Source organism: Stenotrophomonas sp. AS1 (genome assembly GCF_048957655.1).
GTDB lineage: Bacteria > Pseudomonadota > Gammaproteobacteria > Xanthomonadales > Xanthomonadaceae > Stenotrophomonas > Stenotrophomonas bentonitica_A.
The window spans coordinates 452,928-565,243 of sequence record NZ_JARVXM010000006.1 but is presented as its reverse complement, the minus strand read 5'-3'; the positions used below and the strand labels follow the sequence as shown (position 1 = coordinate 565,243).

At 66.5% G+C, this 112,316-nt stretch carries 109 protein-coding genes and 1 riboswitch (2 of these 110 cut by a window edge); of the genes, 61 read left to right on the top strand and 48 right to left on the bottom strand.

Translation table 11 applies throughout. From position 1 onward, the window contains the following. Together PV764_RS11515 and PV764_RS11510 are read right to left on the bottom strand one after the other, a co-directional pair. Positions 1-797 carry the 5' portion of a dipeptide epimerase gene (locus PV764_RS11515; protein WP_019185970.1) on the bottom strand. It extends 310 nt beyond the left edge of the window, so 797 of the gene's 1,107 nt are visible here — the first part of the coding sequence; the start codon lies at positions 795-797; the stop codon falls past the left edge of the window. Continuing rightward, the gene (locus tag PV764_RS11510; protein WP_421116643.1) at positions 798-2,243 is read right to left on the bottom strand and encodes an SH3 domain-containing protein; all 1,446 of its coding nucleotides are present in this window, start codon (positions 2,241-2,243) and stop codon (positions 798-800) included. Between the two features lie 145 nt (positions 2,244-2,388). Here PV764_RS11510 and PV764_RS11505 point away from each other — a divergent pair, with 145 nt between their 5' ends. The 9 genes from PV764_RS11505 (at position 2,389) to PV764_RS11465 (ending at position 13,276) form a co-directional block, all read left to right on the top strand. Next, a complete protein-coding gene (locus tag PV764_RS11505; RefSeq protein ID WP_421116642.1) occupies positions 2,389-3,861 on the top strand; it encodes a transglutaminase-like domain-containing protein in 1,473 nt (490 codons plus the stop codon). A 43-nt stretch (positions 3,862-3,904) separates the two neighbouring features. Continuing rightward, positions 3,905-6,931: a TonB-dependent receptor gene (locus tag PV764_RS11500; protein WP_421116641.1), complete on the top strand. Its 3,027-nt coding sequence runs from the start codon at positions 3,905-3,907 to the stop codon at positions 6,929-6,931. Positions 6,932-7,026: 95 nt separating this feature from the next. Beyond that, positions 7,027-8,604: a serine hydrolase domain-containing protein gene (locus tag PV764_RS11495; protein WP_421116640.1), complete on the top strand. Its 1,578-nt coding sequence runs from the start codon at positions 7,027-7,029 to the stop codon at positions 8,602-8,604. Then, entirely contained in the window at positions 8,558-9,298 is a 741-nt protein-coding gene (locus PV764_RS11490) for a M15 family metallopeptidase (RefSeq protein WP_421116639.1), read from the top strand. Before PV764_RS11495 ends, PV764_RS11490 begins: the two co-directional genes overlap by 47 nt. 43 nt (positions 9,299-9,341) lie before the next feature. Next, complete coding sequence (locus tag PV764_RS11485) at positions 9,342-9,719, top strand: hypothetical protein (RefSeq protein WP_019185964.1); 378 nt, start codon at positions 9,342-9,344, stop codon at positions 9,717-9,719. Positions 9,720-9,939: 220 nt separating this feature from the next. Continuing rightward, complete coding sequence (locus PV764_RS11480; RefSeq protein WP_019185963.1) at positions 9,940-10,356, top strand: EF-hand domain-containing protein; 417 nt, start codon at positions 9,940-9,942, stop codon at positions 10,354-10,356. Positions 10,357-10,465: 109 nt separating this feature from the next. Next, complete coding sequence (locus tag PV764_RS11475) at positions 10,466-11,218, top strand: HAD family hydrolase (RefSeq protein ID WP_019185962.1); 753 nt, start codon at positions 10,466-10,468, stop codon at positions 11,216-11,218. Beyond that, the gene (locus tag PV764_RS11470) at positions 11,215-11,766 is read left to right on the top strand and encodes a hypothetical protein (protein WP_019185961.1); all 552 of its coding nucleotides are present in this window, start codon (positions 11,215-11,217) and stop codon (positions 11,764-11,766) included. The genes PV764_RS11475 and PV764_RS11470 overlap by 4 nt, the downstream gene beginning before the upstream one ends. A 142-nt stretch (positions 11,767-11,908) precedes the next feature. Beyond that, positions 11,909-13,276, top strand: a complete 1,368-nt coding sequence (locus PV764_RS11465; protein WP_421116638.1) for a VOC family protein — start codon at positions 11,909-11,911, stop codon at positions 13,274-13,276. A 290-nt stretch (positions 13,277-13,566) separates the two neighbouring features. On the opposite strand, the gene PV764_RS11460 is transcribed toward PV764_RS11465, so the two are convergent. Further along, positions 13,567-15,081 (bottom strand): acetyl-CoA hydrolase/transferase family protein, encoded by a 1,515-nt coding sequence (locus tag PV764_RS11460; RefSeq protein WP_070471520.1) that lies wholly within the window; start codon positions 15,079-15,081, stop codon positions 13,567-13,569. 375 nt (positions 15,082-15,456) lie between these two features. Here PV764_RS11460 and glnE point away from each other — a divergent pair, with 375 nt between their 5' ends. Next, positions 15,457-18,297: a bifunctional [glutamate--ammonia ligase]-adenylyl-L-tyrosine phosphorylase/[glutamate--ammonia-ligase] adenylyltransferase gene (gene glnE / locus PV764_RS11455; protein WP_421116637.1), complete on the top strand. Its 2,841-nt coding sequence runs from the start codon at positions 15,457-15,459 to the stop codon at positions 18,295-18,297. Between the two features lie 241 nt (positions 18,298-18,538). Here glnE and PV764_RS11450 read toward each other — a convergent pair whose 3' ends face one another. The 5 genes from PV764_RS11450 to PV764_RS11430 all read right to left on the bottom strand — a co-directional run bounded on the left by PV764_RS11450 (position 18,539) and on the right by PV764_RS11430 (position 22,212). Next, complete coding sequence (locus PV764_RS11450; RefSeq protein ID WP_046272868.1) at positions 18,539-19,093, bottom strand: queuosine precursor transporter; 555 nt, start codon at positions 19,091-19,093, stop codon at positions 18,539-18,541. Positions 19,094-19,168: 75 nt separating this feature from the next. Further along, complete coding sequence (locus PV764_RS11445; RefSeq protein ID WP_421116636.1) at positions 19,169-19,696, bottom strand: hypothetical protein; 528 nt, start codon at positions 19,694-19,696, stop codon at positions 19,169-19,171. A 34-nt stretch (positions 19,697-19,730) separates the two neighbouring features. Then, positions 19,731-20,252 carry a hypothetical protein gene (locus PV764_RS11440; RefSeq protein ID WP_421116635.1) on the bottom strand — a complete coding sequence of 174 codons (522 nt, stop codon included), beginning with the start codon at positions 20,250-20,252 and terminating at the stop codon, positions 19,731-19,733. Between the two features lie 67 nt (positions 20,253-20,319). Continuing rightward, positions 20,320-21,183 (bottom strand): DUF2145 domain-containing protein, encoded by an 864-nt coding sequence (locus PV764_RS11435; RefSeq protein ID WP_421116634.1) that lies wholly within the window; start codon positions 21,181-21,183, stop codon positions 20,320-20,322. 57 nt (positions 21,184-21,240) lie between these two features. Further along, the gene (locus PV764_RS11430; protein WP_421116633.1) at positions 21,241-22,212 is read right to left on the bottom strand and encodes a mitochondrial fission ELM1 family protein; all 972 of its coding nucleotides are present in this window, start codon (positions 22,210-22,212) and stop codon (positions 21,241-21,243) included. 128 nt (positions 22,213-22,340) lie between these two features. On the opposite strand from PV764_RS11430, the gene PV764_RS11425 reads away from it, so the two are divergent. Both PV764_RS11425 and PV764_RS11420 read left to right on the top strand, forming a co-directional pair. Then, positions 22,341-22,931 (top strand): malonic semialdehyde reductase, encoded by a 591-nt coding sequence (locus tag PV764_RS11425; protein WP_019186197.1) that lies wholly within the window; start codon positions 22,341-22,343, stop codon positions 22,929-22,931. A gap of 85 nt (positions 22,932-23,016) precedes the next feature. Continuing rightward, on the top strand, positions 23,017-23,718 hold the full coding sequence (locus tag PV764_RS11420) for a YceI family protein (RefSeq protein WP_019186198.1): 702 nt from the start codon (positions 23,017-23,019) through the stop codon (positions 23,716-23,718). Between the two features lie 225 nt (positions 23,719-23,943). On the opposite strand, the gene PV764_RS11415 is transcribed toward PV764_RS11420, so the two are convergent. The 3 genes from PV764_RS11415 to PV764_RS11405 form a co-directional block, all read right to left on the bottom strand. After that, entirely contained in the window at positions 23,944-24,381 is a 438-nt protein-coding gene (locus PV764_RS11415; protein WP_341986836.1) for a hypothetical protein, read from the bottom strand. A gap of 57 nt (positions 24,382-24,438) precedes the next feature. After that, positions 24,439-25,236 (bottom strand): siderophore-interacting protein, encoded by a 798-nt coding sequence (locus tag PV764_RS11410; protein WP_421116632.1) that lies wholly within the window; start codon positions 25,234-25,236, stop codon positions 24,439-24,441. Between the two features lie 90 nt (positions 25,237-25,326). Further along, the gene (locus tag PV764_RS11405) at positions 25,327-25,830 is read right to left on the bottom strand and encodes a PadR family transcriptional regulator (RefSeq protein ID WP_019186201.1); all 504 of its coding nucleotides are present in this window, start codon (positions 25,828-25,830) and stop codon (positions 25,327-25,329) included. A gap of 470 nt (positions 25,831-26,300) precedes the next feature. Between PV764_RS11405 and aceE the strand changes: the two genes are divergently transcribed. The 3 genes from aceE to PV764_RS11390 all read left to right on the top strand — a co-directional run bounded on the left by aceE (position 26,301) and on the right by PV764_RS11390 (position 31,355). Further along, positions 26,301-28,988 (top strand): pyruvate dehydrogenase (acetyl-transferring), homodimeric type, encoded by a 2,688-nt coding sequence (gene aceE, locus PV764_RS11400; RefSeq protein ID WP_421116631.1) that lies wholly within the window; start codon positions 26,301-26,303, stop codon positions 28,986-28,988. Between the two features lie 164 nt (positions 28,989-29,152). Then, the gene (locus PV764_RS11395) at positions 29,153-30,454 is read left to right on the top strand and encodes an AAA family ATPase (RefSeq protein ID WP_421116630.1); all 1,302 of its coding nucleotides are present in this window, start codon (positions 29,153-29,155) and stop codon (positions 30,452-30,454) included. Next, a complete protein-coding gene (locus tag PV764_RS11390; protein WP_421116629.1) occupies positions 30,447-31,355 on the top strand; it encodes a DUF4435 domain-containing protein in 909 nt (302 codons plus the stop codon). The genes PV764_RS11395 and PV764_RS11390 overlap by 8 nt, the downstream gene beginning before the upstream one ends. 656 nt (positions 31,356-32,011) lie before the next feature. Here the strand turns inward: PV764_RS11390 and PV764_RS11385 are convergent. From PV764_RS11385 to PV764_RS11370, 4 genes are all read right to left on the bottom strand, one after another. Continuing rightward, a complete protein-coding gene (locus tag PV764_RS11385; protein ID WP_421116628.1) occupies positions 32,012-32,137 on the bottom strand; it encodes a hypothetical protein in 126 nt (41 codons plus the stop codon). 210 nt (positions 32,138-32,347) lie between these two features. After that, on the bottom strand, positions 32,348-32,494 hold the full coding sequence (locus PV764_RS11380) for a hypothetical protein (protein WP_421116627.1): 147 nt from the start codon (positions 32,492-32,494) through the stop codon (positions 32,348-32,350). Positions 32,495-32,515: 21 nt separating this feature from the next. Continuing rightward, entirely contained in the window at positions 32,516-32,659 is a 144-nt protein-coding gene (locus tag PV764_RS11375; RefSeq protein ID WP_421116626.1) for a hypothetical protein, read from the bottom strand. A 59-nt stretch (positions 32,660-32,718) separates the two neighbouring features. Continuing rightward, a complete protein-coding gene (locus tag PV764_RS11370) occupies positions 32,719-34,041 on the bottom strand; it encodes a DNA cytosine methyltransferase (protein WP_421116625.1) in 1,323 nt (440 codons plus the stop codon). Between the two features lie 128 nt (positions 34,042-34,169). Here PV764_RS11370 and PV764_RS11365 point away from each other — a divergent pair, with 128 nt between their 5' ends. Both PV764_RS11365 and PV764_RS11360 read left to right on the top strand, forming a co-directional pair. Next, positions 34,170-34,571, top strand: coding sequence for a very short patch repair endonuclease (locus tag PV764_RS11365; protein ID WP_421116624.1), 402 nt, complete (start codon positions 34,170-34,172; stop codon positions 34,569-34,571). 48 nt (positions 34,572-34,619) lie between these two features. After that, positions 34,620-35,435, top strand: coding sequence for an endonuclease (locus PV764_RS11360; protein WP_421116623.1), 816 nt, complete (start codon positions 34,620-34,622; stop codon positions 35,433-35,435). A gap of 38 nt (positions 35,436-35,473) precedes the next feature. Here the strand turns inward: PV764_RS11360 and PV764_RS11355 are convergent, their stop codons facing one another. After that, positions 35,474-36,250, bottom strand: coding sequence for an HNH endonuclease (locus tag PV764_RS11355; RefSeq protein WP_421116622.1), 777 nt, complete (start codon positions 36,248-36,250; stop codon positions 35,474-35,476). 81 nt (positions 36,251-36,331) lie between these two features. Continuing rightward, positions 36,332-36,547 carry a hypothetical protein gene (locus PV764_RS11350; RefSeq protein WP_421116621.1) on the bottom strand — a complete coding sequence of 72 codons (216 nt, stop codon included), beginning with the start codon at positions 36,545-36,547 and terminating at the stop codon, positions 36,332-36,334. A gap of 333 nt (positions 36,548-36,880) precedes the next feature. On the opposite strand from PV764_RS11350, the gene PV764_RS11345 reads away from it, so the two are divergent. The 5 genes from PV764_RS11345 (at position 36,881) to PV764_RS11325 (ending at position 42,395) form a co-directional block, all read left to right on the top strand. Beyond that, positions 36,881-37,180 carry a SymE family type I addiction module toxin gene (locus tag PV764_RS11345; protein WP_421116620.1) on the top strand — a complete coding sequence of 100 codons (300 nt, stop codon included), beginning with the start codon at positions 36,881-36,883 and terminating at the stop codon, positions 37,178-37,180. Between the two features lie 200 nt (positions 37,181-37,380). Then, positions 37,381-37,638, top strand: coding sequence for a hypothetical protein (locus tag PV764_RS11340; protein ID WP_421116619.1), 258 nt, complete (start codon positions 37,381-37,383; stop codon positions 37,636-37,638). 78 nt (positions 37,639-37,716) lie between these two features. Beyond that, positions 37,717-39,807 (top strand): McrB family protein, encoded by a 2,091-nt coding sequence (locus PV764_RS11335; protein WP_421116618.1) that lies wholly within the window; start codon positions 37,717-37,719, stop codon positions 39,805-39,807. A gap of 3 nt (positions 39,808-39,810) precedes the next feature. Continuing rightward, positions 39,811-41,073, top strand: a complete 1,263-nt coding sequence (locus tag PV764_RS11330) for an McrC family protein (protein WP_421116617.1) — start codon at positions 39,811-39,813, stop codon at positions 41,071-41,073. A 182-nt stretch (positions 41,074-41,255) separates the two neighbouring features. Further along, positions 41,256-42,395, top strand: coding sequence for a YncE family protein (locus PV764_RS11325; RefSeq protein ID WP_421116616.1), 1,140 nt, complete (start codon positions 41,256-41,258; stop codon positions 42,393-42,395). Positions 42,396-42,458: 63 nt separating this feature from the next. Here the strand turns inward: PV764_RS11325 and PV764_RS11320 are convergent, their stop codons facing one another. Continuing rightward, the gene (locus PV764_RS11320; RefSeq protein ID WP_421116615.1) at positions 42,459-44,207 is read right to left on the bottom strand and encodes a DUF262 domain-containing protein; all 1,749 of its coding nucleotides are present in this window, start codon (positions 44,205-44,207) and stop codon (positions 42,459-42,461) included. Between the two features lie 331 nt (positions 44,208-44,538). On the opposite strand from PV764_RS11320, the gene PV764_RS11315 reads away from it, so the two are divergent. Both PV764_RS11315 and PV764_RS11310 read left to right on the top strand, forming a co-directional pair. Beyond that, positions 44,539-45,351, top strand: a complete 813-nt coding sequence (locus PV764_RS11315) for an alpha/beta fold hydrolase (protein ID WP_421116614.1) — start codon at positions 44,539-44,541, stop codon at positions 45,349-45,351. Between the two features lie 114 nt (positions 45,352-45,465). Next, the gene (locus PV764_RS11310; protein WP_019185714.1) at positions 45,466-45,642 is read left to right on the top strand and encodes a hypothetical protein; all 177 of its coding nucleotides are present in this window, start codon (positions 45,466-45,468) and stop codon (positions 45,640-45,642) included. A 12-nt stretch (positions 45,643-45,654) separates the two neighbouring features. Here the strand turns inward: PV764_RS11310 and PV764_RS11305 are convergent, their stop codons facing one another. Further along, the gene (locus PV764_RS11305; RefSeq protein WP_046272883.1) at positions 45,655-46,497 is read right to left on the bottom strand and encodes an MnmC family methyltransferase; all 843 of its coding nucleotides are present in this window, start codon (positions 46,495-46,497) and stop codon (positions 45,655-45,657) included. A 193-nt stretch (positions 46,498-46,690) separates the two neighbouring features. On the opposite strand from PV764_RS11305, the gene PV764_RS11300 reads away from it, so the two are divergent. Then, entirely contained in the window at positions 46,691-47,176 is a 486-nt protein-coding gene (locus PV764_RS11300) for an REP-associated tyrosine transposase (RefSeq protein ID WP_046272922.1), read from the top strand. Between the two features lie 148 nt (positions 47,177-47,324). Here the strand turns inward: PV764_RS11300 and PV764_RS11295 are convergent, their stop codons facing one another. Continuing rightward, on the bottom strand, positions 47,325-47,744 hold the full coding sequence (locus tag PV764_RS11295) for a hypothetical protein (protein WP_019185717.1): 420 nt from the start codon (positions 47,742-47,744) through the stop codon (positions 47,325-47,327). A gap of 182 nt (positions 47,745-47,926) precedes the next feature. Here PV764_RS11295 and PV764_RS11290 point away from each other — a divergent pair, with 182 nt between their 5' ends. Further along, a complete protein-coding gene (locus PV764_RS11290; protein WP_046272884.1) occupies positions 47,927-48,211 on the top strand; it encodes a hypothetical protein in 285 nt (94 codons plus the stop codon). 14 nt (positions 48,212-48,225) lie between these two features. On the opposite strand, the gene PV764_RS11285 is transcribed toward PV764_RS11290, so the two are convergent. Then, entirely contained in the window at positions 48,226-48,597 is a 372-nt protein-coding gene (locus PV764_RS11285; protein ID WP_046272885.1) for a MerC domain-containing protein, read from the bottom strand. A 70-nt stretch (positions 48,598-48,667) separates the two neighbouring features. On the opposite strand from PV764_RS11285, the gene PV764_RS11280 reads away from it, so the two are divergent. Then, on the top strand, positions 48,668-49,996 hold the full coding sequence (locus PV764_RS11280) for a GTP-binding protein (protein WP_046272886.1): 1,329 nt from the start codon (positions 48,668-48,670) through the stop codon (positions 49,994-49,996). A gap of 76 nt (positions 49,997-50,072) precedes the next feature. Here the strand turns inward: PV764_RS11280 and PV764_RS11275 are convergent, their stop codons facing one another. Both PV764_RS11275 and PV764_RS11270 read right to left on the bottom strand, forming a co-directional pair. Next, entirely contained in the window at positions 50,073-51,677 is a 1,605-nt protein-coding gene (locus PV764_RS11275) for an ABC-F family ATP-binding cassette domain-containing protein (RefSeq protein ID WP_421116613.1), read from the bottom strand. Positions 51,678-51,863: 186 nt separating this feature from the next. Then, positions 51,864-52,766 (bottom strand): LysR family transcriptional regulator, encoded by a 903-nt coding sequence (locus PV764_RS11270; protein WP_046272888.1) that lies wholly within the window; start codon positions 52,764-52,766, stop codon positions 51,864-51,866. Positions 52,767-52,961: 195 nt separating this feature from the next. Here PV764_RS11270 and PV764_RS11265 point away from each other — a divergent pair, with 195 nt between their 5' ends. From PV764_RS11265 to PV764_RS11255, 3 genes are all read left to right on the top strand, one after another. Continuing rightward, the gene (locus tag PV764_RS11265) at positions 52,962-53,429 is read left to right on the top strand and encodes a hypothetical protein (RefSeq protein ID WP_046272889.1); all 468 of its coding nucleotides are present in this window, start codon (positions 52,962-52,964) and stop codon (positions 53,427-53,429) included. Positions 53,430-53,675: 246 nt separating this feature from the next. Beyond that, positions 53,676-54,878 carry an MFS transporter gene (locus tag PV764_RS11260; RefSeq protein WP_046272890.1) on the top strand — a complete coding sequence of 401 codons (1,203 nt, stop codon included), beginning with the start codon at positions 53,676-53,678 and terminating at the stop codon, positions 54,876-54,878. A 79-nt stretch (positions 54,879-54,957) separates the two neighbouring features. Next, positions 54,958-55,932 carry a polysaccharide deacetylase family protein gene (locus tag PV764_RS11255; protein ID WP_421116612.1) on the top strand — a complete coding sequence of 325 codons (975 nt, stop codon included), beginning with the start codon at positions 54,958-54,960 and terminating at the stop codon, positions 55,930-55,932. Positions 55,933-55,941: 9 nt separating this feature from the next. Here PV764_RS11255 and PV764_RS11250 read toward each other — a convergent pair whose 3' ends face one another. Continuing rightward, complete coding sequence (locus PV764_RS11250; protein WP_261997620.1) at positions 55,942-57,546, bottom strand: EAL domain-containing protein; 1,605 nt, start codon at positions 57,544-57,546, stop codon at positions 55,942-55,944. A gap of 236 nt (positions 57,547-57,782) precedes the next feature. On the opposite strand from PV764_RS11250, the gene cycA reads away from it, so the two are divergent. The 3 genes from cycA (at position 57,783) to PV764_RS11235 (ending at position 62,326) form a co-directional block, all read left to right on the top strand. After that, positions 57,783-59,162 carry a D-serine/D-alanine/glycine transporter gene (cycA, locus tag PV764_RS11245; protein WP_046272893.1) on the top strand — a complete coding sequence of 460 codons (1,380 nt, stop codon included), beginning with the start codon at positions 57,783-57,785 and terminating at the stop codon, positions 59,160-59,162. 104 nt (positions 59,163-59,266) lie between these two features. Next, positions 59,267-60,040 (top strand): lytic transglycosylase domain-containing protein, encoded by a 774-nt coding sequence (locus PV764_RS11240; protein ID WP_284128450.1) that lies wholly within the window; start codon positions 59,267-59,269, stop codon positions 60,038-60,040. 201 nt (positions 60,041-60,241) lie between these two features. Next, positions 60,242-62,326 (top strand): SMP-30/gluconolactonase/LRE family protein, encoded by a 2,085-nt coding sequence (locus tag PV764_RS11235; RefSeq protein ID WP_421116611.1) that lies wholly within the window; start codon positions 60,242-60,244, stop codon positions 62,324-62,326. A 6-nt stretch (positions 62,327-62,332) separates the two neighbouring features. Here PV764_RS11235 and PV764_RS11230 read toward each other — a convergent pair whose 3' ends face one another. After that, the gene (locus PV764_RS11230; protein ID WP_019185729.1) at positions 62,333-62,707 is read right to left on the bottom strand and encodes a YciI family protein; all 375 of its coding nucleotides are present in this window, start codon (positions 62,705-62,707) and stop codon (positions 62,333-62,335) included. Positions 62,708-62,894: 187 nt separating this feature from the next. On the opposite strand from PV764_RS11230, the gene PV764_RS11225 reads away from it, so the two are divergent. From PV764_RS11225 to PV764_RS11190, 8 genes are all read left to right on the top strand, one after another. Further along, entirely contained in the window at positions 62,895-63,314 is a 420-nt protein-coding gene (locus tag PV764_RS11225) for a YciI family protein (RefSeq protein WP_019185730.1), read from the top strand. A 28-nt stretch (positions 63,315-63,342) separates the two neighbouring features. Then, positions 63,343-63,765: a VOC family protein gene (locus tag PV764_RS11220; protein WP_421116610.1), complete on the top strand. Its 423-nt coding sequence runs from the start codon at positions 63,343-63,345 to the stop codon at positions 63,763-63,765. Positions 63,766-63,792: 27 nt separating this feature from the next. Next, positions 63,793-64,203: a VOC family protein gene (locus PV764_RS11215; protein WP_070426526.1), complete on the top strand. Its 411-nt coding sequence runs from the start codon at positions 63,793-63,795 to the stop codon at positions 64,201-64,203. A 55-nt stretch (positions 64,204-64,258) separates the two neighbouring features. After that, positions 64,259-65,512 carry an RNA polymerase sigma factor gene (locus PV764_RS11210; protein WP_421116609.1) on the top strand — a complete coding sequence of 418 codons (1,254 nt, stop codon included), beginning with the start codon at positions 64,259-64,261 and terminating at the stop codon, positions 65,510-65,512. Positions 65,513-65,581: 69 nt separating this feature from the next. Next, positions 65,582-67,231 (top strand): M28 family metallopeptidase, encoded by a 1,650-nt coding sequence (locus PV764_RS11205; RefSeq protein WP_046272899.1) that lies wholly within the window; start codon positions 65,582-65,584, stop codon positions 67,229-67,231. Between the two features lie 244 nt (positions 67,232-67,475). Continuing rightward, positions 67,476-68,735 (top strand): sensor histidine kinase, encoded by a 1,260-nt coding sequence (locus PV764_RS11200; RefSeq protein ID WP_046272900.1) that lies wholly within the window; start codon positions 67,476-67,478, stop codon positions 68,733-68,735. After that, positions 68,725-69,498, top strand: a complete 774-nt coding sequence (locus PV764_RS11195) for a LytR/AlgR family response regulator transcription factor (RefSeq protein WP_421116608.1) — start codon at positions 68,725-68,727, stop codon at positions 69,496-69,498. Before PV764_RS11200 ends, PV764_RS11195 begins: the two co-directional genes overlap by 11 nt. Positions 69,499-69,527: 29 nt before the next feature. Further along, entirely contained in the window at positions 69,528-69,872 is a 345-nt protein-coding gene (locus tag PV764_RS11190; protein WP_421116607.1) for a hypothetical protein, read from the top strand. Positions 69,873-69,911: 39 nt separating this feature from the next. Here PV764_RS11190 and PV764_RS11185 read toward each other — a convergent pair whose 3' ends face one another. Next, entirely contained in the window at positions 69,912-70,526 is a 615-nt protein-coding gene (locus tag PV764_RS11185; protein ID WP_026070179.1) for a hypothetical protein, read from the bottom strand. 317 nt (positions 70,527-70,843) lie between these two features. Here PV764_RS11185 and PV764_RS11180 point away from each other — a divergent pair, with 317 nt between their 5' ends. Further along, positions 70,844-71,761 carry an oxygenase MpaB family protein gene (locus tag PV764_RS11180; protein WP_026070180.1) on the top strand — a complete coding sequence of 306 codons (918 nt, stop codon included), beginning with the start codon at positions 70,844-70,846 and terminating at the stop codon, positions 71,759-71,761. Between the two features lie 131 nt (positions 71,762-71,892). Here PV764_RS11180 and PV764_RS11175 read toward each other — a convergent pair whose 3' ends face one another. Beyond that, entirely contained in the window at positions 71,893-74,013 is a 2,121-nt protein-coding gene (locus PV764_RS11175) for a M13 family metallopeptidase (protein WP_399618819.1), read from the bottom strand. Between the two features lie 306 nt (positions 74,014-74,319). On the opposite strand from PV764_RS11175, the gene PV764_RS11170 reads away from it, so the two are divergent. Next, the gene (locus tag PV764_RS11170; RefSeq protein WP_421116606.1) at positions 74,320-77,268 is read left to right on the top strand and encodes an EAL domain-containing protein; all 2,949 of its coding nucleotides are present in this window, start codon (positions 74,320-74,322) and stop codon (positions 77,266-77,268) included. Positions 77,269-77,304: 36 nt separating this feature from the next. Here PV764_RS11170 and PV764_RS11165 read toward each other — a convergent pair whose 3' ends face one another. Next, entirely contained in the window at positions 77,305-78,186 is an 882-nt protein-coding gene (locus tag PV764_RS11165) for a LysR family transcriptional regulator (RefSeq protein ID WP_421116605.1), read from the bottom strand. Positions 78,187-78,297: 111 nt separating this feature from the next. Here PV764_RS11165 and PV764_RS11160 point away from each other — a divergent pair, with 111 nt between their 5' ends. Further along, on the top strand, positions 78,298-79,107 hold the full coding sequence (locus PV764_RS11160) for a dioxygenase (RefSeq protein ID WP_421116604.1): 810 nt from the start codon (positions 78,298-78,300) through the stop codon (positions 79,105-79,107). A 131-nt stretch (positions 79,108-79,238) separates the two neighbouring features. Beyond that, positions 79,239-80,882 carry a Na+/H+ antiporter gene (locus PV764_RS11155; RefSeq protein ID WP_070426533.1) on the top strand — a complete coding sequence of 548 codons (1,644 nt, stop codon included), beginning with the start codon at positions 79,239-79,241 and terminating at the stop codon, positions 80,880-80,882. Positions 80,883-81,026: 144 nt separating this feature from the next. Here the strand turns inward: PV764_RS11155 and PV764_RS11150 are convergent, their stop codons facing one another. Then, a complete protein-coding gene (locus tag PV764_RS11150; RefSeq protein WP_019185745.1) occupies positions 81,027-81,278 on the bottom strand; it encodes a DUF3297 family protein in 252 nt (83 codons plus the stop codon). A gap of 136 nt (positions 81,279-81,414) precedes the next feature. On the opposite strand from PV764_RS11150, the gene PV764_RS11145 reads away from it, so the two are divergent. Continuing rightward, complete coding sequence (locus PV764_RS11145) at positions 81,415-81,957, top strand: DUF6630 family protein (protein WP_019185746.1); 543 nt, start codon at positions 81,415-81,417, stop codon at positions 81,955-81,957. A 42-nt stretch (positions 81,958-81,999) separates the two neighbouring features. Here PV764_RS11145 and PV764_RS11140 read toward each other — a convergent pair whose 3' ends face one another. From PV764_RS11140 to msrB (PV764_RS11120), 5 genes are all read right to left on the bottom strand, one after another. Next, positions 82,000-82,275, bottom strand: coding sequence for a DUF4031 domain-containing protein (locus tag PV764_RS11140; protein ID WP_019185747.1), 276 nt, complete (start codon positions 82,273-82,275; stop codon positions 82,000-82,002). A 14-nt stretch (positions 82,276-82,289) separates the two neighbouring features. After that, the gene (locus tag PV764_RS11135) at positions 82,290-82,802 is read right to left on the bottom strand and encodes a hypothetical protein (RefSeq protein WP_019185748.1); all 513 of its coding nucleotides are present in this window, start codon (positions 82,800-82,802) and stop codon (positions 82,290-82,292) included. Positions 82,803-82,905: 103 nt separating this feature from the next. Beyond that, positions 82,906-83,853, bottom strand: a complete 948-nt coding sequence (gene motB / locus PV764_RS11130) for a flagellar motor protein MotB (protein WP_046272907.1) — start codon at positions 83,851-83,853, stop codon at positions 82,906-82,908. Between the two features lie 9 nt (positions 83,854-83,862). Continuing rightward, positions 83,863-84,717, bottom strand: a complete 855-nt coding sequence (motA, locus tag PV764_RS11125) for a flagellar motor stator protein MotA (RefSeq protein WP_019185750.1) — start codon at positions 84,715-84,717, stop codon at positions 83,863-83,865. A 91-nt stretch (positions 84,718-84,808) separates the two neighbouring features. Then, on the bottom strand, positions 84,809-85,276 hold the full coding sequence (gene msrB / locus PV764_RS11120) for a peptide-methionine (R)-S-oxide reductase MsrB (protein ID WP_019185751.1): 468 nt from the start codon (positions 85,274-85,276) through the stop codon (positions 84,809-84,811). A 65-nt stretch (positions 85,277-85,341) separates the two neighbouring features. On the opposite strand from msrB (PV764_RS11120), the gene PV764_RS11115 reads away from it, so the two are divergent. Continuing rightward, complete coding sequence (locus PV764_RS11115) at positions 85,342-85,824, top strand: classical arabinogalactan protein 4 (RefSeq protein WP_421116603.1); 483 nt, start codon at positions 85,342-85,344, stop codon at positions 85,822-85,824. Positions 85,825-85,997: 173 nt separating this feature from the next. After that, positions 85,998-86,168, top strand: a complete 171-nt coding sequence (locus PV764_RS11110) for a hypothetical protein (RefSeq protein ID WP_019185753.1) — start codon at positions 85,998-86,000, stop codon at positions 86,166-86,168. Between the two features lie 68 nt (positions 86,169-86,236). On the opposite strand, the gene PV764_RS11105 is transcribed toward PV764_RS11110, so the two are convergent. Further along, positions 86,237-86,716 carry an Lrp/AsnC ligand binding domain-containing protein gene (locus PV764_RS11105; RefSeq protein ID WP_046272909.1) on the bottom strand — a complete coding sequence of 160 codons (480 nt, stop codon included), beginning with the start codon at positions 86,714-86,716 and terminating at the stop codon, positions 86,237-86,239. A gap of 149 nt (positions 86,717-86,865) precedes the next feature. On the opposite strand from PV764_RS11105, the gene PV764_RS11100 reads away from it, so the two are divergent. Together PV764_RS11100 and alr are read left to right on the top strand one after the other, a co-directional pair. Further along, positions 86,866-88,176, top strand: a complete 1,311-nt coding sequence (locus PV764_RS11100) for a D-amino acid dehydrogenase (RefSeq protein WP_284128441.1) — start codon at positions 86,866-86,868, stop codon at positions 88,174-88,176. Next, positions 88,155-89,228, top strand: a complete 1,074-nt coding sequence (gene alr, locus PV764_RS11095) for an alanine racemase (protein WP_421116602.1) — start codon at positions 88,155-88,157, stop codon at positions 89,226-89,228. Before PV764_RS11100 ends, alr begins: the two co-directional genes overlap by 22 nt. A 75-nt stretch (positions 89,229-89,303) precedes the next feature. Here the strand turns inward: alr and PV764_RS11090 are convergent, their stop codons facing one another. Beyond that, positions 89,304-89,870: a DUF3016 domain-containing protein gene (locus PV764_RS11090; RefSeq protein ID WP_046272911.1), complete on the bottom strand. Its 567-nt coding sequence runs from the start codon at positions 89,868-89,870 to the stop codon at positions 89,304-89,306. Between the two features lie 232 nt (positions 89,871-90,102). On the opposite strand from PV764_RS11090, the gene PV764_RS11085 reads away from it, so the two are divergent. Then, complete coding sequence (locus tag PV764_RS11085; protein ID WP_421116601.1) at positions 90,103-92,088, top strand: PAS domain-containing hybrid sensor histidine kinase/response regulator; 1,986 nt, start codon at positions 90,103-90,105, stop codon at positions 92,086-92,088. A gap of 81 nt (positions 92,089-92,169) precedes the next feature. Then, positions 92,170-92,460 (top strand): DUF3247 family protein, encoded by a 291-nt coding sequence (locus PV764_RS11080; RefSeq protein WP_046272912.1) that lies wholly within the window; start codon positions 92,170-92,172, stop codon positions 92,458-92,460. 28 nt (positions 92,461-92,488) lie between these two features. On the opposite strand, the gene PV764_RS11075 is transcribed toward PV764_RS11080, so the two are convergent. Beyond that, positions 92,489-92,752 (bottom strand): hypothetical protein, encoded by a 264-nt coding sequence (locus PV764_RS11075; protein WP_019185760.1) that lies wholly within the window; start codon positions 92,750-92,752, stop codon positions 92,489-92,491. Positions 92,753-92,894: 142 nt separating this feature from the next. Between PV764_RS11075 and PV764_RS11070 the strand changes: the two genes are divergently transcribed. The 3 genes from PV764_RS11070 to PV764_RS11060 are packed head-to-tail and all read left to right on the top strand — an operon-like array spanning position 92,895 to position 95,397. Next, entirely contained in the window at positions 92,895-94,016 is a 1,122-nt protein-coding gene (locus tag PV764_RS11070; protein ID WP_261997635.1) for a class I SAM-dependent methyltransferase, read from the top strand. Further along, positions 94,013-94,717 carry a pseudouridine synthase gene (locus PV764_RS11065; protein ID WP_046272915.1) on the top strand — a complete coding sequence of 235 codons (705 nt, stop codon included), beginning with the start codon at positions 94,013-94,015 and terminating at the stop codon, positions 94,715-94,717. Before PV764_RS11070 ends, PV764_RS11065 begins: the two co-directional genes overlap by 4 nt. Beyond that, complete coding sequence (locus PV764_RS11060) at positions 94,714-95,397, top strand: HAD family hydrolase (protein ID WP_046272916.1); 684 nt, start codon at positions 94,714-94,716, stop codon at positions 95,395-95,397. Before PV764_RS11065 ends, PV764_RS11060 begins: the two co-directional genes overlap by 4 nt. Positions 95,398-95,503: 106 nt before the next feature. On the opposite strand, the gene fabB is transcribed toward PV764_RS11060, so the two are convergent. Continuing rightward, the gene (fabB, locus tag PV764_RS11055; RefSeq protein ID WP_019185764.1) at positions 95,504-96,712 is read right to left on the bottom strand and encodes a beta-ketoacyl-ACP synthase I; all 1,209 of its coding nucleotides are present in this window, start codon (positions 96,710-96,712) and stop codon (positions 95,504-95,506) included. Beyond that, positions 96,712-97,227, bottom strand: coding sequence for a 3-hydroxyacyl-[acyl-carrier-protein] dehydratase FabA (fabA, locus tag PV764_RS11050; protein ID WP_019185765.1), 516 nt, complete (start codon positions 97,225-97,227; stop codon positions 96,712-96,714). Before fabA ends, fabB begins: the two co-directional genes overlap by 1 nt. Before the next feature lie 231 nt (positions 97,228-97,458). Here fabA and dinB point away from each other — a divergent pair, with 231 nt between their 5' ends. Continuing rightward, a complete protein-coding gene (gene dinB / locus PV764_RS11045) occupies positions 97,459-98,541 on the top strand; it encodes a DNA polymerase IV (protein ID WP_284128438.1) in 1,083 nt (360 codons plus the stop codon). 301 nt (positions 98,542-98,842) lie between these two features. Here dinB and PV764_RS11040 read toward each other — a convergent pair whose 3' ends face one another. Both PV764_RS11040 and PV764_RS11035 read right to left on the bottom strand, forming a co-directional pair. Continuing rightward, the gene (locus PV764_RS11040; RefSeq protein WP_421116600.1) at positions 98,843-99,757 is read right to left on the bottom strand and encodes an MBL fold metallo-hydrolase; all 915 of its coding nucleotides are present in this window, start codon (positions 99,755-99,757) and stop codon (positions 98,843-98,845) included. 143 nt (positions 99,758-99,900) lie between these two features. Next, positions 99,901-100,539, bottom strand: a complete 639-nt coding sequence (locus PV764_RS11035; protein ID WP_019185768.1) for an NAD(P)-dependent oxidoreductase — start codon at positions 100,537-100,539, stop codon at positions 99,901-99,903. Between the two features lie 96 nt (positions 100,540-100,635). On the opposite strand from PV764_RS11035, the gene PV764_RS11030 reads away from it, so the two are divergent. Further along, positions 100,636-101,538, top strand: a complete 903-nt coding sequence (locus PV764_RS11030; RefSeq protein ID WP_399618789.1) for a LysR family transcriptional regulator — start codon at positions 100,636-100,638, stop codon at positions 101,536-101,538. Positions 101,539-101,622: 84 nt separating this feature from the next. Next, positions 101,623-102,273: a phosphoglycolate phosphatase gene (gph, locus tag PV764_RS11025; RefSeq protein WP_399618786.1), complete on the top strand. Its 651-nt coding sequence runs from the start codon at positions 101,623-101,625 to the stop codon at positions 102,271-102,273. A 109-nt stretch (positions 102,274-102,382) separates the two neighbouring features. Here the strand turns inward: gph and btuB are convergent, their stop codons facing one another. After that, positions 102,383-104,224 (bottom strand): TonB-dependent vitamin B12 receptor, encoded by a 1,842-nt coding sequence (gene btuB, locus PV764_RS11020; RefSeq protein ID WP_070426545.1) that lies wholly within the window; start codon positions 104,222-104,224, stop codon positions 102,383-102,385. Between the two features lie 122 nt (positions 104,225-104,346). Further along, positions 104,347-104,579, bottom strand: a riboswitch (cobalamin riboswitch). A gap of 152 nt (positions 104,580-104,731) precedes the next feature. Here btuB and PV764_RS11015 point away from each other — a divergent pair. Further along, positions 104,732-105,310, top strand: a complete 579-nt coding sequence (locus PV764_RS11015) for a histidine phosphatase family protein (protein ID WP_046273810.1) — start codon at positions 104,732-104,734, stop codon at positions 105,308-105,310. A 36-nt stretch (positions 105,311-105,346) separates the two neighbouring features. Here the strand turns inward: PV764_RS11015 and PV764_RS11010 are convergent, their stop codons facing one another. Both PV764_RS11010 and PV764_RS11005 read right to left on the bottom strand, forming a co-directional pair. Further along, the gene (locus tag PV764_RS11010; protein ID WP_046273811.1) at positions 105,347-105,718 is read right to left on the bottom strand and encodes a TfoX/Sxy family protein; all 372 of its coding nucleotides are present in this window, start codon (positions 105,716-105,718) and stop codon (positions 105,347-105,349) included. After that, complete coding sequence (locus tag PV764_RS11005; protein WP_046273812.1) at positions 105,715-106,197, bottom strand: GAF domain-containing protein; 483 nt, start codon at positions 106,195-106,197, stop codon at positions 105,715-105,717. The genes PV764_RS11010 and PV764_RS11005 overlap by 4 nt, the downstream gene beginning before the upstream one ends. 119 nt (positions 106,198-106,316) lie before the next feature. Here PV764_RS11005 and bioD point away from each other — a divergent pair, with 119 nt between their 5' ends. Continuing rightward, positions 106,317-107,000, top strand: a complete 684-nt coding sequence (gene bioD, locus PV764_RS11000; protein WP_046273813.1) for a dethiobiotin synthase — start codon at positions 106,317-106,319, stop codon at positions 106,998-107,000. 3 nt (positions 107,001-107,003) lie between these two features. On the opposite strand, the gene PV764_RS10995 is transcribed toward bioD, so the two are convergent. The 4 genes from PV764_RS10995 to msrB (PV764_RS10980) all read right to left on the bottom strand — a co-directional run bounded on the left by PV764_RS10995 (position 107,004) and on the right by msrB (PV764_RS10980) (position 111,642). Continuing rightward, on the bottom strand, positions 107,004-108,434 hold the full coding sequence (locus PV764_RS10995) for a PLP-dependent aminotransferase family protein (protein ID WP_421116599.1): 1,431 nt from the start codon (positions 108,432-108,434) through the stop codon (positions 107,004-107,006). A gap of 153 nt (positions 108,435-108,587) precedes the next feature. Then, positions 108,588-109,331, bottom strand: a complete 744-nt coding sequence (gene msrA, locus PV764_RS10990) for a peptide-methionine (S)-S-oxide reductase MsrA (RefSeq protein WP_421116598.1) — start codon at positions 109,329-109,331, stop codon at positions 108,588-108,590. Positions 109,332-109,342: 11 nt separating this feature from the next. Then, a complete protein-coding gene (locus PV764_RS10985; RefSeq protein ID WP_421116597.1) occupies positions 109,343-111,100 on the bottom strand; it encodes a cytochrome c biogenesis protein DipZ in 1,758 nt (585 codons plus the stop codon). A 35-nt stretch (positions 111,101-111,135) separates the two neighbouring features. Then, positions 111,136-111,642 (bottom strand): peptide-methionine (R)-S-oxide reductase MsrB, encoded by a 507-nt coding sequence (msrB, locus tag PV764_RS10980; RefSeq protein WP_399618768.1) that lies wholly within the window; start codon positions 111,640-111,642, stop codon positions 111,136-111,138. Positions 111,643-111,787: 145 nt separating this feature from the next. Between msrB (PV764_RS10980) and PV764_RS10975 the strand changes: the two genes are divergently transcribed. Beyond that, positions 111,788-112,316, top strand: partial view of a winged helix-turn-helix domain-containing protein gene (locus PV764_RS10975; protein ID WP_046273817.1) — the 5' portion only. The gene runs 194 nt beyond the window's last position; only the first 529 of its 723 coding nucleotides appear in the window; the start codon lies at positions 111,788-111,790; its stop codon lies beyond the right edge, outside the window.

Sequence of the window (112,316 nt, the reverse complement as noted above, 5' to 3'; positions counted from 1 at the left end):
ATGTTGATGATGTCCGCCGCGCGCTGCTGGATCAGGTCGAACACCTGGCCGGGATTGAACACGCTCTCATCGGCCATCACCGGGGTGTTGACCCGGTCGGTGACGTACTTCAGGCCGCTGATGTCGGCGGCCTTCACCGGCTGCTCCAGCAGTTCCAGCACCACGCCGGCCTCTTCCAGCGCCCGCATCGCGTGCACGGCCTGCTTGGCGGTCCAGCCCTGGTTGGCATCCAGGCGCAGCAGGGCGCGACCCTGCACGGCGGCATGGATCGCCTTGACCCGCTCGATATCCAGGCCGATGTCCTTGCCGACCTTGATCTTCAACGACTCGAAGCCGCGCTCGATCGCCGAGAGCGAGTCGGCCACCATCTTGTCGATGTAGTCCACGCTGATGGTGATGTCGGTGGTGATCACCGGGTCGCCGCCACCCAGCATTCGGTACAGCGGCGCGTTGTGCAGCTGTGCCCACAGATCGTAGACCGCGATCTCCACCGCGGCCTTGGCGCTGGTGTTGCGCTCCATCGAGGTCTGGATCAGGCCGCAGAGCCGATTGAGGTTGGCCACGTCCTCGCCGATCAGGCGCGGTTTGATGAAGCCGTCGATGGCCTCGATGATCGAGCCGTGCGTGTCGCCGGTGATCACTGCCGTGGCCGGCGCTTCACCGTAGCCGGTGTGGCCGCTGTCGGTACGGATCAGCACCACCACGTCTTCGACGGTGTCCACGGTGCGCAGCGCGGTCTTGAACGGGGTCTTCAGCGGCACGCGCAGCATGCCGAGTTCGATATCGGTGATCTTCATTCAGGGGGTCTGTGGCCGAAGGCGCTGGATGTTGGTGATGCGGTCGATGTAGCTCACGGTATCGCTGGCCATCATCGGCTCCAGCGGAGTGACCGACACGCCGTTGAGATGCGCCTGCACGCGCTTGCCGTCCGCACCGATCCAGCCGCCGCCGGCGGTGTCGTGGATCAGCCAGGTACGGCCGTCGATGTGGCCGATCGCCATCATCACGTGGCCGGGGATGTAGACCAGGTCGCCGACCTGCAGCTGCTTGACGGCCGTGTCGCGCGTGGCTTTCCCGTCCTTCGCGCTGAAGGCGATGCGGTCCAGCGCCGGGCTGACCGCCTGTGCGCTGGTATTGCGCGGCATCAACACGCCGACGCTGCGGTAGATCTCAGAGACGAAGCCACTGCAGTCGCGGGTGTCGTAGTCGTGGCCCCAGCCGTAGCGCTCGCCGAGGAACTTGAAGGCCTGGGTCAGCAGCGTCCGCGGGGTCAACGGCAGATAGTCGTCGGCGGTGTCCTGCGAGCGCGGCAGCAGTGCGGGCACCAGTGACAGGCGGCCATCGGCCTCGCGCACCGGCAACTGCACCACATGCGCGGCGTGGGCCTGCTGGCCGTTGACGGTCTTCTCCAGCGGCCAGTCGGCGATCACCGGCAGGCGCACGCCCATGTCCAGCTGCAGCCGCGACACGCGCGGCTCCTCCGGCGTGTACGCGGTGAACGCGGTGGCCCCGGTGACCACACGGTACGGGCCATGCTGGCCGTAACCGAACACGGTGTCAGCGTCGCCGATGCCGACGAAGCGCTTCTCGATCCACGCCGAGTAGCGTTCGCTGGTGATGAACAGCCAGCGCCCGTCAGCGCTTTCATGCAGCACCGCCACCGCGTCGCCGGGGAACAGAGCCGACTCCTGGAAGCGGTCGATGTCGGTGTCGCCCTGGCTGGTGAACACCCGCAGCGCGGTCGGGAACGCGCGCAGCGCGGCACGATGGGTGACCAGGCCATACTGCAGCGGGCGCTGCGCCGGAACCGCGGCGAGTGCCAGGTTGGCCAGGGTCTCGCTGCGCTGCCGGTCGCTGATGGTCTTGCCATCCTGGCCGTACAAGGTGCGCTCGGGCCACCTGGAGAGCGATTGGATGCTGCCCAGCACGTGCTCGCGGGGCAGCTGCGCCGGCAACGCGCGCAGATCGTGGATCGAGGCGTCCTCGGCACGCATGCGGGCGTTCTGTGCGGCGATACCGGCGCGATCGAGGATCACGCGGTCCGGATCGGGCAGGCGGTCGGCCCAGAAGCCGGGCGCGAGATAGGCCTCGCGCAGGGCGATCACCCCGCCGAAGTCGGCGCCGGGTGCAGCACGCGGCGCCTCGGCCCACGCAGGTGCCAGCATGGCCGCAAGGACCGCCGCCAGCACGACGCGCGACAACCAGCGGGACCGCACGGGGCGGTGGGGGGAAGCCTGGATCATCACGCGGTCACCCTCCTCGGAAGCGTCAGGAATATTTATTCCTTTTTTCGGCGAAAGCAAGAATAAATTATTGACCGGCTATCAGGCCCGTGTTACACAGCGATTACCCCACCCGCACCTGGGAAGTGTCGCCGTGGATCCTGTGATGCGCAAACCGCGATTGCCTCTGCCTGCTGTCTGGTGCCTGTGCGCTGGTCTGCTGGCGATGCCGTGGGGGCTGGTCGCCACGCCGGTCGCGCTGCCGACGGTGATCGCCGGCATCGACCGCGGTGCGTTCGCGCAGGCCGAGGCCGACATCGCCACGGCGTTGCAGGATCCGAGCCTGTCGGATGCCGAGCGTCAGGCCTATGCCTTCGAACGCGAACGGATGCGCCGCATGCGACTGGACTTCACCCTGGACGCGGCGGCGGCCAAGGCGCAGCTGCGCAAGCAGATTCCGGACCTTCGCGATGACGAATTCGCGCGCTGGGATTCTGCCGGCCTGATCGAACACCTGGATATCGATGGCCAGCGCCGCTACTTCAAGCGCGCGCCGTCCAACCTGTTCCGGATCAGCGCCGAGGCGCGCGCCCGGCGGGCACCCGGGGCCCCGCTGCCGAAGGAGGGCCCCTATGAGCATCTGCACCCGCACCATGAGGAGATCGTCGCGGCCGCCCGTGCTACGGGCGCGACCAGCCTGGTGCCGCGCCGCATCGAGGTGACCCAGTCGCTGGTGGTCAAGCCCGATGCCGTGCCGGCCGGGGAAACCATCCGCGCATGGATTCCCTACCCGCGTGCCATCGCCGGCCAGCAGGAAGACATCACCTGGGTCGCGAGTACGCCTGACCGCGCCCAGGTGGCGCCTGACAGTGCGCTGCAACGCACCGCTTACCTGGAACGCAAGGCGGTGGCCGGCACCCCGACCGAGTTCCAGATCCGCTACGCGGTCACCGTGTACGCGCGGCACATCACGATCGATCCTGCCAGGGTCCAGCCCACGCCGGACGATCCCGCGCTGAAGCCGTACCTCGCCGAGCAGGCGCCGCACGTGGTGTTCACCCCGGCGTTGCGCGCGTTCTCGCAGCAGGTGGTCGGCACCGAAACCGATCCCTACCAGATCGTGCAGAAGCTGTTCGACGCCGTGGACCGGATTCCATGGGCCGGCGCCCGCGAGTACGCCACGATCTCCAACATCAGCGACTACGCGCTGCACGCCGGTCACGCCGATTGCGGGCAGCAGACGCTGCTGCTGATCGCGCTGTTGCGCCTGAACGGCATCCCCGCGCGCTGGCAGTCGGGCATGGTCTATTCCGACGATGCGGTCGGCTACAACAACCTGCATGACTGGGGCGCGCTGTACCTGGCGCCCTACGGTTGGGTACCGATGGATGTCACCACCGGGCGCCTGGACAGCCCGCAGCCCGCGCTGCGCGATTTCTATCTGGGTGGGCTGGATGCCTATCGCATCGCCTTCAACGACGACTACGCCCAGCCACTGGTGCCGGCCAAGCAGCACTTCCGTTCGGACACGGTGGATTCCCAGCGCGGCGAGGCCGAGTGGTCCGGCGGCAACCTGTATTTCGATCAATGGAACTACGACGTCCAGTCGCACGTGGTGCCACTGGAGGCCAAGCGGTAAACGGCGGTATCCACGATTCCACATCTGCAGGAGAGAGCAGGGAATGAACGTAAATCGATTGAAGCGGGCAGCGCTGTGCGTTGCGCTCGGGGCGTGTCTGGGCAGCCTGGTACCGATGAGTGCTTCGGCACAGAATGTCAGCGGTGCCGTCGCGGGGCGTGCCACTGCGGGTGACCAGATCACCGTCGTCAGCAACGCGACCGGCCTGACCCGGACAGTGACGGCCAGCGCCGACGGCAGCTATCGCCTGGGCCAGCTGCCGGTGGGCGACTACCAGCTGCAGGTGAGCCGCGATGGCCAGAAGCTCGGCGAGCCGTTCGCGGTCAGTGTTGCGGTCGGCGGTACGACCACCGTCAACCTGGCCAGCAGTGGCGGCGTGGTCAACCTCGATGCGCTGCAGGTGGTCGGCACCCGCGTCGTCAATCGCGTGGACGTGTATTCCACGGAAACCTCGTTCAACGTGAACCGCCAGGAGCTCTCGCGCCTGCCGGTCGCGCAGGATCTGTCGGCGGTGGCGCTGCTGGCGCCGGGCGTGGTGGGCGGTAATTCTTCGTTCGGCGGGCTGTCCTTCGCCGGTTCCTCGGTGGCCGAGAACGCGGTGTTCATCAACGGCCTGAACGTCACCGACATGTATACCCGCCGCGGCTTCTCCAGCGCGCCATTCGGCTTCTTCAACGAATTCCAGGTCAAGACCGGCGGCTATTCGGTCGAATTCGGCCGCTCCACCGGCGGTGTGATCAATGCAGTCACCCGCTCGGGCACCAACGAGTTCCAGGGCGGTGTGGAGGTGACGGCCGAGCCCAGCGCATGGCGGTCCAGCCCGCGTGATCACTTCCACCGCGATGGCACCCCGCACTCCTACGCAAGCCGCGACAACAACTCGTTCCTGAAGACCAACGTGTGGGGGTCCGGTCCGATCATCAAGGACAAGCTGTTCCTGTTCGCGATGTATGAGGACCGCAACGACACCGGCCACAACACCTCCTCCGATGCGCTGAGCTGGTTCAAGAACAAGAGCGACAACGGCTTCTGGGGCGCCAAGCTGGACTGGAACATCAACGACAACCACAGCCTGGCACTGCTGGCCTTCTCCGACGAAGGCGAGATCACCAACGGCGCGTACAACTACGACTGGGATGACGACCAGATCGGCGCGTGGGGCGGTGATTCGGTCACCGAGACCGGTGGCAAGAACTGGTCGGCGACGTACACCGGTCACTTCGGCGAAAACTTCACCGCGCGCGCCATGGTGGGCGAGAACAACCAGCGGGCCTTCACCAACTCCTCGCTCGATGAGGCGTGCAGCCCGGTGTTCACCGATGCCAGCTATGCCTCCCGCCTGGGCAAGCTCAACGGCCTGCGCGCGGGCTGCCATCCTACCGGTGCCGCGGTTGCCGAGCGCGACGACACGCGCGAGGTGGCCCGCCTGGACTTCGAATGGCAGCTGGGCACGCATCTGCTGCGCTTCGGCGTGGACCGTGAGTTGATGACCACCGAGCAGTCCACCCGCTACCCGGGCCCGACCCAGCTCAGCTATACCGCCTACGTGGCCCGCCCGGGTGATGAGGTATGGGACGGCGCCAATGCCTATGTTCCCGCGGGCGTGACCGAGATGCTGCGCGCGCGCAACCGCGTCTCCGGTGGCACCTTCGAGACCGAGGCCAACGCCTTCTACCTGGAAGACATCTGGAACATCACCCCGAACCTGATGTTGAACCTCGGCGTGCGCTGGGACCGCTTCGAGAACCGCACCGCCGATGGCGACGCCTTCATCAAGATGGATGACCTGATCGCACCGCGCTTCGGCTTCTCCTGGGACATGAAGGGCGATGGCAGCACCAAGCTGTTCGGCAACGCCGGCCGTTACTACCTGCCGGTGACCAACAACATCAACGTCAACTTCGCCGGTGGCCTCACCGACGAGTACTCCTACTACGTGCTCAACGGCTGGCAGCAGCAGGCCAACCCGGTCACCGGCGCGCCGTACATGGCCCCGGTCATCGGCCAGCAGATCGGCCCGGTCGATACCCGCATGAACACCGGCGCGGCCGACCTGCGCCAGAGCGTGGACAAGGACCTGAAGGCGGTCTACCAGGATGAGTACATCCTCGGCTTCCAGACCATGATCAACCAGGCCTGGTCGTGGGGCGTCAACGCGACCTACCGCAAGATGGACCGCGCGCTGGATGACATGCGCATCAACCACACCCCGTGCGGGCCGACCGGCACCACCCTGTGGCCGATCGCCAACCCGGGCGAGAGCCTGACGATCTGGGGTGACTCCAGCATCGGCTGCGCCACCGAGGGCTGGATCACCATCGATACCTCCAAGGATGGCTACCGCAAGGGTGGCAGCCTGGAGGTGGTCGGCTACTCCAAGCCCAAGCGTACCTACAAGGCCCTGGAGTTCCAGATCGACCGCGCGTGGGATGAGAAGTGGCTGTTCAACGCGTCCTACCTGTGGTCGCGCAGCGACGGCAACTTCGAAGGCCCGGTCAACTCGGACACCAACTACGGCGACACCGGCATGGTCCAGCATTGGGATCATCCGTCCAACAACCAGCGATACGGGCCGTTGTTCAACGACTTCCGCCATCAGTTCAAGTTCCGCGCCGCCTATGCGCTGAACGAGCAGTGGTCGTTCGGCACCACGCTGCAGGTGTTGTCCGGTGGCCCGATCACGGCGTTCGGCGTGATGTGGCCCAACGATACGGTCGCCGGTGGCAGCACTTCCAGCGAAGGCAGCGGCGGCGGTACGGGCTGGCTGTGCGTGGCGAACTGTTCGGGGCCGTATGACCAGCGCCAGTTCGAGTACAGCCCCCGTGGTGCCTTCGGTCGCCTGCCGTGGACGTGGACCATGGGCGCCAACGTCACCTGGCGCCTGCCGGTGGAGGGCATCGACCTGAGCGCACGCCTGTCGGTCTACAACCTGTTCAACAACCAGACCGTCATCAACGTGCACCAGCGCTATGAGGCCCAGCCGGGCCAGGTGCGCGAGAACACCTTCAACACCGGCACCCGCTGGCAGGCACCGCGCTACACGCAGCTGATGGTGACCTGGAACTTCTGATCCGGCGCGTACGTGGCAGGTGCCGACAGTAGGTCGGCACCTGCCTTCCACGGGCGGCTTCGGTTGCACGCGCTCCGGTCATGACGAGGGACTCCATGCTGTCACGCACCTCACCGCGTACCCCATCCCGCCTTCTCACGCTTGGCCTGTCCTGCACCCTGGCCATCGCGCCCGGCGCATGGGCAGCCGATCGGGCCGACACCTTCAATCGGCTGCTCGATCAGGCTGTCACCCATGAACACCTGCCCGGCATCGCCATGGCCGTGGTCGAAGACGGGGAAGTTGTCTTCACCGGCGCCCGTGGTGAGCTCCAGGCCGGCCAGGGCGAGGCCATCAACCCGGACACCCTGTTCAAGATCGCCTCCAACAGCAAGGCGATGACCGCCGCGCTGCTGGCCCGGCTGGTCGACCGCGGTCTCCTGCGCTGGGACGACCCGGTCATCAAGTACCTGCCGCAGTTCCGCATGCATGACCCGTGGGTGACGCAGCAGATGCAGGTGCGCGACCTGCTGATCCACAACAGCGGTCTGGGCCTGGGGGCGGGCGATCTGATGCTGTGGCCCGAGCCGAACCGCTTCACCCGGCAGGACATCATCGCCGGGCTGGCCCACCTCAAGCCGGTCACCAGCTTCCGCAGCGGCTATGCCTACGACAACCTGATGTATGTGGTGGCGGGTGAAGTCGCTGCTGCCGCCGGCGGCAAGCCCTACGATCAACTGCTGCGCGAGGAGGTCTTCGTGCCGTTGGGGATGGATCGGTGCCAGGTCGGCGCGTGGTCGGTCACGGCGGTCGGCAATGTTGCCCAGCCGCATACACGGAAGGACGGTCGCAGCGTGGTGCACGGTGCCGATGGTGACCTCAGTCCCGATCTGACCTCGATGGCCGCCGGCGGCATCCGTTGCAGCCTGCGCGACATGACCCGCTGGATGCAGGTGCTGCTGGATCCCGCGCGCGTGCCCGGGTGGCTGGGCGCGGTGCAGCGCCGCGCGCTGTGGACCGCGCACATGCCGATGCCACTGGGCGAGCGGCAGCGCCGCTGGGACGACGCGCACGTCTCCGCCTATGGCTATGGCTGGCGCCTGTCGGACATGGACGGGCAGTGGAAGGTGGCCCATACCGGCACGCTGTCGGGCATGTACTCCTCGCTCGCGCTGCTGCCGGACCGCAAGGTGGGCGTGGTGATCCTGATCAACAGCGACGCCGAAGATGCACGCACCGCGCTGATGCAGGCGGCGTTGAAGCACTACACCGCGCCGGATGACGGTGCAGATGTGGAGCACTATCTGTCCCTGCTCGCGCAGGAGCGCGCCGGGCGCCGTGAGGCCGGGCAGGTGCGCCCGGATACCCGTGCGCGTCGTCCGGCCCCGCTTCGCACCACGGCGGCCGCGCAGGGCCGCTACCGCGACCCATGGCTGGGCGAGGCCCTGCTCTGCCCGCAACAGGGCACGCTGCGCTTCAGCGTGGCCAAGTCGCCGAGGCTGCGTGGCCAGGTCATGCAGCTCGGGGAGCGCTGGCTGGTGCAGTGGGATACGCTCGGGGCCGATGCCGAGCCCTGGTTGCAACTGCAGCCGGGTGCGCCGCCCACCTTGACCTTGGCCGCGATCGATCCGGAGATCGACTTCAGTTATGACTACCAGGACCTGCACTTCTCCCGCGTCGGCGATTGCCCGTAGCACGCTGCTGTTGGCGCTGCTGGCAGGCAGTGCACACGCGGCGGCGGCGGCGGCGGTCACCGTCTCGCCGGCCCGCGACGTGGCCGAGGCCGGGCTGGTCGATATCCGCACACTGGCACCGGCAATCGAGCAGGACATCCGCTACGCCGGCGTGGACAACTTCACCGGCCGGCGCGTGCCCGGCTATGACGCGCCCAAGTGCTATTTGGTCGCCCCGGCGGCCACCGCGCTGGCCCAGGTGGAGGCCGACCTGCGCGCCGAAGGCTTCGCGCTGCGCCTCTTTGATTGCTACCGCCCGGCCCACGCGGTGAAGGCCTTTGTCGCCTGGGCGCACGACCCGCACGAGCAGTCGCGCAAGGCCCTGCAGTATCCGGACATCGACAAGCCGGCCCTGCTGGGCGGTTACATCGCCGAGACTTCCGGCCACAGCCGCGCCGCCACCGTGGACCTGACCCTGCTCGATTGCCGCACGGGTCCCTGCGCCCCCATGGACATGGGCACCGACTTCGATTTCTTCGGCCCGCGTGCGCATACCGATGCGCCGGAGATCAGTGAGGTGCAGCGCCGCCACCGCCAGCAGCTGCGCCAGGCGATGGCCCGGCGCGGCTTCGCCAACTACCCGATGGAGTGGTGGCATTTCACCCTGCGGCCCGAGCCGGCGCCGACCACCGCCTACGACGTACCGGTCCGCTGAGGCGCACCGCTACACTGTGCGCTGACCGCCCGATCGGACCACGATGAACCTGCCGCTGCATTTTGGATTGCTGGGAACGCTGGAAGCGGGCCTGATCGCGCTGCTGGTCGGGCTGCTGGTGTATGCGCTGTGGCATCGACTGTGCCGCTGGGCCGGGTGGACCGATGGGCACGCGATCGGCTGGGCCTGCGTGATCGCGGTCGTGGCCTCGGCCGGCATCGATGCGTGGAACCTGTTCTACATGGGCATGATGCGGCTGGAGTCGCCGCTGTACGCCCGGTTGTTCCTGGCCAGCATCCACGATCCGAACGAGCTGGGCTCACGCGTGGTGCTCGAAGTGGCCGGCGCGATCGGCGGTGTCGCACTGGGGTGGCTTTTGTTCAGTTCCCGCTCAGCCGGAAAAAACAGCAACGCCGCGTGAGATTGCGTTCGCATCCGGTTAAATCCGCCGCCGTTGAATGCCTGTGTTACCAACTGCTCACCTGCGGCTAACCACTGCGGTAATGCACGCGTTCGGGGAGGTGGTTAAGGCGGCGTGCGCAGTGCGATCAAGGGGCAATATCGATTCACAAACGGGGTGGCAGTGTGGGGCCGTGCGGAAACAACAGGCCGCGCAACACATAACCAAGGAGACCACCCCAATGACTACTCGCATCCGCAAGCCCCTGATCGCCCTGATCGTCGCCGCAGGCAGTGTGCTGGCCATTCCGGCGATGGCCCAGTCGGCGCAGCACAGTGCCGCGCAGGCCCAGAATCAGGCCGCCCAGGCACAGCAGGCGGCGGCGCAGGCCGGCGACGCAGCAGATACCGCTGCCAACGCCGCAGCCCAGGCCTCCGCGCAGGCCAACGGAGGCGGTGGCCAGACCTGGGCCAGCGTTGATACCGACGGCAACGGCACCATCAGCAAGGCCGAGGCACAGGTGAACGCGGGTCTTGCCCAGGTGTTCGACCAGGCCGACACCAACAAGGACGGCGAGCTCTCGCCGGATGAATACAAGGCGTACGTGGCTGCCCAGCAGGGCAAGGCCGCAGATACGGGCGCCCAGCAGAGCAGGTAAGGACCGGGGACACCGGTAGCGCAGTGAGGGGGAAAGGGCGGCTTCGGCCGCCCTTTCTTTATGCGCCGCCGGGGTGGGGCCGCTGCGCCGCTGTTGGTATCCTTGGCCGATGATGACTTCCCTGCCCACGCCGCAAGGCGCTATCGGCCTGGTTGGTTTTGACGGTGATGACACGCTGTGGAAGAGCGAGGATTACTACCGCAAGGCCGAGCAGGACTACCTCGACATCCTGTCGCGCTATATCGACGTGCACGACACCCAGACCGCGCGCCACCTGCTGGAAGTGCAGCAGCGCAATCTCGGCGTGTTCGGCTATGGGGTGAAGGGCATGACCCTGTCGATGGTCGAAGCGGCCATCGAGATCACCAACCAGACCATCAGCGCCCGCGACCTGCAGCAGATGCTCGATATCGGCCATGACACCCTGCGCCATCCGGTGGAGCTGATCGATGGCGTGCGTGAGTCGGTCACCGAGATCGCCCGCGACTACCCGGTCGTGCTGATCACCAAGGGCGACCTGTTCCACCAGGAGGCCAAGATCAAGCTGGCCAACCTGCGCGACCTGTTCCCGCGCATCGAGATCGTCTCCGAGAAAGACCCGGAAACCTACGCCCGCGTGCTGGAGGAGTTCGATCTGCCGATCGAGCGCTTCGTGATGGTCGGCAATTCGCTGCGCTCGGACATCGAGCCGGTGATCACCCTGGGCGGCTGGGGCATCCACACCCCGTACGCGGTGACCTGGGCGCACGAAACCCAGCATGGCGTCGCCGACGATGAGCCGCGCATGGTCGATGCACCGACCGCCTTCGAGTGGCCCCAGGCGCTGCGCACCATCGAAGCCAAGGCGGCGCAGGCCGGATGATGCGCGCCGGGCTGCTCTCGCTGCTGTTGATGCTGCCCTGGGCGGCGGCGGCCGAGCAGACCCCGGAGAAGTCCGCCGCCTACGTGGTGGACACCGGGGATGCCTGGGTGGATACCCAACTGCAGGACATCAACCACTACGCCGAGCGCTATCCGGACAGCTTCCTGGATGAAGTCTCGCGCTACGCCGGGGTCTCGCGCGGCTACATCGCCGCGCTGATGCACACCCACGGCTGGCAGGCGGGCGACATCTACTTCGCCTGTTTCTGGGCCCACGTGATCGAACGTTCCTGCCGCGAGAGCGTGCAGCAATGGTCGCGCGCGGTGCCGGAGGAGGGCGAGGCCAAGCGCTGGGAAGCCGTGGTCGCCGAGCTTCCGGTCACGCCGACCAACCTGCACTGGCGCGCGCTGCGCCATGCCATCGTCGCCAGCCACGATCACTGGGATCGCCCGGTAACCCTTGATGCCACGCTGCAGCGCCAGCTCGGCAACCGCGAGCAGCGCCAGCGTGCGGCGGCCAATCCGGAACCGGCCGCAGCGACGCGCTGACGCGATGATGCACCGCGCAGCCACGCATGGCGTGGCGCTACCCTGTCGCTCACCTTTGCTGCTGTGCAGATCGCCGCGCGCCACCGCCTCGGCGACAATGGCCGACTGCTGTCCCTCCCCGTGATCCGTTGCCGAGTACGTCATGAGCACCGACCGTTTCGTTTCACCCGACGATATCCGCAGCCTGTTCGCCCAGGCGATGTCCACCATGTACCGCACCGAAGTGCCGCTGTACGGCACGCTGGTCGACCTGGTGGCCGAGATCAACGACGCCGTGCTGACTGCCAACCCGGCGCTGGCCGAACAGCTGGACCGCACCGACGAACGCGCCCGCCTCGACCAGGAGCGCCATGGCGCGATCCGGGTCGGTACTGCCGGGGAACTGGCGACGTTGGGCCGCCTGTTCGCGCTGATGGGCATGTACCCGGTGGGGTATTACGACCTCTCGGTGGCCGGCGTGCCGGTGCATTCCACCGCCTTCCGCCCACGCACCGGACAGGCGCTGGCGCGCAACCCGTTCCGCGTGTTCACCTCGCTGCTGCGGCTGGAGCTGATCGAGAATGTCGCACTGCGTGAGCAGTCCGCTGCCATCCTCGCCCAGCGCCGGATCTTCACCGATGCCGCGCTGGCCCTGATCGAACAGGCAGAACGCGAGGGTGGCCTGGATGAAGCCGATGCGCGCCGCTTCGTCATCGAAGCGCTGGAGACCTTCCGCTGGCATGGCGATGCGACGGTCTCGCTGGCCACTTACCACGCGCTGCACGACGCGCACCGGCTGATCGCCGATGTGGTCAGCTTCCGCGGCCCGCACATCAACCACCTGACCCCGCGCACGCTGGACATCGACGCTGCGCAGGCCGGCATGCTTGCACGCGGCATCGATGCCAAGGCCGTGATCGAAGGCCCGCCACCGCGCCGCTGCCCGATCCTGCTGCGCCAGACCAGCTTCAAGGCGCTGGAAGAAACCGTGCAGTTCCCCTCTGGCGATGCAGGCGACGCCGGCACGCATACCGCGCGTTTCGGTGAGATCGAACAGCGCGGCCTCGCGCTGACACCCAAGGGCCGCGCGCTGTATGACCAGTTGCTTGCACAGGCGCGCGACAGCGGCGGCGCCGGCAGTACCGGCCAGGACTATCCGACGCGTCTGGCGGCGGCATTCACCGCCTTCCCGGATGACCACGACACCCTGCGTCGCGAAGGCCTGGGCTACTACCGGTACACCCTGACCGATGCTGGCCGCGCCACCCCGGCCGCAGTCGGCGACCTGCCGGCCGAAGCGCTGATCGCCGCTGGCCTGGCCAGCGCCGACCCGATCGTCTACGAAGATTTCCTGCCGGTCAGCGCCGCAGGCATCTTCCAGTCCAATCTGGGCGGCGACGAACAGCGTGCCTATGCCGCGCATGCCAACCGCGATGCGTTCGAACAGGCGCTGGGCATGAAGGTGGAGGACGAGTTCGCCATCTACGAGCGGCTGCAGGCCGAGTCGCTGGCGTCCCTGCGGAACCGCTGACGGCGAGCGATCGCTGACCGCGCGGGGACCGCCCTGCGGACGGGATGCTGAACCACGCAGGGGCCGCTCCCCGGGTAGTGCCGGCCGCTGGCCGGCTCTTCATGTACCAAACGCGCATCCGGGCTTGCGGACGGTAATGCGTGGAGCCGGCCAGCGGCCGGCACTACCAGGAAACAGAACGCCGCGGTCCGTGCATCGCAACCCGGAAACAGAACGCCGCGGTCCCTACATCGCGACCCGGAAACAGAACGCCCCGGTAGGTACCGACCATTGGTCGGTACCGTGCACCATCACGCCTTCATCGTGCCGGTATCGAGCCAGCGCTGGTGCCACGACAGCGCTTCGGGCAGCAGATGCGGGGTGTGCTTGCCGTAACTCTCGCGGCTGGCGCGGTCAAAATAATCGTTCAACTGATCGCGGAAATCCGGGTGCGCGCAGTTGTCGATCACCACCCGCGCACGCTTGCGCGGCGTCAGCCCGCGCAGATCGGCCAGGCCCTGTTCGGTGACGATCACCGAGACATCGTGCTCGGTGTGATCCACGTGGCTGACCATCGGCACGATCGCCGAGATGCTGCCGTTCTTCGCCGTCGAGGGGCTCAGGAACGCGGACAGGAAGCCGTTGCGCGCGAAGTCGCCCGAGCCGCCGATACCGTTCATGATGCGGCTGCCCATCACGTGGGTCGAGTTGACGTTGCCGTACAGGTCGGCCTCGATCATGCCGTTCATGCCGATGCAGCCCAGGCGGCGCACCAGCTCCGGGTGGTTCGAGATCTCCTGCGTGCGCATGATGATGCGCTCGCGGTAGAAGTCGATGTGCTCCTTGAAGGTCTCGTTTGCCTGCGGGCTCAACGCGAAGCCGGTGCACGAGGCATAGCTCAGCACGCCATCGCGCAGCAGGTCGAGCATGCCGTCCTGGATCACCTCGGTGAACGCGCTCAGATCGCGGAAGCCGCTCTTGGCCAGCCCGGCCAGCACCGCGTTCGGGATGTTGCCCACGCCGCTCTGCAGCGGCAGCAGGTTGGCCGGCAGGCGGCCCTTGGCCACTTCGTGCTTGAGGAACTCGATCAGGTACTGCGCGATCTGCTCGCTGGTGGTATCGATCGGGCTGAACGGGCTGTTGCGGTCCGGGCCGTTGGTGCGCACCACCGCCACGATCTTGTCCGGGTCGCAGCGCAGTGCGGTCTCGCCGATGCGGTCGTTGGCGTGCACCAGCGGGATCGGCTTGCGGTGCGGCGGCAGCGCCGTGCCGTAGTAGATGTCATGCATGCCGTCCACGCCGGCCGGCTGCCATTCGTTGACCTCGACGATCACCTTCTTGGCCAGGTCCAGCCAGGTCTTGTTGTTGCCGACCGAGGTGGAGGGCACCAGCGAGCCATCCTCGCGGATCGCCGAGACCTCGATCACTGCGGTATCGATGTCGCCATAGAAGCCGAACCACACGTGCTGGGCGACATGGCTGAGGTGGATGTCGATGTAATCCAGCTTGCCCTCGTTGATGCGGTTGCGCGCATCCGGGTCGCTCTGGAACGGCATGCGCATCGCGATGCCATCGGCCTTGGCCAGCGCGCCATCCAGTTCCGGCGCGGTCGAGGCGCCGGTCATCAGACTGATCTGGAAGGGCAGGCCCTGGGCGTGCACCGCCTCGATGCGCTGCGCCAGCGCGACCGGCACCGCCTTGGGGTAGCCTGAACCGGTAAAGCCGCTCATGGCGACGGTTTCACCCGGCTGGATCAGGGCGGCGGCAGCTTCGGCGGAGACAACGCGGTCACGCAGACGCGCGTTTGCAATGCGATCGACAGACATGACGACAACGTTTCTGGGGGGATCCCCATTATCGGCGATCCATGCAGCGGCAGGGGTTCTACCTTGGTGGGATGGCGTTTTCACATCGCCGCCTCCCTGTTCAGGTTTGCCGCCTACTTCTGTACCCGCAAGTATTGTTTTGCAGTGCAGCGTGCAAGTTCTCCGCCGACCCTAGAAGATCGACCTGCATCCCGACGTGGGGGAGGGAGCAGAGCCCGCTGGCAGTTCGCTGCAAGCGGGCTTTTTTATTCCCGCCGTTCGGTGACAGGCACGCCGCGCCGTTCGACGATGCGGTCACGCGCCGGTCGATGACCGCGTTACCGCGATGGCGTCTGGCCGGGGACCGCCACGCCGCGATGCCACATAATCCCCCCCATGCCGATTTCTGATCTCGCCGCGCCCGCGCGCGTCCCCGACGCCCTTGTTCCCCTGGTTGATCGCGCGTTGGCGCGCCTGGCCCTGTCGCTGACCGAAGCCGGCCACTGGCCGCCGCCGGCTCCCGTACTGGACACCGTGCGCGCCTTGGCGGTCACCAGCGATTTCGCCATCGACACGCTGTGTCGCCAGCCGGCGCTGTTGTCCCACCTCACCCAGAACGGCTGCCCATCGCTGCCGCTGCCCGAGCTGGATCCGCTGCAGCCCAGCGAATGGCAGCAGCGCCTGCGCCGCTACCGCACCGCCGCCTCCACCCGCCTGATCTGGCGCGACCTGACCGGGCAGGATGACGTACCTGCGACGCTGGCCGGCGCCACCCACCTGGCGGAGGCGTGCCTGCAACTGGCGCTGACCGCGCTGGAGCAGGAATTCACCGGCCGCCATGGCGTGGTCCGCGCTGCCGACGGAAGTGCACAGCAGCTGGTCGTGTTCGGGCTGGGCAAGCTCGGCGGTGGCGAACTCAATTTCAGCTCCGATGTGGATCTGGTCTACGCCTACCCGCAGGGCGGCGAATCCGACGGTGCGCGTCCGCTGGCGGCCGAAGAGTATTTCGCACGCCTCGGCCAGCGCCTGGCGCGGCTGCTGGATGACACCACCGTGGATGGCTTCAGCCACCGCGTCGATCTGCGCCTGCGCCCGTTCGGTAACGCCGGGCGGGTGGCGCTGTCGTTCGCCGGCATGGACCAGTACTTCCAGCGCGAAGGCCGCGACTGGGAGCGCTATGCCTGGCTGAAGGCGCGCGCCGTGGCCGGGGATATCACCGCCGGCGAAGCCTGGCTGCAGACACTGCGCCCGTTCGTCTACCGCCGCTATCTGGATTTCACCGCGCTCGATGGCCTGCGCGACATGAAGGCCGCGATCACCGCCGAAGTGTCGCGTCGGGAAATGCACGACGACATCAAGCGCGGCCCCGGCGGCATTCGCGAAATCGAATTCCTCGCACAGGCACTGCAGCTGATCCGTGGTGGCCGCGAGGCACCGCTGCGCGAGCGTCGCCTGCTGCACGCGCTGCCGGCACTGGTCGCCTCCGGCCAGATGGCCGAACAGGACGGCGCCGACCTGCTGCATGCCTACGGCTTCCTGCGTCGCCTGGAGAACCGCCTGCAGATGCTGCGCGACGCGCAGACGCACGCGCTGCCCAGCGACGCCACGGACCGCCTGCGCATCGCCGCCGGGCTAGGTTACGAAGATTGGGAGGCGCTGGTTGCCGCGCTCGATGTACAGCGCGCGCGGGTCAGCACCGAGTTCGCCGCGCTGCTCGCACCACGCCGTGGCCAGGCCGCGCCGGATGCACTGGCCAGCTACTGGCGGGGCCTGCCCGACAACGGCAGCGCCGAGGTGCTGGCCGAGGCCGGCTTCTTCGATGCCGGCAGTGCCGATCAATCCCTGCGCGACTTCGCGCAGAGTTCCGGGGTGAAGTCGCTGTCCGATGCCCCGCGTGCGCGCCTGGACCGCGTGCTGCCGGCACTGCTGCACGCCGCCACGCGCTCCCCGCAGCCGGATGCCGCGCTCAAGCGCGTGCTCGGCCTGCTGCAGGCGGTCATGCGCCGTACCAGCTATCTGGCCCTGCTCGACGAACAACCCAGCGCGCTCGCACGCCTGGTCGATGTGCTCGCCCGCAGCGCCCTGCTCGCCGAGCGGCTGGCCGCCTATCCTCTGCTGCTCGACGAACTGCTTGATGTGCGCGTTTCCGGGCCGATGCCGGATGCGGCAGGCATGCAGGCCGAGTGCGATATCGCGCTGACCATCGATGATCCCGAGGCCGCGCTGCGCCTGCTCAACGAGACACGGCTGGCGCTGAGCTTCCGCATGGCGATGGCCACGCTGGATGGCCGCCAGCGAGCGGTCGATACCACCCGGCAGCTGGCCGAGCTTGCCCAGGCGGTCGTGGTCACCGTACTCGCGCTGGTGCAGGCCGACATGCAGCGCCAGCACGGCGGTATTCCCGGCGGACGCTTCGCGATCATCGGCTACGGCAGCCTGGGGGGACTGGAGCTGGGCTTCGGCTCGGATCTGGATCTGGTCTTCCTGCACGACCATCCGCCCGGACAGGACAGCAGCGACGGGCCGCGTCCGCTCGATCCCGGCCGTTGGTATGCGCGCCTGGCGCAGAAGGTGATGGCGATGCTCGGGGCGGTCACCGCTGCCGGCCGCCTGTACGACATCGACGTGCGCCTGCGCCCGGACGGTGGCAAGGGTACGCTGGTCTCCTCCTTGGCCAGCTACACCGAATACCAGCGCGAACGCGCCTGGACCTGGGAGCACCAGGCACTGGTGCGCGCCCGCGCGATCGCCGGCGATGCCTCGCTGCTGGCCGACTTCGAGCGGGTGCGCGCCGATACCCTCGCACGCCCGCGCGACAACGCCGTGCTCTACACCGACGTGCTGAAGATGCGCGCGCGCATGCGTGCCGAGCTGGACCGCAGCGACGCGGCGCGGCTCGACCTCAAGCAGGGCGCGGGTGGGATCGTCGATCTGGAGTTCCTGCTGCAGACCGGCGTGCTCGACAGCGCCGGCACGCACCCGCAGGTGGTGGAACCGCGCGATACCCCCAGCCTGATCGACGCCCTGGCGGCGATTGCGTGGCTGCCCGGTGGCACCCGCGAGGGCCTGCACGAGGCGCATGCCGCGCTGCTGGACGTGGGCCTGGCCTGCACGCTGGACCGCCGCCCGCGCCTGGCGCCACCGACGCCCGCCCTGGAAGCCGCGCGCGCGATGATCATCGCGGCCAGCGATGGAGCAGGGCTGCCGTTCCAGCAGCGGATCGACGTCGTGCGTTGATGGCGGTCTGCCCGGGCATCGGCTTCGCGGTGATCTGTCACCGCTTTGGCATCGCCTTGGCACCGACTTGTCACCGTTCTGGCACCGGTAGTGGGGGGGGGGGGCGGCGGGGGGGGCGGGGGGGGGGCCCCCAACCCCCCCCCCCCCCCCCCCCCCCCCCCCCCCGCCACTACCGATAGCGATCCCCGACCGATAGCGATGCCCTGCCGCCTGCGCTACACCGGGCGATCGGCGCCCGATGTCACACCGCGCGCGGCGCCATCTTCCACAGCAGCGCGCGGAACGGCGCCAGCAGGAACACGCCGATCGTCAGCTTCACCGCCAGGTCGCCCAGCGCCCAGCTCACCCACGGCAGGCTGGAGCCGGCGAACGCGATGCTCCAGAAAATGGTCGTATCCAGCGTCGCACTGCAGGTCGTCGCCACCATCGGCGCGCGCCACCAGTGCCCGCGGCGCAGCCGGTCGAACACGGTGATGTCCAGCAGCTGTGCGGCGATGAAGGCCAGGCACGAGGCCACCGCGATCCGTGGCGTGGCGATCCAGATCGACAGCAGCACCGCCAGCGCGAAACCGGCCCAGGCCACCCGCCGTGCGGCGGCCGGACCAAAGCGGCGGTTGATCAGATTGCTGACCAGGAACGCGACCGGATAGCTGAAGGCGCCCCAGGTCAGCCAGTCATTGATCGGGTACTGCACCAGCACGTTCGAGCCGAGCACCACCGCGCCCATGGCCAACACCGCCAGCAGCAGCGAGCGCGGGGTCAACGGGGCAAAGGCAATGGCAGGACGCGCGGACATGGCGAGCCGGAAGAGGAGGGGAAGCGACGGATTATCCGGGCTTGATCGGCCCAGGGCCAGCCCGGACCGGTTCAGTCAGAAGCGTTCGCTCATGCTGGTGGCGGCCGCATCGCTGGTCGGCAGGAATGCCAGCGCGGTGCCTTGGGCATCGGCCACCATCCAGCCCGCGCCGGCCGGGGTAGGCGTGAAATCGAGCACATCGCCTGCCTTCACACCTGCTGCCGGGTTGTCGGCGCGCGCCGGCCATGCCACCACCGCCGGGGCCTCCGGGGCTTGGGGGTTCTTCAGCTCCACCTCGTAACTGCCATCGGGCTGGTGCGTCACACGCTCCACGGTGAGCGGCGGCAATGGCCCGGCTTTCTGCCGCTTCGCGGCCCGGGCGGCACGGTTGTGTGGCATGGAGGCGTCATGCAGCTGGCTGACCCCCATCGCACTGAGCCAGACGGGCGCGGTGATCACTGCCAGGCTCACCACCGAGGTCGTCAGCACGCTGCTGGTGACGGGCGAGGCATTGCTGAGGTTCTGGGCGCCGGCCGGCAAGCTGGTCGCGAGCAGGGCCAGCGCCAGCAGCGGCGCAACAGCAGGGCGGGAAGTGCGGTTCATGCAACGGCTCCAGTGGGCAGGGGACAGCAACGGGTCACCAGCGCGCACTCGGCTGCGCCGCAGCCGCATCGATGGGCAGGAAGGCCAGCGCCGTGCCCTCGGCGGTGGTCACCGTCCAGCCGGCGCCACCTTGCGTAGGGGTGAGGGCCAGGACATCACCGACGGCCACCGCGGCTGCCGGGTTGTCCACGCGCGCGGGCCAGGCAATCACGGCCAGGTCATCCGGTGCCTGCGGATTCTGCAGGGCCATCTCGATGCCGCCTTCGGGCGTGTGCTCCACCTTCTCCACGGTGAGCGGCGGCAGCGGCCCGGCCTTGCCACGCGCGTCTTTGGCCGCGCGGCTGCGCCGGGCCGAGGCGTCGCTGGCCTTGCTCAGGCCGGCCGAGACCAGCCACACCGGTGCGGTCACCACCACCACGCTCACCACCGAGGTCATGATGGCGCTGCTGGCCACCGGGTGATTGATGCCCACCACCTGCGCGGGTGCCGGCAGGCTGGTCGCGCACACGGCAATGGCCAACAACGGCGTAACGAGGCGGCGCGTAACTGGTGTCATCGAAGATCCTTCTGATGGCTCAACCTGGGCCCGCAGTATGCGCGCTGGCGTACTGCCCGCCGCTGACTCACGGTTTGGGTGCGGTAATGCCCTTCACCGGCACATGCGGCACGGCCAGTTCCTGCTGCAGGCTGCTGCGCAGCTGCAGGAAATCGAAGATCGATTCCACCGTCACCACCGAATAGTTGCCGGAAATGCGCTCGCTGGCCGGGTGGTCGGTGACGGCCGCATTGGGCACGAAGAAGCGCGCGCCCAGCCGCTTGGCCACGCCGATGTGCAGCGTGCTGGGCGTATACATGTGCCGCTGCAGCCATTGCTGGGCCTGGGTACGGTTGACGATCAAGGTGCGCTCTTCCACCTGGGCCATCGCCGCGCCCAGCACCTCCAGCACCCACTGGTTGGAATTCTGGTACTCGGTGCGGAACGGATAGGCCACCACGCTGTAGCGCGCCTCGTGCAGCGCCTTGGCCTGGATTGCCGGCTGGGTGAGCATCGCCTTGAGGGCATCACGCAGGGCGGGCGTCGGCACGCCGATGCGCAGGTCAGTATGGCTGGAGGTCTCGCCGATGAACGTCGCCACGCCCTCGCGGAACAGGTGCGACTGTGCCGTCTTGCAGGGGTTGAGCAGGTGTACCGCGCGCCATTGGCCATCGTCCTCGCGCAGCAGGAAGGCCAGATGGCTGTGGCGCAGGCCGTACTTGCTCAGGTCCTGGCCGCCGCGGGCGATCAGCACCACGTCCACGCCATCGAGTGCATCCAGCGCATCGGTGGTGGCCAGGGCCACATCGAACATCGAGGCCAGCGCGGCCGGCGTGGGATAGCGTTCGGTGCACTGCGGCTCGGCCTGCGCGGTCAGCGCAGCGCCCAGCAATACGGCACACAGCGCGGCGGGGTGCAGGCGCTTGATCAGCGCAGCGCAGGGTACGTCCATGTCACACGGTCTCCGGCGGCACCGGCCGCGGCCGCATCATAGCGTTGTGCAAGGACGTCAGGCCTGAATCCCCAGCCGTGCACGTACGTCCTCGGCAACCCGCGTGGTCTCACGCAACGGTTCGATGCGGCCTTGCGTCTGCCAGTCCAGCCAGCGCGCCTGCAAGCGGCCACGTTCGCGCAGCGCGTGCTGGAAGTGCGCCAGCCGCCGCTGCGCCTGTTCGGCCAGGGCCACCGCGACCGGCATGCGCGTGGCACACGCTTCAGAGAGCAGGTTCACCGAATCCGGCGAGACCACCACACGATTGGCCCAGCCCAGCAGGCCGGCATACGGATTCACGCCGTCGCCGCCGTCTCCCCAGATCACGTTCGGCACATCGGCGAACGCACTGCGCAGCGCACCGACCAGGGCCGGTGGTGTGCGTCGCGAAGTCGTGGCCAGCAGGCTGCCCCCCTCGGCGCGCAGCTGCGAAGCGAGTTGCTGGAACACCTGCACCATGTCCGGCTCGTGCCAGGGCGCGTGCGGGGTCGGCCCGCCGACCAGCAACGCAGTGCGCGGGCCGGGCAATGCGCTGAACGCAGCGAACGCGGCACGGCCGCAGGCCAGCCAGTCATCGTTGACCGGATTGAGGCTGCCGAGCAGGGTGAGCACGTTGCTGCCGCGCAGGCGATCGTGCTCGGGCACCACCAGCAGGTCCCAGTGGCGCGGGCTCAGGCGCGGGTCGAGGATCTGCACCACCTTGGTGCCACGGCGGCGCAGTTCGCGCAGTGCCCCGGCGGCCTGGCGGCCACAGCCGACGGCCAGCTCAGGGGCCTCGGCGGCCAGTGCGGCAAAGGCCTCGCCGTAGCCGTTGGCCGCGCCCGGCAACCAGCGCGGGGCCAGCCAGCGCCAGGGCGCACGCGGGGTGAGTACCAGCGGACGATGCGCCCCCAGCTTCAATGCCGTGGCCAGGGCCACCGCCTGCCGCACATTGCCGGCACGGCCGTCAGTGATCGTCCAGGGCGGACTCCATCGTTTCACGTATGGCATTAATTCGTTTCAGTCAGGCTGGGTGTTGCAACTGTCGCGACACTCTACACTGCCAGCCTTCGCCGATCGCGCTGTCGCCCTGCCACGGTAGCCGATGCGCGAACGATTCCCTTATTTCCGGAGGCTTCATGTCCCACGTCCTTGACGATGCTGCGCTCGATCAGCTGTTCCGTACCGCCCGCACCCAGAACGCCTTCCTTGATAAGCCGGTCGACGACAGCCAGCTCAAGGCGCTGTACGAGCTGCTCAAGTGGGGCCCGACCGCCGCCAACGGCAGCCCGGCGCGCTTCGTGTTCGTAAAGTCTCCCGAAGCCAAGGCCAAGCTCGCCCCGGCGCTGTCGGAGGGCAACCACGACAAGACCCTGGCTGCCCCGGTCACGGTGATCGTCGGCTTCGACGAAGACTTCCACGAGAAGCTGCCCTTCCTGTTCCCGCACACCGATGCCAAGGCATGGTTCGATGGCCCGCGTGAAGGCCGCACCGAAGGCGCCTTCCGCAATGGCAGCCTGCAGGGCGCCTACCTGATCCTGGCCGCCCGCGCGCTGGGTCTGGATGCCGGCCCGATGTCCGGCTTCGACAACGCCAAGGTCGACGAAGCCTTCTTCAAGGGCACCGCGATCAAGTCGAATTTCCTCGTCAACCTGGGGTACGGTGACGCCTCGGGCCTGTTCCCGCGGCTGCCTCGCCTGTCCTTCGACGAAGCGGCCCGCATCGCATAAGCGTTACCGCCGGATCGTGGCCCGTCCGTGCGGATGGGCTGCATGAATTTTTTTCTTTTCCCTTCGATTACGAGAGAGACCTGACATGACCGTGACCCGCAAACTGCTGCTGCCGCTCGCCCTGACCCTGGCCATCGCGGCCTGCTCCAAGCCGGCCGACGAAGCCGCTGCCCCGGCTGCCGATGCGCCGGCCGCCACCGAAACCGCCGCCCCCGCCACGGACGCTGCGGCTGCCGCCCCGGCCGCCGATGCGATCCAGATCGCCTCGGGCACCTACAAGCTCGACCCGACCCACACCGACGTGCTGGTCCAGTGGAGCCACTTCGGCTTCTCGCACCCGACCGCGCACTTCGGCGCCGCCGAAGGCACCCTGGTGTATGACGCCGCGGACGTGACCAAGTCCACCGTGGAAGTGAAGCTGCCGCTGACCGGCCTGAACAGCTTCACCGCCAAGTTTGACGAGCACCTCAAGAGCGCCGATTTCTTCGACGCCGCCAAGTTCCCGGCTGCCACCTTCAAGAGCACCAAGGTTGAAGCCAACGGCACCAACAAGCTGACCGTGACCGGCGACCTGACCATCAAGGACATCACCAAGCCGGTGACCCTGGATGTGACCATCAACGGCGGCGGCGAGCACCCGATGGCCAAGGTGCCGGCGGCGGGCTTCGATGCCACCACCACCATCAAGCGCAGCGATTTCGGCGTCGGCGCGTACGCCCCGAATGTCAGCGATGAAGTGAACATCCGCATCACCACCGAGGCCACTGGCGAAAAGCCGGCTGCCTGAGTTTCTCCTCACTCGTCGTGAGAAGGCAGAAAGCCCGCCAATTGGCGGGCTTTCTTTTTGTGCGGCGGCCGATCGATACCCGGTAGTGCCGGCCGCTGGCCGGCAACCAGGAATCCCGCCGAAGCGCAGCCACGCATGGCGTGGCTCTACCGTTGACGGGACCGGGGTAGATCCCCGCCATGCGTGGATACCAGCGCGATCAAGCCGCCGCCACGAGGGCGATGATCACCCCGCCGCCACCTGCGCGATCACCTTGCCCAGCCACAGCGTTGTGAAATCGGTCGGCGTGCGGCGTGCCGGGGCGGTCAGGCCGCTCTCGCGCAGGAACGCATGGGTCGCCTGGGCGAACGCCTGGCGGGCCAGCAGCGCAGCCTGCTTCACCGAAGCCTGCTGCTTGCGCAGCTGCACGATCTGCAGGCTCGGCTTACCGGGCATCGCGTACTTCTGGTAGCGGCGCAGCTCATCGGCGACCAGGTCGATATCGATGTTCGCCTGCACCAGCGCGGCCTGCGCGCGGGCCAACGGCACCAGGGCGGTGCGCAGCTGGGCGATGTTCCCGCCCACGGAGGGCGCCAGCGCCGCCAGGGCGGCATCCAGCGCGGGATCGGCGCGCTCGGCGCGGTCGATCAGATCGGTCAGTGCCGAAAGAGAAGGGGCTTGCATGAAAGGCACCGGCACAAAACGCGATTGTCGCATTCGCGGCCGGTGCCCGTCGCGGGCTCAGTCGTCGTGGTGCTCGCTGCCGTGCGCCTTCCAGTAGCCGGTCGAGCGGATCCAGTCCTTGGGCACGCCCAGGTGACCCTCGATGTACTTGCGCATCATCCGGGCCCGGCGCGATTCGGCGGCGATCCAGTAGAAGGTGTCGCCGTCCGGTTCCTCGAAATCGGTCAGCACGTCTTCCAGCAGGGTGCTGGTGGCGGCGTCGAAGCCGTTGCGCTCCAGCCACGAGATGCGGATGCGGTCGTCCTCCGGCAGCTCCTGGCGGTCGCCGGATTCGGGGATCTCGATGTAGACATCGGCATTGGCGCCTTCCGGCAGCGTCTCCAGCCAGCGGCCGATCGCCGGCAGCGCGGTTTCATCGCCGATCAGCACGTAGGTGTCGAAGTCATCGGCGGTCATGTGCGAGCCACGTGGGCCGCCCACGGCAATCGCATCGCCCGGCTGCGCATTGGCCGCCCAGGTCGAGGCCAGACCGTCGCCGTGCATGACGAAGTCCAGCGCCAGCTCGTTGCTCTCCAGGTCCCACCAGCGCGGGGTGTAGTCGCGCGAGGGAGAAGGCGTCTGGCCTTCCGGGTAGCGCGGGCCTTCCGGGGTCATCGTCGGGACCACGAACTGGCCCTCGGCGTTGGGGAAGAACAGCTTGACGTGGTCGTCCGGCGAGGGCGAATCGAAGCCTTCCAGCGCCTCGCCACCGACGATCACCCGGCGCATGCACGGGCTGATCTCTTCGGTGCGCAGCACCTTCAGCGGGCGGAACTTCACGGTATGACGGAGCAGTCGGTTTTCATGCAGAGCCATGGGAATACCTGGATCAGTGCCGCAGCGCGGCGTTGAGAGAGAAGGACCTGGCGGGCGGAGGCTGGCTGGGTCTGAAAAGAAGAAAGGGGGTCAGCGGCCCTGCGCACGGATCCGCGCGGCGGCCTCGCGCAGCGCCTGGGCCACGGCGGCGGCGTTGTCGTCCTGCCAGCGGCCATGGCACAGGCCAAGCGCGTGCTTGAGCTCGCGCAGCGCATCGCGCACGGACGGCGGCAGGTTGGCCTTGGTGATCGTGCGCGCGCTGTCGCGTACCCGGTGCACCGCGGCATCGACCTCGTCGCGCTGTGCCTCCAGCTCGGCCTGGCCGAGCGCGCTGAGGGCGTAGCGCTTGCGCCCACCGTCCTCGACCGCGCCGACCCAGCCGGCCGCCTCGAACTGCGCCAGCACCGGGTAGATCGAGCCGGCGCTGGGCGTGTAGACCCGCACGAACATGTCGCTGATCAGCTGGATCAACTCGTAGCCGTGGCGCGGCTGGTCGGCGAGCAGGGACAGCACCAGCAGGCGCAGGTCGCCGCGGCTGAGGGGCCGGGCGGTCAGCGGGCGGGCAGGGCGGTCGAGGTCGCGCGGAGAGGTCATTTCGATATATCGAATGCAGTGGCGGAACGATATATCGAAAACTCCGGTTCGGCCAGCAACTGCGCACGCATGGCAGGGATGCGTTCAGGTCAATTCGGCGTGTGACGGTGCGTGCTCGTGGTGGAACACTGCGCCCCGTCCCCGGCCTTCCACCCCGCCCGATGATTCACGCCGATGCGCGCTCAGCCGACGTCGCATCGCGCACGAACTGCGCCAATCGCCCGCGCCGCAGCGCCTGCGCTGTCCATCGGTGTCCCGCTGACGCGCCGGTGTCATCGCCGCCGGGCAGGCTGAAATGCAGCGTGGAACCTTCCAACGCGGCCCGCGCGCTGTCGCCGGCTGTCCTTCCGGACACGCCTGGATGGTTCCATACGCAACCGTAGCGAAGTAAGCAAACCCCTTGGTGCGCTACACTTTGCGGCTAGAAATCTAAAACAGTCGCGCGCGTGCGTGCGGTCATGGGAGCGCAAATGAACTGGTTGAACGAGGTGCTGAACAACGACCCGAATCCTGTGGAAACCCAGGAATGGATCGAGTCGCTGAAGGCCGTTATTGATGTCGAGGGCCCCGAGCGCGCGCATCAGCTGTTGGAAGGCATGGTGGAACTGACCCGTCGTTCGGGTGCTTACCTGCCGTTCTCTCCCACCACCGAGTACGTGAACACCATCGCGCCGACCCTGGAGGCCAAGAGCCCGGGCAACGCCGAACTGGAATGGCGCATTCGTTCCATCATCCGCTGGAACGCGATGGCCACCGTGGTGCGCGCCAACCGCAAGCCCGGCGACCTGGGCGGCCACATCGCCTCCTTCGCCTCCGGCGCCACGCTGTATGACGTGGGCTTCAACCACTTCTGGCGCGCCCCCAGCGACACCCACCCCGGTGACCTGCTCTTCATCCAGGGCCACAGCGCCCCGGGCATCTATGCGCGTTCCTTCCTGGAAGGCCGCATCGACGAAGCTCAGCTGGACAAGTTCCGCATGGAAGTGGACGGCGGTGGCCTCTCCAGCTACCCGCACCCGTGGCTGATGCCCGATTACTGGCAGACCCCCACCGTGTCGATGGGCCTGGGCCCGCTGGCCGCCATCTACCAGGCGCAGTTCCTGCGTTACCTGGAAAACCGTGGCCTGATCGAGAAGTCCGACCGCAAGGTGTGGTGCTTCATCGGCGACGGTGAGAGCGACGAGCCGGAAACCCTGGGCGCCATCGCCCTGGCCGGCCGCGAAGGCCTGGACAACCTGATCTTCGTGGTGAACTGCAACCTGCAGCGCCTCGACGGCCCGGTGCGTGGCAACGGCAAGATCATCCAGGAACTGGAGGGCGTCTTCCGTGGCGGCGGCTGGAACGTGATCAAGCTGCTGTGGGGCGGTTACTGGGATGCCCTGCTGGCCAAGGACACCAACGGCGTCCTGCGCAAGCTGATGATGGAAACCGTCGACGGCGAATACCAGAACTGCAAGGCCTTCGGCGGCGCGTATACCCGCGAGCATTTCTTCGGCAAGTACCCGGAGACCGCCGCGATGGTCGCCGGCCTGAGCGACGATGACATCTGGCGCCTCAACCGTGGCGGCCACGACCCGCACAAGGTGTATGCCGCGTACCACGAAGCGGTGAACACCAAGGGCATGCCCACCGTGATCCTGGCCAAGACGGTCAAGGGCTACGGCATGGGCAGCGCGGGTGAAGCACTCAACCCGACCCACCAGACCAAGAAGCTGGACGACGACGCCGTTCGCCACTTCCGCGACCGCTTCAACATTCCGGTGACCGACGCCCAGCTGGCCGACGGCCAGGTGCCGTTCTACCACCCGGGCCCGGATTCGCCGGAAGTGAAGTACCTGCAGGAACGCCGCGCCGCCCTGGGTGGTTACCTGCCGCAGCGCCGTCGCAAGGCCGAAAAGAGCTTCAACGCGCCCAAGCTGGAAAGCTACGAGCGCCTGCTCAAGAGCAGCGGCGAGCGCAGCTACTCCACCACCATGGCCTTCGTGCAGAGCCTGAACATCACCCTGCGCGACAAGGAACTGGGCCCGCACATCGTGCCGATCGTGGCCGACGAAGCCCGTACCTTCGGTATGGAAGGCCTGTTCCGCCAGATCGGCATCTACGCGCCGTTCGGCCAGAAGTACAAGCCGGTCGATGCCGACCAGCTCATGTTCTACCGCGAAGACCAGAGCGGCCAGGTGCTGCAGCAGGGCATCAGCGAGCCGGGCGCCATCGCCTCGTGGATGGCCGCCGGTACCAGCTACTCGGTCAGCAACGTGCCGATGCTGCCGTTCTACATCTACTACAGCATGTTCGGCTTCCAGCGCGTGGGCGACCTTGCCTGGCAGGCCGCCGACATGCGTACCCGTGGCTTCCTGCTGGGCGGCACCGCCGGCCGCACCACGCTGAACGGTGAAGGCCTGCAGCACGAAGATGGCTTCAGCCATATCGTGGCCGGTGGCATTCCGAACGTGCGCAGCTACGACCCGACCTTCGGCTTCGAAGTGACGGTGATCCTGCAGCACGGCACCAAGGCCATGATGGAAGATCAGATTGATGAGTACTACTACATCACCCTGATGAACGAAAACTACACCCACCCGGAAATGCCGGAAGGCGCGGCCGACGGCATCGTCAAGGGCATGTACCTGCTCACCGACGCCGGCAAGCCGAAGAAGGGCGAGCTGCGCGTGCAGCTGCTGGGGTCGGGCACCATCCTGCGCGAAGCCATTGCCGCGGCCGAGCTGCTGGACAAGGACTTCGGCGTGACCGCCGACATCTGGAGCTGCCCGAGCTTCAACGAACTGCGCCGCGACGGCTTCGACGTGGAGCGCTACAACCGCTTCCACCCGGAAGGCGAGCAGCGCAAGGCGTTCGTGACCGAGCTGCTGGAAGGCCGACAGGGCCCAGCGATTGCCGCCACCGACTACGTGCGTGCGTACGCGGACCAGATCCGCTCGTTCGTGCCGATGTCGTACACGGTGCTGGGTACCGATGGCTTCGGCCGTTCGGATACGCGTGCCAACCTGCGCCGCTTCTTCGAGGTTGACCGGTACTACATCGCGCATGCCGCGATTGCGGCGCTGGCGAAGGAAGGGAAGATGACGGCTAAGGATGTGGCGCGGGCGATCAAGCAGTACAAGATTGATCCTGAGAAGGCTAATCCTGTCGGGGTTTGATAGGGATAGGTTGATCTCTTTCGAGCATTAAAAATGGCGGCCTCTTCGAGGCCGCTTTTTTTTAAATGCCTGGCCGTCTTAGGTATAGTTCTGCTAAACAAGTGTGCAAGTTCAGCGGGCGGCTGGCGACCTGCGTCAATGGAAAATTCAATCAAGGAGTGGATGTGAGAATTGAGCGACTTGAAGTTGTTCGTCTGTACGGCTCGTTTACGAAGACTGTCGACTTTGATCCTGGTCTGAACTTGCTGGTAGGAATTAACGGAAGCGGAAAGACGAGCATCCTTAACTGCATTGAGTGGCTGACCAAGCCGAACCTTGCGAGGCTCGCGTGTACGCAATTTCACTCCATCTCAATGAATATGGAGCATTCCGGGAAGAGGTATACCATTCATGCCCATCGAACCTCTCAACTGCTCACCGTTGAGGTGAGCGGTGGCGGGCTAAATGGTGACCCTATTACTGTGGATATTGAGAGGCCAACTGCTTCCATCCGAAACGAGCAAGAAATGATCGAAGCTCTCTCGAACTACAGCGGGCTTTCGGCAGAGCCGCATGAAAAGAAAACCTGGAATTTTCTGAGGGATCTTCCGGAGCCACTATCGGTTTCCCTGGACAGGACGATCGCCGCAGAGTCGGAAGGGGAGTACTACTATGAAGGGCGCTCCGTCAAGCTAGGTCTCCCAAAGTCGCCTCTTTCTAAGGTTATTGACGTGACGCGTAGGCGATACGCGGCTTACACGCAGAAGGTCAAGACTTCGAACGAAGAGCTCAAGTCAAAGCTCATTGTTTCCGCATTTACAAGTCCTCTGCTCCGCATGCGGGATACAGCCATACCGAGCGTAAGCGTTGGACAGCTGGAAGAGTTAAAGAGCAAGGTGACTGCGCTGCTCTACTCCTCGGTTGAAGTCGATAAGTACGGAGCGGATAGCATCTCGCAGTACTTCGATGAGGCCCGGCATATTCTTAGCATGGGTGGAAAGGATGACTCCATAAAAAATGTTTTTTATGCACAGTATCGGCAAATTCACGGCCTCGCTGAGGCGTTTAAGGGATTTGAGGACAAATCCGCGAAAGCGTACGAGAGCATTGGGTCATATCTTGATTCTCTGAACTCATTCTTTATCGAAAGCAAAAAGCACATCGGCTTCAATGAGACTGATGGGGCACTTGGGTTTCAGACCATTTCAAAGAATGGTGATCCTTCTGGGCATTTTTTTGCGCTAGACAGAATGTCATCGGGCGAAAGGCAGCTCCTAATACTGATCACGTTCCTGGCATTCATATCAAAAAAGAATCACATATTCATCGTTGATGAGCCAGAGTTATCCCTTCATCCCAGATGGCAGCGAGGGTTCGTATCAGCAGTGATTGCGCAGGCGCCCGTGGGGACCCAGGTAATTATGGCGACACATTCGCCAGAAATTGTTTCCAAACACCGGGAAAAATGTGTGGTGCTTGATGTCTGATCTCGATTCGGCGGTGCCAGCCTACAGTTCTGACGGCCTGGCCGTCCGCGACCTCTTCTTCGTTGGATCTTCCGGGGTTCATTTTTTTGTAGAAGATGAAGGGCAGGAAAATCTATATTCCTTGCTAATGCGTCGCTGCTTTCCGCAGCTATCGTCTATAGAGATATTCCCGCAAGGCGGGAAATCAGCTGTTATTAAGCATGCCACATCAGGGTACAAAGGGTTTCCAAACATTCGTCGCATTTATCTTCTAGACAGAGATTTTGATGATCTTCTTGGAGATATTCGAGAGGTGGAGGGCCTTTTCTATTTTGATCAATACTGCGTAGAGAATTTGGTGTTCGACGGTCAGGCACTCTTAGAGGTGTGTATACAGGAGTCTCCAAGGGAGAGTCGCGCTTCGCTCAAAGACCGATTGGGTTTCGCAGAATCACTGGAATGCTGGATTCCGAGCCTAGACCGATTGCATCGCGCATTCCTCCTGGCGCAAAAATTTGAACTAGGTATCAAGAATACAAGCTCCCCGCTGGAAGATTATGTGTGTGGAGAGCTCAGGAGCGTGTTAAATTCCCTCTCGATTGAGGCGTATGTTGATAGGGTCTACGGCGCGATGGTGGCCCTTGGCGTTGTAAACGATAAAGTGGAGTTTTCTGAAATGCTGAACGACGCCTTTCCGGAGGTCTCAACCAAGTATATAAATGGAAAGTACTTGTTTGGCCTTTCTTATCGCCACATGAAGAGGGCAAGGCTGGTAAAAAACGTATCAGCAGATTCTTTGATTTACCGTTCTGCGCAGCTTTGCAATCTAGAGAGCTTTGAGGGGTTCGTAAACGAGGTGAGCGCCTACCTTTCGATGGAAAGACGCTCTCTCGAACGCCGGGACGAGGCTCGATTCGCCTAGCGGGAATTGTGATGCTGTCGGGAGCGGCTTCCCGGAAGCTCCATGAGCTCGTCGAATTTCAAAGTGTCAATGGAAAGTGCAGGCTTACACGTTTGCGATCTTGGGGATGGAATGTCGGCATCGTCGTTCTGCTGCTCGACTTTCCAATTAAATTCAGCGCATTTATAGCCGCTTTCCGTGTTGCAATGGTGTAATGACTCGCCGGTTTTTGCTCAGGTCATGCGGCTAATGTAGCGGCGTGGGCCGCATCCTGGGTCATCATCTTCAACGTGCAATGCAAGCGCCTGGCTCTCAAAACATTGCTGGTGTACAAATTGCTCTTTCAGCGTCCTCATCGCCCCTTTCGACCATCCCGTTCTGTTGCGGACAATGCGGGATGATGACCTCCTGCTTAAGACCATAGCTGCGTACCAGCCTGGTGTAATCGCGACTTGTGAACACCAAGCCATCGTCTGAGCGGAGGAAAGGTTTCCCGAACTCGCCCAAGCGTCCCGTAGCGCGTGATCAGAGGCTGCTGCAACGCGGCTGAGTCGGTGCTGGTCTTCCAGGTACGTGATAGGGTGCCAGCCGAGCAGCTGGCGCGTGCGACAGTCGATCACCAAACCCAGGGTGAGCCAGCCCTCCTGACCGCTCCGTACCCGGCACAGGTTGTTCGCTCAACGTTGGTCCGGCTCCTCGGTCCGCGACACCTCGGCCTCGATCCGCGGGCGCTGGCCAAGGGCGCGTTTGCGCACCTGCCAGGCCTTAAGTTGGAAGATCCGCTGGACGGTGTTCTTGTTCAAGCCGAACAGCGTTGTGACGGTGCGGTAGCCAAATGACGGCTCCTTCTCGATTATTTCCTTGATCGGCTAGGCAAGCTCGGCTCTGACTTTGGCGGGCGATCTGGTTGGCTTGTAGGACGTCGTGCGACGCGCTAGGCCAAACCAGTGGCACAGCTTGGTCATCGGCACCGGAAACGCCTTCGTCCTCCAAGCCCTGCTGGACCGAGACCGTTAGTTCTCGTCCTTTCCCAGCAGGCGCGCCAGCTTATTTCGGACGCGCATCTCCAGCATCGCCTCGCCGTAGGCTTCCTGAAGATCCTTGAGTCGCCCTCGTACTTCTCGGGCACGTCCTCCGGCTTGACACAGCGCATTCTCCATGCCCTGCTTTCCGTCCTCAACCTAGCTCTCGATCTCCGCCGCGGTTAGGTCGAACTGGCGGCTGGCAGCAGCCACCGTCGTCTTGTCCTGGATGATCTCAAGGATCAGGGCTGACTTGCGCCGGGCAGTCGAGCGGTTCATCTCTTCTTCCATAACTTTGCTCATCAGTAGCTCCTTTGGGGAAGCCACACCTGAGCAGAAAATCAGTGGGTCATTACATCGCATCAATTCACCGGCAGCGAAATCTGGTCAGGGTCGGGCACCACTTGCTTCGCCTTCTTGACACCACTCTTCCGATCCCGCTGCCCAATCGGGCTAGGAACACCCCAATAGGCAGAGGCCTGAGCCAGGCTCATCCTAAGCAATCCAGTTTCCCCCATCGCCAACTCCTTGGCCGGCCGCTTCGGCTTACTCCCAATCGCTTTCAAAATCTGCCCAGCAACTGCCTTGGCCAACGGCGGCGGCACCGAGTTCCCAATCTGCCGCGCACCGTGCCATTTGGTCTCGTGGAACCGGAACCAATCGGGAAACCCATGAAGGCGTGCCATCTCACGCACCGTAATGCAGCGATTCCACTTGTAATGAATCGGCCGCGGGCTGGTAAATGCGCCACGTGCAGCATCCGTCCCTGCGCGTAGCGTGTTGCTAACGCCTTTGGGAGGCAGCTTAAGGAAGCGCGAGATCGGCTCAACCTGCCCAGCCACGGTGCTCGCAAACCTAGCGCGCGAAACCTCCGTGTGGTCAGAGCGCATACTGGATGTGAGTAGCAGTGGATCCCACGCGCGGCGATAGCCAAACGCCCAGCCCTGTGCGCCCTCGCAGCGCATCAGCGCGGAGTAAAGCGTGCTCTTGCCAAACCTCTTAACTCTGACCTCATCGGTAACGTTCAGCGCGGCGAAGCTCTCGGCATCGGGTAGGTCGTCCAGCGCCTCTTTGCACGTGGGTGCGTCGGGCAGCAGCGAGCCCTTGAGCCCCGGCTTGGCCGTCACCGGATGAGGGTAGGTAGGGATCTGTAGGCCGCGCTTGGCGCCCATGAGGAAAAGCCGTTGTCTGTCCTGAGGTACGCCATAGGAGTAGGCATTTAGTACCTTCCAATCTTTGAGGACGTCGTAACCAGACGCCTCAAATTCCTGAATGAGCTCTTCCAGGAACTTGCGATGCTTACCTAGCGTCAGGCCCTTCACGTTCTCGAAGACGAAGTAGTCCGCATCGAGCTCACCAACGATGCGTACGAAGTCCTTCACCAGTGAATTTCGCGGGTCATCCAGCGCACGGCGGCCGATTAAGGAAAACCCCTGGCAAGGGGCTCCACCGAATACGACGTCGATCTTCCGTTGGCCTACGCCCGCAGCGACGCGGATCTGATCGCCCGTGAGGTCGGTAACGGATCGCGGGATGACGGCGCAGTTGGGGAAGTTGAACGCATGCACTGCTGCATGAACTGGGTCGATCTCAACAGCGGCTACAACGTCGAAGCCCGCTTGCTCGAAGCCTAGGCTGAGTCCGCCGGCCCCTGCAAAGAGGTCGATTCCGATAGGTCTGGTCATGGAGTAATTATAGGGCGGACTAGGCTGAATGTCGATCGGAGAACGCCTCAATGTCCAGTGGGTCGGGGCCTTCTCGCGGGCTTATCATGAAGCCAGTCAGTCTCAGGGGAAGAGACCAGGAGCTGCGGATGGACCGCCTTACCCCAGAGCGCCGTAGTTGGCTGATGTCAAGGATCGGCAGGGCCAACACCAAGCCAGAGGTCGCTGTCCGGTCGATCCTTCACGGGCTCGGCTACCGCTTCAGGCTGCTTCGTCGAGATTTGCCGGGTACACCGGACATTGTTTTGCCGGGCAGGACCGCCGTGGTCTTCGTGCACGGGTGCTTCTGGCATGGGCATAGCTGTAAAAAGACAAAGATGCCGAAGTCCAGAACGGACTATTGGGGGCCGAAGATTGAAGCCAACAAGCGCCGAGACAGGCGCAAGCGCCGGCAGTTGATCGGGCTCGGCTGGCGAGTGATAGTGGTCTGGGAGTGTGAGCTAAAATACCCCGACAAATTGGCGAACAAGCTATCGAAGGTTCTGGCCTAGAAATCTGCCGGAGCACGACAATGAAGCAACTTTTGCGAAGGACGCAATGTGGAAAAGCCGCAGAAAGCAGCGAAACTGAACCGCTACTCCGAGATCATTGGCGAGGTCTTCCGAAAGAACTACACCCCGGGTAGCACTAAGGTGCCGTTCGAGCGCGGCGAGTTCGAGCATGCGGCAGTAGAGCGAGGAATTCGGTTGCCGAAGAATCTTGGCGATACAATCTACTCGTTCAAGTACCGCAACAGCTTGCCTGCGTCCATCACGGCGACAGCTCCGGAAGGTTTCGAGTGGGGCATCTATGGCACCGGTCGTGCCAAGTACGAGTTCCGGTTAGAGCGCCCTCTCTCGATCATCCCGCGTGCTAATCAATTAGTCGTCAAGATTCCGGATGCCACGCCCGAGATCATTGCAGCCCACGCACTGGGCGATGAGCAGGCACTGCTGGCCAAGGTTCGCTACAACCGACTGATCGACATCTTCCTCGGCGTCACCGCATCCTCGTTGCAGAATCACCTGCGCACGACGGTGAAGGACATCGGTCAGATTGAGATTGATGAGCTTTACGTCGGCCTGGATCGTAATGGTGCGCAGTACGTGGTGCCTGTGCAAGCCAAGGGTGGCAAGGACAAGCATGGCCGGCAGCAGACGGAACAGGACATAGCCTGCTGCCGGGAGAAATTCCCGGCGCTGGTCTGCCGTCCAGTGTCTGCACAGTTCATTACCGCAAACAAGATTGCCATGTTCGAACTTGCCGTCCAGGACGATGAGATTCGGGTTGTGTCCGAAGAGCACTACGAGCTGGTGCCTTCAGCAAGCATCACTGCGGGTGACCTAGCTCTATATGCGGGGCGAAAAAGGGGCTAGCCAATGTGGGAGGGTGCGGCAGACGCATTCCCCCACACTCATCGCCACTCGCACCGCGAAAGATGCCATTCAAGTGAATCCCTACTGACCGTTTGCTCCCCTCGCACAGTGGTGGCGAGCTGCGAGCCTGTCAGAGCGGCGTATTCACTATCTCGCAGTAAGGGCGCGGTCAGTACCCTCAGACTGCCCGGATCCACTGCGATCAAGCAAAGATCGAACAACGTATGCACATCCGCGCGCAGTAGAAGACCATTTGTTACCGAGTTGGTGGCCTCATTCTTGTACGGATAGACGTGGGCGGCTTCCAAAATCTCGACTAAGCCGCACCCAGTCACAGCGCATCGAAAGTCATACGCTGCGAGCAAGGCTTTGCGGAACGCCGGTTGGCCACGGCGTCGAACGATGCTCGCAACCGCCCGACGCCTTTGGTCTTCGACGTTACTAGGCGAGAAAACATGGGCCGCTTCTGCCAGGCGTTCCTCTTCCTCAAGCTCTTTCTGAATCGCATTGCTTAGAGAGTTGAGCCCAGCAAGCTCGCCAGTGGTTTGGAGCAGGGGAGTCAGTTGCCGGGTGATGGTAGGCCCGACGTTGGCAGCCGGGCGCAGGCCGTCAAGCCTCGGTTGCCCCAGCTGCTGCAACACGTAGGAGATGTTCTGCATCCTGTATTCCCACGACTTCGGTGATCGTCCATGACGCTGCGATAGCTCCCGGTAGACCTGAGCTTTGTTGATGCTGTGACCCTGCGCGACGCGCTGCTCCATCCAGCGGTAGGCGTCTACCGCTGCTGCCAACTCCTGCTGAGTCCAACCGCTCACGTCGCCACTCCGCCTATGAAAAGCACTGCTTCGATAGGTGGGGAGTATGCCGCATGGGCCGTAGGCAGCCCAGCCGGTGAATCAGCTGCTAACGTTTAGCCCTGGCGGAGGCCAGAACGTGTCTACTCGATTCAGGTCGTAATCCTCGCCAAATGCCAATGCCGCCTCTCGGGCCGGAATGCCCGCGTAGCACCCCAGCAAGAATTCATCCATGCCCGCATCCGCATGGTCGATAGCGAAGAAGCCCAACATGGCCTCGTCGAATGCCTCAAGCCAATCCCCGTCAATCCTGGTCATCTGTGGTCCTCCCGATAGGCCAGAGAGGATGTCGCCACGCCGTCCCAATGCCTGCGACTGAGCCGGGCCAGTTGCGTCGCACCGTAGACGCCGCCAACCAACCCCCGCCAGATCAACAGGAACAAGCGATTTCCCATCCTCCGCACCAACGCGCATGGTGTTCATCGGAGCGTAGAAACTCCTCTAGCTGGAAAATGTTGGACGTTCCTTTGTCGGGAGGGTGGCTAATACAACACCCTCGTGGAAATACGCCCGCCGGTTCCAGCTAGACGGTTTCTAACCTCCCGACGCCCTTGCCATCCCGGCAAGGGCAAGCCCTGCAGGAGGTCCAACATGTTGACGCCGTGGGAAGACGAACCCGATGACGTGCGCCCCAAGCGCAAGCCCTACGCCCGCCCCGCACGCAGCTACCGCGTAGGCGCGCTGACGTACCCTGACCGCGAAGAGTGCGGTCCCACCGAGATTGTTCCCTACCTCAAGCTGCGCGGCCGCTGGCTGGACAAGCTCGGCTTCGACGTAGGCGCCCGCCTGAAGGTGGAGGCCACGCACGGCATCATCACCCTTACGGTGGTGGAGCGGCCCGTGCCGGTGGTCAAGAAGATCCCCCGCAAGTTGCAGCGCCGCACCGGTTGAGCGCCCGCGCCCACCCGCCGGGTGGGCCGCTGCACGGCTAGTGCCCGCCAGCCTTGCGGGCGGCCTGGCCGCACAGCCGCAGTGCCTGCCCCGGTTCGGCAGCGCTGCGCTGTGCCAGGCGCAAACGCCAGCACGTCACTGCACGCCCGGTGCAGTGTGGATGTAGAACCTGTTTCATAACCCAGCAGTGGGAGGAACGCATGAGCAAGAGTGTCTTCATGCAGTTGGAAATGGCCGCTGGCCTGCGCACCAGCTTTCAGCACGCGGCGGCGCGCGAGCACCGCCCCGCCGAACAGGTGCTCCAGCGGTTGATGCGGGAGTATGTGGTGCGGCAATCGTGTGTGGATGCCGACGCAGAGGCCGGGGCCTTTGACCTGGTCAAGCGGGGCGCCTGCGCCATGCAGGGAATGGCAAGCAGTGCTATCCGCCCCTTGTCGTCTCCAAGCGTGCCGCCGTAGCATTCCTCAATCGAAAACAGGGGGAATGCATGGTCAGCACAGGGATTGGCACGATCAACCAAGCGCCGGATGTGCGCCATGCGTAATCCGGATCAGGCTGATACGGCCGCATCGCCGCTCACCTACGAGGTGGTGCTCACCGACGGTGCCATTCGCAATGGCTACATCACGGTGGATCCCGGTTGGGAGGGCTTTTCTTCCGCCATGCTGGGGCGGCCAGACGTCCCTTCGGGCAGGGCCGCAGTGTTCACCTTCCCCGACGGCTATCAGGTCACCTCCGACCTGCGTGCAAGTGGCCCAGGTTCCGCCCGCATCCGCTCCCGTGTGGCGCCCGCGTTCAAGCGGCTGGGCTTGGTGGCAGGCAATTCGCTGATGCTGGTGCGCGAGCGCGAAGGGCAGTACCGGATAGAGCCGCGCACCGGTCAACAGCGGGATACCTTCGAGCTGGGCTATGTGAGGCTGCGCGAGCGATTCCTGGCACGGTTCCCGGATTTTATCGGCTTTGATGACCCGCGGCTGCTGCGCGAATCCAGCTACAAGCGGCAGTTGATCAACCACTACGAAAGCATCATGGCCCCGGCGCTTCGGGACGGACCGGCGCAGGAGGTCTGGACAGCATTGATCAAGCTGCTGCGTGTTCGGGTGGGCGGTGATAACCCTCAGCCCCAGAACGTGGTTGGCTGGCGCATCGTTGCCCAATTGGCTGACCTTCCCGAACACGACCAGATACAGTTGGGCGCCGGGGTGATGGAGCTGCTTCACCTGCAGGGACCGGGTGACCGGCTGGATGATTTCAATGATTGCCTGTCCGGGCTCAGCACGCCCCTGCAGCCGGCAGCCCAGCGATCGCTGTCGAGCCTGCTGCTTACCCTGAATGATCCCACCGGCTATTTCTTCATCAAGACCGGACAGATGCGCCGGGCGCTGAGTCTGCTGGATCCCACCTTCGATTTCGGCAAGGGCGGCATGGTGACCGAGGAGTGGGAGCGCATCCGCGCCTTGGCCGCGCGCCTCGCCGAACGCCTCAACGAAGACGGCTGGCCCCCGGAAGACATGATTGATATCCAATCCTTCCTGTGGGTGGCCATCGCCTACGAGCAAGGCGACGGCGCCGAGCCTGAAGACGAGGCCGAAGAAGCCGAGGACGAGGCCGTAGACGACGAGGCTGAAATGACCCCCATGCACCGCCCCACCAACACCATTCTGTACGGTCCGCCGGGTACCGGCAAAACCTACGGCGTGGTGGAAAAAGCGCTGGAAATCCTCGACCCGCAACTGCTGGCTACGGCACCCCGTCAGGGCGCCGGCGGCCGGGCACTACTGAAGCAGCGATTCGATGCGCTGCTGGATGAAGGCTACATCCGCTTTGTCACCTTCCACCAGAGCTTCGCCTACGAAGACTTCGTGGAGGGCCTGAAAGCTCGAACGGGCGACGGCGGTGCGCTGGAGTATGCAGTGGAACCCGGCGTGTTCCTGGAACTCTGCATCGAGGCCCAGCACAGCGATCTGCCGTATGTGCTCATCATCGATGAAATCAACCGGGGCAACATCGCACGCATCTTCGGCGAGCTGATCACCCTTATCGAGCCCAGCAAGCGGCAGGGCATGGACGAGGCGCTGTCAGTGCGCCTGCCGTACTCCAAGCAGGTATTCGCGGTGCCGGCCAACCTGCACCTGATCGGCACCATGAACACCGCTGACCGTTCCTTGGCGGCCATGGACGTGGCCCTGCGCCGGCGCTTCCGGTTCATCGAGATGCCGCCACAGCCACAGCTGCTGGACGCTGTCATCGACAATGTCCCTTTGGGCGAGCTGCTGGGCACGATCAATGACCGCATAGAGGTGCTGCTGGGGCGCGACCACCTTATCGGCCATGCCTACCTGATGGGCGTAAGCGACCTGCCATCGCTGGCCGATGCCTTCCGCCTGCGCATCCTGCCGTTGCTGCAGGAGTACTTTTTCGAGGATTGGCAGCGAATTGCCTGGGTGCTCAACGATGGCGTCAAACCGGAAGGCGAGCGCTTCCTGCGGCAGCGCGACCTTCAGCTGGGCCGATTGTTCGCACCGGATGTGCAGCTCGCGCCAGATAGCGCCCGGTGGTACATCCACGAGGCGGCGTTTGAGCAGGCGGCCAGCTACCGGGGAATTCTCGCTGGCCGGGCTGGCTGAGCCGTGGCGGTGCTCACGGTCCGCGAGTACGCGCGGATTGGCGTCTGCGCCGATGCGCCGCGTCAGGAGGGAATGGATGCGGCCTGGCTGCCGCAGGCGTCCTTCGATTGGCTATGCGCGGAGTTCGAGCGCCTGCGTGGCGGCGGCGCGGCCCTGGTGCAGCGCGACGGTGCCCGCTGGTTACGGCTGGACCAGTATGTAGGGGTAATGGAGTGCCCGGACGGCACAACGTTGGAGGTGCTGCCCAAGCATGTCACCGCCGACGGCGACCACGCCTCCGCCCGTCGGCTGCTGCGGCGCATGCTGTGCACGGTGCTGGACATCCCGCCGCGCGAAGGCAGCCTGGCCGGGGTGGCGCTGTTCGACCTGCCCTTGAACGAATGGGTGATGGCGCGCTTCCTGGCTGCGCTGGATGAGCTGGTCAAGCGCGGGCTGCGTTTCGACTACACCCGGGTGCGCGAGGAGCAGGTGTTCCTGCGCGGGCGCCTGGATACCACGCGGCAGCTGAGGCAACCGCCCACCCGTGCCCATCTGTTCCACCTGGAGCACGATGTCTTCAGCGAAGACCGCCCGGAGAACCGTCTGCTGCGGTCTGCGTTGGGCTGTGTGTGCGCCCGCACGCGCAACCCCGGTAGCTGGCGGCTGGCGCATGAGCTTTCTACGCGCATGGCGGGCGTGCCGCGCAGCACCCACGTCGCCGCGGACCTGCGTGCTTGGGGTACTGATCGGCTGATGGCGCACTACCGACCTGTGCGCCCGTTGTGCGAACTGATCTTGTCGGGGCAGAGCCCGCTGGCGCTGCGGGGGGATTGGCGCAGCCCCAGCATGATGTTTCCAATGGAGCGTCTGTTCGAACGCTATGTTGGCGTATGCCTTGCCCGCCAGCTTGCGCCGGCATGGCAGGTGGGTGGTGCGGCGTCTGAACACCTGTGCAGCCACCAGGGCAGGGGATGGTTCAACCTGATCCCCGACTTTCTGCTGCGCCGGGGTGAGGAGCTGCGCGTGCTGGATACCAAGTGGAAAATGCTGGACAGGCGCGCAGCCGACCCGCGCGAGAAGTACGGGTTGAAGCAGGCAGACTTCTACCAGATGTTCGCCTATGGACAGCGGTACCTGGGGGGCGTGGGTGAGATGGCGCTGGTGTATCCGCAGCATGCCGGGTTCGATCAGGGCCTGCCGGTATTCGCGTTTGATGATCAGCTGAGGTTGTGGGTGCTGCCGTTCGATGTGGAGCAGGGGAAACTGGTGATGCCAGTGGGTTGGTAGACACGTGCCTTGGGCCGGGAGATGTAGCCGATAACGGCGCAGGCCATAGCCGCAGCCCATCCTGCTACCATTCCCTGGCAAACCCAGCCAGCCCACCCAGCGCAGACAGATGCGGGGCCGGCCGTCACTCGTACGGCCCAGCGAGCCAGGACACCCTCCCGTGCCCCTTCAAGGAAGCTCGCATGTACCGCAATTTCGTAATCCGCTCGGCTGCTCTGGCCCTCGCCATCTCCCTGAGCCTTGGCGCCCCGTCCGCGTTCGCCGCTGATCAGACCACCGCATCTGCCAGCAGCACCGCCGTCCAGCGCAAAGCCATCGCCCAGGGGCTCTATGAGCTGGCCTTCAGCCCCAAGCAGAATGCCGTGTTCGTCGCCTCCTCGGGCGGCTTCGGTGATGCCGCTGGTCCGTCCCAGGTCCTGCGCCTGAACCCGGAAACTCTGGCCGTTGAAACCGCCATCCCGCTGGAGCGCAAGGCGTTCGGTGTGGTGCTGGACGACGCCAACAACCGCCTGTATGTCGGCAATACCGTCGATACCTCGGTCACCGTGGTCGACACTGCCACCAACAAATCGGTCGGCGTCGTGCAGCTGATGGAAAAGAAGGTCGGCAAGGACGGCAAGGCTGCCTACACCCACGATCTGCGCGAGCTGGTCGTTGATGGCGCCAACAACCGCCTGTACGTCACCGGGCACTCGGGCGAGGGCAGCGTGCTGTTCGTGGTGGACACCCAGTCGCTGAAGGTCATCAACACCATTCCGGGCCTGGGCAACGCTAAGGCACCGGGTCTGGCACTGGATGCCAAGGCCAAGCGCGTCTACACGTCCAACCTGCTGGCCGAGGTCGTCACTGTCGGCACCGATAGCGGCAAGGTCGAGCAGCGCTTCAAGGTCAGTGCCGAGCAGCCGATGAACATCGCGCTGGACCCGGCCGGCAAGCGCCTGTTCGTGACCGACCAGGGCTCGGAGATGATCCGCAAGTACCAGGCTAGCAGCTCGGGCTTCGAATCGAAGCACCCGGGCCAGCGTGTGTTGGTGCTGGACCGTACCAGCGGCAAGGAACTGGCCAGCATCCCGACCGATGCCGGCCCGCTGGGCATCCTGCTGGATGCACCACGCAAGCGCCTGTACGTGACCAACCGCGATGGCGGCACCGTCACCGCATACAACAGCGACACCTACAAGCAGGTGGCGACGTACGCGGTGCCGACGCATCCGAACAGCCTGGCGCTGGATGCGAAGAAGAACGTGCTGTACGTGACCGTCAATAACGGTGACAGCGAGCCGAAGGGCAGCGAAGAGTCTGTTGCGCGGATCGCGCTGTAAATTATGGTGGGTAGTGACCGGCCGCCTTTTGCGGCCGGTCACTACTCAAAGCGCTGACGCGTATCAAGACTTCGTATCAGGCCACCTAGATATTGCCCATGCAGAGAGTTCTCCAGCTCGTTCAGAGAGCGACTCAGGTGTCCAATCTTCGTAACGATCAAGCACGCGCTTTGTCGTGGAGAAGACCGTCTCAGTCCTCAGTAGCTTCCGCGCTTCGGACCAAGAGCGAGACCCTTTCTCCGAATTCGCCTTTCCTGACAATGGAACCAAGTTCGCCCACGTGTCTCGCCACTGATCGATGTCATTCTGGGTGAACTTCTCCCGCCATGCATCTTTGGCAGTCTGTGGGAGGAGATGATCAGCAGTCATTTCTGGGAACGAGCTAAGCACATCGCCCTTGGTGAATGATCTTTCAAGCTCGAGCATCGCGAAGTTTCTTATCTTTCTGGAGTACATCGGTGCACTTCGAATCGATATGTCGAATTCAGCGTCGTTAGGGAACTTGATGGTCTTTGTCTCTAGCGATCTCCGAACGTCGGCTTCAACCGCACCGGCCACGTTCCATAGGCCTTTGAATACAGCGTGCAACCCCGTAGGCTCCATGCCAGAGAGTGCGCGTCGGAACAAGAAAGATTCAATGGTTCTGACTATATTCGCAGCTGTCTTTCCATCTACCTCGGTAGCGAGGACGGCGGAATGAAGTGAAAAGATGTAGGGAAAGACCACTGAGGGCGCGCGCATACGGGAAAGCGCTGACATCGCCTCCGCGTACTCCCTGTGAGCGCCTGGCAGAGGGGTCCCGTCTTTAAGATGTCTGTAGACGCCGACATGCTCTCTAAGATCGTTCATGATCGCTTCGACCTGCTCCGCAGGGTTTGCAGCAGTTCCATGCGAGCTGAGCCAACGCTTTGCAAGAGAATTAAAGGTTCTTGACTTCGTTATGGAGCTGTCGCGCGTTAGTGCATGAGGAAAGAAGTAGCCTTCCATCGAATCCAAAGAGTCGAATCCCGTCTCAAATGGACGCCACGTGCTCGCGTAGACTTCTTCAGCTGCTGCTGGATCGTCGCGAAGCCGTTTTAGGACCTCATTGCGCACCAGGTCAACGATACCTAAGCGGGCGCCTTCTTTGTTAAGTCTATCGAATACTTCATTGGCATCATGGCGCTGACCCAGGCGAATCTCGACAAATTCAAGTCGTTCTAGAAGGACCTCTCTCAGCTTCGCGACGGCCTCCGGAGACGCCTTGCCATCCGCATCAAGGCACCTATCCCGGACTGATCTTTTAATCAACTCATACGCCACAGACATTGCACCGGAGCTGTCTCCGGTCTCGCGTGCTTGTGAAACCCTAGCTTTTCCTGCAAGTGCGCTCAATACGATTTGATTGAACTGTCTTGTATCACGCAGAGTTGGGTAGAGCTTCGGCATCTGCCGAGAGGTCGACTTTCGCGAAAGTAAGTATTCTTCGGCGAGTGAATCGGAAGCATCAGCAGCGTCTGCCTCACGCGCTACTAGTGCTAGGGCACACAGGCTTAGATACAGCGTCGTCAATCGCTGCTGACCATCGATTACCCAGTACGAGCCAGGCGCACTCGACGTCGACGCAGACTCGTTATCGAAAACAAGCGCACCGAGAAAGCGTACGTCGCACTGCCCGTCCAGTACGGAGTCGATGTCATCCCACAGCCTATTTATGTTTTCTGATTTCCAAACATAAGGCCGCTGAAAAAGCGGACACCTCAAGATGTTGTCGGCGGAAAAAAGTTGATGAAGTGTTACTGGATCGGCAGCTAGTTGCTCTGAAGTGGCCACGAATGAAATTCCCCCTGTTGCTATTAATAGGCATCCCCGCAAGCGCGTGCGCAGCAAGTATGGCGGAAGCTATCACGTACGTGCTTTGAATTGCCATTGCCTATACCAGTGGGGCAAACCGTGAGGTGAAGGGGGCGTCGTACTGCCCTAAAGCCTGCATCCGCTAGTCCTCGCGAATTGCAAAGGTTGCCTGTGCGCCGTTGAACAGGCAGGGCGGTACCAGTCAGCCCTGTGCACGCCACGTCAGCGCCCTGCCGATTTCTTTCACGGCTCACCCAACCCCCTCTCCCTAGGATCGAACCTTCCTTCCCCATCGCTCCAAGGAGTTCCCATGGCTGCTTCCCGCGTTCGCCTGCACGTTGAAGATTCCGGTGGTACCGGCCGCCCGGTGGTTCTTATCCACGGCTGGCCGCTTTCGGCCGAATCGTGGAAGGCCCAGGTCCCCGCGCTGCGCGATGCGGGCTACCGTGTGGTGGCCTACGACCGCCGTGGTTTTGGGCGATCGGACAAGCCGGCCGACGGCTACGAGTACGACACACTCGCCAACGATCTGGCCGGTGTTCTCGAGGATCTCGATCTGAAGGAGGCCACCCTGGTCGGCTTCTCGATGGGCGGTGGTGAAGTGGCGCGCTATGTCGCCAATCATGGCGAATCGCGCCTGCACAGCGTGGTGTTCGCCTCGGCGGTGCCGCCGTACATGCTCAAGACCAGCGATAACCCCGAGGGCCCACTGACCCAGGAAAAGGCCGATGAAATGCGCGAAGGCCTGGAGAAGGACCGTGACACGTTCTTCGATGGCTTCACCAAGGATTTCTTCAGCGCCAACGGCGAGCTCAAGGTCAGCGAGGAAGAGCGGCAAGCCGCCATCACGCTCTGCCAGCAGTCCGACCAGACTGCGGCGCTGGGTTGCATGAAGGCCTTCGGCACGACCGATTTCCGCGGCGATCTCAAGAAGGTCACGGTGCCGACCTTGGTGCTGCATGGTGACAGCGACGGCACGGTGCCGTTCGAAGGCTCGGGCAAGCGCACCCATGCGGCCATCGCGGGTAGTGAGGTGGTGGTGCTGAAGGACGCGCCGCACGGCTGCAATGCCAGCCATGCCGATGCCTTCAACAAGGCGCTGCTGGACTTCCTGAAGAAGTAAGCCGCAGGTCGTTATGCGCTGTACGCGCCCGGCACGTTGAGCTCACGTGTCGGGCGTTCTTGTACGCTGTCCACGCGCAGCAAAACTGTAGCGCCAGCCCACACGAGACCGTCCATGCGCCAGTCCCAGACACCGCCCTGGAAGAAGCCCAGTCCCAACGGGAAGAAGAAGTCGCAGCCGCTCTCCGAGGCGCAGAAGGATGCGGCACGTCAGCGCGCCGAGGAAAACGGGCGGCGCTACCCCAATCTGGTCGACAACATGTGGGCGGCCAAACTGCCACGCGGCAGTTGACCAACCCCTTTCTCAGCGCTTGACTGCAAGCACCCCATCCATCGCCAGCTCGGCCTTGAAGCCTGCCTTTTCCAGCCGCTTGGCGACCTCGCGCGGCACATCGCGGCCGCTGGTCAGTTTGTTCGGCGCTCCGGTGTAATGGAACATCCGGCCACCCTTGCGGATGACGCGCGCAAGCTGGTCATAGAACACCTGTGAATACAGTTCGCCGGCGATGCCGAAGCGCGGCGGATCGTGCAGGATCGCGTCGACCGAGGCAGTCTCCAGCCCTTCGATCTCCTGCGACACGTCACCCTGGCTCAGCGCCAGCCGACCGCCGCTGCTCTCCGCGTCCGGATCCGGCGACCACGGATTGAGGGTGCGCAGCCACAGCACATCCGGGTTCTTCTCGAACGAGCGGATACGCGTGACGCCGCCTTCCAGGCAGCACGCCGCGAAGTAGCCCAGGCCGCCGCAGGTATCCAGCACGGTCTTGCCGGCCGGCGCGATCAACGCGACCTTGCGGCGGGCATCCTCGAACGGGGATACCTGCGCGCTGGGCAGCATCTTGATGCCGTCGATCTCGAAGGTCGGCGCGTCCCAGTCGGTCGGCACCAGCTTGATCAGCGCCGAGCCGAAGCGCGAGATGGCCAGAAACTCCTCGCCGTCCCAGTAGTACAGGGTGCGGTCCTTGGTCTTGCCGGGATAGGCGTAGGTCTCGCCCTTCCACTGCCAGTGGTCGGCCGCCAGCGTGGCGGTGCAGGTGGAGCGGCCGAGGTCGAGCGAGCCGGTCCATTCCCCGGTGCCGGCATCGCGGGCGCGGGTCAGGCTCTCGGCGAGCGGGCGGGTCAGCAGGGGGCCGGTGTAATGGGGCACGGGATCCAGGGCCGCGGCGCAGGCGCCAGGCGGTATGTCAGTCAGGGGTGGGCATCGTACCTGAGATGCCCCTGGCCGCCCTCATGCGACCGATTCATGACCGGGAGTCCGACCCGCGCATGCGCTGGTGTCCGAGGTGCGCACGGGGAGTGCGCTGATCGCGCTGCAGCCGGCGGCTTTGGATACTTTGGCCATGTCCTACGACCACCTCCTCTGGCCTACCGGCACCGCCTACTTCTTCAGCGCGCACCTGCGCGATCGCAGCAGCAGCCTGCTGGTGGAACAGGCGCAGACCCTGCGGCTGGCGTTCCGGGTGGCGCAGCAGGCGCGGCCTTTCCGGATCAACGCGATCGTGGTGCTGCCGGACCATCTGCATGGGGTGTGGACACTGCCGGAGGGCGATGAGGAGGGTCATCGCCGTTGGGCACAGGTCCAGGCGATCTTCGACCGGCAGTTGCCGATGGTTGATCCGCGGCTGCAGCTGCGGCGGGACCGCAGCCTGCGGCCGCTATGGCACAACGGCTACCGCGAGCACCGGATCGTTGACGCCGAGGACCTGCAACGGCACGTGGCCTATGTGCACCACAACCCGGTCAAGCACGGGCACGTGAGGGATGCCACGCAATGGCCATACAGCTCGATCCACCGCGGTCGCCGCGAGCCGGAGGAGCCAGGCTGAAGGTTGGAGATGGGGATGGGGTTCCCGCCTGTGTACGACCGCGGGCGGGGATGTTGGGGATGGGTGTCGCGGACCGGGCCACCGGTGCGGGCGGGCGGTTGCCGCCCCTATCAGTGGCCCGGTGGGCGGGATCCGGAAACCTTGCCCATCAGGGGCACTTCACCGGAAACACTGGGCCGGCGCCGATCAGCACCAGCGCCATGTAGTCGCTGTCCTTGGCCTTGCCCTTGAGCGTGGCGCCCGGGTTGAATTTGAAGATGCCGAAGCCGCCACCGGGGCGGACCAGCGCTTTGTTGATCTGGTCGGCATCGTCGCGGAAGAACTGGGCGATCTCGGCGCGGCTGGATTCCTGCAGCGGCGTGGCATCGCGCTGCCATTGCTCATCGCGGTTGAAGGACACGTAGTACTGGCCGCTCTGCTGCTCAATGCGGAATTCGGCGGGCTTGCGCGCGTGGGTGGCATAGCAGCCGAGCATCGGATCGGAGGAGAACACGCCGGCGCTGTTGTCCTTGCCGCAGCCGGTCAACAGCAGCGGCGACAGGAAGAGCAGGCTGGGCAGTACACGCATGGCAGATCCTTGGCGGCGGGTGTGGGAGCATTGTCCAACACGGCGTGAAAAGATGCCGTCTGCGTGCCCCGTGCCCCGTGCCCCGTCGTCGGCAGGCAATGGTGTACGGTGACGCGATTCTCAGGAGACCCCTCGTGCCGCCAGATTCTCCGCAAGCGCCGCGCTCATCGTCTGTCGCACCGATGTCGGCTCAACGGCTACCGCTACTTGGCCTGGTCAGCTTCTTCGGCCTTCCCGTCGGGGCGGCCGCCGCGCATATCGCCACCGCCGCCAACCACGGGGTCACCGCCGGCGCCAGCACCACCGGCGTCTCGATCGGCGTACTCGCTTCAGCAGCCGTGGGCCTGATCGCCACGGTCGGCTCGCGCGTGCGCCAGGAGCGCTGGCCGTGGCTGGGCATCGTGGGTGCAGTGCTCAGTGCGGCGCCGCTGGTGCTGTTCCTGGTCGGGATGATGTTCATGCACTGAGCCGGGCCGTCCGCTCAATGCCGGTGGCGACGCCAGGCATTCCACACATGCGTGCTGGCCAGCAGCAGGCTGCCGACCACGGTCATCGGGGTCTCGGCATCGTGGCTCGGCCATCCCATGGCACCGGCCAGCAGCAATAGGAGTCCGATCGCCGCGCCGGCCATCGCCAGCACGGGCAGGCGATGCTGGCGGTGGGCGCGCCACAACGCGAAGCCGGTCACCGGCGCGGCGATGGCCACGAACAGGGCATGCACCCACTCGGCCTGGGCCCACACGCCCATCAGCGGGAGCATCGCCGCGAGCAGCGGCAGGGCCAGGCAGTGCAGCAGGCATAGGCCGGAAAGCGCAATGGCGCCGGCATCCAACAGGGCAGAGGATCGCTTCATGGAGCGTGGGGGCCTTGGTCAGTGAATGTTATATAGTAACATTTCATTCCCCTTCCTGACCTGCTCTGCCATGACTGCCTCTGCCTCCTTTGATTCGCGTCTGCCGGTGACCGTGCTGTCCGGCTTCCTGGGTGCCGGCAAGACCACCCTGCTCAATCAGCTGCTGCGCAACCGCGAGGGCCGCCGGGTCGCGGTGATCGTCAACGACATGAGCGAGATCAACGTCGATGCGCAGCTGGTGCGCGAGGGTGGCGCCGCGCTGAGCCGCACCGAGGAAACGCTGGTGGAGTTCAGCAACGGCTGCATCTGCTGCACGCTGCGCGATGACCTGCTGCAGGAGGTGCGCCGGCTCGCGGCGGAGGGGCGCTACGACTACCTGCTGATCGAGTCGACCGGGATCGCCGAGCCGATGCCGGTCGCGGCAACCTTCTCGGTGCGCGATGAGGATGGCTTCAGCCTCAGCGACATCGCGCGGCTGGATACACTGGTTACGGTAGTCGATGGCGTGCGGTTCCTACACGACTTCGGCTCAAGTGACCGGCTGATCGACCGCGGCCACCAGGCCGGTGAGGACGACGACCGCGGTGTGGTGAATCTGCTCGCCGAGCAGATCGAGTTCGCCAACGTGCTCGTGGTGAGCAAGTGCGATCTGATCGACGATGACACGCTGCAGTCCACGCTCGCCGTGCTGCGTGCGATGAACCGCGATGCGCGGCTGGTGCTGTCCGAGCAGGGCAATGTGCCGCTGCACGAGGTGCTTGATACCGGCCGCTACGATTTCGTCAAAGCGCAGCTGGCGCCGGGCTGGATGCAGGCGCTGCGTGGCCAGCACACGCCCGAGACCGAGGAGTACGGCATCACCAGCTTCGTCTACCGCTCGCGCCGGCCGTTCCACCCGCAGCGTTTCGCACGGCTGCTGGAGACCGGGCTGGGCAGCGTGATCCGCAGCAAGGGTTTCTTCTGGCTGGCCAACCGCATGGACTGGGTGGGCGAGCTCTCCAGCGTCGGTGCCGCCACCCAGACCTCGGCCGCCGGCTTCTGGTATGCCTCGCGCGAGCGCATGGAGGCCGGCCTGGAAAACACCGCGCCGCTGCTGCCGCCCACGCGCGTGCCCTATACGGATATCGGCTGGTCCCGCCAGCAGGCGGCGTGCTGGACCGCGCCGATGCCCAGCGTGGAACAGGTCGGCGATGCCGGCGAGTACCAGGCGATGCGTAAACTGTGGCATCCCTGGTGGGGCGACCGCCGCCAGGAGCTGGCGGTGATCGGGGTGGCGATGGACGAACCCGCGGTGCGCGCCGAGCTGGATGCCTGCCTGCTCAACGATGAGGAACTGCGTGCCGGGCCGCTGCTGTGGCAGCTGCTGCCGGATGCGTTTCCGGCGTGGGCGCGTGCATGAACAAACGGATGCCGGAAAGCAGATCGATCTCCAGCCTTGGGTCCGTTGCTTGAGCGGGATACGCCCGCCCTCGCGCTCACATCAGCTGCCACCCACTTCTCGTGGCCTTCAGGCGATGCGTCAGCTGCACGGACTCCAACAAGGCGTGGTCGTGCGAGACGATCATCAACGTGCCGGTGTACTGACCGAGCATCTGCTCCAGTGCGCCCAGCGAGGGCAGGTCGAGGTGATTGCCGGGTTCGTCGAGCAGCAGCAGCTGCGGCGGCGTCTGTGCGTACAGCACCGATGCCAGCGCCGCCTTCAAGCGTTCGCCACCGCTGAGCGTGGCCACGGGCCGCAGGCTGCGCTCGGCATCCAGGCCGAGCAGGGCCAACTGCGTGCGCAGCGTGCCTTCGTCGGCCAACGGATGCGCGCGCTGCAGTAGTGACAAGGCCGAGGCGTCGTCCGGCAGCAGCGTGAGTGACTGGTCGAGCAGGGCGACGCTGGCCGCTACCTCGACCTGCCCCGAGAGCGGTGCCAGTGTGCCGGCGAGCAGCCGCAGCAGCGTGGATTTGCCGCTGCCGTTGCGGCCCTGCACGCCGATCCGCTGGCCGCGCTGCACGGTGAGATCCAGTGTGTTCCAGGGCGCTTGCACCCATGGCAGTTCGGCGGCGATGAGCTCGGCCGCGCGCTGCGGCCCGGGCTGTTGGATCGCCGGGGCGAGCAGGGCGATCTCGATGTCCTGCTCCACCTCGCCGGCAGCCTCGCGCACGCGCGCATCCAGTTCGGTGCGGCGCTCGTTCTGCTGTGCCTGCCAGCGGCCGGCAGTGTGCTCGCTGCGGTTCTTCATGCCACCGAGCAGGATCGGTGCCTGGTTGGCGGTGCGTGCATCGCGTGTAGCGCGCGCCTGCCGATGCGCCATCTTCTCGCGCTGATCGCGCAGCTCGGTCTGCTGCTGGCGGCGCTCGCGCTTGCGCAGGGCCAGCTCGGCCTGGGCACTGCGCCGCTCGCCGTGTTTCTGATCGGCGTAGAGATCGTAGGTGCCGCCGTACTGGCGCAGCCCGCTGGGCGACAGTTCGACGATGCGCGCCATGTGCCGCAGCAGCGTGCGGTCGTGGCTGATCACGATCAGGCCGCCGTGCCAGCGCTGCAGCGCGTCGATCAGGCGCTCGCGATGGTCGGCGTCGAGGTGGTTGCTGGGTTCATCCAGGATCAGCCCCTCGGCACCGGACAGGAACGCACCGGCCAGTGCGACCTGCATCGCTTGGCCACCGCTGAGCGTCGCCGCCGGCTGCAGGGGATCCAGCGCGGGCAAGCCGAGCAGGTGCCACTGTGCCTGCAGCTGCTCGCGCAGATCCCAGCGCTCACCCACGCAGCTGAAATCGCCCGGATCGACGCTGCCGGCTTCGATGCGGAGCAGGGCATCGAGCGCCGCACCGACCCTGGCCAGATCGGCGATGCGGCCCTCGGGTACGCCGCTGTGCTGGGTGAGCAGGTGCACCGGCCCACTGCGCAGGATGCGGCCGGAGGTGGGCGCGAGATCGCCGCTGAGCAAACGTGCGAGCACGCTTTTGCCCACGCCGTTGCGCCCGACCAGACCGGTCGGGGTGCCGTCGAACGCGGCGGACAGTTCGGAAAACAGGACCCGGCCGTCGGGCAGGGTATGCGTCACGCGGTCGAGCGTGAGAGCAAATGCGGTCATGCGACCTCCATTGGATGCCAAGGACTCCCCTCCTGCGGAACAGGTGGGTGGAGACGGGCCGTCAGACGACGGCGGCATCAATGGCGCATGTAGGCCTACCTCGGCAACAAAGGCGGCTGGCTGCCGCGCGGCCAGTATAGAACCGCGCGGCGGCGGGCCGATGAACGCGGCCTGCTCAGCAGCTGCTCAGCAGCTGACGCCGGTCAGCCGGGCGCTGATGAAATCGATGAAGACCCGCAGCTTGGGCAGCACATGGCGGCCGGAGGGCCACAGCAGGTAGAAGGTGCCGCAGGCATGGATGCGCTCGGCCATCACCCGCTGCAGCCGGCCGTCGGCCAGTGCCTCGCGCACCGAGTGCTCGGGGATGTAGGCGATGCCGCGCCCGGCCAGCGCGAAGGCCAGCCGCGCTTCGATCGTATTGCTGACCATCGAGACCGGCAGTGCGAGCGGCGCGGCGCCCGGTATCTGCGGCAGCGGCCACGGCTCCAGTTTGCCGCTGCTGGGGAAGCGGTAGTGCAGGCAGTCGTGCTGCAGCAGGTCCTCGGGCACACGCGGCGTACCGCGCCGGGCGAGGTAGTCCGGCGAAGCGACCAGGTAGCGCGGGAACACGCCGAGCTGCCGGGCGCTGAGGCGCGAGTCGGTGGGCTCGCTGACCCGCAGCACGGCGTCGAAGCCTTCCTCGATCACATCCACCAGCCGGTCATCGAAATCCAGCTCCAGGCGGATGCCGGGATAAGCCGCCATGAACTCGGTGAGCAGCGGCAGCGAGATGTCGCCGACCAGCGGCAGGCTGACCCGCAGCACCCCCGTGGGTGCCTCGGTCTGCTGGACCAGCTCGTCACGGGCGGCGTCACGCTCATCCAGGATGCGCCGGCATCGGACCAGGAAGCGCTCTCCCTCGGCGGTGAGGGTGACGCTGCGGGTGCTGCGATGGAACAACCGCACGCCGAGTGCCTGCTCCAGACGCGACACGGTCTTGCCGGCTGCCGAGGCGGAGATGCCGAGCATGCGGCCGGTCTCGACGAAGCTGCGGGTGTCGGCGACCTGCACGAAGGTCTGCAGGTTGCCGAGGTTGTCCAAGGCTGACATGGGTGGGCACACGGGAAAAGAGCCTTCACTGTAGCGGGCGTCATGGCCTGCGGGGACAGGCGTGGTGCGATGCTGCTGCAACAGTGAGGATCGCAGGTGGCCGGTGGCCACCAGTGGCCCGATTGACGCGCATCCGCGCCGCACGCGACCATCCGTCAGCCCTGCTGTGGGGCCTGCTCAGCGTCAGGGGACGTCATGCAACTCGTATTTACCAAGGGGTCTGGAAAGCACGACCGGATGGACCTGATCCGCGACGGGCATATAGCCGAAAGCATCGAGTGCCCCAAGCAGGGCATCATTCCCCACGACATGGTCCACTTCGCTGTCGAAAATGTGCTCCACAAGCGGGGGTTCATCGGTCGCGTGCTGGAAGGTGAGGCGGCGTCATTCCAGATGCAGGCCGATTCTGAAAGCGATGGCGTGGAGCGGCTGGTGGAGGTGTTCCAGGCCGATGGCTGGTCGGGCTGGAGCACGGCTGCGGCGGACATGCTGGATCTGTATCAGGTGACCTGCACCGCGCGTCACTGCGCTCCGCTGGAGGTACTGGCAGCGGATATCGAAGCGGTTCGCGGGAAGATCCTTGAATTGACCGCGCAATGGCAGTCGGTTCCGGTGGGCAAGTCGTTGACGCTGCAGTTCGTGCATGGCGCGGGTGCACACTGACGCGCGGGGCGGGGATCCCGTCACCCTCACGTGACCCGTTGGCCTGCTGTGTGAGGCCGCCGGGGAGCATGACCGCGATTGCGGAGCTGGCAGTCCGGAATGTACGGAGCGCTGACCCGCTGTTTCCCCAGCGGCTCAGCCCCTACGGTGGCGCTCCCCCCCCACCTACGGCGCCTCCATGTCTTTCTTCCCTGACGTCAGCGGTTCCACTGTCGCGCTGGATGCGGCCCCCACCCGGGTGCACCCATGAGCGGTCACGCGGTCGATTCCACCGCCGTGCCCCTGCCCAACGCGGCCACCCGATTGCCTTTCGGTGGTCTGCTGGCGCTGGCCTGCGCGGGCTTCATCACCGTCCTCACCGAGGCATTGCCGGCGGGCCTGCTGTCACCGATGAGCGCCGATCTGGGCGTCAGCCGCGCGCTGGTCGGGCAGCTGGTCACCATCTACGCCCTGGGCTCGCTGGTTGCCGCACTGCCGATGACCGCATTGACGCGGCGCTGGCCACGCCGCCCGCTGCTGCTCACCGCGATCGCCGGTTTCGTGGTGGTCAATACCATCACCGCGATGACACATCACTACGGCCTGATGCTGGTCGCACGCTTCTGCGCCGGCATCAGCGCGGGCCTGCTGTGGTCGCTGGTGGCGGGGTACGCCAGCCGCATGGTGGTGCCGCAGCTGCAGGGCCGGGCGATCGCGGTGGCGATGGTCGGCACGCCGCTGGCGCTGTCGCTGGGCATCCCGGCCGGTACGCTGCTCGGCCAGACCATCGGCTGGCGCTGGGCGTTCGGGTTGATGTCGCTGCTCAGCGTGGGCCTGCTGGTGTGGGCGCGGCTGGCGCTGCCGTCGTTGCCGGCCCCGGGCGCAGCGGCCCAGCAGCCGTTGGGCAACGTGCTGCGCCTGCGCGGCATGCGCACCGCGCTGATGACGATGTTCCTCTACGTGTTGGCGCACAACGTGCTCTACACCTACATCGAGCCCTTCGCGGCGCTGTCCGGCGCGGCGGCGTGGCTGGATCGCCTGTTGCTGGTGTTCGGCGTGGCCGCGCTGGTCGGCATCTGGATCACCGGACTGCTGGTGGATCGCTGGCTGCGCGCGCTGGTGATCGCAAGCACCGTGGCCTTTGCACTTTCGGCAGTGGCGTTCGGCCTGTGGCCCGGCTCGCCGTGGGTGCTGGTGATCGGGACGGTGGTGTGGGGCATATCCTTCGGTGGCGTTCCCACGCTGTTCCAGACCGCGGTGGCGCGCCGTGCGGACGAGGCCGGGGACATCGCGCAGTCCTTCGTGGTGACCGGCTGGAACCTGGCCATCGCGCTGGCGGGCATCCTCGGCGGCGTGATGCTGGAAACCGTCGGTGAGCGCTGGCTGCCAGCGGTCCTGCTGGTGCTGCTGCTGGCCACGTTGATGGTGGTGTTGCGCCAGCCGCGCGCCTGGGCACCGATCACGCACTGAGCCCAGCCGCCGCACCCGGCAACATGGACCGTGAAGCCCGGCGCTATGCTGGGGCCGGGTATCGCGATGGGAGCAGCGGGTGCGCAAGGGAGTTCTTCGAAGTGCTGTGCTGGCCCTGCTGTGCCTGGCCGGCATCGCCCACGCGGCGGCGCCGGAGCGGCGCATCGCGCTGACCATCGATGATCTGCCCTGGCAGCGCCTGGACGAACGCGCCGAGCCCGAGCTTGCCGCCCGGCATGCGCAGCTGATCGCTGCCCTGAAGCGGGCCGACGTGCCGGTGGTGGGCTTCGTCAACGAGGTCAAGCTGGAGGTGGACGGGCAGGTGCAACCGGCGCGGGTGCAGATGCTGCGCGACTGGCGCGATGCCGGCGTTGAGCTGGGCAACCACACCTATGGGCATGTCGACCTGCATGCGATCGGGCTGGCTGCCTACGAGCAGGACATCCTGCGCGGCGAGGTGGCGCTGCGTCCGTTGCTGGCCGAGACCGGGCAGGCGCCGCGCTGGTTCCGGCATCCTTACCTGCGTGCGGGGCAGTCGCCGCAGGAACGCGCGGCGCTCGGGGAGTTCCTGCAGCAGCACGGGTATCGGGTTGCACCGGTCACGGTCGACAACAGCGAGTGGATCTGGGCGTTCGCCTACGATCATGTGCGCGATACCGACACCGATCCTGTCTCGCGCGAGGCGCGCCTGCGCCAGCTGCGCCGTGGCTACGTGCCTTACATGCTCAAGAAACTGGACTACTACGAACAGCAGGGCCAGCAGCTGCTGGGCCGGCTGCCGGCGCAGGTGTGGCTGATCCATGCCAACGCGCTCAGTGCCGACTGCGTGGAGGAGCTGGTTGCGGCCACGCGCCGGCGGGGCTATCGCTTCATCTCGCTGGAGGCCGCCTTGCAGGATCCGGCCTATCAGCATCCCGATGGCTACAACGGCGCCGGTGGCATCAGCTGGATCCAGCGCTGGGCGATGGCGGAAAACAAACCGCAGGCCTTCTACGCAGGCGAGCCGCCGGTGCCGGCATGGGTGATGACGCTGGCCGGGCTCGAGGGGGAATGATGCGCCGGCTCAGGCCACGGGGTCGCTGTTGGGGTTCTGCATGTTTTCGCGTGCCTGGCCGTACTGCTGCTTGCGCTGCTGGTGGAAGGCCATGAACTCGGCCGGGGCCAGCGCCTTGGAGAACAGCCAGCCCTGCCCGAACTCCACCTGGCGCGCCTGCAGATAGGCCAGCTGCGCCGGGGTTTCCACGCCTTCGGCCACGGTGAACAGGCCCAGGGTCTTGGCCATGTCGATGATGTGCGAGGTGACCGGGCTGGTCGCGCTGTCGGTGCCGATCGCATCGATGAAAGATTTGTCGATCTTCAATGCATCCAGCGGCAACTGCTGCAGGTACTGCAGGCTGGAGTAACCGACACCGAAATCATCGATCGCCACGCAGTGCCCCAGCCGCCGCGCATTGGCCAGGCTGGTGCGGGCGCGGCGGACGTCGATGAAGCCACGCTCGGTGGCCTCCAGCCAGATCTGCTGCGGGTGGATGCCGGTGCCGTGCAGCTTGCTGGAGAGCACCTTCAGCGCCCGGCCGCTGCTGACATCCTCGGCGGCCAGGTTGATCGCGATGTGGGCGGTGCGGTCCTGCACCAGCAGCTCGCGCATGTCGGTGATCACATGGTCGATGACCTGGTCGGTCAGCGCTTCGATTAGGCCGGCCTCTTCGGCCAGCGGAATGAACAGGTCCGGCCGCACCAGCGTGCCGTCGGCACGGCGCCAGCGCACCAGCGATTCGGCACCCACGCAGATGCCGGTGTCCAGTTCGATGATGGGCTGGTAGTGCATGAAGAACTCACGCCGGCGCACCGCCGTGGCCAGCTCGCCCCGCAGCGACAGCCGCCGCCGCGACAGCCACACCACGCCGCCGATCATCGCCAGCGCGCCGAGCACGCCCAACGGGATGAACTGCCCGATCTGGTGGCGGAACGCGGCGACCAGATCGGTCCGCGGCGCCATGGCGATCGCCAGCCACTCCTGGTCCTGCGCGCTGGCGTACAGCGTCTGGCCTTCCAGGCCGCTGGCCGGTTCACGCAGCAGGCGCTGCAGCAAGGCCTCGTCGGGGATGTCCTGCTGGGCGATCAGGCGCCCATCGGGGCTGGCCACCGCCAGGCGTACGTTCGGGTCGACGATCACGTCGACCAGCCGGGCCGGGTCCATGAGGATGTCGTAGCGTCCCAGTTGCAGGGCCAGCAGCGGTTGCTGGGGAGTGCCTGCCAGCGGCCGCACGTCCAGGGTGATGCCCGCGCCTTCGGCGGTGACATAGGCCGGCGGGCGCTGGATGATCTGCGCGTCCATCGGGCCCCAGGACGTGCAGGCCAGCCGGCCGTTCTCGAAATAGCCCACCTGTTCGGCCGAGTGGGTGCGTATCACCAGGCTGCGCATCAGCTGCAGGTGCTCGGGTGAGCACGGTGCCAACGTGCTCTGGTTGAGCTCGCGCAGGGTGGCCAGCGCCGTCTCGTAGGCGCGGTGCGCGCGCTGCAGGGTGCGCTCGGCGGTGGTCTGCAGCCGCACCTGCTCGGATTCGCTGGCGCGGCTCCAGGTGAAATAGAACACGGTGGCGATCGGCACCAGGGCGCCGAGCAGGGCAAGCACTACGGTGGCGGCAATGATCCTGGCGCGGTTCAAGCAGACCTCGATGCCCTGGCGGAGCCCTATATGACCATCAGCGGGCAGGGATTGGAACCATCCGGCGGGGGCGCCATCGCCCTGCCGGCATCACGCGCGGTGGAGCGAGGTGAATCCGTCACATCATCGCCCCGGGCAGTGCCCGGCCACGGCCCCCGCGAACGGCCCGATGGCGACTGGCGCAACGCCTCGCGGAGGTCTATGTTCGGACGCTTCGCCCCTGCCGACGCTGCCCCATGACCGATCCTGCCGTCCCGCCGGAACACCTCCGGCGCAGCCTCTCCAACCGCCACCTGCAGCTGATCGCCATCGGCGGTGCCATCGGCACCGGTCTGTTCATGGGCTCGGGCAAGACCATCAGCCTGGCCGGCCCGTCCATCGTGCTGGTGTACCTGATCATCGGCGCGATGCTGTTCTTCGTCATGCGCGCGATGGGCGAGCTGCTGCTTTCCAACCTGCAGTACAAATCCTTCATCGATTTTTCCACCGACCTGCTCGGGCCGTGGGCCGGGTTCTTCTGCGGGTGGACGTACTGGTTCTGCTGGATCATCACCGCCATCGCCGATGTGATCGCCATCGCCGCGTATGCGCAGTTCTGGTTCCCCGAGCTGGCACCGTGGATACCGGCGCTGCTGTGCGTGATCCTGCTGCTCAGCCTCAACCTGGTCACGGTGAAGCTGTTCGGTGAAATGGAATTCTGGTTCGCGCTGATCAAGATCATCGCCATCTGCGCGCTGATCATCACTGGCTTCGGGCTGGTCGCATGGGGGTTCACCGCCCCCTCCGGGCACGTGGCGTCGTTCTCCAACCTGTGGAACGACGGTGGCGTGTTCCCGATGGGCATGGCCGGTTTCTTCGCCGGCTTCCAGATCGCGGTGTTCGCCTTCGTCGGCATCGAACTGGTCGGTACCACCGCAGCCGAAACCGCTGATCCGGAGCGCAACCTGCCCAAGGCGATCAACTCGATCCCGGTGCGCATCCTGGTGTTCTACGTGCTGGCGCTGATCGCGATCATGGCCGTCACCCCATGGCGTGAGGTGGTGCCCGGCAAGAGCCCCTTCGTGGAACTGTTCGTGCTGGCCGGCATTCCCGCCGCGGCCAGCCTGATCAACTTCGTGGTGCTGACCTCGGCCACGTCGTCGGCCAACAGCGGCATCTTCTCGACCAGCCGGATGATGTATGGCCTGGCCGAAGAGGGGCACGCACCGAGCGCGTTCCGGCGCCTGTCGCGCGCGGCAGTGCCGGCGCTGGGGCTGGTATTTTCCTGCGTGTGCCTGTTGCTGGGCGCGATGCTGATCTATCTGATCCCGAACCTGGTGACCGCGTTCACCCTGGTCACCACGCTGGCCGCGGTGTTGTTCATGTTCGTGTGGTCATTGATCCTGTGCTCGTACATCGTCTACCGCCGCAAGCGCCCGCACCTGCACGCCGCCTCGGCGTTCAAGATGCCCGGTGGCGTGCTGATGTGCGGGGTGTGCCTGGCCTTCTTCGCCTTCGTGCTGGTGCTGCTGACCCTGCAGCCGGACACGCTGTACGCGCTGGCGATCAGCCCGCTGTGGTTCGCCCTGCTCGGCCTGGGCTACGCCGGCAAGCGGCTGCTGGCCCGCCGCCACTGAGTCAGCGCCGGGCCTGCCAGCGCGGCAGGCCCGGTATTCACCTTCGGTTCGCGCCTCCGGCCGGATGATCGCGCCGCACCCTTCCGTGCCCCGATCCGAGCCCGATGAATCCGACCCTGCCTGCCGCGTTGGCCCTGTTGTCGTTGCTGCTGCCTGGCCTGGCATCGGCGCGCACGGTCTATCGCTGCGTGCAGAGCAACACGGTCAGCCTGGCCACGGCACCCGAGCCCGGCTCCAGGTGCACTCCGCAGCAGATCGACGACAACGCCGTGCAGACCCCCAACCTGTGGGGCAACATGGGCGTCTTCAGCGGCACCCTGTACGAACGTGAGCAGGACGGTGCACTGGTCTACTCGACCCGCAACCTGCCGGGCTCGCGCGTCTTCCTGAAGTTCACCGTGGCCACACCACCGGGCGAACCGGCGCACGAGGGCCTGGGCAAGGTCGGCGCGCCGCAGTTGAACCGGCACGCCAAGCAGTTCAAGGCGGCGGCCAAGGCCACCGGCGTGGACGATGCCTGGCTGCGTGCGATCGCCCATGCCGAAAGCGGTTTCGATGCCGGCGCGATCTCACCCAAGGGCGCGCAGGGCGTGATGCAGCTGATGCCCGATACCGCCACCGAATACGGCGTGGCCGATCCGCTCTCGGCCGAGCAGTCGATCAGCGGGGGCGCGCGCTACATGAAGGCGTTGTTGCGCCGGTACAAAGGCGACCGCGTGCTGGCGGCCGCCGCGTACAACGCCGGCATCGGTGCGGTGACCCGCTACAAGGGCGTGCCGCCGTATGCGGAAACGCTGGCCTACGTGGAGAAGGTCAGCGCGCTGTATGTGCGCTATCGCGAGGCGATGGGGTTCAAGGTGGAGACGCCGGCGAAGTAGGCGCTGCTCCGGGGCGAAACGTCACGCGCTGTACCGCGCATGGGTCGCCACGCGGCCCACCGTGTTCACCGCCGCCTTGACCTCGGCACGCTGCGTGGGCGGCTGCCAGCGCGCGTGGACCATGAGCGCTCCCGGCGTGCAGGGTTTGCAGGCACGCCACGAGCGGCTAAGGTCGTGTCCCGAACAGCAGCAAGGACAGCGATGACGCGCGGACGATGGACGATGGTGGTGCTGATCGCCGCTCTGATGGCGGCAGCGCTGGTTTGGACCTTCCTGCGTGAACCGGCCGCGCCGGCACCGCCACCGGGCCCGGTGGCGACGGCCCTGGGCTGGACGCCGGCGATCAGCGTACTGGCCGGCGACGGCGTGGGCGGCAGTACGGAAGGCCCCGCAGCCCAGGCGCGCTTCGCCGATCCGTACGGCCTGGCAGTGGATGCACACGGCGTGGTCTACATCGCCGATGCCGGCGACAACAACCGCATCCGTCGCGTCCATCCCGACGGTCGCGTGGATACGCTGGCCGGGCAGGGCGAGGGTTGGCGCGATGGCGCCGCCCTGCAGGCGCAGTTCAACACGCCCTCCGGGATCGCACTGGATGCGGGCGGCAACGTCTATGTTGCCGATACCGGCAACCACGTGATCCGCCGCATCGCGGTGGATGGCACGGTAAGCACGCTGGCCGGTGATGGTCAGCGGGGGTTCGTCGATGGCCCGGCCGCCCAGGCGCGCTTCGATGGGCCGATGGGCGTGGCGGTGGATGCGGGCGGCCGCGTCTTCGTGGCCGATACCTACAACGACCGTATCCGCGTCATCGAACCCGATGGACGGGTGCACACCGTCGCCGGTGGCGAGCGCCCGGGCCTGGTCGATGGTATCGGGGCGGCCACCCGCCTGGATACGCCGGTGGCGTTGGCAGTGGATCCGCACGGCAACCTGCTGATCGCCGATCTGTTCAACAACGCGATCCGCCAACTCGCCCCGGATGGCACGCTGGGCACCCGGCTCGCCGATGGCGGCCTGCTCAGCGGACCGATGGCGCTGGCGGTGACCCATGACGGGGTGATCTACGCCAGCGACATCAACGGCAAGGTGGTGCAGATCTCGGCCCAGGGCCATCAGCTGGCACTGGCTGGGGTACCGCCGCAGCCCCGCTTTGCGCGGCCCACCGCACTTGCGCTGGATGCCGAGGGCGGCCTCTATCTGGCCGATGCCGCCTCCTACCGCGTGCACCGGCTGCGTGCCCTCGGGCCTGGGCAGACGGCGCCGCCGGCGTTGATCGGCCCGGCACCGGAGGCCCCCTTGCCCGACACCGCCGGCCGGTGGCCCCTGGCTCCGCAGGACGGGTGGCACGAAGTGGTCGGCACGTTGGGTGAGGTGCGCGGGGACTTCAAAGGCGAGAGTCGGCACCATCTGCATGGCGGGTTCGATATCCGCGGCGATGTCGGCCAGCCGGTGTTGGCGATCGCCGATGGCAAAGTCGACACGCCGTTCGCGGCGTGGTCGGTCGGCGGCCAGGCCGAAGGCCTTTCGCTGGGCCGGCTCAAATACATCCATATGAAGGTGGGCCGCGATCCGCGCGATCGGCCGTTCGATGCGCGCTGGCAGCAGGTGTCCGGTGAGGACGGCAAGCTCGAACGCATCCGCGTGCGTCGCGGCACCCGGTTCGCCGCCGGCGAAGCCTTGGGCAGCATCAACCGGATGGCGCATGTCCACCTGAGCGTGGGCGCCAGTGGTTTCGAGCGCAATGCGGTGGCACTGGGCTTCACCGGTTACGCCGATACGTTCGCGCCGCGCATCACCGAGGTCGCCGTGCTGGACGACCTGGACCAGCCGGTCAAGGCGGGTGCCGACGGGCGCGTCGCGATCCCGCGCCAGGGGCCGGGCGTGCAGATCGTGGTGGAGGCGTGGGACCAGGTGGACCGCAATCTGCCACGGCGCCGGCTGGGCCTGTACCAGGTCGGCTACCAGGTCCTGGATGCGCAGGGCCAGCCGCTGGCCGGGTACGAGCAGCCGCGCTTCAACATCGTGTTCAACCGGATGCCGCGCGAAGACAGCGCCACCCGCGTGGCCTACGCACCGGACAGCGGCATCACCGTGCATGGCAGCGCGGTCACCCGGTTCCGCTACCTGGTCACCAACACGGTGCGCGATGGGTTGGTCGAGACCGGACGCTGGCAACCGGATGCATTGCCGGCCGGCGAATACATCCTGCAGGCCAGTGCGCGCGACTACAGCGGCAATGAGGCCATCGGCCCGCGCGATCTGAAGATCACGCTGTTGCCTTGAGCGGTGTCAGGCGCCGACGCGCACGCGTTCGGCGTCCATGTCGGCCAGCGGGCGTACCTCGATGCTGCCGAAGCGCGACCACGGGAACTGCTGCGCAATGCGCATCGCCTCGGCGTGGTCGGGCGCGTTGATCAGGTTGAAGCCGGCCAGCAGTTCGTGGGTTTCGGCGAACGGGCCATCGGTGATGCGGGTTTGGCCCTGGCGCACGCGCAGCGTGCGCGCGCTGTCCACCGGTTCCAGCTTCTGGGCGAGCACGAGGGTACCCTCGGCCTGCAGGCGGTCGGCGTGGTGCAGGCAGTCATGCATCAGGCGGTCGTATTCGTCGCCGGGCAGGGCCTGCAACAGGCCCTCGTCGATATAGATCAGCAGAAGAAATTGCATGGCCGGACCAGGGTGGGCGGGGAAACCGCATGATGCCCCAGCCCGCGGTCGTGGCGTGTTGCAGCGCCGCAGCGCGGCCCTGTTCAGCGACGAAAAAATAGTTCGTCGTGCGTGTCGATTTCCATCCCCTTGGCACGTTGTATCCAGTGAACGGCCCGGGTTCCGGGCTGGCACACAGGAGCACCCCGTGAAAGTCATGGTACTGGTCAAGGCAACCGCCGCCACCGAGGCCGGTCAATTGCCGACCGAGCAGGAAATCCGCGCGATGGGCGCGTACAACGAGCAGTTGGTCCAGGCCGGGATCATGCTGGCCGGCGAGGGCCTGCACCCGACCTCGCGCGCCCGCCGCGTGGCCTTCGGCAGCGAGCCGCCGCGGGTGATCGATGGGCCGTTCGCCGAAACCCGCGAGCTGGTCTGCGGGTTCTGGCTGTGGCAGGTGCGCTCGCTGGACGAGGCCACCGAATGGCTCAAGCGCGCACCGTTCGCTGCCGGGGATGTGGTCGAGCTGCGGCCGATCCTCAGTGCCGAGGATTTCGGCGCGGCCTTTACTCCCGAATTGCAGGCGCAGGAACAGCGTCTGCGCGACCAGATCGGCACCGCCGATTGATTCCCCCCCGCACCCCTGGAGCACTCCCATGAAACTGATTCCGTTCCTCGGCTTCAACGGCAAGACCCATGACGCCATGGCCTTCTACGCGCAGGTACTCGGCGGCAAGGTCACCTCTGAAATGAAGTACCGCGACATGCCACCCATGGAAAGCCAGGAGGGCTGTGGCGAGATGCAGCCGGAGACACTGGACCACGTCGCGCACAGCCAGCTGGAAGTGGGGTCGGCGATCCTGATGGCCGCCGATGGCCCGTCTTCCGACGGGCAGGGCAGTACCACGATCAACATCGATGTGGATTCGATCGAGGAGGCCGAGCGCGTGTTCAACGCGCTGGCCGACGGTGGCGAGATCAAGATGCCGATCACCGAAACCTTCTGGGCCCACCGTTGGGGCTTTCTGATCGACCGTTACGGCAAGCCGTGGATGGTCAACTGCATGAAGCAGCCCTGATTCTTTCGTTCAAAAGGAACCATCCACATGACCAACGCTACGCAGCAGATGATCTTCGTGAACCTCCCGGTGCGCGACCTGGAGGCGTCCAAGACGTTCTTCGCCGCCCTGGGATACACCTTCAACCCGACCTTCACCGATGAGAACGCAGCCTGCATGATCATCAGCGACAGCATCTTCGTGATGTTGCTGGTGGAGACGTTCTTCGCGCAGTTCACGACCCAGCCGATCAGTGATGCGCGCCGCCAGACCGAGGTGATCACCTGCCTGTCGGCGCAGAGCCGCCAGGCGGTCGACGGGCTGGTGGACAAGGCGCTGAAGGCCGGTGCCCGCGAGCCGCAGCCGGCGCGCGATTACGGTTTCATGTACCAGCGGGGCTTCCAGGACCTGGATGGGCACCTGTGGGAGATCGCGCACATGGACGGCGAACCGGGGTGATGCCACGCCGCGGTGCGGCTTGTGCGCCGGCCGCACCGGTGCTCTGATCGGCCGCATGGACACGGCACTGACGCAACGACTGGAGACGATCTGGCGCATGGAGTCGCCAGTGTTGACCGCCCGCCTGACCCGCCTGCTCGGCGGCGATGTCGGCCGTGCCGAAGAGCTGGTCCAGGACACCTGGCTGGCCGCGCTGGAGCGCTGGCCCAGCCAGGGTGTGCCGGACAATCCCGGAGCGTGGCTGATGACCACTGCGCGCAACCGCGCCATCGATGTGCTGCGCCAGCACCAGCGCGTCGCCGGCCAGCACGCGCAGTTCGGCAGCGCGCTGGCGCCGCTGCCGTTGCCGGCGCCGGACGACAGCGACGCGCTGGAAGACGACATCGGCGATGACCTGCTGCGGCTGATGTTCGTTGCCTGTCATCCGGTGCTGGCCGCCGACGCGCGTGTCGCGCTGACGCTACGGCTGCTCGGCGGCCTGACCACCGATGAGATCGCACGCGCGTTCCTCGCGCCGGAGCCCACCATTGCCCAGCGCATCGTGCGCGCCAAGCGCACGCTGGCGCACAAGCAGGTGCCATTCGAAGTGCCGCGCCAGGCGGCGTTGCCGGAGCGCCTGGCCTCGGTGCTGGAGGTGGTCTACCTGATCTTCAACGAAGGCTATGCGGCCAGTGCCGGCGATGACTGGATGCGCCCGGCCCTGTGCGACGAAGCGCTGCGGCTGGGCCGCGTGCTCGCCAGTCGGTTGCCGACCTGGCCGCAGGTGCAGGGGTTGCTCGCCCTGATGGAACTGCAGGCCTCGCGCACCGCCGCCCGCACCGATGCCACCGGCACGCCGATCCTGCTGCCCGACCAGGACCGCACGCGCTGGGACTGGTTGCAGATCGCCCGTGGCCAGGCCGCCCTGCAGCAGGCGGTGGCGCTCGGTGGCGGTGACGATCCCTATGCATTGCAGGCCGCCATCGCCGAGTGTCACGCACGCGCTCGCCGCGCCGAAGACACCGACTGGGCGCGGATGACCACGCTGTACGCACGGCTGGCACAGCGCCAGCCCTCGCCGGTGGTGGCGTTGAACCATGCGGTGGCGCTGTCGCGGGCCCAGGGCGCGGCGGCCGCGTGGCCGCTGGTCGATGCGCTCGGTGACGATGCGCGGCTGCGCGACTATGCGCCGCTGGCTGCGGTGCAGGGCGACCTGCTGGCCCAGCTGGGGCGGCACGCCGAAGCACGGGCGGCATTCCAGCGTGCGGCCGCGCTGACCGCCAATGCGCGTGAGAAGGCGATGCTGCTGGCCCGTGCGGCAGCCGTGTAGACCGGCACTGCACTGCGCGGCGGCTCTGGCCTACACTCGGGCGATTGTCGGTCAGTCATGAGGTGCAGCGTGAAGCGTGTGGTAATCAGCCTGTTGGCGTTGTCGGTGTCGTCGGCCTTGATGGCCGCCACCCCCAAATTCGATGGCGCGCGGATCTCCGCCGACGTCAAGGAACTGGCGTCGGACGCCTACGAAGGCCGCTCGCCGGCCACTGCCGGTGAAGAGAAGACCATCGCCTTCCTGAGCAAGCAGTTCGCAGCGGCGGGCCTGCAGCCGGGCGGCGACCTCAAGGACGGCAAGCGCCTGTGGACCCAGGCCGTGCCGCTGCTCAAGGGCGATATCGTCGGCACCCCGAGCCTGTCGTTGAGCAGCAAGGGCAAGCCCCAGACGCTGAGCCAGGGCAAGGAAATCGCCGTGCGCGCCGCGATGAACGGTGCCAGCGCGGTGGACATCAAGAACGCGCCGCTGGTCTTCCTCGGCTACGGCGTCAAGGCCGCCGAGCGCAACTGGGACGATTTCAAGGGCGTGGACCTGAAGGGCAAGATCGCCGTCGTGCTGATCAACGATCCGGACTTCGAAAGCGGCCAGGGCGACTTCGACGGCAAGGGCATGACCTACTACGGCCGCTGGACCTACAAGTACGAAGAAGGTGCGCGCCAGGGTGCCCTCGGCGTGCTGATCGTGCACGAGACCGCGCCGGCCTCGTACGGCTGGGCCACCGTGGCCGGCTCCAACACCAACACCATGTTCGATGTGGTCCGCGACAACCCGGCCGAGGCGCATCCGCTGCTGGAAGGCTGGATCCAGCGCGATCTGGCGGTGGAGCTGTTCAAGCGTTCGGGCCTGGATTTCGAGGCGCTCAAGAAGCAGGCGCAGACCCGTGATTTCAAGCCGGTGGAGCTGAAGGGCGAGACCTTCTCGGCCAAGTACGCGGTCAAGACCGAGGTGATCACCTCGCACAACGTGGCCGCGCGCCTGGAAGGCAGCAAGCATCCCGACGAGACGGTGATCTACAGCGCCCACTGGGACCACATCGGCGTGGGCAAGCCGGACGCGAACGGTGACACCATCTTCAACGGTGCGCTGGACAACGCCAGCGGCACCGCCTCGCTGATCGAACTGGCCCGTGGCTTCGCCAAGGGCAAGCGCCCGGAGCGGTCGGTGCTGTTCCTGGCCGTGACCGCCGAGGAAAAGGGCCTGCTCGGCTCGGAGTACTACGCCACCCACCCGCTGTACCCGCTGGGCAAGACCGTTGCGCTGATCAACATGGACGGCATGGCGCCCTTCAGCCCCTCGCGTGACTTCGGGATCTACGGCTCGGCCAAGCTGGAACTGCTGGACCAGCTCAAGGACGTGGCCAAGGGCTGGGACATCCGCTACACGCCGGACCCGAAGCCGGAAGCCGGCCTGTTCTTCCGCTCCGATCACTTCCCGTTCGCCAAGCGTGGCGTGCCGGCAGTGTCGTACTCGGCGGGCCAGGATTGGGTGGAGGGGGGCGTGGCGGCCGGCAAGGCCGCTTCGGATGACTACACCGCCAAGCGCTATCACCAGCAGGGCGATGAGTGGCAGCCGGACTGGACCTTCGCCGGTGCCTCGCGCGATCTGGAAGTGCTGTACACGCTGGGCAACCAGCTGGCCAACTCGCGCGCCTGGCCGAACTGGAGCGAAGACTCCCAGTTCCGCGCCCCGCGTGACGCCAGCGCCGCCGAGCGGAAATAAGGCGCGTCCGGCCGGCACGCCGGCCGGACCCTCGCCGTAGAGCCACGCCATGCGTGGCTTCGCGGTCTCGAACCCAGACGTAGAGCCACGCCATGCGTGGCTTCGCGGTTCCGGAAGAAGGCCAGCCACCCATGGGGTGGCTCTACACCGCTTCGTCCCCCCAAACCCCGCCTTCGTCGCATGCCGCTTGTTCCCGCTGGCGGCAGGGCTATGCTCGCCTCACTCCCTATGTGATGACGCCGCCGTGTTCGCCAGCCTCTCCCTGATTTTCCGCATCCTGTTGGCCTGGGCCGCCGCCATCGTGGTGGCGGGGTTTGTCTGGAGTGGCTTCTTCCATGGCATGGACGAAGGCCCCGGCTGGGTGTTCGGCCTGCTGGCCCTGTTCGTGATGGTGACCGCCCTGGGCAGCTGCATCGCCCATATCCGGCGCGTGCAGCACGTCGCCGGGCGCCTGGACGCGGCCACCCTGTCCAGCCGCCAGCGCCGCCAGATCGAGGTGCCGATGGATGCCGGCCCGGCCTTTGCCCTGGTGGAAGCCGCCATCGCCGAGCTGCCACGCGTGGAAGACATCGAAAGTGCACCGGGCAGCCTGCAGGTGCGTGCCTACGTGCGCCGCGTGGATCCCTACAACGGCCGCCCGCCGTCCCGCTGGAACCTGCCTGCGCGGCTGGCGATCAAGCGCAACAGCGTGCTCGCCACCGTGACGCCGGGGCAGGGCACCAGCAGCGTGACCCTGCTGTTCGAGCCCGATGCCGGGGTCTGGGCCGATCTGCTCGCGGTCGACGAAGGCAGCAACCACGAGAACGCCGAAGCGGTCGGCCGTGCGATCACCCGCCGGGTGGCCGAACAGCGCCGCGACGAGCAGGCCGCCGCCGAGCAGACCGCGACCGAGAAGGAACTGTCGGTGGCCAAGCTCAACCTGCTGCACGCCCAGGTCGAGCCGCACTTCCTCTACAACACGCTGGCCAACGCGCAGGTGCTGACCCGGACCGATCCGCCGCGCGCCGACCAGATGCTCGGGCACCTGATCCAGTACCTGCGCAGCTCGCTGCCCAGCGTGGAGGAATCGATGTCGACCCTGGGCGTGGAGCTGGAGCGCACCCAGGCCTACCTGGAAATCCTCAAAATCCGCATGGGCGCCCGCTTGGCCCTGCAAGTGGACGTGCCCCCGGCCCTGCTCAGCCTGCCGCTGCCCTCGATGGCGCTTCAGACCCTGGTCGAGAACGCGATCAAACACGGCCTGGAACCCAAACCCGGCGGCGGCACGGTGTGGATCATCGCGCGCGCCTTCGAGGACCATGTCACCCTCACCGTGGCCGACGACGGCCTCGGGTTCGGGCAGGGCACCAGTGGTACCGGGATCGGCCTGAAGAACCTGCGCGAACGCCTGCGCCTGACCTGCGGTGAGCACGCTGGCGTGGCGATCGTGTCCAATTTCCCCACCGGCGTGGCAGCGACGATCACCCTGCCGCGCGATGCCCGCGAGGCGATCCATGCAGCTTGACGCCCTCATTGCCGAAGACGAAGACCTGCTGCGCCAGTCGCTGGTGGCACAGCTGCAGCGGTTGTGGCCGGAACTGCGGCTGGTGGCCGAATGCGAGGACGGTGCCAGTGCGCTGGAGCGCCTGGCCGAGCTGAAGCCGGACCTGGCCCTGCTCGACATCCGCATGCCCGGCATCACCGGCATCGAGGTGGCCCGAGCGCTGCCGGAGATCAGCCCGCGCACCCAGGTGGTGTTCGTCACCGCCTACGACCAGTATGCGATCGACGCCTTCGAACAGGGCGCGATCGACTACCTGCTCAAGCCGGTCAGCGATGAGCGCCTGCTGGCCACGCGCGAGCGGATCCTGGCCCGCATGCGGCTCGGCCGCCCGGACAGCGGCATGCTCGAGCAGCTGCTGCAGCGCCTCGGCAATCAGCCCGCCGCCGCCTCAAGCGCACCGCCTTTGGCCTGGATCACCGCCAGCAACGGCCGCGACACGCAGCTGATCATGCTCGAAGATGTGATCTACTTCCGTGCGGACAGCAAATACACCACGGTGGTGACCGAGCAGGGCGAAAGCCTGCTGCGCACCTCGCTGCGTGAACTGCTGGATGCGCTCGATCCGCAACGTTTCCGCCAGATCCACCGCTCCACCATCGTGAACATGAAGGCGGTCGCCGCGGTCACCCGCGATGACACCGGCCGCGGCCAGCTGCGCTTGAAGCACCGCACCGAAGTGCTCAATGTCAGTCAGCCGTTCATGAGCCTGTTCCGCGGAATGTAACGCGCCTTTTTCTTCGTCTGGAGCCTGCCATGCGTATCGCTGTTGTCGTCAGTCTCTGCGTGCTGGTGCTGGCCGCCTGCCAGCAATCGAGCAACACCTCCGTCACCCGCATCCGCGCCAATGGGGTGGATACGCTGCACAGCAAAACCACGGTGGACAACGGCGTGGCCAGCTTCGCCTGCATCGCCAGCAGCAGCGGCCAATGCCATTACCTGGTGCTGGATGCGCGCTGTGCGAAGGACACCGACTGCCCCTATCCGCCGCTGCACCGGTTGGCGGTGGCGGTGGGCAGGACGGAGCAGATGACCGGGCTCCCGGCCGGCCTCCAGCACTGCGTCAGCGCCGTCCAGAAAGAACAATGCCACCGTGAGTGATCACGGTGGCATCGTGGCTCCCCCCGCTTTTCAGTAGGGTCAGAACGCGGGCTGCAGATGCAGGTTGGTGCCGTTGGGCTGCTCGCCGACATGATTGAGCTGGCCCACCAGTTCGGTGTGCTGCTTCATCCGGCCGATCTCGCGCATGATGCGGATGTCCTCGTGGCGCAGCTCGCGCTTGGCGCTCACCGCCTGCTTGTAATCCAGGACTTCCGGATAGTGCTGGGCCATGTCCAGCGCCTCGGCCACGCATTCGACCGTATCGGCATCGGAGGTGATCCGGGCGCGGCTGTTGAAGGCCTTCATCCAGCGCTCGAAGCCGGCGGTGTGATCGAACATGTTGGCCATGAACCAGATCACGAACAGGATCGACACCCACGAACCGAACACGATCACCACGCGGGTGAAGGTGATATGGAAGTCATCCTTCCACAGGTAGTTGCTGATCAGGCCGAGGATGAGCAGGGAGGACGCCTGCCAGCCCACGATCGAGGCCATCAGCCACTGGCCCTTGGCTTTGGCCAGTACCGCGACTTCTTCGCGGATCTGCTGTTCACTCTTGTTACGCCAATGCGCGACCTGTTTTTCGAACGGGCTGCTGTACAGCTCGTTGTCCTGCAACAGCAGACCCAAACCTTTGAACAAAGCGATCATGACGAGCTCCTTCTGGAACGTGCGGCAGCGCATTGGACGACGTTGTGGCGTATCCAGTTCTAGCACTTTCACGGCGCTTGGCAATGGGCAAAGCGCAAAGATCCGGCGCCATTTCTGCCTGAATGGGCAAACCCGCAGCGGATTTGCGCACTGCGGCACGTAAATCGCCGGGTAAATACGGCTTGGACGGCGGCTCCCATGCTGCATCTGCACAATGCGCAGGCCCTGTCGGGCACCCGCCTCGCCAGCCCCACCGGTATCACGCAGAATTGACGCATCCGCGCGAAATGCCGGTCCGCTCGCCCTCGGTACTGCTGATGTCCTCCCTGCTGCGTTCGCTTGCCCGCCCTGCAACCGCCCCCATACGCCGCTGGGTGCTGGGCGCCTTCCCCCGCGGCCAGAGCGGGATCGACTACGACCACCCGCTGGGCGACCCCGGCTGGTTCGGCCCCGACAGCATCACCTGGCGGGTGCATGCCGAGTTTCCCGGCATGCTCGCCGGCGGCCTGTGCGCCCTGATGCTGCAGACCCTGCATCCGCTGGCCCTGGCCGGCGTGTACGACCACTCCAACTTCCGCGATGACCTGGTCGGCCGCCTGCGCCGCACCACCGCGTTCGTCGCTGGAACGACCTACGCACCCACCGCGGAAGTGGAGGCGTTGATCGCCAAGGTGACCCGCATCCATGCCCAGGTGCGCGGTCATACCGCCGATGGCCGCGCGTATTCCGCCGACGATCCCGCGCTGCTCACCTGGGTGCACGTCACTGAAGCGTACGGTTTCCTGCAGGGCTGCCGACGCTATTGCCGCGACGTGCCTACGGCGGTCGCCGACCAGTACTACCGTGAGTACAAGCGCGTGGCCGAAGCGCTTGGCGCTGTAGACGTTCCCGCGTCGGAAGCGGAGGTGGACGCGTACTTCGCGCGACAACAATCGCAGCTGGTGTTCGATGCGCGCTCGCGCGAGGTGCTGGCGGTGCTGTCAGGCATCCGCCTGCCGGTGCCGATGGCGGGTCTCTCGCGCGAGCTGTTCCTCGGTGCAGGTGCAGCGCTGCTGCCGGACTGGGCGACCGCGATGATACAGCGCACGCCGATGCAGCGTGCGCAGTCGCGGGCATCGGCGGTGATGCTCAAAGGCATGGCGCCGTTGTTCCGGCGCGCGCTGCAGGATGGGCTGGCGACGCGGGCGTGCACGCGGATGGGTGTGTCGGCTGGGGTGCTTGCTGATTGGCCTTGAAGCGGCAAGTGCCCTGTGCCCGCTGGTTTGGTCGGGCACGCACAGGCTTCCGCGACCCGCTGCTCTGCAGCGAAAAAAAACGGGCGCCGAAGCGCCCGTTCTCTCATCTCAGCAACGTGCGGTGACGCACATCACCACACCTTGACCCGCTTCTCCGGCGCCAGATACAGCTTTTGGCCTTCCTTCACCTCGAAGGCCGGATACCACGCATCCAGATTGCGCACCGTCAACGCACGGAACTGACCCGGCGCATGCACATTGGTCAACAGCGAATTGCGCAGCGCCTGCTCACGCGCCTTGCTCCGCCATGCCTGCGCAAAGCCCAGGAAGAACCGCTGATCCGGCGTGAAGCCTTCCAGCGTCTGGCCCGGCTTGCCCTGCAGCGACAACTGATACGCATCGTAGGCCGTCGAAAGACCTGCCACGTCCGCAATGTTCTCGCCCAGCGTCAGACGACCATTCACCGATACCCCCGGGAACGGGCTGTAGCTGCTGAACTGCGCCGCCAGTGCATCGCCGGCCGCGTTGAACTTCTTCAGATCTTCGGGCGTCCACCAGTTCTGCAGCTTGCCCGTCTCATCGAACAGCGCACCGGCGTTGTCGAAACCGTGGCTGATCTCATGGCCGATCACCGCACCGATCGCGCCGTAGTTCACCGCATCGTCGGCCGCGCCGTCGAAGAACGGCGGCTGCAGGATCGCGGCCGGGAACACCAGGCGGTTTTCCAGCGGCACGTTCATCGCATTGATGGTCTGCGGCAGCATCGCCCACTCGCTGTGATCCACCGGCTTGCCCAGCTTGGCGATGTTGCGGCGGTACTCGAACAGCTCGGCACGCTCGGCATTGCCCAGCGCGTCATCACGCTTGATCTCAAGACCGGTGTAGTCGCGCCACTTGTCCGGGTAGCCCATGCCCACGGTCAGGCCATCCACCTTGGCCTTGGCACGCGCCTTGGTCTGCGGCGACATCCACTCCAGCGCATCGATGCGCTTGGCGAACGCAGCGATGATGTTCTTGGCCATCGCGTCCGCGCGCGCCTTGGTGGCCGGATCGAAATGACGTTCGACGTACAGCTTGCCGATCGCTTCGCCGACGGCATGGTTGCTGTCATCCACCGCACGCTTCCAGCGCTCGCTCTGCTGCGGGGTGCCGTTGAGCGTGGTGCCGTGGAAGGCGAAGCGCGCATCGGCGAACGACTTGGGCAGGTACGGCGCGGCGCGGTCCAGCGCATGGAAGGCCAGGTAGTCCTTCCAGACCTCCAGCGGCTCGGTGGCGACCAGGCGCGAGATTCCCGCGACGGCCTTGGGCTGCCACACGATGAAGTCCTGCTGGGCGTCCAGCCCGGCCGAGGCCAGGAACGCGTTCCAGTCCATGCCCGGTGCCTTGGCGCTCAGGTCGGCCTGCTTCCAGGCATTGGCGCCCTTGGCGACGTCGTTGGTGTCTTCCTGGGTGGCGTGGGCCTGGGCGATCCTGGTCTCCAGCGCGAGGATGCGCTGCGCCTTGGCGGCCGGATCGGCGACGCCGGCCAGCTGCAGGACCTGGGCGATGTAGGCCTGGTACTGCTTGCGGATCTCGGCCATGCGGCCGCCCTGCAGGTAGAAGTCGCGGTCCGGCAGGCCCAGGCCGCCCTGCACCAGGTACGGCGCGGTGCGGTCCGGCTGCAGCAGATCCACCGAGACCCACACGCCGAACAGGCGGTCGGTGTAGAAGTTGGTGGCGTTGAGCAGGTCCACGTCGGCGCGCAGCGTGCCGCCGAGCGCGGTGGCCAGCGCGGCCTTGTCGCTGATCCCGGCGATGGCGTCCAGTTCCGGTTTGACCGGGGCGACGCCGCGCGACTCGATGCCGCTCTCGTCCATGAAGGCGGCGTAGTAATCGCCGATCAGCTTGGCCTCGCCCTCGGCCTTGGTGTCGGCCGCGGCGCCTTCGAGGATCGCGCGAGTGTCGGCCAGGGTTTTTTCGGAGATGACATTGAAGCTGCCGTAGCTGGAGCGGTCGGCCGGGATCTCGGTGTTCTTGACCCAGGTGCCGTTGGCGAAGCCGAAGAAGTCATCGCCGGCGGCGACGCTGCGGTCCATGCCGGCGGCGTCGAAGCCGAAGCTGCCCAGCTGCGGCTTGGGCGCGGCCGGTTCGGCCGGGGTGGTCTCGGGGGCGGCCGCGGCCGGTGCAGTGGCCTCGCGGTCGCAGGCGGCCAGGCTCAGCGACAGGCTGGCGGCAATGGCGAGCATCAGGGTGGGGCGGCGCAGCTTGGACATTGAGCTTCTCAGCAACGGAAACACCCAAGTCTAATCCCGTACCGGGCGCGCGGTTATGCCGGCTTCGGCGGCATCGGGTACCGGGTGTGCCGGTCTTCCGGGTTCACCGATGTGAACCCCGGCCGCGGTGCTTCCCGTGCCGTACGCGCTGGTGCATGCTGGGGCCTGCACGGATTCCGCGGGCGCCGGCTGGCGCCCGTGTGACGAGCTAGGCGTCAAGAATCCCGGGCAGCGGCCGCTCAGGTTTGGGGAAACCAGGAAGCGTTTACAGATGAAGTCAGCCTGTCGTTCGGGAAAAGGGTTGCGATGCCCGCGTTGAACCGTGCCCTGGCACGGCCACTGCGGACGTTCGTGTGGCTCGGGGTATCCCTGGGCGTGCTGCTGGGCGCCGGGCTGGTGGCGACGCTGCTCAATGACTGCCAGCGCCGGCAGGAAGCCGCGCAGCGCCAGAGCTCGGCGCTGGCCACCGGCGCCCAGCGCCTGCTGCGGCTGGAACTGCGCAACCTGGAGCGGGTGATGCAGGGCATCTCCCGCGATGGCGCGCTGCTCTTCCAGCGGGTGCCGGCGCAGGCACCGGACCTGCTCGATGCCAGCATCGCCGGGGCCCTGCAGCGGCAAGCCGAACTGCACAGCATCGTGGTGGTCGACCAGTACGGGCGGGCCCTGACCAGTGGCAGCGGCGACCTGCAACTACCGCTGTGGGCGGTGGATGGCAATCGCGGCCTGGGCAGCCAGATTTTCCTCGGGCCGCCGCAGGCGCTGGATGCCACGCACTGGATCCTGCCGCTGGCGCTGCCGATGGGCGGTGAGCGCTGGCTGTTGGCACGGCTGCGCACGGCGGAACTGCAGGCCATCATCGGCGGCATGGATACCGGCGATGCCGGGGTGGTCTCGATCACCGACCCGCATGGCTACGTGCTGGCGCGCAGCCCGGATCCCGGCGCCGTGGCGGGGCGTCGCTTCGGGCTGGCCAAACGCGAGCTGCTGCGCCGCGACGCACTGACCCCGCTGGGCACCGAGACCAGTGCCGTGGATGGCATCGAGCGCATTTCCAGCCTGAGCACGCTTGCCCAGTACCCGCTGGCGGTCTACGCCGGCCTGGGCCGGCGCGATGTGCTGGCGGCCTGGTGGCCGTATGTGCAGGCCTCGATCGGGGTCTACCTGCTGTACTGGGCGCTGTTTGCCGCGGTGTATGTCAGCCTGCGCCGCGCCACCCGCGACCAGGACAGCCTGAGCGAGGAACTGCGCACCGGCCATGCCGAGCTGCGCATGGCCCACCAGGTCGGCAAGGTGTGTACCTGGTATGTGGACGAGGATGCCTGCCTGCTGCGCTGGTCGCCGCTGGCCCGTGAGATTTTCGGCATCGACATCGAGAGCCTGCCCGTCGCGGATTTCTTCGCGCGTGTGCACCACGACGACACCGCGCGCATGCAGCAGGCCTTCGATGCCGCCTTTGCCGGCAGCGGCGTGCTCGATGAGATGTTCCGCCTGGTGCTGCCGGGTGGCGCGACCCGCTGGGTCGCCGCGCGCGGCCAGCGCGTGGCGGTGGTGGACCGCGAGCGCCGCATGATCGGTGCGTTGACCGATGTCAGCGAGCGGGTCGATGCGCTGGCCCGCGTGCAGCAGGCCGAGCGTCAGTTCCGTTTGTTGTTCGATCGCAATCCGGCACCGTTCTGGGTGTTCGATCCAGACACGCTGCGCTTCCTGGAGGTCAACGAAGCGGCGGTGCGCCAGTATGGCTACAGCCGCGATGAATTCCTGGCGATGAGCATCCTGGACATCCGCCCGCGCGAGGGTTGGGAGGAGATCCGCGGGGCGATCGCGCAGGCGCGCATCGGCGACGTGCAGGATGCGCAGGTCCGCCTGCACCAGCGCAAGGACGGCAGCGTCTTTGAAGTGCGTGCGCATCTGGCGCGGCTGGATTTCGATGGCCGCCAGGCCTGCCTGGTGCTGGCCGAGGACGTCAGCGAGCGTTTGGCTTACGAGCGCGATCTGGCGTACCACGCCACCCACAACCCGGCGACCGGTCTGCTCAATACGCGCGCGCTGGCCGCGCAGCTGGATGAAGAGGGAGGCGCCTACACGATTGCCTACGTGCAGTTCCGCGGCCTGCAGCTGGTCTCGGACACGCTCGGCCGCGAGGTCGGCGACGTGGTGCTGCAGGCGATGGCCAAGCGCCTGGGCGGGCTCGGCGTGCGCTACGGGCTGCTGGCGTTCCAGCCCGCCGAGGATTTCATCTTCGCCATCCGCGATGACCATCAGCGCCAGACCGCGCTGGATACCCTGGTGCAGACCGTTTCCGAACCGGTGCGGGGGCAGGATTGGCTGCACCAGTTCGAGCCGCGCATCGGTGTCGCCGTGAAGGCCGGCGACGATGCCAGCACCGCCGAACAGGTGATCGGCATGGCCGCGCAGGCCGCCCACGCGGCGCGCGACGAAGGCAATGTCATCGCCTGGTACGACGCGACCGTGAGTTCCCGTTTTGCCGAGCGGCTGCGCCTGGCCGGGCGCATCCACAGTGCGATCGATACCGAGTTCGAGCTGTACTACCAGCCGATCTGCCACGCCGGCGACAGCAGCCCGGCCGCGCTGGAAGCCCTGCTGCGCTGGCCGCAGGCGGATGGCAGCTTCATTCCCCCGGGCGAGTTCATCCAGCTGTGCGAAGACACCGGGCTGATCCTCGCGCTTGGCCGCTGGGTGATCCGCGCCGCGGCGCAGGCGCAGCGGCAGCTGGTCGACGCGGGCTGGGACCTGCCGATCGCGGTGAATGTCTCGGCGGTGCAGTTCTTCAACAGCGACCTGGTGGCCGAGTTCACCCGCGCCAGCCACGAATTCGGGCTGGCCCGCGGTGCGCTGCAGGTCGAGCTGACCGAAAGCAGCCTGATGCGCAAGCCGGGCCAGGCCAAACAGACCATGCAGCGCCTGCACGAGCAGGGCATCTGCATTTCGCTGGATGATTTCGGCACCGGCTATTCCAACATGTCCTACCTGCAGCACCTGCCGCTGGACATCCTCAAGATCGACCGCAGCTTCGTCGCCGACGTGGAAACCAACCCGCGCAACGCCTCGATCTGCCGCGCGCTGTTGTCACTGGGGCACAGCATGGGCCTGACCATCATCGCCGAGGGCGTGGAAACGCCCGGCCAGCTGCAGTGGCTGGCCGCCCATGGCTGCGACCAGGTGCAGGGCTATCTGCTCGGCCGGCCGATGCCGCTGGCACGGCTCATCGGGCAGCTGGAATCGGTGGAGGCATAGCGCCGGGTGGTGTCTGGTGGCGGATGCCGCGCGGCATCACGCCAGGGCGTCCACCAGGTAGTCGATGAAACTGCGCACCTTCGGGGCCAGGTGGCTGCGGCTGGTGTACACCGCATGGATGCCCACGCCCGGCACCTGCCACTCGGGCAGCACGCGCTCCAGCCGCCCATCGGCCAGCGCCTCGGCCACCAGGAAATCCGGCTGCACGATGATGCCCATGCCGGCGATCGCGGCCTCGCGCAGCACATCGCCGTTGTTGGCACGCACACCGCCGTGCACGGGCACCGAGACCTCCCCGCGCGGACCGTGCAACTGCCATGCATCGCCGCCGGCCCAGTAGCTGTAGTGCAGGCACTCGTGCGCGGACAGGTCTTCCGGCTCCTGCGGGCGCCCGTGCGCGTCCAGGTACGACGGCGCCGCGCACAGGCTGATCTGCGCGTCGCCCAGCTTGCGCGCGATCAGGGCCGGGCTGGGCTGGCGGGTGATGCGGATGGCCACGTCATAGCCTTCTTCGACCATGTCCACCAGACGGTCGGACAGCGACAGGTCCAGTTCCACCTGCGGGTAGCGCGCGCGATACCCGGCCAGCAGCGGGCCCAGGCGGGCGATGCCATAGCTGACCGGTGCGTTGATCCGCAGCCGCCCCGAGGGCTCCAGCGCCTGCGCACTGATGCCGGCTTCCAGCGCATCGAACTCGGCCAGCAGCCGCACGCACTCGGCGTAATAGGCCGCGCCCGTGCTCGTGGGGCTCACGCGGCGGGTCGTACGGTTGAGCAGCCGGGTCGATAGGCGCTTTTCCAGCGCCGCGATCTGCCGGGTCACTCCGGCGGTGGACAGGTCCAGGGCCTGCGCGGCGGCACTGAAGCCGTTGCGCTCGACCACGGCGACAAACACACGCATGGCGTCCAGAGTGTCCATTGTTTCTTTTTCCGAAATAAACAGCGTCAGTGCATCGTATTTATTGGCCGATCTGTTCGCAATACGCTGATCTGCAGATCGACCCGTTGGGTCCTGCCATTGGAGTCCGTGATGTCCCGCTTGCCGTCCCTTTATATCTCCCATGGCTCGCCGATGACCGCACTCCATCCCGGTCTGGTGGGCGAGCGCCTGGCCGCGCTGGCGGCGCGCCTGCCGCGCCCGCGCGCGATCGTGATGGCCTCGGCGCACTGGCTGACCCATCAGCCGGCGGTGGGTGGACATGCCAAGCCGCCCACCCTTCACGATTTCGGCGGTTTCCCGCAGGCACTGTTCGACCTGCAGTATCCGGCCCCGGGCGAGCCCGCGCTGGCGCAGGAGGTCGCGCAGCGGCTGGGCGCTGCCGGTCTGCCGACCGCGATCGATCCGCAGCGCGGTCTCGATCACGGTGCATGGGTGCCGCTGCGATTCCTGTATCCGCAGGCGGACATCCCGGTGGTGCCGCTGGCGATCCAGCCACTGCTCGGGCCGGCTCACCAGTTCGCGCTGGGGCGCGCGCTGGCGCCGCTGCGCGAGCAGGGCGTGCTGTTGATCGGCTCGGGCAGCATCACCCACAACCTGCACGATTGGCGCAGCTACCCGGACGGCAAGGAGGCGCCTTATGTGCGGCCCTTCATCGAATGGGTCGAGCAGCGCCTGGCGGCCGATGACAGCGCCGCGTTGATCGATTACCGCCGCCAGGCCCCGCACGCGGTGCAGGCGCACCCCAGCGACGAGCACCTGCAGCCGCTGCACTTTGCGATGGGCGCCGCCGGTGGCGAAGCGCTCGGTGCGCAGCGCATCGATGCCGGGATCGATGCAGGCTTCCTGGCGATGGACATCTATCGCTTCGATGGCGCCGACGCGCAGCAGCGCGCCGCATGAGGGGCCGGCTGTCCGCCGACTGAGCCTGCCACGCCCCGCGCATTCGCGTGGCGGCGCACGTGTGGTACGTTTTTTCCTGTTTCCGGCGCCGGCTGTCCGCAGCCTCCCCCGCGCTGCTTACTGGAAAATGCATGCATACCATTGAAGTCGTTCTGGCGATGCTGGTGGCGGTGGTCGCCAGCGGCTACCTGGTCCGCGTATTGCCGTTGTCGCTGCCGTTGCCGCTGGTGCAGATCGGGCTGGGCGCGGTCATTGCCGGGGTGTTCAACCGCGGCCACGCGCTCGAGCCGGAGATGTTCTTCCTGCTGTTCCTGCCGCCGCTGCTGTTCCTGGATGGCTGGCGCATCCCCAAGCAGGGCCTGTTCCGCGACAAGGGCGTAATCCTGGAACTGGCCTTCGGGCTGGTCGTATTCACCGTGATCGGTGCCGGTTTCCTGATCCACTGGATGATCCCGGTGATGCCGCTGGCGGTGGCCTTCGCGCTGGCGGCGATCATCTCTCCGACCGACCCGGTGGCGGTCAGCTCGATCGCCTCGCGCGCGCCGATTCCCAAGCGGCTGATGCACATCCTGGAAGGCGAGTCGCTGCTCAACGATGCGTCCGGCCTGGTCTGTTTCCGCTTCGCGGTGGCGGCGGTGATGACCGGGACCTTCTCGCTGGCGAATGCCTCGCTGACCTTCCTGTGGGTGGCGGTGGCCGGACTGGCGATCGGCGTGGCGGTGACGCTGGGCGTGTCCACCTTCCAGCGCTGGCTGTGGCGGCGCTTCGGCGAGGAGCCGGGTGCGGCGCTGCTGGTCAACCTGCTGATCCCGTTCGCGGCCTACCTGCTGGCCGAAGAACTCAATGCGTCGGGCATTCTCTCGGCGGTCGCCGCGGGTGTCACGATGAGCTACGTGGAGCTTACCGGCCGCGTCTCGGGCAGCATGCGCGTGCAGCGCACGGCGGTCTGGAACATGCTGCAGTTCAGCTTCAACGGGATCATGTTCGTGCTGCTGGGCGAACAGTTGCCGGGCATCGTGGAACGCGCGATCAAGACCGTCAGCGAGAGCGGGCACCACAGTGCGTGGTGGCTGCTGGTCTATGTGGTGGTGATCAACCTGGCGCTGGTGCTGCTGCGCCTGGCCTGGGTGTGGCTGTCGCTGCGCTGGAGCCTGCTGCGTGCGCGCCATCGGGGCGAGGCCCGGCAGGGCACCTCCTGGCGGATCGTGGTGGCGACCTCGGTGGCGGGCGTGCGCGGTGCGATCACCCTGGCCGGCGTGCTGACCCTGCCGTTGTTCCTGCCCGACGGCAGTGCCTTCCCGGCACGCGACCTGGTGATCTTCCTGGCCGCGGCGGTGATCCTGATCTCGCTGGTCGGTGCCAGCATCGCGCTGCCGCGCCTGCTCAAAGGCCTGGAATTGCCGGCCGATTCGGGCGAGCGCAAGGAAGAGGACCTGGCCCGCAAGCTGGCCGCCAAGGCGGCGCTGGCCGGCGTGGAGCGCACGCGCCAGCAGCTGGTGCAGAACCAGACCACCGAGAACGTGCAGCTCTACAACGACGCCGCCTCGCGGGTCAGCCTGCTGTACCAGCGCAACCTGGAGAAGGAAGCCGGGCCGGATGCGGATCCGGAGAAGGTCAAGCGCATGGAGCAGGGCTATCGCCAGCTGCGCACCGCGGGGCTGACCGCCGAGCGTGAAGAGCTGTTCCGCCTGACCCGGCGGGGCAAGATCTCCGATGAGATCTCGCGCAGGCTGATCCGCAATCTGGACCTGCTGGAGACGCGGCAACGCGATTGAGGCCGCACCGTGCCACGGGTAGAGCCACCCCATGGGTGGCTGCCCTTCGTCCCTGACGCGAGGGTTCCAATGGGTCCGCGCAGCCACCCGTGGGGTGGCTCTACCCCGCCACACGTGGATCAGACGTCTCCGGCAGACGTGGGATCAGGCGTCCGGCTTCTGATCCAGGAAGTAGGCCACCACGGTACCCTTGACCTTGATCGTCATCGGGTTGCCGCGGCGGTCGCGGGCCTTGCCGGCCTGCACGCGGATCCAGCCTTCGCTGACCGAATATTCTTCAACGTTGTCGCGCTCGACATCGTTGAAACGGATGCCCACGCCGCGCTCCAGCGCAGCGGCATCGTGGAAGGGGCTGGCCGGGTTGATCGCCAGGTGATCGGGAGGGGTATCGCTCATGGTCACAGGATGCTGACGACCACCAAGGCCGTCTTCTGCCGCACAGGATAAACCGCAGCGGGCCCCGCGCCGAATTTCGCTTCCTGCCAACGCCCTTGCACGGCAGAATGCGCCCCTGTCTCCAGGATTACCGGCCATGCCCGACAACAGCGATTATTTCGACTTCGAAGAAGAAGAGCGCGATTTCGACGAGGACGATTTCGAGGCGCGGATCTGGAATCTGTTCGTGCTGATCAACCCGGGCGATGAAGAACTGGCGCTGCAGCAGTTCAACCGCTGGCGCGAGGCGCTGCTGGAAAGCGGCGAGGGCATCGATGAGGACGCCGACTGGCTGCCGCCGATGATGGCCGCGATTGCCTGGCAGTCCGGGTTCGAGGTGGAGCGGGGCGATGCCGATGCGCTGATGTCGGCGGTGAACGAGCTGTCCGCGCGCTGGAACCTGCAGATCGACTGGGGCGGCGACCTGGACGATGAGGACTTCGCGGCGGAGGTGGATGCGCCGATGTTGATGACCACCGCCCACGACCGGCTGCGCGAGCACAACTACGCGCTGTGGAGCGTGGATACCGGCAATGACACGCTGGCCGGCTGGATGGCGCTCAACCGCGATGACGATGCGATGCTGGCGCTGTGCTCGCTGCTGGGCGTGGAAGTGCGGCCGGGCAGCGATCCGTTCTGAGGGCGCGATTGCGGCCTGCGCATGCCGACCCACGGTCGGCAGCTACGCCTGATACTGGCTTCTTGCGTTGGCGATCACGGCTTTGACCCGTTCGCGGTCCGTATGCCGTGAGATGGCCTGTGCGCCCAAGGCAATCGCCTGCAGGCGCAGCGGGGCGGGCACGTCGTAGTGCGCGCCGCTGCGGCGGTTCTGGAACGCCCGCCGTGGAATCCCGAGCTGCGCCGCCATGGCGTGCAGCTCGGGCAGGGTATCGGCCATCAGATGCGCCCAGCGCTCGCCGCGCCAGGGATGTACTGCATCGTCGATATAGACCGTCACCGGATCGCCGTGGCTCAGGCCTGCGGCTTGTCGTCGCTGGCGGCCGGGGCGGCGTCGGCGGCGGCATCGGTGCCGGCCTCGTCTGCGACCTTGGCGTCGTCGCCGGCGTCGGCAGCGGTTTCGGCGTCTTCGCCTTCCTCGCCTTCCACACCTTCAAACTCGGAGACCAGCTGGGCCAGGTACTCGTCGGCGGTCTTGCCTTCGTCGGCGGCCAGGTCGTCGATCAGCTGCTGCAGCTGGGTCGAGTACTCCAGGTTGACCTTGCGGCCTTCCTTTTCCTGGACGTTGGACAGGTGCTTGAGCATGGCCAGCATCGGCACCGGGTTGTCGGCGTTGCCCATGGTCTGGCCGCCGATGGCCAGCAGCCACTCGGTGCCCTGCAGGCCGATCGCGGCGACGACCTGGCCTTCTTCGTTGGTCAGCACGGCATGGTTCTGCACCGGCTGCTGGGCGTTGAGGCGGTTGATCGGGCGCTTGGGCTGCTGCTTCTTGCGCTTGTCGCGCTTGGCCTTGGACTGCTTGGACATGGGTGCGGTCTATCTACAAAAGGAAAGACCCATTGTAGTGCCGGCCGCTGGCCGGCTCCACGGATTCCCTGAATTCCCTCTGCTGCCGCCTTCGTCGCACCCCTCAGGGCGCGACAGCCGGCGCGAGCGTCGCCTGGATATCGGCATCGGCAGCGGTGGGCGACAGGGCCACTTCCTGCCCGGCGCCGGCCAAGGCTGCCGCTTCGGCCGCCTTGGTCATCACCACGATGCTGATCCGGCGGTTGATGGGGTTGTCCGGCTGCGTGCGGTCGAACAGCACCGAGGAGGACAGCCCGACCACCCGGGTCACCTTGTCCTCGGTCATGCCGCCATCAAGCAGCGCCCGCCGGGCGGCATTGGCGCGGTCGGCGCTGAGCTCCCAGTTGCTGTAGCCGTGGGCCGCGTTGTAGGCGGTGGTGTCGGTATGGCCGGTGATGCTGATCCGGTTCGGCACGTGGTTGATGAACTGCGACAGCTCGCGAAGGATCGCGCGCGTGTAGGGCTTGAGCGAGGCGCTGCCCATGTCGAACATCGGCCGGTTCTGCTTGTCCACGATCTGGATGCGCAGGCCTTCCGGGGTGAGGTCGAGCAGCAGCTGATCCTTGAACGGTTCCAGCGCCTGGCTCTTGCTGATCGCTTCTTCCAGCTCCTGCTTGAGCGCTTCAAGCTGGCGTTTCTCGCGCTCGCGCTCGTCCTGCTGCGGCACGGGCCGGGAGGCCTGCTGGTTCTGGAAGGGATCGTTGCTGTTGCCGCGCGAGATGTCGGTGGCGCCGCCCAGCTTGATCATCGAGGTGCTGGCGCCGCCCGGTCCGGCCATGCCCGGGGCCGGGGTGGAGCTGCTGCCGGCCAGCGGGCTGGGGTTGCGGAAGTATTCGGAGATCGCCGCGCGCTCGGGCTTGCTGGTGGCGGCCATCAGCCACAGCACCAGGAAGAAGGCCATCATCGCGGTCACGAAGTCGGCGTAGGCCACTTTCCAGGCACCGCCATGGTGCGCGGCATGACCGGCCTTCTTGACCCGGCGGACGATGACGGTGGGTTTGGTCTCGGCCATGGCGCTGCCTTACTTGACCGTCTTGAGGTGCTGTTCGAACTCGCTGAAGCCCGGGCGCACGTTGGACGGCAGGGTCTTGCGGGCGAATTCCAGGGCGATCTTCGGGTTGTAGCCGCGCAGGCAGGCCAGCAGGGCGGTCTTGACCGATTCGTAGATGCGTGCGTCCTGTTCGGCGCGCGCTTCCACGGCCGAGGCCAGCGGGCCGACGAAGCCATAGGCCAGCAGGATGCCCAGGAAGGTGCCGACCAGCGCGCCGGCGACGTGCGCGCCGACTTCCGTGATCTCCCCGCCGATCGAGCCCATGGTGATCACGATGCCCAGCACCGCGGCAACGATGCCGAAGCCGGGCAGGCCGTCGGCGACCTTGTTGAGCACCGCGGCCGGCTGCATCGCCTCGCCATGGTGCTTCTCCAGTTCCAGCTCCAGCAGCGGCTCCAGCTCGTGCGGCTCGATGTTGCTGCCGATCATCAGGCGCAGGCAGTCGGTGATGAAATCGACCAGGTGGTGGTCGGCCTGCACCTTGGGATAGTTGGCGAAGATGCTGCTTTCGGCCGGGCGCTCGACGTGGTCTTCCAGCGCCATGAATCCTTCGCGGCGGGCCTTGTTGAGCAGCTCATAGAGCAGGCTGAGGACGTCGATGTAGTCCTGCTGCTTGTAGCGTGGCCCCTTGAACACGCCCACGGTGGCCGCCAGGGTCTGCTTCACGGTTTTGACCGGCGTGCCGACCAGGAACGCACCCAGCGCCGCACCGCCGATGATCACCAGTTCGTAGGGCTGCCACAGCGCGCCGAGTTTGCCGTGCGCCCCGACGTAACCGCCGAGCACGCTGAGGATGACGACGAGAAGTCCAACGATGATGAGCATGGGGCCGACGCGGGAAGGGGATACCTCCATGTCGGCCCCTTCACACCCTTTCTGAAGGGGGGCGTTCGCTCGACGTCACACTTTCTCGGATTCAGCCTGCCGGGCCAGCCTCGGCACCACCGCGTTGCAGCGGGTCCGGATAGGCCTGCCCATTGGGGGTGAACGACAACGAGACCGAGTTCAGGCAGTGGCGTTCATGGGTCGGCGGCGGGCCATCGGGGAAGACATGGCCGAGATGGCTGTCACACCGCGCACAGACGATTTCGGTGCGGACCATGCCATGGCTGGCATCGCGGATCTCGCGGACATGGGCCGGATCGAAGGGGGCAAAGAAGCTCGGCCAGCCGGTGCCGGAGTCGAACTTGGTGCTGGAGCGGAACAGCGGCAGGCCGCACAACCGGCAGCCGTAGACCCCGTCCTGCTTGTTGTCCAGGAACACCCCGCAGAACGGCGCCTCGGTGCCGTGGTGCAGGAGGACACGCTGCTCATCGGCGCTGAGGCCGGCCACCAGGGCTTGGCGCTGGGCGTCGGTAGGTGGGGACAGGTCAAAAGCCGTCATAAAGGTTCCCTATTGGTATGGCAGTTAGATTGGGCTTTTGCCTCTCAAGGTACAAGCCGGCGTTCATGGTGCTGATACCCGTGCAGGTGCATGGTGAAGACCTGAACCGCCGCCGGGAGATCACCATGTACCGCCCACGCCGCCTTGCCGCTGCCCTGCTGGCGTTGCTCCCATTTGGCGCGGCCGCGCAGATCGGGCCGCCACCCAGCCCCACCGCGACCCGCCCGGTCGTGGCCCCGCCGCCGACCCCCGCGCCCCTGCCGATCCCCGCGCAGCCGGCCCCGGCCGACAGCCTGTCCGGGCAGATGGCGCCGGTGAAATCGTCCTCGCAGACCCAACAGCAGCTGCGCACGCACCCGATCCAGAGCAAAGGCCCGTCGCAGCCGGCGCCGATGCGGGGGCCGGCCGTGCAGAGCAAGGTCTACGACCGAAACGGCCGGATCATTCCGGGGGTCAAGCAGGTGGGCCCCAACCGCGTGCTCGATACGCGCACGGGGCGTTACTACGACGCGGTGCCCAGTGGCGATGGCCAGCAGATAAAACCGTGAGGGCTGCGGCGCTGGGACGCGGAGCATGAATGGTTTACATCGGGCTGCCCGCAGTCATCGCCGTCAACGCACCACCTCACTGTTTTTTCGCCTGTGATTAACCGGATCGGCGGGACCCTGTACCCGCGCCGCAACCCAGCGCATCCCCGAGGTTTTTCGAGAAGAGTGCAATCATGGCTAACCAGCAGAACCGCAGTCCCGGCAAATCGCCGCAGGAGCAGCAGGGCAGTCAGCAGCAGAACCAGAAGCCCGGCCAGCAGAACCAGCAGCAGTGGGACCAGCAGAATCAGAAGGGCGGCAAGCAGCAGGACCAGAAGCACCAGGACCAGAAGCAGCAGCGCTGATGCGCTTGACGCAATGAACGAAGGCGGTGCGCACACGCGCGCCGCCTTTCTGCGTTATCGGGCCGACATCAATCCGGGATCGGCAGGGTCAGGGTTTCCTTGACCTCTTCCATCACGATGTAGCTCTTGGATTCACGCACGTGCGGCAAGGTCAGCAACGTGCTGCCGAGCAGCTTGCGGTAAGAGGCCATCTCACTGATGCGTGCCTTGAGCAGATAGTCGAAATCGCCCGACACCAGGTGGCACTCCAGCACGTTGGGCAGCTTCAGCGCCGCGCGCCGGAACTCCTCGAAGATATCGCCGGATTTGTAGGCCAGGCTGATCTCCACGAATACCAGCAGGCTGGCCTTGAGGTAATGCGGATCCAACTTGGCGTAATAGCCGGTGATCGCGCCGTCGCGCTCCAGCCGCCGGACGCGCTCGGTGCAGGGCGTGGTCGAAAGCCCGACCCGCTCGCCCAGTTCGGTGAAGGAAATGCGACCCTCGGCCTGCAGGATGCGCAGGATCTTGCGGTCGATCTTGTCCAGTTCACGGGCACGCGTGGCCATCGGCGTCAGCCTCTCGAGGATGTTGGCGGGACAATATCCTGCCTGATGCAGGAAAAACAGGCGAATTGATTGGTTGTGGCTGACTATACTTCCTCAATTATGGTCCCGGCGTGCTCCTGCGCAGGGAATGATCGGGTTGGAGAGGTGTCATGCGCGTTCTAGTCCTTGGCAGCGGTGTGATCGGCACGACCAGTGCCTGGTACCTGCGGCAGGCCGGGTTTGAAGTCACGGTCGTCGACCGCCAGCCCGGTCCGGCGCTGGAAACAAGTTTCGCCAACGCAGGGCAGCTGTCGTTCGGCTATACCTCGCCGTGGGCCGCCCCCGGCGTGCCGCTCAAAGCGGTCAAATGGCTGTTCTCCGAGCATGCGCCGCTGGCGATCCGCCCGGGCCTGGACTGGCACCAGTACCGCTGGCTGGCGCAGATGCTGCGCAACTGCACGCACGAGCGCTACGCGATCAACAAGGCGCGCATGGTGCGCATGTCCGAGTACAGCCGCGACTGCCTCAACGAGCTGCGCCGCGAGACCGGCATCGAATTCGAGGGCCGCGACCTGGGCACCACCCAGTTGTTCCGCACCCAGCAGCAGCTGGATGCCTCCGCGCAGGACATCGAAGTGCTGGCCCAGTACGGCGTGCCGTACCAGGTGCTCGACCGCGCGGGCATCATCGCCCATGAGCCGGCCCTGGCCGGCGTGGCCGACAAGCTGGTCGGCGCGTTGCGCCTGCCGCGCGACCAGACCGGTGATTGCCAGCTGTTCACCCGTCGCCTGGCGCAGATGTGCGTCGATGCCGGCGTCGAATTCCGTTTCGACCAGGACATTGCCGGCCTGCACAGCGATGGCGACCGCATCACCGGCGTGCGCATCGATGGCAAGCTGGAAACCGCCGATCACTACGTGGTCGCGCTGGGCAGTTACTCGCCGTCGCTGGTCGCACCGCTGGGCATGCAGCTGCCGGTGTACCCGCTCAAGGGCTACTCGCTGACGCTGCCCATCACCGATCCGGCAATGGCGCCGACCTCGACCATCCTGGATGAAAGCTACAAGGTGGCCGTGACCCGTTTCGACGACCGCATCCGCGTCGGTGGCATGGCCGAGGTGGGCGGGTTCGACCTGTCGCTCTCGCCGCGCCGCCGCGCCACGCTGGAGAAAGTGGTACGTGATCTGTACCCGGATGGCGGCGATCTCTCGCGCGCCGAGTTCTGGACCGGCCTGCGCCCGGCCACGCCGGACGGCACCCCGGTGGTCGGCGCCACGCCGTACCGCAACCTGTTCCTCAATACCGGCCACGGCACCCTGGGCTGGACCATGGCGTGCGGCTCCGGCCGCTACCTGGCCGACCTGATGGATGCCCGCCAGCCGCAGATCAGCACCGAAGGCCTGGATATCTTCCGTTACACCCACCACGCCGCCTCTGTCCGTCACCGTGAGCCGAGTTCATGCGCCCAGCCCGTGCGTTGATTGATCTGGACGCGCTGCGCAGCAATTACCGGCTGGCGCGCGAACTCGGGGGCGGCAAGGCCGTTGCGGTGATCAAGGCCGATGCCTACGGGCACGGCGCAGTGCGCTGCGCCCGCGCGCTGCAGGCCGAGGCCGATGCCTTTGGCGTGGCCTGCATCGAGGAAGCACTGGAACTGCGCGCGGCCGGCATCACCGGCCCGATCCTGCTGCTGGAAGGCTTCTTCGACGCCAGTGAGCTGCCGCTGATCGTGCAGCACGACCTGTGGTTCGCGGTCGGCGCGCCGTGGCAGGTCGAGGCGGTAGCCGCGTTCCAGACCACCGCCACGCTCACCGTGTGGTTGAAGCTGGACAGCGGCATGCATCGCCTGGGCCTGTGGCCGGACGAGTTCCGTGCCGCGCACGCCACGTTGAGCGCGTTGGCGCATGTCGGGCCGATGGTGCTGATGACCCACATGGCGCGGGCCGACGAACTGGACAGCCCGCGCACCCGCGAGCAGGCCGACGTCTTCGCGGCCACCATCAACGGGTTGGCCGGGCAGACCAGCCTGTGCAACTCGCCAGCGCTGCTGGGGTGGCCAGACGTACGCAGCGACTGGGTGCGCCCGGGTCTGATGCTGTACGGGATCAACCCGATGCCGGCGCATACCGCGCTGACCGGGCGCCTGCGGCCGGTGATGAGCATGCGTTCGAAGATCTTCGCCGTCCGTGACATCGCGGTGGGCGAGCCGGTCGGTTACGGCGCGCGCTTCGTCGCGCAGCGCCCGACCCGGGTTGGCGTGGTCGCGCTCGGTTACGCCGACGGTTACCCGCAGTTCGCGCCGAACGGCACCCCGGTGCGGATCGACGATCAGCCGGGCATCGTGATCGGCCGGGTCTCGATGGACATGCTCACGGTGGACCTGACCCACCTGCCGCAGGCCGGCATCGGCAGCACGGTGACGCTGTGGGGCGATGCCCCCCGCATCGAGGCGCTGGCACCGCTGTGCGGGGTCAGTGCTTACCAGCTGCCGTGTGGGGTGAAGCGGGTCGTGCGCGAGTACGTCGACGTCTGAACCGCCACCGGCGATACCGCGTGCATGAAAAAAGGCGGCGCTGATGCGCCGCCTTTCTCATGTGGGCCCAAGGGCTCAGGTGCTGGCCGTGGCCTCGTTGCGCAGGTCGCGCCGGATCCAGTCATCCAGCAGGCGCTTCTCATAGCGCAGCGGGTCGGTGTCGCTCTGTCGCCCGATGTTGTGCAGGTAGCCGGTGTCCTGCAGCTTGCGTTCCCCTTCGCTGATCACCTGGCCCTGCGCATCCTTCAGGGTGTAGGTCAGGGTCACGCGCGGGGGGTAGATATCGCGCATCACCCGGATGTCGTTGGCGCGAGGGCCATGCCAGGGCTCGTAATCGCCGGCGCGCTTGATGTCGGTAAAGGTGACCTGCAGCGTCTGGCCGGGCTGCAGCGCCTTGCTGGCCGTGGTCTGCACATACTTGGCCAGTTGCTGCACCCAGTCGCCGCGTTCGGCCTCGAAGCGGTTGTTGCTCAGCCGGATCTCGGTGAACTGGGCCGGGTCGCTCCAGGTCACCTGGACAGGGCCTTCGGTCTTGAGCGCGCGCGGGGCCTGCGGGTCGGTCACGGTACGCGGGGCGGCCGCCGCGCTGCCGATGAGCAGCAGCCCGGCCAGGGCCCCGGCGATCAGGGAGGTGCGGTTCATGACAATGCCTGGGTCGCGATCACAAGTGGGATCAGGTACCAGTGTGATCCCGATCCGGGTGGCGGACAATCCACGCGTGTATGCTCCGCGTCTGCGGTTGGCGCCAATTCACCCAGGCCCGCCCCAGACCCCCGGCGCTTGACGCTGCGAATACGCGCGTTGGCCGATCCTGTCCTCCTCTGTTTCGCCAGTTGCCTCATTGAAGCCCTTGCCCAGCCTGCCCACTTCGACGTTGGAACGCGCCTCTTTCCTGGCTTCATCGCCGGATCCGGCCCTGTATCGCACGGTCCTTGAGCGCCTGAATGCGGGGTTCTGCATCATCGAGGTGATCTTCGACGATGCCGGGGTGGGCGTGGATTACCGGTTCGTGGAGGTCAACGAGGCGTTTTCGCGCAATACCGGCTTGAGCAATGTCTGCGGGCAGCGGATGACCAGCCTGCAGCCCGGCCATGAGACGGACTGGTACCGCACCTATGGCGAGGTGGCACTGGGCGGCCAGGCCCGGCAGTTCGAGATGGAAGCACGCGCGCTGAACCGGTGGTATTCGGTCGAGGCGGTCAGCGTTGGCGAACCGGACGAGCATCTGGTGGCCGTGGTGTTCTTCGACATCACCAACCGCAAGCACATCGAGGTGGAGCTGGCCGAAAGCGAGGCGCGCTTCAGTGCGCTGGCCGATGGCCTGCCGATGCCGGTGTGGGTCCTGGATGAGCGCGGGCATTCGCGCTTCGTCAACAGTGCCTTCAGCGAGTTCTTCGGCGGCGACGAGCAGCGCGTACCGGACGATGTCTGGCGTGGCCTGGTGCATCCCGACGATGCTTCCGTGTTCGATTACGAACTGCAGGAGGCACTGAAGTCGCAGCGCTCCATGCATGCACTGGTGCGCGGTCGTCGCGCCGATGGCCAATGGCGCTGGCTGGAAATGAACGCGCGGCCCCGCTTTTCCAGGATGGGCCGTTTCATCGGCCTGGCCGGCAGCAGCCCGGATGTGACCGAGCGTCGCGAAATCGAAATGGCGCGCGAAGAACTGCTGCAGTCCGAGCGTGCCGCGCGCAGCGCCGCCGAGAACATGGCGCGGCTGAAGGATGAGTTCCTGGCCACGCTTTCGCACGAGCTGCGTACCCCGCTCACCACCATCCTGGGCTGGAGCGAACTGCTGCTGCAGCGCATCGACAACACCAGCCCGATGTACAAGGGGCTGGGCGTGATCGCCAACAGTGCGATGGCGCAGAAGCGGCTGATCTCGGACATGCTCGACCTGAGCAGCATGCTGCTGGGCAAGGTCCAGCTGGAAGTGGAAATGCTGGATCTGCGTGCGCAGCTGGAAGAGGCCATGCGTGCACAGGAGCTGGTCGCCGAAGGCAAAGCGCTCTCGATGGAACTGGTGATGCCCGACGAGCCGTGCCTGGTGCTCGGCGATGCCACGCGCCTGCAGCAGGTGCTGTGGAACCTGCTGTCCAACGCCATCAAATTCACCCCGGCCGAAGGGCGCGTGGTGCTCACCCTGGCCGCCGATGGCGGGCACTGGTCGATCACCGTGACCGACTCCGGCGACGGCATCGCGCCGGAGTTCCTGCGCCATCTGTTCAGCCGCTTCCGCCAGGCCGACGGCACCACCACGCGTCGCCATGGCGGCCTGGGGCTGGGGCTGGCGATCGTCCAGCAGCTGGTGGAACTGCATGGTGGCGTGGTTGCGGCCAGCAGCGAAGGCCACGGCCAGGGCGCCAGCTTCAACGTGCGCCTGCCGCGCTATCAGCCGCAGGCCGATGGCCGCCCGCTGCGCGAAGTGTTCAGTGGGCCGATCACCGAACAGATCATCGAGCCGTATCCGCTCAAGGGCCTGCACCTGCTGGCCGTGGAAGACCAGCCCGAAGTGCTGGAGTACCTGCGGCGGCTGTTGGAAGAGCAGGGCGCCTCGGTCACCACGGCGTCCTCCGCCGGCGAAGCACTGGCACTGCTCAACGAAAACGGCCACAGCGGTATCGATGCCCTGCTGACCGACATCGGCATGCCGGGCATGGATGGGTACGGCCTGGTACGCACACTGCGCGACAACATGGGCGTCGAGCCAGAGGCGTTGCCGGCGGTGGCGGTGACGGCGCTGGCACGTGCGGACGACCGCAAGCGCGCATTGGCGTCAGGCTTCCAGGAGCACGTTGCCAAGCCGTATTCGGTCGCCCAGCTGGTGGCTGCGGTGCGTGGCGTACTCGCCAGCCGCTGAGCCGGCGCCGCTGCGGGCAGCCGTTGGCAATGTGTTGACGCCGCGGCGGGCACACTGAGGGCGTACGCCACAGGAGTTGCCATGTCACGTTACGCCCCCCGCATCCACACCGATCCGGCCGCCATCGCGGCCTTGGAAGCGCTGCTGCCGCAGCTGCATGGCCAGACCCAGGTCGAGCTCACGCTTGATGACGGCAGCCGCCTGTTGGGCACCGTGGCAGTGCAGCCGACGCTGCAGCAGTACCGCGATGCCGACGAACATGAAGGCAGCAACGGCCAGTTGCGATTGGACGATCTGGATACGCCGGTCCAGCAGCACCTCATCTGGCTCGATCAGATCAGGGCCATCCGGCAGCTGCCCTACCGCGAGTGATCGCGGCGGGCAGCGCCTCGGCGTCGGCTCAGTGGGTGAATTCGCTGGGCTCGGCTTCGAAGCGACGCGCGTAGGCTCGCTCATCGGCGATCCGCGCCACCTCTTCATCGGCCATGTCCGGCGCCCCATAGACCGCATAGGCCACGTTGCCATCGGAGGTCTTCCCGATCTGGTGCAGGCGGTAGCGCGAATGGCCGCCGCCGGTGTCTTCGGGGTAATGCACCGGTGGTTGGCTGCCCTCCATGTCCATTTCGCTGTTGTCGACTACGCCACCGACGAACAATGCACGCATGAGCCATCTCCACGGGAAGTGAGGCTCCACCCTGCCGGTTTGGATGTTGTCAGGGCATCAACAGGACGTTGAATAAACGCAAATCCGGGTCCGGCGGGGCGAACCGGTAGAATGGCGGCCTCTTTTCAAGATGTGCCCCCGCATGGCTGCCCAGCACGACGCTCCCCTGGAAACCCTGTTCCTGCCCTTCGCCAGTGGCGCACTGTCCTGGCCGGCCGGCCCCGTGCTGTTCCTGCGCGCCCGCGACGGCGCGCCGCTGCGCGAGCACGCCCAGCCGGCCCAGCTGGTCTGCGAGCAGAGCTTCCGCCCGTTCGCCGATGCGCTGGAAGCCAGTGGCTGGACCGTACGCGACGAGCAGCAGCTGGCCAGCGACGCCACCCGCTACGCCGTGGTGCTGGTCCTGCCGCCGCGCCAGCGCGAGGAGGCCAAGGCCCTGTTCGCCCGTGCGCTGGCGCTGGCCGCGCCCGGCGGCATCGTGGTGGCCTGCCAGCACAACAACGAAGGTGCCCGCTCCGGCGAAGGCGACCTGCAGCAGTTGGCCGGCCTGGGCGGCAAGCTGACCAAGAACCACTGCCGCGCCTACTGGACCGCGCCGCTCAATGGCCAGCACGACGCCGCGCTGGCGCAGCGCTGGGCGTCGCTGGACGCGCCGCGCGCGATCCTGGGCGGCCGCTTCCAGAGCCGCCCCGGCATCTTCGCCTGGGACCGCATCGACCCGGCCTCGGCGCTGCTGGTGGAGCAGCTGCCGGCCGACCTGGCCGGCCGTGGCGCTGACCTGGGGGCCGGCTTCGGCTACCTCTCCGCTGAAGTGCTGGCCCGCTGCCCGAACGTGAGCGCGCTGGACCTGTACGAGGCCGAAGGCCGCGCCCTGGCCCTGGCCCGCGAGAACCTTGCCGCGCTGGGCAAGCCGGCGGCGCTGGGCTTCCACTGGCAGGACGTCACCGCCGGGATCGAGGGCGAGTACGACTTCATCGTGACCAACCCGCCGTTCCACACGCCCTCGCGCGCCGACCGTCCCGACATCGGCCAGCGTTTCATCGCCGTGGCCGCGCAGGCGCTGCGCCCGGGCGGGCGGATGTGGCTGGTGGCCAACCGCCATCTGCCGTACGAGCAGATCCTCAACGAAAGCTTCGGCCAGGTCCGCGTGGCCGCCGAGCGCGATGGCTTCAAGCTGATCGAAGCGACCAAGGCGAGCAAGGGCGCGACCCCGGCCCGTGCCCCGCGCAGCACCGAGCCGAAGTGGGGCCGCGGAGGCCGCGCATGAAGCTGGTCAAGCTGTTGGCCAACCTGGGCTATGGCAGCCGCAAGCAGGTGCAGGGGATGTTCCGCGCTGGCCTGATCACCGATGCCGACGGCGAGGTGCTGTACGCCGACGACGCGGTCGCGCATGAGGCGATCCGGGTCGAGGGCGAGCCGCTGGATCCGCCGCAGGGGCTGACCCTGATGCTGCACAAGCCGCGCGGTTACACCTGTTCCACCAAGGACAAAGGCCGGCTGATCTACGACCTGCTGCCGCCGCGTTACCGCGAGCGTGCGCCGGTGCTGTCCTCGGTGGGCCGCCTGGACCGCGACACCAGCGGCCTGCTGCTGATGACCGATGACGGCGCGCTGCTGCACCGGATCGTGTCGCCGAAGTCGCGCCTGGACAAGGCCTACGAGGTCACCCTGGCCGAGGACCTGCGCGGCGATGAAACCGCGCGTTTCGCCAGCGGCGGGCTGCTGCTGGAATCGGACGACAAGCCGTTGCTGCCGGCCGAGCTGCACGTGAACGGCCCGCGCCAGGCGCAGCTGGTCCTGCACGAGGGCCGCTACCACCAGGCGCGCCGGATGTTCGCGGCGGTCGGCAACCACGTCGAGGCGCTGCACCGCAGCCGCATCGGCGGGCTCTCGCTGGGCGATCTGCCGGAAGGCGAGTGGCGCACGCTGGACGCGGCCGATCTCGAGACACTGTTCAACGTCCCATGAGTGCTTTCGCCGCGCTGCCGTTCCTGCCCGACGCCGTCATCTTCGACATGGACGGCCTGATGATCGACAGCGAGCGGGTCTCGATCGCGTGCTGGTCGCAGGCGGCGCAGGAACTGGCGCTGCCGTTCCCGGAGGGGTTCTGGCTGCGCATGGTGGGCCTGGGTGACCGCGACTGCGAGCGCCTGCTGCTGCAGACGGTGAATGCCGAGCAGGTCGCTGCGCTGTTCGCGCGCTGCCATGACCTGTATGAAGCGCGCACGCAGCAGGGCCTGCCGCTGCGCCCGGGCATCCTGGAGATCCTGCAGCTGCTGCACGATCACGGTGTGCCGCGCGCGGTCGCAACCTCCACGCGCCAGCCGCGCGCCTCGCGCAAGCTGGCCGCCGCCGGCCTGCTGCCGTTCTTCGAGGTGGTGGTGACCAGCAGTGACGTGTCGCGTCCCAAGCCGGCGCCGGACATCTACCTGCTCGCGGCGCAGAAGCTGGGCAAGGACCCGGCGCGCTGCCTGGCGCTGGAAGATTCCCCGGCCGGCATCCGCGCGGCGGTGGGTGCGGGCATGACCGCGATCCAGGTGCCGGACCTGGTGCACCCGGATGAGGAACTGCGTGCACTGGGCCATCGCATCGTGGGTTCGCTGCTGGATGCGCGGGCGTTGTTGATGCCGTTGTTGCCTCCTCCTTGAGTTTGCCCAACGGCCTGCCAGCGGCAGCGGGGCTCGGCTCGCCGATACACCGGCATAAAAAAGCCCGGCACATGGCCGGGCTTTTTCGTGTACGTCGCCGCTGCAATCAGATGCGGCTGAACACCAGCGCTGCGTTCGTGCCACCAAAGCCGAAGCTGTTGGACATCACGGTGTTCAGCTGTGCCGGCTGCGTCTCGCGCACGATCGGGAAGCCTTCCACCAGCGGGTCCAGCTCGCCGATGTTGGCCGAGCCGGCGATGAAGCCGTCACGCATCATCAGCAGGCAGTAGATCGCTTCGTGCACGCTTGCCGCGCCCAGCGAGTGGCCGGACAGCGCCTTGGTCGAGGACAGCGGCGGGATGGTCTCGCCGAACACTTCACGGACCGCCTTCAGCTCGGTGACATCGCCCAGCGGGGTCGAGGTGCCGTGCGTGTTGAGGTAGTCGATCGGGCCGGTGAGGTGCTCCATCGCCATGTTCATGCAGCGCACCGCGCCTTCACCGGACGGGGCGACCATGTCGGCACCGTCGGAGGTGACGCCGTAGCCGACCAGTTCGGCGTAGATGCGCGCGCCACGGGCCACGGCGTGGTCGTAGTCTTCCAGCACCAGCATGCCGCCGCCACCGGCGATGACGAAGCCGTCGCGGTCCTTGTCGTACGGGCGCGACGCCGAGGCCGGGGTCTCGTTGAAACGGGTCGACAGCGCGCCCATCGCATCGAACATCACGCTCATCGACCAGTGCAGGTCTTCACCACCACCGGCAAACATCACGTCCTGTGCGCCGTGGCGGATCAGGTCGGCGGCGGCGCCGATGCAGTGCGCCGAGGTAGCGCAGGCGGCCGACAGCGAGTAGCTCAGGCCCTTGATCTGGAACGCGGTGGCCAGGCAGGCCGACACGGTGGAGCACATCGTGCGCGGCACCATGTACGGGCCGACCTTGCGCACGCCACGGGCGCGCAGGATATCGGCCGATTCCACCTGCCACTGGCTGGAGCCGCCACCGGAGCCGGCGATCAGGCCGGTACGCGGGTTGGCGACCTGCGCCTCGTCCAGGCCGGCATCGGCGATGGCGTCGCGCATGGCGATGTAGGCATAGGCCGAGGCATCGCTCATGAAGCGCTTCACCTTGCGGTCGATCTGCGCATCCAGGTCCAGTTCGATGTTGCCGCCGACGTGGCTGCGCAGGCCGGCTTCGGCGTGGTCCGGCAGGTGGCGGATGCCGGCGCGGCCTTCACGCAGTGCCGAGGACACGGTGTCCAGATCGTTGCCCAGGCACGAGGTGATGCCCATTCCGGTAATGACGACGCGACGCATCAGAAGTTCTCAGTGGAAGTGAACAGACCTACACGCAGGTCTTTGGCAGCGTAGATTTCGCGGCCATCGACGAGCATGCGGGCGTCGGACTGGGCCATCACCAGCTTGCGGTTGATGACGCGCGAGATATCGATTTCGTAAGTGACCAGCTTGGCGTTCGGCAGCACCTGCCCGGTGAACTTCACTTCACCGCAACCCAGGGCGCGGCCACGGCCGGGCGCACCGATCCAGGTCAGGAAGAAGCCGGTCAGCTGCCACATGGCATCCAGGCCGAGGCAGCCGGGCATGACCGGGTCGCCGAGGAAATGGCAGTCGAAGAACCACAGGTCAGGGCGGATATCCAGTTCGGCGCGTACCATGCCTTTGCCGTGTGGGCCGCCGTCCTCGCGGATATCGGTGATGCGATCGAACATCAGCATCGGATCATTGGGCAGGCGACCGCTGCCCGGGCCGAACAGTTCACCGCGGGCGCTGGCCAGCAGCTGGTCGCGCGAGAACGCGTTGAGACGAGTCATGGAAAACGCAATCCTGAAGAAGTTGTCGTCGGGGTGAGCCGACCACAGGTCGACTGCTCTTGCATGAAGCAAGTGCTCAAGAGTGCATGAGAAAAAGTGATTCAATCAAACGTTTTAACCGTACGCCGCCGTAGTGTTTTCAGGTTCAAAAACGCATGTTGTTGTTATCCAACAACCATACTGCGGCGTGTGGCTGTAATCTTGTTCATCTGAATCCGAGTGCCCACGCCCGTGTCCCGCCCCCGCAAGATCATTCACGTCGACATGGATGCGTTTTACGCGTCCGTGGAGCAGCGCGACGATCCCTCGTTGCGGGGCAAACCGGTGGTGGTGGCGTGGCGCGGCATGCGCTCGGTGGTGTGCGCGGCCTCCTACGAAGCGCGCGTGTTCGGGGTGCGTTCGGCGATGCCCGCGGTGCGCGCGGAGCGGCTGTGTCCGGATGCGGTGTTCGTGCCCCCGGATTTCGTCCGTTACAAGGCGGTGTCCCGCCAGGTGCGCGAGATTTTCCTGCGGCATACGGAGCTGGTGGAACCGCTCTCGCTGGATGAGGCGTATCTGGATGTGACCGAGCACAAGGGCGGCATGACGGTGGCGACGGAGATTGCACAGATCATCCGCGCGCAGATCCGCGAGGAGACGCAGCTGACGGCGTCGGCGGGGATCGCGCCGAACAAGTTCCTGGCCAAGATCGCCTCGGATTGGCGCAAGCCGGATGGGCAGTTCGTGGTGCCGCCGCATCGCATCGAGCAGTTCCTGACGCCGTTGCCGGTGAACCGCGTGCCAGGCGTGGGCAAGGTGATGGCGGCCAAGCTGGCCGAGCTGGGCATCGCCACGGTGGGCGATCTGCGTTCGCTGCCGCTGGAGGAACTGGAGGCGCGCTTCGGAACGTTCGGCGGGCGCTTGTTCAATCGTGCGCGCGGCATCGATGAGCGACCGGTGGAGCCGGATCAGCCGGTGCAGTCGATTTCGTCGGAAGACACGTTCGCGGAGGATCTGCTGCTGGAGGATCTGGCGCCGGCGATCGTGCAGTTGGCGGAGAAGACGTGGCAGGCGACGCGCAAGACCGACCGGGTAGGGCATACGGTAGTGCTGAAGTTGAAGACCTCGCAGTTCCGGATCATTACGCGCAGTTTCACGCCGGAGTCGCCGCCGGATTCGATGGAGGAACTGCGGGATATTGCGCTGGGGTTGCGGGCGCGGGTGGAGCTGCCGCTGGAGACGCGGTATCGGTTGGTGGGGGTGGGGTTGGGAGGATTCCGGGAGCGGGAGGTGGTGCGCCAGCCGGGGTTGTTTGATCATCTGGGCGATGTGTAGTTGGTCGTTTTTTTGGCCTTTTTCAAGATCGATATCAGCGTTGACCCCAACGCTAACGCTAACGCCAACGTCAACGGCGGATGCGCTGGTGTTCGGGTGATGAGGGTTTGGGACGACGCGGGTGGGGTAGCGGGACCCGCTGCAAGTACGTCCCTGTAAGCTCGTGTGTTGCCATCCATGGCAACACACGGTCCCGATACCCCACCCGCGCCGTCCCTCCGACACTGGGTCGGTGCGCAGAGAGGAAACGCGTCGCGCTTTTCAATGTGCGCAATGACGTTGGGCTTCTACGAATGCGCCCTTACGGCCACTGCATTTCACCCTTGGCTACTTTCGCGCTCAGTTCCAGTGAGCTCTCGCCCGCCAGGGTCGGATAGCGTTTTTTCATCGCGGCAATCAGTGCGTTGGCGTCGTTGCTGCGTGCCGTTTCTTCGTCGAAGGCGCGGATGTAGTCGGCGGTGAAATCCACGGCGCTGATGTCCAGGGCGGCACCCGTTGCGTAGTGGCCCGGGATGACGCGCGTCGGCTTCAGGGCCTTGATGGTGGCCAGGGTCTGCAGCCAGTGCGCGTGCGATTGGGCGCTTTGGGTGTCGGCCATCCAGACGTGCTCGCCGGCGACGATCGGGATGCCGCCGAGGAGGGTGCGCAGGGCGGGGATCCACAGAACGGTGCGGTCCGGGGTGGGACCGGTGAGGCCGATGATCTTGATCGGTTGGCCTTCGAGGGTGAGGGTGTCGCCGTCGAGGGGTTCGGGGATGACGATGCGGGTGGGTTTGCCTGTACCCATCTGCGGGCCCCAGTACGCGAGTTTGGCGGCCTGGGTGGCGTTGATGTGGGCAACGGTTGCGGGGGTGGCGAGGACTTGGGCGTCGGGGAAGGCGTCCTGCAGGGTGGCCAGGCCGAAGTAGTAGTCGGGGTCGCCGTGGCTGATGTAGATCGTGGTCAGCCGTTTGCCGGAGGCGCGGATGCGCTGCACCAGCTGGGCGGCGTCGGATGCGGCGAACTGGGCGTCGACCAGGATGGCGTCGTGGCGGCCGGTGATCAGGGTGGACGCGACCGAGAACAGCGCCTCGTCGCCGGGGTGGTAGGGCTGCACCTGCAGCACGTGGGCTTCGGCGGTGGCCGCAGCGGCGTGGCTGATGGCCGGTGGGCTGACGGCGAGCGCGGTACCGAGCGCCAACGCCAAGGCCAGGGTCGTGCGGGAAACGTTCGGCATTTCAGGAACTCCTGTGCAGCGCAACCCCGGCATCACACCGGGGCGATATGGCCCCGACATGACCCCGGGGCGGGACGGCCCCGGCATCACCCCGGGGCCGGTAGAGCCGACCGTTGGTCGGCTGCTTCACATCGGCGGCCTGGTCAGTACGCAACCGTGGCGATCTGCCGCACGTACTGCGGGGTTTCGATCTCGCTGACGAAGGCGTCGGCGTAGTCGGCGTAGCTGATCCGGCTGTGTCCGTCGGCACCGACCAGGAAATTCTTCGCCTGGCTGCGGAAGCCGCCGCGCTGCGGGCCGGGGCCGATCTCGGCGGCGGGCGAGTAGAAGGTCCAGTCCAGGTCATCGACGGCCTGCAGCTGCTTCAGCGTCTCGCGCGCGGCCAGGGCGACCGGCTTGTAGGCATCCGGGAAGCCCTCGGTGTCCACCAGTTGCACGCCCGGGGCGACTTCCAGGCTACCCGCACCGCCGACCATGATGAAGCGCGGTACGCCGGCCTGGCGGGCTGCCTTGACCAGCGCGGCGCTGGTGGTGGTCACGGTGCTCGGCGCATCACCCGGGCGCGGGCCGAAGGCGCTGGCCAGCACGTCGTGGCCGGCGATCACGGCTGCCAGGGCATCGGTATCGTCCAGCGCGGCGACGGCCAGCTGGGCGCCCTCCAGTTCGGCCGGCAGGTCGGTCTCGCGGCGCACGATGGCGGTGACCTGATGGCCGCGGGCGAGGGCCTGGCGGGTGATTTCACGGCCGATATTGCCGGTGGCACCAACAAGCGCGATTTTCATGGGGCAGGTCCGTTGAGGAAGGAAGGCCAGCGTATGCCTCTGGAATCGAACGAAAAACCGCGTATAACGGCCTAATTTGTTGCACGGATCGATCAAATGGACCGGATGACCGCCATGAACGTGTTCGTCGAGGTCGCCGAGCGCGGCAGCCTGACCGCAGCGGCCGAGGCACTGGAGATGTCGCGGGCGATGGTGACCCGTTATCTGGCCGAGGTGGAGCGCTGGCTGGGCGCGCGGCTGTTGCACCGGACCACGCGCCGGATCAGCCTGACCGGGCCGGGCGAAGCCGCGCTGCTGCGGTTCCGTCAGATGCTGGCGATCGGCGATGAACTGCGCGCTGAGCTGGCCACGGACAACCCCGAGCCGCACGGGCTGCTGCGGGTCACCGCGAGTGTCTCCTTCGGGCAGATCCACCTGGCGGCGGCGGTGGCGGCGTTCGTCAAACGGCATCCGCTCACGCGCGTGGAACTGCTGCTGGTGGATCGGGTGGTGAATCTGGTCGAAGAGCGCGTGGACATCGCGGTGCGCATCTCGCGCGCGATCGATCCGAGTCTGATCGCGCGGCCGTTGGCGCCGTGCCGTTCGGTGCTGTGCGCGGCGCCGTCGTACCTGGCCGAGCACGGCACGCCGACCACCGCCGATGCACTGGCCGCGCACAACTGCCTGACGCACCACTATGTCGGCAAGAGCGTGTGGCACCTGCAACGCGACGGACGGAAGATCGCGGTGGCGGTGGGCGGCAACATCAGTGCCAATGAAGCGTCGCTGCTACTCGAAGCGGTGCGTGCCGGCGCCGGCATCGCGATGTTGCCGACGTACCAGATCGCCCCGTTGCTCCGCAGTGGCGAGCTGATCGAGGTGCTGCCCGATTACGAAGTGGAAGGCTTGGGTATCCACGCGGTATATGCGTCACGCCGGCAGCTGCCGACGATCATGCGCAGCTTCCTGGATTTCCTGGTGGAACGTTTTGCCAGCCCGGCATTCCTGGCGCAGCTGTAAACGCGGCGCTACCCGGGCGTGCATCGGCATCACACACGCACCTCCGTACAATGGCCCTTCCCTGCTGTGGAAGTGAGCATTGCCTTGTCTTACCCGTATCCGTTGGTGGTGTTCGATCTGGATGGCACGCTGGTGGACAGCGCCGCCGATATCGCCGAGGCGTTGAACCGCACGCTGGAGGACTGGCAGTTGCCGCGCGTGCCCGAGGCCACCGTGCTGACCTGGATCGGCGATGGTGTGCGCCGATTGGTGGAGCAGGCATTCGATGCGGCTGGCAGCGCCGTCGAACTGGACAAGGTGATGCCCGGTTTCATGCGGCACTACGAGGCGTGCCTGTTGCGCAGCCCACGTCTGTTTGATGGTGTGACCGACACGTTGGCCGCATTGCGCGAACGCGCGGTGACGCTGGCGATCTGCACCAACAAGCCGTCGGCGCTGGTGGCGCCGTTGCTGCAGCATTTCGGGTTGCAGGATCAGTTCGCGCTGGTGCTGGGCGGAGATTCGCTGCCGGAACGCAAGCCCAGTGGTGTGCCGTTGCGGCATATCGCGGCGCACTTCGAGGTGGCCGTCGAGGCGGCCCTGATGGTGGGCGATTCGATCACCGACTACCGCGCCGCGGTGGATGCGGGCATGCCGGTGGCGCTGGTGCGCTATGGCTATCCGCGCGGGCTGGATCTGGACAATGTCGAGGCAGTGGCCGTGATGGACGATCTGCGGGAATTGTTGGCGCTCTAATACGCGTGTGCCGACCAACGGTCGGCACCTACCAGGTTCAATGGTTGTGCCGACCAATGGTCGGCAGCTGCTGAGGGCGGGACGGCAGCGGTGCCGCCGTCCCGTGCGCTTATTTCGGCTGGTAACGCACGCTCAGGCGGTACTCGCGGCCCGGCTGGTTGTACCAGGCAACGGTTTCGTAATCGCGGTCGAACACATTGCTGACGCGGCCCAGCACCGACCAGTCGCGGCTCAGCGCGTATTCCAGGCGCAGATCCACGGTGCCATAGCCACCCAGGCGCACGGTGTTGGCCGCATCGTCGTAACGCTTGCCGGCGCCGTTGGCGGTGAGGCCGGCACGGAAGTCACCGAAGCGGCGATCCACGTCCAGGCGCGCGGTGTTCTGGGCGCGGCGGGCCAGCCAGTTGTCGAACTGCGGGCTGCCGTCGGTGCGGTTGCGCGGGTCGGTGTGGCTGAGCTGTGCATTGAGGTCGAACCCGGCCACGGTGATCGCACCGGTCAGTTCGGCGCCGCGGATGCGGGCCTTCTCGACCTGCGACATCATGAAGGTCGTCGCGTCGTACGTGATCAGATCATCGATGCGCGTTTCGTACACGTCCAGGCCCCAGCGCCAGCCGTCGCCCTGCTGGGCAATGCCGACGTTCGCGCTCTTGGATTTTTCCGGGTCCAGGGTCGGCACGCCGCTCCACGGGTCGTAGAGGTCGCTGAAGGTCGGGGCCTTGAACGCCGTGCCGTAGCTGGCGTTGAGGCGGAACCCGCTGCCCAGCTCCAGGCCCCAGCCGAGGCTGCCGGTGGTGTGGTTGCCGAACTGCTCGTTGTCGTCGTTGCGCACGCTGGCCTGCAGGTGGTGCGCGCCGAAGCGGCCCTGGTACTGCACGAACACGCCGGTGTTGTCGCGGCTGTCGACCAGATAGCCGGCGCTGCTGCCGTCCAGGTTGTCCTGGCTCCAGTCCACGCCGGCGCTCAGCAGCTGGCCATCGGCGATGCCGATATCGGCCTGCACCGAGGCGCTGTCGCGGTGGGTCTGCGCGTTGCCCAGCCAGGTATCACCGTTGAAGTTGTCCGATTCGTTGTCGGCACGGCCGACATTGACGGTCAGGTTGAAGCGCGCGCTGGGGGTGTAGCGCAGCTTGCCACCGAGCACCTGCTGCAGGGTCTCGGAGTAGTTGTAGTAGCCGTCGTAGTGGTTCTCGCCTTCGGCGCGCAGCGCGGTGCCTTCCAGGCTCAGCGTATCGGTCAGCGCATAGCCGCCGCGCAGGCTCATCGACAGGTTGCGGTAGCCATCGCGGTCGGGCTCATTGGCGCCACAGCCGGCGAACGGCGAGACGGAGCCGCGGCAGGCGTTGATGCCGTCGGTGTGCTGGTAGGCGATGTCGGTGCCGAACCAGCCACGCTCGCCACTGCCACCGAAGCCACCGCTGGCCTCGCGCAGGCCGTTGCTGCCGCCGCCGAGCTGCAGGTGCGGGGCGAACTGGCCGGCATTGCGGCGGGTGAAGATCTGGATCACGCCACCGATCGCGTCGGCACCATACAGGCTGGACTGCGGGCCACGCACGATCTCGATGCGCTCGATCTGCGCCAGCGGCAGGTCCTGGATCATGGCCAGGCCGAGGTCACCGGTGTTGATGCGCACGCCGTCGATCAGCACCAGGGTGTGGGCCGAGTTGGTGCCGCGCAGGAACAGCGAGCTCTGCTTGCCCAGGCCACCGCTGTTGTTGAGGTTGATGCCGGCCCGGCCGCGCAGCAGGTCCTGCAGCGACGGTGCCTGGCTGCGCTCGATCTCGGCGCGGTCGATCACCTGGGCCGGCGAGATGCTGTCCTGCAGGGCGATCGGGGTGCGGGTGGCGGTGACCAGTACCTGGTCCAGCGCGGTCGCCTCGTCCTGGGCCGACGCCAGCAGGGGCAGGGCCGACAACACGGCCAGGGAAAGGACTTGGATCTGCAGCTTCATCGATGACTCCATGCACCGCGCACGCCCGCGCGGCAAGGGGTGGGGATGATCGCGCTGCAGGGATGGATCGACGGTGGGCGGACGCGCACGGCGCCGCTTGCCGCCGCCATGCCCGCCGCATCGCAACCAGTCGTCTTCCAGGCCGGTCTCCGGGCTTGCGGGTCGATGGCGGTGCCATCGTGCCAGGCGCCTTCCCATGCCGGAGCACAGTGGCGTGTTGCCTGGTGTTTCCTCGCTTACCGTTGCGGGGGCAGCGCCGGAGTGGCGGCGGGGCACGAGGCCTGACGCGTCACCGGCTTCCCGTTTCAACCCGGCGGCATTGCAGCCCCGGGTCACCTGAAAGTGGGCGCAGTCTAAGCCATCGGCCGGGCCGGTGGAGCGCACCGGTTAGAATGCGCCTCGCTTTTTCGATGTGATCTCCATGACCCCGACGTGGTTGCAGCACCCTGGTACCGACGCCCGTGACCCTCACCGGCCGGCCGCAGCGGGCAGCAGAGGGGGCCCGGCATGATCCTCGACCTGATCCGCCACGCCAGCACCGGCCGCGACGACCATCTCGATGGCCGTACCGATCCACCGCTGCATGAGGGCGCCACCGATGCGCTGTGCGCGCGCTACGCGGCGCTGTCCTGGGAGCGCGTGCTGTGCTCGCCACGGCAGCGCGCCGTGCGCACGGCCGAAGCGCTGGCGGCCCCGCTCGGGCGGGGGGTGGACACTGACGAGGAATGGGAAGAGCTGGATTTCGGCGACTGGGATGGGGCCGCGCTGGAGGCGCTGCCGATGGACGCGCTGTCGGCGTTCCATCTGGACCCGCACGCCAACCCGCCGCCGCACGGCGAAAGCTGGGGCCACTTCGAGCGCCGCATTGCGCGTGGGCTGCATCGGCTGCTGGATGATCCAGACCCGGTGCCGACCCTGATCGTCAGTCATGGCGGGCCGCTGCGCATGGTGCTGTCGCAGGTCTGCGGATTGCCGATGGCGATGTGCTGGGCGCTGCGCATCGACCACGGCACGCGGCTGCGGCTGCGCGTGGAGCGCGAAGACGATCAACTCTGGGGCGAGCTGCTGGAACTGCAGCAGGTATGAAGCGCGCAGGACCGACGATGCGTCGGTCCGTGCGGATCAGCGAGGCTCGTCGTCGCTCTCGAACGGCGGTGCGTCATCGCCCTCATCATCGCGATGCTCGACCGTGCGGTCGTAGACCGGGCCGGACGCGGGCGGCGCCTTCTTCAGCGGCTGCTCGGCGATGATGGCCTCGTACTCGGCCACCAGCACGGTGCGGCGTGCTTCCGGCAGTTCCTGCCAGTGGCAGTCCTGCAGCGCGCCTTCCAGCGAATAGAGCAGGTTCAGGCTCGGTTTGAAGCCGGCACGGCGCACCTTGACGAAGGCACCCACGGCGCCGACCGCCACCAGGTCTTCCGGCGTACGCAGACCGACCTGGCGCAGCCATGCTGCGCTCTTCGGGCCGATGTTGCGCAGCTTGGCGCCACTCATCCCAGGGCCTCGACGAACACGGCGGCGATCGCTTCAAGGCCGGCCTGGTCCTCGGCGTCGAAGCGCGCCAGCGAGGGACTGTCCAGATCGAATACACCGACCAGGTTGCCGTTGTGGACCAGCGGCACCACCAGCTCCGAGCGCGAGGCCGAGTCGCAGGCGATGTGGCCCGGGAAAGCGTCCACGTCTTCGATGCGCTGGGTAACCCGCTGCGAGGCGGCGGCGCCACACACGCCCTTGTCGAGCGGAATGCGCACGCAGGCGGGCAGGCCCTGGAACGGGCCGACGACCAGCTCCTTGCCATCGAAGAAGTAGAAGCCGACCCAGTTCAGGTGCGGCAGGGCGTGGTAGACCAGCGCCGACAGGTTGGCCGCATTGGCGATGCGGTCGCGCTCGCCATGCACCAGGGCACGGGCCTGGGCCAGCAGCTGGCCGTACTGTTCCGGCTTGCTGCCGGTAAGCGTGGAGGTATCGAACATGGCCGCAGTCTACCAAGCCGCACGCCCGCCTGCGCCGGGGCCGGCGGAACGCAGCAGACCGCACCGCGGCGTTGCCGGGACGGCGGATAATGACGCGTTTCCAGCCCTGGTCGTCTTTCATGTCCCTGCCTGCGCCGTTGCCCGCCGCTTTGTTCGTCACCGGTACCGATACCGGCATCGGCAAGACCTTCAGCAGCTGCGTGCTGCTGCATGCCCTGCGCCGGCATGGCGGCACGGCCGTGGGCATGAAGCCGGTCGCCAGCGGCTGTGAGCGCACCCCGCAGGGCCTGCGCAACGAGGACGCCACCGCCCTGCTGGCCGCCAGCGTGCCGACGCCCGGGTACGACGACCTGAACCCCTTTGCGCTGGAGCAGCCGCTCGCGCCGGAGATCGCCGCGGCAGAAGCGGGCGTGCAACTGTCGCTGGCGCCGATCGAAGCTGCCTTCGCGCGCCTGCGTGCCAGCGCGGACACGGTGGTGGTGGAGGGCGTCGGCGGCTGGCTGGCGCCGCTGTCGGCCACGCTGGACCAGAGTGATCTGGTGCAGGCGCTGAAGCTGCCGGTGGTGATGGTGGTCGGGCTGCGGCTGGGTTGCCTCAACCACGCACGGCTGACCGCCGAGGCGATCGCGGCCCGCGGCGCGCACTGCATCGGTTGGATCGCCAACGAGGTGGACCCGGCGATGGCGCGCCGCGATGAGAATGTCGCGTTGCTCAAGGCGCGGTTGCCGATGCCGTGCTGGGGCCGCCTGCCGTATGCGCCGGGTGCGGATCCGGCGAGCCTGGCAGACCGCCTGGTGTTCTGAGCGTCAGCCCGCCGCGCGCGCCTGCAGCGCGTTGGCAAGCCGGCCGACGGTGGCGATGGCACCGACGAAGCGCGCATCCAGTTCCTGGCAGCACGACAGGCGCAGGCAATGCCGGTATCGCGCACCGCGTGAGTACACCTGGCCGGGCATGAACACCACGCCTTCGGCCAGCGCTTGCTCGAACAGGTCCCCGGCATCGATCGCCGCGGGCAGTTCCACCCACAGCAGGAAGCCACCGGTCGGCTGGGTGGCCGAGGTGCCGGGCGGAAAATGCTGGGCGATCAGCCCACGCACGTGGCTCACCTGGTCGCTGTAGAGCCGGCGCAGCCCACGCAGGTGGTGTTCGTAGTTTCCGGCCTCCAGGAATGCCGCCACCGCATCGCCGAGCAGGCGTGATTCGGCGCCGGAGGAATGGAATTTCAGCAGCTGGATATCGGCAGCGAAGCGACCCCCGTCGAGCCAGCCGATCCGGTAATCCGGCGCCAGCGTCTTGGAGAAACCACTGCAGACCATGATCCAGCCATCGCGATCGAAGCTCTTGGCCAGCGGTTCCAGCGGCTCCTTGAACTGCAGCTCGGCGTAGACCGCATCTTCGATCAGCGGCACCTGGTAGTGGTTCACCAGTGCGGCCAGGCGCTGCTTGTTCGGCACCGGCATGCTGCCGCCGAGCGGATTGTGCACGGTCGGCATGGCCATGATCGCGGCGATGCCACCGGCGGCGAGCAGGGCTTCCAGCGCATCCAGATCGAGCCCGTCGCGTGGATGGGTCGGCAGCTCGATCGCGCGCAGTCCCAGGCTGCGCAGCAGCGGGTAGATGTTGAAGTACGAGGGCGCTTCGATGGCCACCGCATCGCCGGGTTTTGTCGCCACGCGCAGGGCCAGCTGCAGGGCTTCCATCGCCCCATGGGTCAGCACCAGCCGATCCACCGTGGTGTGCAGCCCCAGCCGCGGCCCACGTTGCACGATCTGCGCCAGCAGCCGCGCGGCGCCGTTCGGGCGGGCGTAGGTCTCCACCGTGGTGGCGGCACGACGCAGCACCTGCGCGGTACTGCGGGCCAGCTGCGCGCCGGGATAGAAGCGCTTGCCGCGCGGGCCGGCGAAGGCCAGATCGACGATGCCCGGCTGCTGCTGCGCGGCCAGCACGCGCGCCATCATCGCCTGCTGGGCGGGTGCGCTCGGCGGCGACGGTGCCTGCCGCAGCGACTGCGTGGGTTCGGGCAGTCGCGGGCTGACCACGAAGCCGGCCTTGGGCCGCGGCAGCACCAGCCCGGCGTCTTCCAGCTGCCGATAGGCCGCGATCACCGTGTTGAGGCTGAGGCTGCGCTGCGTCGCCAGCCCGCGCAGCGAGGGCAGGCGGGCGCCGACCGGCAAGCGTCCGCTGCGGATCGCGTCGGCCATTTCATCGGCCAGGGATTGGTAGAGGTTGGTCGCCATCGGCAGCTGCATCCACGGGATCTGTAACCGTGCGGATGCCAGTCATCTGCATCTGTATCCGCGTCTGGCGCCAGCCTACCATGTGGTCTTGCGACTTCCCCGCGCACGGCAGGTCACTGTGTGCCGTGCGTTTTTTCTCCTTCCAGAGCGCGCTCAGCGGGCCGAAATCGTGGTGCTCACCAGGCGCGGCTGCTCGCGGTACAGCGCCGGGTACTGTTGCTTCAGCGCGACCACCTTGGGCAGGTCGTTGATGCGGATGTACAGCGATTCGGGGTGCAGCGTGAGGTAGTTCTGGTGGTAGCCCTCGGCGGTGAAGAACGGCTTGCCGCCGTCGACCTGGGTGACCACCGGCGCGGCGTAGGTCCTGGCCTGTTGCAGCTGGGCGATGTAGGCACGGGTGGCATCGCGCTGGGCGGCGTCGTCGGCATAGACCGCAGAGCGGTACTGTGTGCCGCGGTCCGGGCCCTGCCGGTTGAGCTGGGTCGGATCGTGCGCCACCGAGAAGAACACCTGCATCAACTGGCCGTAGCTCACCTGCGAGGGGTCGTAGGTCACCTGCACCGCCTCGGCATGGCCGGTACCGCCGCTGCCGACGCGCGGGTAGGTCGCGTTCGCCGCGCTGCCGCCGATGTAACCGGAGAGCGCACTATCCACGCCCTTGGTGTGCTGGAACACGCCCTGCACGCCCCAGAAGCAGCCGCCGGCGAATACCACCTGGGCGCGCTTCACCCCCGGCTGGTGCAGGTCCGCCTTGCCGGTCGGTGCAGGCACGGCCACCGTCGCAGCGGCCGCGGCAGCCTGTGCGGGCCGATCCAGGCCCACCACCACGCTGGCGGTGAGCGCCGCGATGGCAACGGCGATGCCGCCGGCAACGAGTTTGTCGAATGCGATCTTCATGTGATGGCTCCTCAACCAAACGTAAAGGCGTAGGCGCGCACGCCCGGATCGAGGAACTCGATCTCGAAGGTGCGCTCCTGCACGTCGCCGGACTGGCGGATCAGCTGATACAGGCGGTTTTCATCCACGACACCGTCGCCGTCGGCGGAAACATCGCCACCGGCCGCGGGGCCCGGCGCGTGCCCATCGATGCGCACGCGGAACCGCACGGGCTTGCCGTCTTCGCCCGGGGCCAGCACGAGGTGCAGGTCGCGCGCATGGAAGCGGAAGGCGATGCGGCCGCCGCCCGTCTCCAGCCGGGCATCTTCGTTGCCCACGGTCCAACGCCCGGCCAGGGCCCACTGGTTGTGCTGCAGCGTCGCAGGCACGGCGTAGTCGGCGGGTTGATCCTTGCGCTGGCCGCCGGGCGAGGCGAAGTTCTCGGCCCGTGCATGGCCGAGGTAGGTCTCCGGCGATTTGAGGTTGTCCATGTCGGCCTGGCGCGCCACGCCGTCCAGCGTCATGGCCACTGGTGCATCGTCACCGGGCAGCGTGTTGCCGGCCTCGCGCAGCAGCTGGCGGATGATCTGCTCGGACTGCGCGTAGTTGCCCTCACCGAAGTGATGCGCACGGATCCGGCCCTGCGCGTCGATGAAGTAGTGGGCCGGCCAGTACTTGTTGTTGAAGCCGCGCCAGATGGCGAAGTCGTTGTCGATCGCCACCGGGTAGGTGACCTTCAGATCCTTCACCGCGCGCTGCACGTTGGCCAGGTTGCGCTCGAAGGCAAACTCCGGCGCATGCACGCCGATCACCACCAGCCCGTGGTCGCGGTAGCGCTCGGCCCACTCGCGCACGTAGGGCATGGCACGCAGGCAGTTGATGCAGGAGTAGGTCCAGAAATCGACCAGCACCACCTTGCCGCGCAGCGCCTGCGCATCCAACGGCGGGCTGTTGAGCCAGCCGGTCGCACCGGCCAGCGGGGGCAGGGTGCCTTCCACCGGCAGCGGCTGACCGGGGGCACTGGCCGCGCTCGTCATCGCGGCACCGGCAGCAGGCTGCTGTGCCGGCAGCACGTCAAGCAGGCCCTGTTCCAGCTTGGCGGTGCTGACCGTGGAGAGCCGGGTCAGCACGCCGGTATCCCAGCCCATCGCGATGGCGACCACCGCCAGCAATGCGGCGATGCCCAGCCCGCGGCGTACCCACTCCCCCACGCCGAGGCGACGCTTGAGCGCGGCGAACACACGCCCGCCGATCCAGATCGCCAGGGCCAGCGAGGTGGCCGCGCCCAGTGCATAGGCGAGCAGCAGCCCGCTGGTGCCGACACTGGCCCCCTGCAACGCCGCGCCGGTGAGGATCAGGCCGAGGATCGGACCCGCGCACGGTGCCCACAGCAGGCCGGTGGCGATGCCGATCAGCAGCGAGGTGCCAACGCCCCCGCGTCCGGCATCACTGGCCGCATCGGCCGAGGCGCTCAGCCGCGCGCCCAGCCGCTGGAACGGGGACAGCAGGCGGTCGGCCAGCGCCGGCCATAGCAGCGCCAGCGCAAACACCGCCATCACCACCAGCGCGATCCAGCGTCCGATCTGGTTGGCCTGCGCCACCCACTGGCTGCTCACCGCCGCCAGGCTGGCGACCACGGCGAACATCAGCGCCATGCCGATCAGCAGCGGCAGCCCACTGCGCAGGAAAGGGCGGTCGGACCGTGCGAACACGAACGGCAGCACCGGCAGGATGCAGGGGCTGAGGATGGTGAGCACGCCACCGAGGTAGGCCAGCACGAGCAGAAGCATGGAGAGGTCCTTCTATGACGCAGGGAGTGCGGCGCTCAGGCCGCGACGAAATTCATGGCCACGCCGTTCATGCAATAGCGCAATCCGGTCGGGCGCGGGCCGTCATCGAAGACGTGGCCGAGGTGGCCACCGCAACGCCGGCAGTGCGCCTCGACCCGGACCATGCCCAGCGTGATGTCGCGGTCTTCGCCGACGGCATCGTGCAGCGGCGCCCAGAAGCTGGGCCAGCCGGTACCGCTGTCGAACTTGGTGGAGGAGGAGAACAGCGGCAGCGCGCACCCTGCACAGGTGAAGGTGCCGCGCCGGTGTTCCTTGTTGAGGGGGCTGCTGAACGGCCGCTCGGTGCCCTGCCGGCGCAGCACGCTGTACTGGGCCGGGGTGAGCTGCTCGCGCCACTGCGCATCGCTGCGCATGACCTCGAACTGGCGCGCAGGCGCGGCAGGGGCCGCCGGGGCGGGCCTGCTGCAGGCGGTCAGGCCGAACAGACCGGCCGCGGCCGCCATGCCCCCCATTCCAAGCACATTGCGACGTGTGTAGCGCATGGCCGATCTCCGGGTACGGGAACGATGCGGCCATGCTGCGCCCGGCCCGGTCAACGAATCCTCACGCAGGGTTAAATTTTCCGTGACACATTCCGGTCGCGATCCGCCGACAATGCCTCATGCCCTCCCGCCGCCCCCCGAGCCGATGAGCAGCGCCAAGCGTGTCCTGATCGTCGAAGACGATGTCCACATCGCCAACCTGCTGCGCATGCACCTGCGCGATGAGGGCTATGAGGTGACCCATGCCGCCACCGGCGATGAAGGCCTGGCCCTGCTCGAAGCGCAGCCGTGGAGCGCACTGGTGCTGGACCTGATGCTGCCCGGCGTGGACGGCCTGGAGATCTGCAAGCGCGCCCGCGCGATGACGCGCTACACCCCGATCATCATCACCAGTGCCCGCGCTAGCGAAGTGCACCGCATCCTCGGGCTGGAGCTGGGTGCGGATGACTACCTGGCCAAACCGTTCTCGATGCTGGAACTGGTCGCACGCGTGAAAGCACTGCTGCGCCGCGTGGAAGCGATGGCGCAGAACGCGCGCATCGATGCCGGTGAAACCGAGGTGGCCGGGCTGCGCATCGACCCGGTCGCACGCACGGCGCAGGTGGAGGGCAGGCCACTGGAACTGACCCCGCGCGAATTCGACCTGCTCTACTTCTTCGCCCGTCACCCAGGCC

Bases quoted from the DNA above. Each gene is read 5' to 3' on its own strand.
- PV764_RS11415 (WP_341986836.1), bottom strand. From the start codon at position 24,381: ATGCAAGCCCCTTCTCTTTCGGCACTGACCGATCTGATCGACCGCGCC.
- PV764_RS11110 (WP_019185753.1), top strand. From the start codon at position 85,998: ATGGCTAACCAGCAGAACCGCAGTCCCGGCAAATCGCCGCAGGAGCAG.
- PV764_RS11435 (WP_421116634.1), bottom strand. From the start codon at position 21,183: ATGGACGTACCCTGCGCTGCGCTGATCAAGCGCCTGCACCCCGCCGCG.
- PV764_RS11345 (WP_421116620.1), top strand. From the start codon at position 36,881: ATGTTGACGCCGTGGGAAGACGAACCCGATGACGTGCGCCCCAAGCGC.
- msrA (WP_421116598.1), bottom strand. From the start codon at position 109,331: ATGAAGATCGCATTCGACAAACTCGTTGCCGGCGGCATCGCCGTTGCC.
- PV764_RS11040 (WP_421116600.1), bottom strand. From the start codon at position 99,757: ATGCCGAACGTTTCCCGCACGACCCTGGCCTTGGCGTTGGCGCTCGGT.
- PV764_RS11075 (WP_019185760.1), bottom strand. From the start codon at position 92,752: ATGCGTGCATTGTTCGTCGGTGGCGTAGTCGACAACAGCGAAATGGAC.
- msrB (WP_399618768.1), bottom strand. From the start codon at position 111,642: ATGCGCTACACACGTCGCAATGTGCTTGGAATGGGGGGCATGGCGGCC.
- PV764_RS11175 (WP_399618819.1), bottom strand. From the start codon at position 74,013: ATGTCCAAGCTGCGCCGCCCCACCCTGATGCTCGCCATTGCCGCCAGC.
- PV764_RS11070 (WP_261997635.1), top strand. From the start codon at position 92,895: ATGGCTGCCCAGCACGACGCTCCCCTGGAAACCCTGTTCCTGCCCTTC.
- PV764_RS11090 (WP_046272911.1), bottom strand. From the start codon at position 89,870: ATGAACCGCACCTCCCTGATCGCCGGGGCCCTGGCCGGGCTGCTGCTC.
- PV764_RS11265 (WP_046272889.1), top strand. From the start codon at position 52,962: ATGCAACTCGTATTTACCAAGGGGTCTGGAAAGCACGACCGGATGGAC.
- PV764_RS11185 (WP_026070179.1), bottom strand. From the start codon at position 70,526: ATGATCGCTTTGTTCAAAGGTTTGGGTCTGCTGTTGCAGGACAACGAG.
- PV764_RS11105 (WP_046272909.1), bottom strand. From the start codon at position 86,716: ATGGCCACGCGTGCCCGTGAACTGGACAAGATCGACCGCAAGATCCTG.
- PV764_RS11310 (WP_019185714.1), top strand. From the start codon at position 45,466: ATGCGCCAGTCCCAGACACCGCCCTGGAAGAAGCCCAGTCCCAACGGG.
- PV764_RS11440 (WP_421116635.1), bottom strand. From the start codon at position 20,252: ATGACACCAGTTACGCGCCGCCTCGTTACGCCGTTGTTGGCCATTGCC.
- PV764_RS11450 (WP_046272868.1), bottom strand. From the start codon at position 19,093: ATGTCCGCGCGTCCTGCCATTGCCTTTGCCCCGTTGACCCCGCGCTCG.
- PV764_RS11165 (WP_421116605.1), bottom strand. From the start codon at position 78,186: ATGGACACTCTGGACGCCATGCGTGTGTTTGTCGCCGTGGTCGAGCGC.
- PV764_RS11145 (WP_019185746.1), top strand. From the start codon at position 81,415: ATGCCCGACAACAGCGATTATTTCGACTTCGAAGAAGAAGAGCGCGAT.
- PV764_RS11505 (WP_421116642.1), top strand. From the start codon at position 2,389: ATGCGCAAACCGCGATTGCCTCTGCCTGCTGTCTGGTGCCTGTGCGCT.
- PV764_RS11350 (WP_421116621.1), bottom strand. From the start codon at position 36,547: ATGACCAGGATTGACGGGGATTGGCTTGAGGCATTCGACGAGGCCATG.
- PV764_RS10995 (WP_421116599.1), bottom strand. From the start codon at position 108,434: ATGGCGACCAACCTCTACCAATCCCTGGCCGATGAAATGGCCGACGCG.
- PV764_RS11325 (WP_421116616.1), top strand. From the start codon at position 41,256: ATGTACCGCAATTTCGTAATCCGCTCGGCTGCTCTGGCCCTCGCCATC.
- cycA (WP_046272893.1), top strand. From the start codon at position 57,783: ATGACCGATCCTGCCGTCCCGCCGGAACACCTCCGGCGCAGCCTCTCC.
- PV764_RS11410 (WP_421116632.1), bottom strand. From the start codon at position 25,236: ATGGCTCTGCATGAAAACCGACTGCTCCGTCATACCGTGAAGTTCCGC.
- PV764_RS10985 (WP_421116597.1), bottom strand. From the start codon at position 111,100: ATGCTTCTGCTCGTGCTGGCCTACCTCGGTGGCGTGCTCACCATCCTC.
- PV764_RS11290 (WP_046272884.1), top strand. From the start codon at position 47,927: ATGTCGGCTCAACGGCTACCGCTACTTGGCCTGGTCAGCTTCTTCGGC.
- msrB (WP_019185751.1), bottom strand. From the start codon at position 85,276: ATGACGGCTTTTGACCTGTCCCCACCTACCGACGCCCAGCGCCAAGCC.
- PV764_RS11490 (WP_421116639.1), top strand. From the start codon at position 8,558: ATGACTACCAGGACCTGCACTTCTCCCGCGTCGGCGATTGCCCGTAGC.
- PV764_RS11215 (WP_070426526.1), top strand. From the start codon at position 63,793: ATGACCAACGCTACGCAGCAGATGATCTTCGTGAACCTCCCGGTGCGC.
- PV764_RS11315 (WP_421116614.1), top strand. From the start codon at position 44,539: ATGGCTGCTTCCCGCGTTCGCCTGCACGTTGAAGATTCCGGTGGTACC.
- PV764_RS11510 (WP_421116643.1), bottom strand. From the start codon at position 2,243: ATGATCCAGGCTTCCCCCCACCGCCCCGTGCGGTCCCGCTGGTTGTCG.
- PV764_RS11080 (WP_046272912.1), top strand. From the start codon at position 92,170: ATGTCACGTTACGCCCCCCGCATCCACACCGATCCGGCCGCCATCGCG.
- fabB (WP_019185764.1), bottom strand. From the start codon at position 96,712: ATGCGTCGCGTCGTCATTACCGGAATGGGCATCACCTCGTGCCTGGGC.
- PV764_RS11010 (WP_046273811.1), bottom strand. From the start codon at position 105,718: ATGAGTGGCGCCAAGCTGCGCAACATCGGCCCGAAGAGCGCAGCATGG.
- PV764_RS11275 (WP_421116613.1), bottom strand. From the start codon at position 51,677: ATGACCGCATTTGCTCTCACGCTCGACCGCGTGACGCATACCCTGCCC.
- PV764_RS11060 (WP_046272916.1), top strand. From the start codon at position 94,714: ATGAGTGCTTTCGCCGCGCTGCCGTTCCTGCCCGACGCCGTCATCTTC.
- PV764_RS11365 (WP_421116624.1), top strand. From the start codon at position 34,170: ATGGACCGCCTTACCCCAGAGCGCCGTAGTTGGCTGATGTCAAGGATC.
- PV764_RS11260 (WP_046272890.1), top strand. From the start codon at position 53,676: ATGAGCGGTCACGCGGTCGATTCCACCGCCGTGCCCCTGCCCAACGCG.
- PV764_RS11100 (WP_284128441.1), top strand. From the start codon at position 86,866: ATGCGCGTTCTAGTCCTTGGCAGCGGTGTGATCGGCACGACCAGTGCC.
- PV764_RS11150 (WP_019185745.1), bottom strand. From the start codon at position 81,278: ATGAGCGATACCCCTCCCGATCACCTGGCGATCAACCCGGCCAGCCCC.
- PV764_RS11390 (WP_421116629.1), top strand. From the start codon at position 30,447: ATGTCTGATCTCGATTCGGCGGTGCCAGCCTACAGTTCTGACGGCCTG.
- PV764_RS11470 (WP_019185961.1), top strand. From the start codon at position 11,215: ATGATGCGCGCCGGGCTGCTCTCGCTGCTGTTGATGCTGCCCTGGGCG.
- PV764_RS11285 (WP_046272885.1), bottom strand. From the start codon at position 48,597: ATGAAGCGATCCTCTGCCCTGTTGGATGCCGGCGCCATTGCGCTTTCC.
- PV764_RS11035 (WP_019185768.1), bottom strand. From the start codon at position 100,539: ATGAAAATCGCGCTTGTTGGTGCCACCGGCAATATCGGCCGTGAAATC.
- PV764_RS11270 (WP_046272888.1), bottom strand. From the start codon at position 52,766: ATGTCAGCCTTGGACAACCTCGGCAACCTGCAGACCTTCGTGCAGGTC.
- PV764_RS11480 (WP_019185963.1), top strand. From the start codon at position 9,940: ATGACTACTCGCATCCGCAAGCCCCTGATCGCCCTGATCGTCGCCGCA.
- btuB (WP_070426545.1), bottom strand. From the start codon at position 104,224: ATGAAGCTGCAGATCCAAGTCCTTTCCCTGGCCGTGTTGTCGGCCCTG.
- motA (WP_019185750.1), bottom strand. From the start codon at position 84,717: ATGCTCATCATCGTTGGACTTCTCGTCGTCATCCTCAGCGTGCTCGGC.
- PV764_RS11460 (WP_070471520.1), bottom strand. From the start codon at position 15,081: ATGTCTGTCGATCGCATTGCAAACGCGCGTCTGCGTGACCGCGTTGTC.
- PV764_RS11135 (WP_019185748.1), bottom strand. From the start codon at position 82,802: ATGTCCAAGCAGTCCAAGGCCAAGCGCGACAAGCGCAAGAAGCAGCAG.
- PV764_RS11240 (WP_284128450.1), top strand. From the start codon at position 59,267: ATGAATCCGACCCTGCCTGCCGCGTTGGCCCTGTTGTCGTTGCTGCTG.
- glnE (WP_421116637.1), top strand. From the start codon at position 15,457: ATGCCGATTTCTGATCTCGCCGCGCCCGCGCGCGTCCCCGACGCCCTT.
- PV764_RS11015 (WP_046273810.1), top strand. From the start codon at position 104,732: ATGATCCTCGACCTGATCCGCCACGCCAGCACCGGCCGCGACGACCAT.
- PV764_RS11170 (WP_421116606.1), top strand. From the start codon at position 74,320: ATGCCCGCGTTGAACCGTGCCCTGGCACGGCCACTGCGGACGTTCGTG.
- PV764_RS11335 (WP_421116618.1), top strand. From the start codon at position 37,717: ATGCGTAATCCGGATCAGGCTGATACGGCCGCATCGCCGCTCACCTAC.
- PV764_RS11180 (WP_026070180.1), top strand. From the start codon at position 70,844: ATGTCCTCCCTGCTGCGTTCGCTTGCCCGCCCTGCAACCGCCCCCATA.
- PV764_RS11005 (WP_046273812.1), bottom strand. From the start codon at position 106,197: ATGTTCGATACCTCCACGCTTACCGGCAGCAAGCCGGAACAGTACGGC.
- fabA (WP_019185765.1), bottom strand. From the start codon at position 97,227: ATGACTCGTCTCAACGCGTTCTCGCGCGACCAGCTGCTGGCCAGCGCC.
- PV764_RS11030 (WP_399618789.1), top strand. From the start codon at position 100,636: ATGGACCGGATGACCGCCATGAACGTGTTCGTCGAGGTCGCCGAGCGC.
- PV764_RS11210 (WP_421116609.1), top strand. From the start codon at position 64,259: ATGGACACGGCACTGACGCAACGACTGGAGACGATCTGGCGCATGGAG.
- PV764_RS11425 (WP_019186197.1), top strand. From the start codon at position 22,341: ATGTCCCACGTCCTTGACGATGCTGCGCTCGATCAGCTGTTCCGTACC.
- PV764_RS11220 (WP_421116610.1), top strand. From the start codon at position 63,343: ATGAAACTGATTCCGTTCCTCGGCTTCAACGGCAAGACCCATGACGCC.
- aceE (WP_421116631.1), top strand. From the start codon at position 26,301: ATGAACTGGTTGAACGAGGTGCTGAACAACGACCCGAATCCTGTGGAA.
- PV764_RS11190 (WP_421116607.1), top strand. From the start codon at position 69,528: ATGCGTATCGCTGTTGTCGTCAGTCTCTGCGTGCTGGTGCTGGCCGCC.
- motB (WP_046272907.1), bottom strand. From the start codon at position 83,853: ATGGCCGAGACCAAACCCACCGTCATCGTCCGCCGGGTCAAGAAGGCC.
- PV764_RS11195 (WP_421116608.1), top strand. From the start codon at position 68,725: ATGCAGCTTGACGCCCTCATTGCCGAAGACGAAGACCTGCTGCGCCAG.
- PV764_RS11420 (WP_019186198.1), top strand. From the start codon at position 23,017: ATGACCGTGACCCGCAAACTGCTGCTGCCGCTCGCCCTGACCCTGGCC.
- PV764_RS11160 (WP_421116604.1), top strand. From the start codon at position 78,298: ATGTCCCGCTTGCCGTCCCTTTATATCTCCCATGGCTCGCCGATGACC.
- PV764_RS11465 (WP_421116638.1), top strand. From the start codon at position 11,909: ATGAGCACCGACCGTTTCGTTTCACCCGACGATATCCGCAGCCTGTTC.
- PV764_RS11065 (WP_046272915.1), top strand. From the start codon at position 94,013: ATGAAGCTGGTCAAGCTGTTGGCCAACCTGGGCTATGGCAGCCGCAAG.
- PV764_RS11230 (WP_019185729.1), bottom strand. From the start codon at position 62,707: ATGCAATTTCTTCTGCTGATCTATATCGACGAGGGCCTGTTGCAGGCC.
- PV764_RS11475 (WP_019185962.1), top strand. From the start codon at position 10,466: ATGATGACTTCCCTGCCCACGCCGCAAGGCGCTATCGGCCTGGTTGGT.
- PV764_RS11445 (WP_421116636.1), bottom strand. From the start codon at position 19,696: ATGAACCGCACTTCCCGCCCTGCTGTTGCGCCGCTGCTGGCGCTGGCC.
- PV764_RS11430 (WP_421116633.1), bottom strand. From the start codon at position 22,212: ATGCCATACGTGAAACGATGGAGTCCGCCCTGGACGATCACTGACGGC.
- PV764_RS11495 (WP_421116640.1), top strand. From the start codon at position 7,027: ATGCTGTCACGCACCTCACCGCGTACCCCATCCCGCCTTCTCACGCTT.
- PV764_RS11300 (WP_046272922.1), top strand. From the start codon at position 46,691: ATGTCCTACGACCACCTCCTCTGGCCTACCGGCACCGCCTACTTCTTC.
- PV764_RS11370 (WP_421116625.1), bottom strand. From the start codon at position 34,041: ATGACCAGACCTATCGGAATCGACCTCTTTGCAGGGGCCGGCGGACTC.
- alr (WP_421116602.1), top strand. From the start codon at position 88,155: ATGCGCCCAGCCCGTGCGTTGATTGATCTGGACGCGCTGCGCAGCAAT.
- PV764_RS11485 (WP_019185964.1), top strand. From the start codon at position 9,342: ATGAACCTGCCGCTGCATTTTGGATTGCTGGGAACGCTGGAAGCGGGC.
- PV764_RS11405 (WP_019186201.1), bottom strand. From the start codon at position 25,830: ATGACCTCTCCGCGCGACCTCGACCGCCCTGCCCGCCCGCTGACCGCC.
- PV764_RS11235 (WP_421116611.1), top strand. From the start codon at position 60,242: ATGACGCGCGGACGATGGACGATGGTGGTGCTGATCGCCGCTCTGATG.
- bioD (WP_046273813.1), top strand. From the start codon at position 106,317: ATGTCCCTGCCTGCGCCGTTGCCCGCCGCTTTGTTCGTCACCGGTACC.
- PV764_RS11500 (WP_421116641.1), top strand. From the start codon at position 3,905: ATGAACGTAAATCGATTGAAGCGGGCAGCGCTGTGCGTTGCGCTCGGG.
- PV764_RS11115 (WP_421116603.1), top strand. From the start codon at position 85,342: ATGGTGCTGATACCCGTGCAGGTGCATGGTGAAGACCTGAACCGCCGC.
- PV764_RS11295 (WP_019185717.1), bottom strand. From the start codon at position 47,744: ATGCGTGTACTGCCCAGCCTGCTCTTCCTGTCGCCGCTGCTGTTGACC.
- PV764_RS11375 (WP_421116626.1), bottom strand. From the start codon at position 32,659: ATGAGCAAAGTTATGGAAGAAGAGATGAACCGCTCGACTGCCCGGCGC.
- PV764_RS11380 (WP_421116627.1), bottom strand. From the start codon at position 32,494: ATGGAGAATGCGCTGTGTCAAGCCGGAGGACGTGCCCGAGAAGTACGA.
- PV764_RS11280 (WP_046272886.1), top strand. From the start codon at position 48,668: ATGACTGCCTCTGCCTCCTTTGATTCGCGTCTGCCGGTGACCGTGCTG.
- PV764_RS11155 (WP_070426533.1), top strand. From the start codon at position 79,239: ATGCATACCATTGAAGTCGTTCTGGCGATGCTGGTGGCGGTGGTCGCC.
- PV764_RS11340 (WP_421116619.1), top strand. From the start codon at position 37,381: ATGAGCAAGAGTGTCTTCATGCAGTTGGAAATGGCCGCTGGCCTGCGC.